Consider the following 115,343-nt stretch of genomic DNA (forward strand, 5'->3'; position numbering starts at 1 on the left):
GGTCAGCGAGTCGAACCCGATCTCGGCGAACGGCTGGCCGGGGTCGATCGCGGCCGTCCCCTGGTGCCCGAGCACCGCCGCGACCTCGCCCCGGACCAGGTCGAGCAGCACCTTCGGCAGCTCGGCCGCGGGCACGCCGGCCAGGTCGACGGGCGCCTTCGCCGGAGTGGCCGGAGCGCGGACGAGCCCGCGCAGCAGCGGCGGGACCGCCCCGAGCCGGGCCGCCGACGTCTCCAGCCGGACCGGGAACAGGACCGCGTCCCCGGCCGCCCACGCCGCGTCGAACAGGTCCAGGCCCTGCCGGTTCGACAGCGGCAGCACGCCGGTGCGGCCCAGCCGGCCCAGGTCGGTGCGGTCCAGGCCGCCGGTCATCGTGCTCGCCTCGGCCCACAGGCCCCAGCCCAGCGACAACGCGGGCAGTCCGCGCTCACGGCGGTGCCGGGCGAGCGCGTCGAGGTAGGCGTTCGCGGCCGCGTAGTTCGCCTGCCCGGCCGTGCCGAGGGTGCCCGCGACCGACGAGAACAGGACGAAGCTGCGCAGCGGCAGGTCCGCGGTCAGCTCGTGCAGGTGCCGGGCGGCGTCGGTCTTCGGCCGCAGCACGGTGTCGAGCTGGTCGGCGGTGAGCGCGGTGAAAGTCGCGTCGGCCAGGACGCCGGCGGCGTGCACGACCGAGGTCAGCGGGCGCTCGGCCGGGATCGCGGCGAGCACCTCGGCGAGCCGGGCCCGGTCGGCGGCGTCCGCGGCGACGACCTCGGCGGCCGCGCCCAGCTCGGCCAGCTCGGCGGCGAGGCCGGCCGCGCCCTCGGCCGCCATCCCGCGCCGGCTGAGCAGCAGCAGGTGACGGGCGCCGTGGGCGAGCACGAGGTGCCGCGCGACGAGCCGGCCGAGCGTGCCGAGCGCCCCGGTGACGAGCACCGTGCCGGCCGGGTCGAGCAGCGGCCCGGCGGCGGCGCGGACGTCCGCCCGGGCGAAGGCCGGGACGTACGCGGCCCCGGCGCGCAGGGCGAGCTGGCCCTCGCCGGTCCCGAGCGCGGCGGGGAGGGCGTCCAGCGAGCGCGGGTCGTCGTCGACGTCGGCCAGCACGATCCGGCCCGGGTGCTCCGCCTGAGCCGACCGCAGGAGGCCCCACAGCGCGGCACCCGCGAGATCGTCCTCGGTCGCGCCCCGGGTCAGCACCACGAGCCGGCCGTCCTCGGCCCGGTCCAGCCATTCGCGCACGAGATCCAGGTGCCGCACGAGGACTTCGCGGACTTCGCCGGTCTCCACGGACACCACCACGTCGCCCTCGGCAGGCGCACCGACCTCGATCGGCTGCCACGCGAGCCGGTACAGCGAGTCCGAACCGGCGGCGAGCTGCGCGGGCGAAAACGGGCGCAGGGTAAGCGCTTCCGCGGTGAGCACCGGGCGGCCGGCCTCGTCGTCGACCGCGAGCGACACCGCGTCGGGGCCCGCCGGGGAGAGCCGCGCCCGCAGCGCCCGCGCCCCCGCCGCGTGGGCGGTGACCCCGGACCACGCGAACGGCAGCCGGGGAGCGTCGTCGGCGAAGAAGCCGCCGAGCCGGACCGCTTGGGCGGCGGCGTCGAGCAGGGCCGGGTGCACCACGAAGGCGCCGGGCTCGCCGGGACTGATCTCGGCGTAGACGTCGTCGCCGGACCGCCACGCCCGGGCCAGGCCCTGGAACGCGGGGCCGTAGTCGAAGCCGTCCTCGGCCGCGGCGACGTAGAACTTCTCGACGTCGATCTCGGTCCCGGCAGGCGGCCAGGCCAGCGGCGGCCGGACCGCGGCGGTGGCCGGGGCGAGCGTGCCCGAGGCGTGCCGCGTCCAGGGCCCGTCCTCGGTGCGGGCGAAGATCTTCACGGCGTCTTCGCTGACGGTCACCTGGACGAGCACGGCGCCGTGCCGCGGCAGCACGAGCGGCGCCTCGACGGTCAGATCCGCCACGGTGGCCCCGGTTTCGCGGGCCGCGTGCAGGGCGAGGTCGAGGAACGCGGTACCGGGCAGCAACGGCGTGTCGAGGACGGCGTGGTCGGCGAGCCACGGCATCGCCGCCAGCGAAAGCCGGCCGGTGAAGAGCCGGACGTCCGGGTCGGCGAGCCGGGTCGACGCGGCCAGCAGCGGGTGCCCGGCCGCGTCCAGCCCGAGCCCGTCGACACCGGCCGGGGTTCCGGCGGCGTCGAGCCAGAACCGCTCGCGCTGGAAGGGGTAGGTGGGCAAGGCGGCGCGGGGGCCCGCGGGCAGCGCCCAGTCGACCGGTACGCCGTGGACGTGCGCCTCGCCGAGCGCGGCGAGGACGCGGACCGGGCCGCCGTCGTTCCGCTTGAGCGTGCCGAGCGCGGTGGTGGTCTCGGTGAGGGCACCGACGAGGACCGGGTGCGGGCTGCACTCGATGAAGACGTCGTGGCCCGCCTCGACGAGCTGTTCGGTGGTCCGCGCGAACTCGACGGGCTGCCGCAGGTTCCGGTACCAGTACCCGGCGTCCAGGCCGGCCGTGTCGGTGGGTTCGCCGGTCACGGTGGAGTGGAACGGGATCTCGCCCGATCTCGGCCGCACCGGGGCCAGCACGCGGGCCAGCTCGTCTTCGAGGAGTTCGACGTGGGCGGAGTGCGACGCGTAGTCCACGGCGATCCGCTTGGCGCGGACGTCCTCGGCCAGCAACTCGTCGAGGGCGGCGGCGTCCCCGGACACGACGGTCGAGGTCGCGCCGTTCACCACCGCGACGGCGAGGCTGTCCCAGGGCGCGATCAGCTCGCGGACCCGGTCCGCCGGGGCGGCCACGGACACCATGCCGCCGCGTCCGGACAGCGCCAGCAACGCCTTGCTGCGCAACGCGACCACGCGGGCACCGTCCTCGAGGGACAGTCCGCCCGCGACGACCGCGGCGGCGATCTCCCCCTGCGAGTGCCCCACGACGGCGGCGGGTTCGACCCCGTGCGCACGCCAGACGGCGGCGAGCGACACCATCACCGCCCACAGCGCGGGCTGGACGACGTCGACCCGCCGGAGCGCCTCGGCGTCGCCGAGGACGTCCAGGAGCTCCCAGTCCACAAAGGACCTCAACGCGGTCGCGCAGTCGGCCATGCGCCCGGCGAACACCGGCTCGGTCTCCAGGAGCTCCTGGCCCATCCCGGCCCACTGCGCCCCCTGGCCCGGGAAGACGAACACGACCCGGCGGCCCGGCCGCGCCACGCCGGCCCCGGTCCCCCGCTCGGCCAGCGCGGTGAGCCCGGCGGTGAGATCACCGGTCACGACGGCGCGGTGGTCGAACGCCGACCGCGCGACCAGCGCCCGCGCGACCGCGGCGGCATCGCCGTCCACCAGCGGCAGCAGCCGGCGAGCCTGCTCCCGCAGCGCGGCCTCACTACGCGCGGAGAGCACCCACGGCACGGCCGGCCCCAAGCGCCCCAATGTGGCGTTCGGTGCGTCAGACGCACCCAACGCGGCGTTCGGTGCGTTGGACGCAACCAACGCCACATTGGGGTGCTTCTCCGGGGCTTCGAGGATGACGTGGGCGTTCGTGCCGCTGATGCCGAACGACGACACCGCCGCCCGCCGCGGGCGGGTGACCTCGGGCCAGGGGCGGTTCTCGGTGAGCAGCTCGACCGCGCCCGCCGTCCAGTCGACGTGCGGGGACGGCTCGTCGACGTGCAGCGTCTTCGGCAGCACCCCGTGCCGCATGGCCTGCACCACCTTGACGACCGCGCCGACCCCGGCCGCGGCCTGGGTGTGCCCGACGTTCGACTTGAGCGAACCCAGCCACAGCGGCGTTTCCCGGCCCTGGCCGTACGTTTCGAGGAGGGCCTGCGCCTCGATCGGGTCGCCGAGCGGGGTACCGGTGCCGTGCGCCTCGACGGTGTCCACATCGGACGGCGTCAGGCCCGCGGTCGCGAGCGCGGCGCGGATCACGCGTTGCTGCGACGGCCCGTTCGGCGCGGTCAGGCCGTTCGAAGCGCCGTCGGAGTTGATCGCGGACCCGCGCAGGACCGCGAGCACCGGGTGCCCGTTGCGGCGGGCGTCGGACAGGCGCTCCAGCAGCAGCATCCCGGCGCCCTCGGCCCAGGCGGTGCCGTCGGCGGCGGCCGCGAACGGCTTGCAGCGGCCGTCCGGGGCGAGCGCGCGCTGGCGGCTGAACTCCACGAACGAGCCCGGGGTGGCCATCACCGCGACGCCGCCGGCGAGCGCGAGACCGCATTCGCCCTGCCGCAGCGCCTGCGCGGCGAGGTGCAGCGCGACCAGCGAAGACGAGCACGCGGTGTCGACCGTGACCGCCGGGCCTTCGAACCCGAAGGTGTAGGCGACGCGGCCGGAAACGACGCTGCCGGAACCGCCGGTGAACGAGTAGCCCTCGGCTTCCTCGGGCAGCGGGGCCAGGCGCGCGGTGTAGTCGTGGTACATCGCGCCCGCGAAGACGCCGGTGCGGCTGCCGCGCAGGCCCAGCGGGTCGATCCCGGCGTTTTCGAAGGCTTCCCAGGAGGTTTCGAGCAACAGGCGCTGCTGCGGATCCATCGCGGTGGCCTCGCGCGGGCTGATGCCGAAGAACTCGGCGTCGAACCGGTCCGCGTCGTGCAGGAACCCGCCGCGCGTGGTGTACGTGCGGCCGGGGCGGTCGGGGTCGGCGTCGTAGAGCGCCTCGACGTCCCAGCCGCGGTCGACCGGGAACTCGCTGATCGCGTCCCGGCCTTCGACGACGAGCTGCCACAGCTCGTCGGGACTGGTCACGCCGCCCGGGAAGCGGCAGGCCATGCCGACGACGGCGATCGGATCCCCCGCGACGGCGGTCCGCGTGGCGGTTTCCGCGGTTTCGGGGGTACCGGCCAGTTCCGCGTGCAGGCGGTCGATCACCGCGGCCGGGGTCGGGTGGTCGAACAGGAGCGTGGCGGGCAGCCGGAGGCCGGTCGCGGTGGCCAGGCGGTTGCGCAGCTCGACCGAGGTGAGCGAGTCGAAGCCGATCTCCTTGAACGCGCGGCCCGGCTCCACCGCGGCCGGGTTCGCCAGCCCGAGCACGGCCGCGACCTCGGCGCGGACGACGTCGGCGAGCCCGTCGACGGTCACCGCGGGCGTGGTCGCGCCCCGGCCGGCGCGCAGGCGGACGACGCCCCGCAGCAGCGACGGCACCGTGCCCGCGGCGCGCAGCCCGGCTTCGTCGATCCGGAGCGGCACCAGCAGCGCGTCGCCGGCGCCGCGGGCGGTGTCGAACAGGTCGAGCGCGTCCACAGTGGACAACGTGCCCACGCCGGTGCGCGACATCCGGGTCCGGTCCGCGGCGGCGAGCCCGCCGCCCATGCCGTCGGCCGTCTCCCACAGGCCCCACGCCAGCGCGGTGGCCGGCAGCCCTTCGGCGCGGCGGTGCGCGGCGAGCGCGTCGAGGAACGCGTTGGCGGCGGCGTAGTTCGCCTGGCCCGCCGTGCCGAGCAGCCCGGAAACCGAGGAGAACACCACGAACTCGGTCAGGTCGCCGGTCAGCTCGTGCAGGTTCCAGGCGGCGTCGACCTTGGCGCGCAGGACGTCGTCGAACTGCTCGGCGGTGAGTGTCTCGATCGGACCGTCGGCGAGGACACCGGCGGCGTGGACGACGGCGGTCACCGGGTGTTCGGCCAGCAGCGCGGCCAGCGCGTCGCGGTCGGCGACGTCGCAGGCGGCGAGGGTGACCTCCGGGCCGAGCGCCGTCAGCTCGGCGACCAGGTCGTCGGCACCTTCGGCGGCGGGACCGCGGCGGCTGACCAGCAGCAGGCGCCGGACACCCTGCCCGGCGAGCCGCCGGGCCAGCGCGCGGCCGAGGCCACCGGTCGCGCCGGTGACGAGGACGGTGCCGGCCGGGGCCGGGACGGCGGCCAGCACGGTGGCCCGGGCCAGCCGCGGCACGAGCACGACGCCGTCGCGGTGCGCGAGCTCCGGTTCACCGGTGGCCGCGGCGGCGGCGATCTCCGCCGGCGTCAGCTCGGTGTCGGTGTCCAGGAGCACGAACCGGCCGGGGTGCTCGGTCTGGGCCGAGCGGACCAGACCGCGCACGGCGGCGTGGGCGAGTTCGCTCGTCAGGAAGACGAGCCGGGCGCCGTCGAACCGGGCGTCGGCGAGCCAGGCGCGGATCAGGTCGAGCGCGTGGTTCGTGGCGGTGCGAACCCGCTCCGGCACCGCGCTCGTGCCGGGTTCGGGCCGCACCGCCACGAAGTCGGGGACCTCGCCGATCCGGTCGAGGCCGGTGGCGCGCAGGCAGGTGGCCGTCGTGGCCGGCGCGGGCACCGGCGTCCAAGCGACGCGGTAGAGGTCGTCGCGGGAGACGGTGGCCGTCAGCTGGTCCGCGGCGACGGGCCGCAGGCTCAGCGCGCCGACCTCGGCGACCGGGGCACCTGCGGTGTCTACAATGGACATCCCGCCCGCCGCGGTGTACCGGACGCGGATCGCGCTCGCGCCGGCGGCGTGCAGGCGGACGTCGTGCCAGGAGAACGGGATCCGGCCCGCCTCGACGCCTTCGGGGTCGCCGAACGCGACGACGTGCAGGGCGCCGTCGAGCAACGCGGGGTGCAGGCCGTAGTCCGCGGCTTCGGAGACACGGTGCTCGGGCAGCGCTACCTCGGCGAACAGCTCGTCGCCCCGCCGCCAGACCGCGCGCAGGCACTGGAATTCGGGACCGTAGCCGAAGCCCGCGCCGGCGATGCGGTCGTAGCGGCCCTCGAGGCCGACCGGCTCGGCGCCGTCGGGCGGCCAGACCGGCTCCGGCGCGGGCACGGTGCCGCCGGCGGAGACGTACCCGGCGGCGTTGCGGGTCCAGCCCGCGGTCACCGACGGCTGATCGGGCCGGGACGAGACGGCGACCGCCCGGCGGCCGGACTCGTCGGGCGCGCCGAGGGAAACCTGGAGCTGGACGCGGCCGTCCACGGGCAGGACCAGCGGGGTCTCCTGGACGAGCTCGTCGAGCCGGTCGCAGCCCGCCTGCCCGGCGGCGAGCAGCGCGAGTTCCACGAAAGCGCTGCCGGGCAGCAGGTTCGCGCCGAGCACGACGTGCTCGGCCAGCCACGGCTGGGTGCGCACCGAGAGCAGGCCGGTGAACAGGACGCCGTCGGTGCCGGCGACCTCGGCGCCGCCGCCGAGCAGCGGGTGGCCGGTCGGGGTCAGGCCCGCGGCCGCCGCGTCGGCGCGCAGCGAGCGCGGCGGCAGCCAGAACCGCTGCCGCTCGAAGGGGTAGGTCGGCAAGTCCACCGTGGACCCGGCCGGGACGGGGCCGCCGAGCACCGCCAGGGTGGCGTCGAGGTCGTCCCGCCCGGCGCGCAGGGTTGGGAGGAAGGTGCCGCCGGGCAGGCAGTCCCGGCCCATCGCGGTCAGCACGGCGTCGGGGCCGAGTTCGACGAAGGTGGTGACGCCGGCTTCGGCCAGCCGGGCGACGGTGCCGGCGAAGCGGACGGTGTCGCGGACGTGCCGGACCCAGAAGTCCGCGGCGCCCGGGTCGCCGTCGACGACCAGCGGGATGCGGGCCGGGTGGAACGTGACCGACTCGGCGACCTCGCGGAAGGCGTCGAGCATGCCGTCCATGGCCGGGGAGTGGAAGGCGTGGCTGACGGTGAGCCGCCGGGTTCGCCGTCCCTGCCGGGCGAAGTGCGTTTCGACCGCCGCGACGGCGTCGGCCGCACCGGCGACGACGACGGCCATCGGGCCGTTGACCGCGGCCAAGGCGACGGCGAAGGGCCGGACCTCGTCCTCGGTCGCTTCGACGGCGGCCATCACCCCACCGGCGGGGAGCGCGTCCATCAGCGCACCCCGGGCGGCGACGAGCCGGGCGGCGTCGGCGAGGTCGAGGATCCCGGCGACGTGCGCGGCGGCGAGTTCGCCGATCGAGTGCCCGGCGACGAAGTCCGGCCGGACGCCGTGGTGCTCGAACAGCCGGAACAGCGCGACTTCCACGGCGAAGAGCGCGGGCTGGGTATAGGCGGTGCGGTCGAGGAGCGTGGTGTCGTCGGCGAAGACGACCGTCTTGAGTGGACGGTCGAGGTGCGGGTCGAGGGCGGCGAAGACCTCGTCGAGGGCGGCGGCGAAGACCGGGTCGGTTTCGTACCGCGTCTCGGCCATGCGGGCGCGCTGGGAACCCTGGCCGGTGCAGAGGAAGGCGAGCTTGCCGCTCGGCACCCGGACCACACCGGTCCCGTGCTCGGCCAGCGCTTCGAGCGCGTCGAGAGCACCGCCGGCGATCCCGGCGCGGTACTCGAAGCGCGTGCGGGCGGCGAGCGTGGCCGCCACCGCCTCGGCAGCCAGGCCGGGGTGCGCGACGAGGTGCTCCCGCAGCTCACGGGCCTGCCGCCGGAGCGCGTCCGGCGTCTTCGCGCTGAGCACCCAGGCCGAGCCCGAGCGCCCCAATGTGGCGTTGGTTGCGTCAGACGCACCGAACGCCACATTGGGTGCGCTGGACGCACCGAACGCCACATTGGGGCGCTCCTCGGGGGCCGCCTCCAGGATCGCGTGCGCGTTCGTGCCGCTGATCCCGAACGACGAGACGGCCGCTCGCCTGACCCGCTTCCCCGCGGGCCAAGCGACCGGTTCCGTCGCCAGCCGGACCGCACCCGACGTCCAGTCCACGTGCGGCGTCGGCTCGCCGGCGTGCAGCGTCTTCGGCACGACCCCGTGCCGCATGGCCAGCACCAGCTTCAGCACGCCGCCGATGCCGGCCGCCGCCTGGGCGTGGCCGATGTTCGACTTCAGCGACCCGAGCAGGACCGGCTCCGTGCGGTCCTGGCCGTAGGTGGCCAGCACCGCCGAGGCCTCGATCGGGTCGCCGAGCACCGTGCCCGTCCCGTGCGCCTCGACGACGTCCACATCGGACGCCGTCAGTCCCGCGTCGGCCAGCGCCGCGCGGATCACCCTGCGCTGGGCCGGGCCGCTCGGGGCGGTCAGGCCGTTGGACGCGCCGTCGGAGTTCACCGCCGTGCCGCGGACCAGCGCGAGGACCGGGTGGCCGTGGCGCCGCGCGTCGGACAGCCGCTCCAGCAGCACCACCCCGGCGCCTTCCGCCCAGCCGGTGCCGGCCGCGTCGGCCGAGAACGCCCGGCAGCGGCCGTCGGCGGACAGGCCGCCCTGCTTGGCGAACTCCACGAACATGCCCGGCCCGGACATCACCGTGACGCCGCCCGCGAGCGCCAGCCCGCACTCGCCCGCGCGCAGCGACCGCACCGCCAGGTGCAGCGCCACCAGCGACGACGAGCACGCGGTGTCCACCGTGATCGCCGGGCCTTCGAGCCCGAAGACGTGCGCGACGCGGCCGGAGACCAGGCTCGGCGTCGTCCCGGTCAGCAGGTGGCCGTCCTCGGCTTCGTGCAGCCGCGGGCCGTATTCGTGCGAGGTCGCGCCGAGGAAGACGCCGTCGCGGTGGCCGCGGACGGTCTCCGGGCGGATGCCGGCGCGCTCGTACGCCTCCCACGCCGCCTGCAGCACCAGCCGCTGCTGCGGGTCCATCGCGAGCGCCTCGCGCGGGCTGATGCCGAAGAACGCCGGGTCGAACTCGGCCGCGCCGGTGAGGAAGCCGCCCGCGCGGACGGCGTCGCTGTCCCAGCCGCGGTCCGACGGCGGCGCGGACACCGCGTCCCGACCCGAAGCGACCAGCTCCCAGAGGTCTTCGGGCGTGCGGACGTCACCGGGGAACCGGCAGGCCATCGCGACGATGGCGATGGGCTCGTCCGAAGACGACATCGTGGCCGCGAAGTGGTCCTGGTCCTCGGCCGCACCGGCCAGGTGCGCGGCCACCGCCTCGGGCGTCGGGTGCTCGAACAGCAGCGTCGCCGGCAGCGCGCGGCCGGTCGCCTCGGCGAGCCGGTCGCGCAGCTCGAGCCCGGTCAGCGAGTCGACGCCGAGGTCGCGGAAGCTCCGCGCGGGGTCGACGTCGGCCGCCGAGGCGTACTCCAAGACCGCCGCGACCTCGGCGCGGACCAGGTCGAGTGGAACGAGCGGGTCCCCGGTTCCGCGTTCGGGGACCCGCTCGGCAACCGGGCCGGCGGTCAGGATGTCCCGCCGGTCCGGCAGCTGGGCCGGCAGCCAGTAGCTCGCGCGCTGGAAGGGGTACGTCGGCAGCTCGACGCGGTTGCCGTGCCAGTGCGCGAAGATCGCCGCCCACGCCACCTCGCGGCCGGTGACGTGCAAGGCGGCCAGCGCCCGCAGCAGCGCGGCGGTCTCGGACCGGGCGCCGCGCTGGGCCGGGACCGCAGCGGCGTCCGCGACGGTCGCGCGGACCTGCTCGGTCAGCACCCCGGCCGGACCGATCTCGACGAAGTCCGTGACTCCCGCGGCTTCGAGCGTCCGGACGCCGTCGGCGAAGCGCACGGCCTCGCGCGCGTGCCGGACCCAGTACCCGGGCGTGCCCAGCTCGGCCGTCGCGAGCCGGCCGGTCACGTTCGAGACCACCGGTATCGCCGCGTCCGCATAGGACAGTCCACTCGCGACCCGGCCGAACTCGGCCAGCATCGGCTCGATCCGGGCGGAGTGGAAGGCGTGGCTGACGGTGAGCCGCTTGGTGCGCTGCCCGCGCGCGGCCAGCTCCGCCGCGGCGGCGAGGACGGCGTCCTCGTCACCGGACAGCACGACCGCCGCCGGGCCGTTCACCGCGGCGAGCGAAACGCGCTCGTTCAGCAGCGGCCGGACGTCGGCTTCGCCGGCTTCCACCGCGACCATCGCGCCGCCGGCCGGGAGGGCCTGCATGAGCGCGCCGCGGGCGGCGACGAGCCGGGCCGCGTCGGCCAGGGAGAACACCCCGGCGACGTGCGCGGCGGCCAGCTCGCCGACCGAGTGCCCGGCGACGAAGTCCGGGCGCACCCCCGCCGCTTCGAACAGCCGGAACAGCGCCACTTCGAACGCGAACAGCGCGGCCTGGGTGTACCCGGTCCGGTCGACGGCGGCTTCGAGGACGACCTCGGCCAAGGGCCGGTCGAGCAGGCCGTCGAACGCCGCGCAGGTGTCGGCGAACGCCTCCGCGAACGCCGGGAACGCTTCGGCCAGCTCCCGGCCCATCCCGGCGCGCTGGCTGCCCTGCCCGCTGAACAGGAAGGCGAGCCCGCCCCGGTCCGCGACCCGGCCCCGGACGATCTCGTGGGCGCCGCCACCGCCGGAAAGAGTGCGCAGGCCGCTCGCGAGCGCCGCGCGGTCGCGGCCGACGACGACAGCCCGGTGTTCGTGGTGCTTGCGGGTGGTGGCGAGGGAGAACGCGGCGTCGACGACGTCCACTTCGGACAGCCGCTGAAGCCGGTCCGCCTGGTCCCGCAGGGCCTCCGGCGTGCGTGCCGAGAGCAGGAACGGCAGCGCGTGCGGGACGTCCGGGGCCGCCTTCTCCCGCGCGGGCGCCTCCTGCACGACGAGGTGGCAGTTGGTCCCGCCCATGCCGAACGACGACACCCCCGCCACGAGCGGCCGGTCGGGGCGGGGCCAGTCCGACAATGCGGTCTGGACCCGCAGACCCAGCTCCGCCAGTGGCATCGCCGGCGTCTCGAACCCAGGGGTGGGCGGCAGTTCCCGGTGCCGCAGCGCGAGGACCACCTTGACCAGCCCGGTGATCCCGGCCGCCGCCTCCGCGTGGCCGACGTTCGCCTTCGCGGACCCGACGGCCAGCGGCGCGTCCACCCGGCCGAGGACCCGGCCCAGCGCGGCGGCCTCGACCGGATCGCCCGCCGTGGTGCCGGTCCCGTGCAGTTCGACGTACTGGACCGCCCGCGGGTCGAGGCCCGCGTAGGCCCGCCGCAGGACTTCGGCCTGCCCGTCGGCGTCCGGCGCGGTGAGCCCGGCGCCGCCGCCGTCGTTGCCGACCGCGCCACCGAGGATCACCGCGTGCACCAGGTCGCCGTCGGCGAGAGCCTGCTCGAGGGGCTTGAGGACGACGGCCGCGCCGCCCTCGCCGCGCACGAAACCGTTGGCCCGCGCGTCGAAGACGTGCGCGGTGCCGTCCGGCGACAGCCCGCCGAAGCGCTCGGCGAGGAGCGCGCTCTCCGGCACGAGGTTGAGGTGCACCCCGCCGGCGAGCGCGACCGCGCATTCCCCGCGGCGCAGGCTTTCCACGGCCTGGTGCACCGCGACCAGCGACGACGACTGTCCGGAGTCGACGGTGAAGCTCGGGCCGCGCAGGCCGAGCGCGTAGGAGACGCGGTTGGCGATCAGGCCGCGGCGGACCCCGGCCATGGAGTGCCGCGTGACGGCGTCCGCGCCGGCCCGGTCGAGGAGGGTGGCGTAGTCGTCGGAGGCGGCGCCGAGGAAGACGCCGGTCCGCGGCCCCGGCACGAGACCGGCGTTTTCCACGGCCTCCCAAGCGAGTTCGAGCATCAGCCGCTGCTGCGGGTCGATCGCGGCGGCTTCCCGCGGCGAGATCCCGAAGAACGCGGGGTCGAAGTCCGCGACGCGATCGAGGTACGCCGCCGGCGGCGCGCCCGGGGAGGTGGCGCGGCCGGCGGGCGGTTCCCCGATCGCGCTGCGGCCATCACGGAGCAGGGCCCAGAACCCGGCGGGGTCCCCGGCCGAGGGCAGCCGGCAGGACAGGCCGACGATCGCGATCCCGTCCGGCATGGACCCTCCTCACGGTTTTCTTGCGGTACCTCGAAAAGTTAGAAGAACCGGCTTCTGCTTCGCTTCCACCGGCTTCCCCGGGCCTGAAAGTCACCGGCCGCGACGGAAGCGACGCGATCCGTGGCGCCCCGCGGGCACGAAGAAGGGGACTGCCCTCGCGGACAGTCCCCTTCGGCAACACCGGGTTTCAGGCGCCCGGCGGAGGCGGCACGGTCGCCCAGAAGTCGCACTGGCTGCGCGTCGCCAGGTCGATCTTCTGGTTCCCGCCGGCGGACGCGAGGTCCAGCGACAGCGCGTCACGCGCCGTTCCGGTGCTGAACCGCGGCCACGCGGGCAGGCCCGAAGCGTTCGGGTCGCCGGTGCGGGCGAACGTCGACCAGTACTTGACCATCTGGTCCGAAAGCGCTTGCTGCTGCGCGTTCAGCGTCGCGCCGGTGAACTTCGGGAAGAGGTAGTTCAGTTCCGCGCCGTGCTCGGCACCCTCGTCGAAGCCGGGGATGTCGACCACCGGTGGCGCCGTGCGGTCGGAGAACTGGTAGACGAACAGCTTGGCCTGCCCGGCGATCGCGGCCCGGTACGCCGTGACGTGCTGGCAGGTGGCGAGCTGGTCGTCACCGGCGTCGCTGAGCACCTGCGACAGCGCGAGGCCCGGCGTCGGGTAGGCGGACGCGGGGTACCGCGCCAGGACGCGGTCGGCGTCCACGCCGAAGGTGTTCCGGATGATCTGCGGGTAGGACTCGGCGGTGACCGGGTTGCCCGAGGCGTCGTACTGGATGCTGACGATCATCCGCATCTCGTCGCGGTTGTTGCCCCACAACATCGGCACGCGGTTGAACTTGCCCTGCCGGAAGGCGTCGATCGGCTGCAGCGGCTGCTCGCTGCCCCCGACCACGGGCCCCTGCGGCAGCGGCGGCCACGCCTGCATCAGCGCCTTGACGTCGGTCTTGCCGCGCAGGCAGTTCGCGGCCGCGGCGGCGTCGGCGCAGCCGGACTGCGTGGCCACGGTCGTGCCCATGGTCTCGGCGGCGTCCTTGGTGAGCAGCGGGGAGCCGCAGCTGTAGGTCTCGCCGATCGCGCGCTGGAACAGCCCGGCCGAGGCGGGCGACGCGAGGTGGATGCACGCGGCCCCGGCGCCGGCGGACTGGCCGCCGATGGTGATGTTGCCGGGGTTCCCGCCGAAGCCGGCGATGTTGCGCTGCACCCACTTCAGCGACGCGCGCTGGTCCTGGATGCCGAAGTTGCCGGACTGCACGCCGGGCGTCTCGCCGTCGAGGGAGGGCAGCGCGAGGAAGCCCAGCACGCCGACCCGGTAGTTGACGGTGACGACCACGACGTCGCCCTGCACGGCCAGGCGGGCGGCGTCGTAGGTGGAGCTGGTGCCGTTCTGGAAACCGCCGCCGTAGAACCACACGACGACCGGCTTGACCCCGGACGTCTTCGGCGCGAAGACGTTCAGGTAGAGGCAGTTCTCCTCGTAGGACTCGATGATCCCGCCGAGCCCGCCGAGCTGCGCGCACTGGCTGCGGAAGTTCGTGGCGTCGAGGACGCCGTCCCACGACTTCGCGGCCTGCGGCGCCCGCCACCGCAGCGACCCGACCGGCGGCGCGGCGTAGGGCACGCCCTTGAACGTCACCAGGTCGGCGGCCGCGGTCCCGCGGACCACGCCGGTCTCGGTGAGCGCCAGCTCCCCGACGTACTTCGCCTCATCGGCGGTCGCCGGCCCGGCGACCCCCGACACCGCGAGCGCCACGGCGGCACCGACCGCGGCGATGGCTCTACCCCATCTCATCAAAGCTCCGAAGTTCTCTCGCCGGAAGGGACGACCGGGACGCTAAGCGCGCCCGCTTCCATTCCGCTTCCCCGCCGGCGAGAGCGCCCCAATGTGGCGTTCGGTGCGTCTGACGCACCGAACGCCACATTGGGTGCGCTGGACGCAACCAACGCCACATTGGGGTGCTTGGGGTCAGAGCCGGGACAGGACCTCGCGGGCGCGGGTCTGCAGCGCGGGCAGGCCGGCCGCGCGGCTGAGGCCCTCCTCGCACAGGCGACGGGCTTCCGCCCGACGGCCCTGACCCGCGTGGGCCCGGGCCAGTGCCAGCAGGCAGCGCACCTCGATCAGCCGCAGCCCGCCGCCGCGGGCCAGGTCGAGGGCTTCCGCGCCGACCAGCAGGACCTCCTCGTGGTCGCCGCGGGCGCCGTGGACCGACGCCATGCCGCTCAGCGCTTCCGCGACGTGCCACGGGGAACCCCAGTGCCGGGCCACCGCGACCGCCTCCCGCTGGTGGCGGACCGCCGAGCACGTCTCCCCCAGCGCCGCTTCCGCCCTGGCCAGCGCGTTGAGCGCGCCCACTTCGGTCTCGCGGTTCTGTTCCTGGCGGGCGATCTCCAGCCCCTGCACGGCTTGCGCGCGGCCCTGCTCGAACTCGCCGAGGTCGATCGACACCAGGCTCAGCCCGCACAGCGCCGAGCCCTGGCCGTACGGGTGGGAGTGCGCCTTGTGCAGGTCGAACGCCCGGGTCAGCGACCGCCGTGCGCCCGGCAGGTCGCCCTGCAGCCGCTGGACGACGCCGATCCCGACGAGCACCACCGCTTCGCCGAGCTGGTAGCCCTCGGCGACGGCGAGCTCCAGTGCCTCGTCGAGGCACGCGCGGGCCGCGTCGAGCAGGCAGCGCTGCCGGTGCACCGAGGCCAGGTTGTTGAGCACGCTCACCTGGCCCAGCCGGTAGCCGCACTGGCGCTGCAGGTCCAGCGCCAGCTCGAACTGCGAAGCCGCCTCCTCGAACCGGCCGGCCACCCGCAGCGCGATGGCGGACGCGTTGAGCGCGGCGGCCTTGCCCTCCGGCCAGTCGACGCGCTCGAACACGCGCAGCGCTTCGGTCATCCACTCGACGGCCTGCTCGTGCCGTTCCCGGTGGACGAACGCGAGCCCGATGCTCTGCGCGGTGACCGCCTCGACGGCGGGCACGTCGAGGCGGCGCGCGGCGGCCAGGACCGTGGTCGCGATGTCGACCCACTCGACCCGCCGTCCCCGGTGGTAGAACGCCGAGCGCACGGCGTCGGCGAGGTACCAGGCGACCGGGTACGGCCCGTCGGTCACCGCCTGCGTGACGACCGCGCAGAGGTTCTCGTGCTCGGCGTCGAGCCAGGCCGCGGCCTCGGCGGAGTCGGCGAAGGAGATGGGGTTCGCCGGCACCACCGCGGGTTCGCGCGGCAGCCGGGGGTCGTGCCGTCTGCCGAAGATCCGCTCCGCCGCGTCCGCGCCGGAGAGGTACAGCTCGACGAACCGGCGCCACGCCCGGGCCCGCGCCGCCGGGGCTTCGTGCGCGCCGGCTTGGCGCAGCGCGTACGCCCGCAGCAGGTCGTGCAGCCGGTAGCGGCCGGCCACGTGCTGTTCGACCAGGTGCGCCGCGGCCAGCAGCCGCAGCTGCCGCGCCACCGTGTCGACCGGGTCGCCGGTGAGCGCCGCGGCGCCGCGGGCGGTGAAGTCGGCGCACGAAGCCAGGCCGAGCAGCCGGAACAGCCGCCGCAGCTCCGGGGCGAGCGCCTCGTAGGAGACGGCGAACGCCCGCGTCACGGCGCTTTCGTCGGAGCCGTCCATGACGAGCTGCTTGAGCCGGTCGCCCTTGGCGAGGTCCGCGGCCATCGCGGCGACCGTGGTGTCCGGGCCGGTCGCGATGTTCGCGGCCGCGATCCGCAGCGCCAGCGGCAGGTGCCCGCACAGCTCGGCCAGCTCCCCGGCCGCCGCCGGCTCGGCCGCCACCCGGCCCTCGCCGAGCACGCCGCCGAGCAGCGCCCGCGAGTCCGCCTCGGTGAGCGCGCCGAGGCCGAGGGAGAACGCGCCGAACTCGGCGACCAGCCTGCCGAGCCGGTGCCGGCTGGTGACCAGCACGGTCCCGGTCGGCGGCAGCAGCGGCAGGACCTGCTCGGCGTCACGCGCGTTGTCGAGCACCAGCAGCACCTGCCGGTCGGCGAGCAGCGACCGGTAGAGCCCGGCCTGCGCGTCGACCTCCTCGGGGATCCGCCGCGGGTCGGCACCGAGCGCCCGCAGCAGCTGGGCCAGCGCGACCGCGGGCTCCATCGGCTCGCGGTCGGCGTCGAACCCGCGCAGGTTCACGTACAGCTGGCCGTCCGGGAACCGCTCGCGGACGCGGTGGGCCCAGTGCAGCGCGAGCGCGGTCTTCCCGACGCCGGGGATGCCGTGCACGATCCAGACGTCCGAGGCGTAGGCCCCGGCCCGCGCGGCGAGCTGGCGGTCCAGCTGCGCCAGCTGCTCGGTCCGCCCGGCGAAGCCGCGGACGTCGCGGGGCAGTTCGGCGGGCCGCGCGGGCACGACGACCTCGCCCACCGGCGCCGCCGGCTCCGGCGGTTCGTCGCCTTCGCCCTTGAGGACCTGCAGGTGCATCGCCCGCAGCCGCTCCCCGGGTTCGACGCCCAGCTCGGCGTCGAGGCGTTCGCGGGTCGCGGTGTAGACCTCCAAGGCCTCCGGGGTCCGGCCGGAGCGCTGCAGCGCGAGCATCAGCTGTTCCTGCAGCCGTTCGCCGAAGGGGTATTCGTCGACGAAGTGGCGCAGCTCCCGCACCACGTGCGTGTGCCTGCCGGTGGCGAGCTCGGCGTCGAAGAGCACCTCGAGCGCGGTCATCCGCTGCTCGGCCAGGATCTGGCCGCTGCGCCGCACGAGCACGTCGGTGACCCCGCCCAGCGGCGGTCCCTGCCAGAGTTCCAGTACCGCGCGCAGGCGTTCGACGCCCCGGCGCGGCTCCCCGCCGTCGATGAGCCGCCGGGCGTCCTTGGCGACGTCGTCGAAGAGCTCGGTGTCCAGTTCGCCGGGCCCGACCTCGATCAGGTACCCGGGTTCGCGGCGCACGATCACTTCGCGGCCGAGCAGTTTGCGCAGCTCCCAGACGCGCACCTGCAGCTGCCCGCGCGCGCTCGCCGGCGGGCGGTCCTCCCACAGCAGTTCGATCAGCTGGTCTTCGGAGACGACCTGGTTGGCGTTGAGCAGCAACGCCGCCAGCACGGTCCGCTGCTTCGGGCCGCCGAGCCGGGCGGGCCCGTCCACGCCGACCGCCGAAACCGGGCCGAGCAGCCGGTACTTGAGGTCCGTGAAGGCCGGGAGCGTCAGCACGGGTGCCGGCCGGGTCCGCACCGGCGCGGCGCGGTACGAGACTTCGTCGACCGTCACCGGCGACCTCCGGCGCGCCGGAGGGTCCGCGTTCTGCGTGCGTCGTTCGTCATGCGGGCGTCCGCCTTCCCCAGTAAAGTTCAGCCCCAGTGACGGAAAGTGTTCAGATCGTCACCGCGTCATCCCCCAGCCGGGTGAAGACACTCTTCGTCGAGCCGACCGTGCCAGCGGCGCGCGAGCAGCGTCAACCGGCTCGAAAACGTTTCGCGCCAGCCCGAAACGTCCACTCGGGACGCGGATCGCGGAACCTCTGTGACGTCGGGCCCGTGCCAGCGAAAACCCGCTCCACCAGGGCTATCCTCAGCCGGGAAGGGAGCGGTCGGCGTTGTTGAAAATTCACTTCACGGAAGCGGACCTGGCGAGGGTGACCATCGCCGAGGACGCCGACCCGATGTGGGAGCTGCTGATGAGCAGCTACCGGATCCGGCGCCCGGAAGGCGAGCCGCTGTTCGGCCGCTGGCGCCGGGGGTCACGCTCCGCAGTTCCCGAGTCCGGCCGGCTGCTCATGTCGGCGGTCCCCCCGTACGGCTACTGCCCCGACTTCCTCACCCCGGCCGGCGCCCGCACCATCGGCGAAGGCGTCTCGGCGGTGCTCGAAACGCCTTCGCCGGTGCTGGCCGCCGACGTCGCCGAGCTGGCGGCGCAGGGCACCCGCGTCCCGCCGTGGCTGCGGCGCCTCGCCGACGGCGAACCCCGCGAACTGCGGCGCCTGGGCACGGCCCTGCACGACTACTACCGCCAGTGCGTGGCCCCGGACTGGCCGTCGGTGCGCCGCGCGGTCGCCCGCGACCGCCGCCGCCTGCAGTCCAGCCTGGACCGCGGCGGCCCGCAGCTGCTGCTGTCGACGTTGCACCCGGACATCACGTGGACCCCGCCGGTGCTGCGCGTCCGCTTCCCGATCGAGCAGGAACTGCACCTCGACGGCCGCGGGCTGCGGCTGATCCCGACGTTCTTCGCGCACGGCATGCCGACGACGTACAAGGACCCCGGGCTGCCACCGGTGCTGGTCTATTCGATCAGCCACACGCGGTTCGAGAGCGACGCCGAGCCGGGCCCGTCACTGGCGGCGCTGCTCGGGCACACGCGGGCGCGGGTGCTGATGACGGTCGCGATCACGCGGTGCAACACGAGCGAACTGGCGGAGCTGACCGGGATTTCGCTCGCGACGGCGAGCCAGCACGCGTCGGTGCTGCGGGCGAGCGGGCTGATCACGAGCGCCCGGTCGGGGAAGTCGCAGATCCACGAGATCACGCCGCTGGGGCTGGGAGTGATCCGGGCGAGCTGACCCGGCCGCGGGGAGCGAACCGGGCGGGCGGAGCTGCCGCGAATGAGTCATTCGCGGCGCCGGAGGTCCCGAATGAGTCATTCGCGACGCCGGAGATCCCGAATGAGTCATTCGCGACCTCGCCGCCCCGCCCTCACCCGGTTGTGGCTTGCCTCATCCACGCCGGAGCGTGTTAGCCTGTCGCCGTGCAGCGCCTGATCTCGTCCTCGCGACTCGTAGTCCGGCGCGCCGGCTGAACCCAGGTCGCCGGCGCGCAGCCTCGGCGATCGCGGATTCCGCGGCACCTCTTTCGGGACCTGGCCCCGATCCCATCCGCACTTCCCCGTGGAGATCAGCCATGTCCAGTCCCACCACTTTCGCCGGCCGCCCGGCCATGCTGCTTCGGCGCCGCGTCGCCACCTACTTCACCGGCGGTGCCGAAGCGATCCCCACCCTGGTCCGCGCGCTCGAAGGCGCACTGGTGCACGAGCTGTCCGTCGACGTCAAGGACGGCGTCCGGGAGAGCAGCATGGTCTGCGCCGTCCTGCTGGGCGGCGACGAGATCGAGGCGCTGCTCGACCAGCTCCGCGCGCTGCCCGCGGTCGTCTCGGCCGAGCTCGCCTGACGCACCGCGTTCGCGACCATCGCCACGCCCTCCTCGGTGAACAGCGACTCGGGGTGGAACTGGACGCCCTCGATCGGGAACGCGCGGTGCCGCACACCCATGATCTCGCCGGTGTCCGACCACGCCGTCACCACGAGGTCCGCCGGGAGCGACGCCGGGTCGAGCACCAGGGAGTGGTAGCGCGCCACCGTCACGGGGCTCGGCAGCCCGGCGAAGACACCGGAGCCGTCGTGGGCCACCGCCGAGCACTTGCCGTGCATCGGCTCGGCCGCGTGCACCACCTCGGCACCGAACGCCGCGCCGATCGCCTGGTGGCCCAGGCAGACGCCGAACACCGGCACGCGCCCGGCGAGGCGGCGGACCAGCTCGACCGAGATGCCCGCGTCCGCCGGGTCGCCGGGGCCGGGTGAGATCAGGACCAGCTCCGGGTCGAGCGCGACGACGTCGTCCACCGAGATCTCGTCGTTGCGGTGGACGACGCACTCGGTGCCGAGCTCCCCCAGGTACTGCACCAGGTTGTAGACGAACGAGTCGTAGTTGTCGAGCACGCAGATCACGCGGCAGTCCCTTCCACCGTCACGCCGAGCGCGCGGGCGCCCGAGCCGAGCTTCGCCAGGCATTCCGCGTACTCCTCGGCCGGGTCCGAGTCGTGAACGATGCCGCCGCCCGCCTGCAGGCGGATTTCGCCGTCGCACCAGACCATGCTGCGGATCGTCAGGTACAGGTCCACGTGGGACCGGCCGAACGAGCCGACCGCGCCGGAGTACAGCCAGCGCCGGGACGGCTCGAGCGCGTCGATGATCTCCATCGCGCGCACCTTCGGCGTGCCGGTCATCGTGCCCGCCGGGAAGGTGGCCCGGATCAGCTCGTCCGTGCCCCGCTCGGCCGGCGGCTCGCCCCGGACGTCGGACGTCAGGTGCATCACGTGCGAGTACCGCTCGACCGCCATCAGCCGTTCGACCGAGACGCTGCCCGGGCGGCACACCCGGCCGAGGTCGTTGCGGGCGAGGTCGACGAGCATCCGGTGCTCGGCCAGTTCCTTCGGCGACGAGCGCAGGTCGTCCTCGGCGAGCCGGTCGGCGCGGCCGTCGCGGCCCCGGGGCCGGGTGCCGGCGAGCGGGCGGATCAGCGCGCGGCCCCCGGACAGCGTCAGGCACGGTTCCGGGGAGGCGCCGACGGCCTCGAAGCGCGGCCCGCCGTACCAGAAGTGGTACGGCGACGGGTTGATCTCCGTGAGTCTCTTGTAGACGCTCAGGCCGTCCACGGTGGCCGGTGCGGTCCACGCGTTGGACAGCACCAGCTGGAAGACGTCGCCGTCGAGGATGTGCTGCTGCGCGCGCCGCACCGCGGCCACGTACTCGTCGTAGGCGAAGCCGAACCGGCCGGCGCCGACGGCGACCGTCCCGAGTGGAGCGACGACGAGCCGGTCCAGGGTCCGGGCGACCTGTTCGGCCGCCGTGCGCGCGGCCGCGGGGGTCGTTCCGCGGCCGATCACCCGCCCGTCGGCGACCAGCACCTCGGGCAGGAAGAACTCGTACGCCGGCCGGCCGGTCGCCGCGTGCCGGCTCGGGAGCCGCTCGAAGTCCCGCGCCGCGTCGTAGGCGAGGAACCCGAACCAGGCCGCCTCGGCGTCGGTGGTGCCGGGCGGCAGGTCCAGGCTGCGGAGCAGGTCCACGGCGGCGGTCAAGGGGGCACCGCCGCCGGGGTGCGAGAGGACGGCGAGTTCGCCCGCGGCCAGCACGGCCGCCGAGCCACCCGCTCCGGCGGTGAGCATGACGCGGCCGGCGGGCCGCAGCGCCGCCGCGGCCGCGACCGGATCCACCGTCGTGGCCAGGGAAACCACGTGGCGGTGCAGCCGGTCGCCCGGGGACAGCGCGGACGTGATCATCGCACGCCCGCCGGCACCCGGAACTGCGTCCGCTCGTGGTCGCCGACCGGTTTGCCCATGGCGTACCGGAACGCGGCCAGCTGGATCGCCCGCGGCGGGCAGCCTTCGACGAAGATCCCGAGGTCCCGGCTTTCGTACAGGCAGTTGCCGACGAGCACCACTTCCCCGCGCAACGGCGGCAGCTCCACCTGCGGCCCCGAAATGACCGTCATTTCCCCGTCCCACTCGCACAACTCGCCGGCCAGCGCCTTCATCGCCCCGGCCACGAACCGGCTGCAGGCGGGGCACGCGTGTTCGGCGTACACGTGGATTCCCGGGCGTGGCACGACGATCTCCACCGGCGCCTTGACCATGTCGAACGCCAGCTCGGGCACCGGCGTGCCGAGCACTTCGATGTCCTCCGGTGACAACGGCCCCATCCCCCGCGCGTGCGCGTCCCGCAGGTACGCCACGCTGGCCGGGTCGAACCCGGCCAGCGTGCCGACGGCGACGTCGAGCGCCACGGCGTTGCGGCTCGCGGCGAGGAACCCGACCTCGCGCGCGCGGCCGTCCATCGGGTAGTTGCCCTCGATGACCGTGGTCCCGTCGCACACCACGAGGTCCTGCGGCCGCATCAGGTTCAGGTCCACAGTGGACTCGTCGACGCCCGCCATGTGCACGATCCGGGTGGTGTACCCGGGCAGCAGCCCGACGAGGTTCTTCATCGCGTTCGAGTAGACGACGCTCGCGTGCGTGCGCAGCTGCGGGACGCCGATGAAGAAGTCGCAGTCCAGGATCAGCTCGGGGACGGCGATCGGCACGCGCAGCGACGTCGCGCCCGGGATGCCGGTGATCCGCAGCGGCAGGTCGTCGAAGCTGACGATCCGGGCGTACTTCGCGGCTTCGTGGTCGTTCAGCAGCTCGTAGATCGCGTGCGTGCGCTCGGCGATCACCGGCCGCGCCCCGTACCCGGCGACGACCCGGGCGATCGCCGCCAGCAGCGCCGGGCTCACGTGGAACCCCGGCTTCGTCTGGAACAGGTTCGGCTTGATCAGCACCTCGTCGCCGGCCCGCAGCCCGGCCAGCGGCGCGCCGAGCAGGTCGAGCAGCCGGTCCAGCCCGGCCGGCACCTCGGCGTCGCCGCCGACCGCCGTGAGGGCGACCTGCTCAGTCATCCGTCTCCTCCAGCGCGATCACCCGGGCCGGCGCGGCCTCGGCGCCGGCCACCTTGGTCGGCAGCGCGAACAGCCGCACGACCTGCTGGGTCAGCTCGTGCATGTTGGTGACGTACTCCAGCAGCGGGATCCCGGCGGCCAGGAGCGCGTGGTGCACGGGCGACGCGGCGTCGCCGGGACGTTCGGTGAGGCAGTCGAGCCCGAACAGGCTCGCGCCGTTGTCGATGGCCCACTCCGCGGCCGACGGCGTCAGGTACGGCGGCCGGTCCCAGTAGTCGGGGCGGCCCCAGTTGTGCCGCAGGTAGTCGGTGCGCACGAGCAGCCGGTCGCCCGGCTGCCACACCGGCCGCAGCGTCTTCTCCAGGTCCTCGCCGGTCACCGGGTCCAGCTCGCCCTTGTAGGACAGGTCGGCGACGCAGGCGCGGCCGATCAGCGTCTCCAGCGGTACCTCGTCGATCCCCTCGGTACCGGGGTAGAAGTGCAGCCGGTACTCCATGTGCGTGCCGTTGTGCGGGAAGACGTGCAGGTACGAGAACGTGCGCTCGGTGCCGTACGGGTCCGTTTCCGGTGTCATCGAGCGTTCGCTGACGAACTTCGGGAACCAGTCGGCGGGGTAGGACGGCATTCCGTCGTAGAAGCCGTGGGTGAGGTCGACGAGTCGGGCCACCACGAGTTCCTCCTTGCTCAGCAGGTGAAGAGGCAGGTGTTGCGGACGTTCGCGTTGTTGATCATCGTGATGACCGTGGTGCCGCCGGGCGGGATGGCGCGGATGCCGCCGCCGGACAGGCCGGACGGCGTCATGAAGGCGGCCCAGAGGGCGTACCACTCGCTGCGCTCGCCGGTCTCCGGGTCGATCACCGCCTCCACGTTGGGGGGCACGATCTCCTGGACGAGCGAGCCGGCGCGCGAACCCGCGTCGAGGGTTTCCCGCCACGTCGCCGCGTCGACCTCCTGGCCGATGACGACGCCCTGGCCGCCGGACAGCCCGGCCGGCTTGAACACCAGCTGGTCCTGGCGCGCCACGCACTCCTCGATGCGCCGCGTGTCCGGGCCGGCGCCGGGGCGGCCGAGCATGCGGCACCACGGCAGCACGCGCTCGATCACCGCGCGCTCGTCGGCCGGGAAGAGTTCCACGAACTCCGACAGCATGGCGAGCGTTCCCTTGTTGCCGAACACGTTCGTCGGCGTCCACACCACGACCTGCCCGGCTTCGTGCGCGCGGAAGACCGGCTCCAGGAGCTCGTCGCAGTCGGGCTGCTCGAGCATTTCTTCGAGGCCGTAGTACCGCAGGACGACGTCGATGCCGGTGCCGTCCAGGTACGGCTTGCCGCGGCGGAACCGCAGGTCACCGATTTCCCCGACGCGGCAGTCGATCTCGTTCTCCGCGAGGAGCTCGGCGATCGCGCGGCGCTGGTGGCCGTACCGCGCCATCCCGCCGGGTCCTTCGAGGATGGCGACCACCGGCTCGCCCGCCCCGATCGTCTTGCCCGCGCCGCGCAGGGCTTCGGCGAGGTCCGAACCCATGTCGAGGAAGCCGAGGCCGTGCTCGGCGGCGAACTCCGCGACCGCGGGGACCTTCAGGTACGCCTTGGGCAGCGTGCCCACCATGTCCAGGCCGCCGAGCGCGCTGCCGATGTTGTATTCGAGCAGCTTGAACGCCGAGCCGTCGAAGTAGACGTCCGCCCGGCCGTACAGCGGCGGCGGTCCGTCGCCGAGCAGGCGGCACATCAGCGTCGCGTGCCGGTCGTCGATGCCCAGCGCGGTGCGGAACCGGTCGAAGTCCCCGCCGTACATCCGCCGCGGCAGGCCGGTGACGAGCTCGTAGACCGTGACGAGGTCCCGGCCGAACGCGCGGTATTCGGCCTCGTCGACGAAGATCGGCCGCGGCAGCAGCCGGGGCCAGGACAGGCGTTTCGCTTCCGAGAGCTCGAGGCTCGCCCGCGCGTGGCGGAGCGGGCCGTCCGGGTCCTCGCAGCCGGCGAGGTACGCCTCGGTGATCCGATCGGACCGTGCCGACATGGTTACCTTCCCAGGGTTTCGGGGACGGGGGTGGCCGCGGGCGTCTCGCGGCGGGCCAGGATCACCCGGTACTGCAGGATGACCACGACGCCGAAGAGCAGGTAGATCGCGGCCATCCCCTGCGTGGCGAGCACCGCGCTCAGGCTGACCAGCACCGAGTTGACGATCTGGCCGAACCGGATGTGGAGGTAGTACGCGGCCAGGTACCGCGGCCGGCCCTCCTCTGGCGCCAGTTCCGCCAGCAGCGCCTGCTGGACCGGCAGGTTCATCAGCTCGCCGACGGTCAGCACGACGACGGCGGCCAGCAGCAGCCAGGCGTCGTCCGTGACCGCGAGCACCGCGAACCCGCCCGCGTACAAGGCGATCCCCGCGTAGAGCCGGGCGCGGTCGGGCAGCCGGCGCAGCAGCGTGTTGACGACCAGCGCGAAGACGACGACCAGGACGGTGTTCACGGCCTTGAGCACGCCGAGCATCTGCACACCGGTGACGGCCCCGAACGGGAAGACCTCCTGGACGGGGAAGTCCGTCGACAGCCGGATGCCGATCGCCGTGCTCAGCTGGCCTTCGAGGGTGAGGATCAGGGTGGCGGCGATGATCAGCCGCCGGAACGTCGAGTCGGCCAGCACCACCTTGTAACCCTCGGCGAACTGCGCGAGCCCGGTCAGCTTCGCGGGCGGCCGCGGGGTGTCCGGTTTCGTCTCCGCCACGAGCGCGACGGTGGTGACGAGTGCGAAGGCCATGCCGACGGCGCCACCGAGGATGACCGCGCCGAAGTGTGCGCTGTACAGGAAAGCGCCGAGCAGGGCGCCGGCGCCGAGCGCGACGTTGATCACCCAGTAGTTGACCGTGTAGACGAACTTGCGGTCCGCCGGCGGGGTGACGTCGATGATCGTCGCGTCGTTGGCGGGCAGCGCGAGGTTCGTCCCGAGCTTCACGACCGCGTAGCTGAAGTAGACCGCGAGCGCGCCCCAGCCGGAGTAGTAGGCGACCGCCATCAGCGCGAGGAAAGCCGTGCCGACGAGATCGCCGGCGATGAGCACCGGCCGGCGTCCCCAGCGCTCGGACAGGTGCCCGCCGGCGAGCATGCCGACGACGGCGAAGGCGGCGAACACCAGGATCAGCGCGCCGGCGACGGCCACGCCGACGTGCGCGGCGAGGTAGATGGCGATGAACGTGAGGATCATCGCGTCGATCAGCTTGTGGACGAACGCCAGCCCGATCCGGAGCCGGACGTTGCGGTGCAGTGCGAAGAAGTTCCTCATCGGACCTCCACCTCGATCAGGTCCCGGACGCGGGCAGCGCGGGCGTGGGCTTGCGCGGTGTCTTCGCAGCCGGTGAGGATGACGAAGCCGTGGCGGGTCTTGGAGCTCACCGTTTCCGGGAGCACGTCACCGGGCTCGAAGGGGAAGCTGAGCGTGTCCACGAAGTCCAGCGCCCGCGCTTCGGCCACCCCGGACACCCGGCGCAGGGTCCCGGCGGGGAAGCCGAAGTACGCGATGTGCCCGACCTTTCGCGTGGGCCCCGGCACCGGCGCCCGCCCGGCGAGGGCGGCGAACATCGCGCGCTTGACGTCGAAGTCCCGCGCGTGCTCGATGAGGTTCGGGATCTTGTCGCCGCCGAGCCGGGCCTGCGACTCGACGATCCGCGGTCCGGTTCCGGTCAGGATGACCTCGGTGTGCGCGGGACCGCACTGGTACCCGGCGGCGTCGAGCAGTTCCACGGCGAGCGCGGCGACCTGCCGGGTTTCCGGTGTCTCGGGCTCGCCGTGGACGTGCCCCCGCTCGACGAAGTGCGGCAGCGGGCCGAGCAGCTTCCGCGTCACGCCGACGACGTGGTGCTCCCCGCGCACGGTGAGCGTCTCGACGCTGAACTCGGGGCCGCGCAGGTACTCCTCGACCAGCAGCGGTCCTTCGTAGCCGTCGAGCTCCCGGCTCCGGTCCGCCAGGTCCGCCGGGTCGGTGAGCAGGAAGACCCCGCGGCTGGCGGACAGCCGCGCCGGCTTCACCACCACCGGCAGGGTGAAGTCCTCGAGCAGCTCGGGTATTCCGGTCCAGTGGTCCGCGGTGGCGAAGCGAACGGACGAGATCCCCTTGTCCCGCAGGAGGGTGCGCATCGCGAGCTTGTCGTTGAGCAGGGCGACCGAACGCGGCGAGTTGACCGCCTTGCCGAGTTCGTCGGCCACGTCGTAGGCGAGCTGCATGCTTTCTTCGCTGCCGACGTGCCAGACGAAGTCGGCGTCGGCCGCCGCGTCGCGAATCGCTTGCGCGTAGGCGGCGGGGTCGGTGAAGTCGGTGAGGCGGAAGGCATCGGCCTGCGCCTCGACCTCGCGGAGGTACTCGGCGGCCTGGGCGCCGAACAGCCGCCCGGCTTCGGCCGGGTCCCAGATCGCGGTGATCCGGAAGCCTTCGGCCTGCGCCTTCCGGAGGTACGCCTGGTACGGCATCACCATGACCAGGTTCGGCATGTCTGTTCTCCTGTCGGGATTCGGTGCACCCAGCTTGACGGCCGCGGCCATCGGCCGGACATCGAACGAGCATCGGTCAGCCGCGCCGGGTGGTGACCACGACCTGCTGGACCGCGGCCTCCGCGATCCGCCCCGCCAGGTACGGGTCCGCAGCCACCGCCAGCACGTGCCCGACCCGGTCTTCGTTGACCCGCAACGCGTCGACGCGATCACCGGGCGCGACCGCGACCACCGCCTCGAGCACCCCGGGCACCGCGGCCGCGATCGCCACCCCGCTCACGTCCGCCACCACCCCCGGTTCGGCGGTCAGGTACCGGATCGCCGCACCCCCGACCGGCACCGGCGCGACGGACACCGGCTCGCCGAGGTGCAGCCGGATCAGCAGTTCCATCGTGGACACCCCGAAGCTCCGGTCCATCAGCTCGGTGATCCGGTCGCCCGCCGGGCGCGGGTTGATCTCGATCAGCTTCGGCCCGTCGGCCGTGTACTTCAGCTCGACGTGCGCGATGCCGAGGTCGAAGCCCACCGCCGTGGTCGCCGCCACCGCCGCGGCCGCCAGCGAAGAGCGGACGCCGGCCGGCAACGCCGTGGGGAAGCCGTGGCCCAGCTCGACGAAGCGGTTGTGGCCGCCGAGGATCTTGTCGGTCACCCCAAGCACGCGGACGCCGCCGGCCGACGCCAGGACCTCCACGCTCACCTCGAAGCCGACCAGGCACTCCTCGACGAGTACCTCGGCCGCCCGGGGCTGGCCGCGGCGGTTGGTCGTCTCGGCGCGGATGGCCTCGAACGTCGAGCGCACCTCGTCCGGGTCCGCGCACCGGACGACGTGGGTGCCGCTGGTCTCGTCCACCGCCTTCACCACGCACGGGAACCCGATCGCCGCGGCCGCCGCCACCGCGTCCGCGGCCGTGGTCACCACGCGGAACGCCGGGATCGGCACCCCGGCCTCGGCCCAGCGACGTCGCTGGGCCGCCTTGTTGCGGGCCACCCGGATCGCGGCCGGGTCCGGGCCGGGGAGGCCGAGCTGGCGCGCCGCCTCCGCGGTCTGGACCACCTCGTACTCGGCCACCGACAGCAGGGCGTCGAGCGGCGCGGCGGCGTCGACCGCCTTGACCGCCTCCAGCAGCGGTTCCAGCTCGTGGGTCGGGCAGGTGACGAACTCGTCGACGCAGCCGCCGAGGACCTCGGTGCCGCCCGGCGTCGCGTGGTAGCGGTCCAGGCCGCTGCTGAAGAACGTGACGTGCAGCCCCAGCGCGCGGGCGGCGCGCAGCGTGTCGAACCCGGATCCGGAGCGGTTCGACTCGACGATCCCGATGCGTTTCATGACCGTTCCCTCACTCGTAGTCCAGGCCGGGCGTGCGTGCCCGCTTCAGCTCGAAGAAGTGCGGGTTGCGCGCCAGCGCCACCGCCCCGTCGAACAGGCTCACCGCGTCTTCGCCCCGCGGGATCGCGTTCAGGACCGGGCCGAAGAAGCCGGCCCCGTCGAGGTGGATCGCCGGCGTGCCGAGGTCCGCGCCGACCGGGGCCAGCGCCTCGGCGTGGCTCTTGCGGAGGGCCTCGTCGTGGTCGCCGCTCGTCGCCGCGGTCGCGAGCGACCCGGGGAGCCCCACTTCCGCCAGCGCCTGCGCGACGACGTCGGGGTAGTTCTTGTTCCGTCCGTTGTGGATCCGCGTGCCGAGCGCGGTGTAGAGGTCGCGCAGCACCTCCTCGCCGTGGTGCTGCGCGGCGGCGGTGCAGACCCGCACCGGGCCCCACGCGCGGTCGCAGAACTCGCGGTACCACGGCTCGAGCTCGCGGTCTTCGTTGAGCACCGCGAGGCTCATCACGCGGAAGCTCAGGGTGATGTCCCTTCGCTGCTCCACTTCGAGGATCCACCGCGAGGTGATCCAGGCGAACGGGCAGGCCGGGTCGAAGTAGAAGTCGACCTTCACGGAGTTCCCTCCCAGTCCCGGCCGACGGCGTGCAGCCAGCCGAACTCGTCGGGGGCCTGGCCGTACTGGATGTCCAGCAGCGCGTCCCGCACGCGGCGGGTGACCGGGCCGGTCGTGCCGTCGCCGACCGTCCACTCGCGACCCGGCGTGGCGGCGGACCCGACCGGCGCGACGGCGCGGGCGGTGCCGCAGGCGAACGTCTCGGTGATGCGCCCGGACCGGCAGCCGCGCTCCCAGTCGTCGATCGTGATCGGCTCCTCCACGGCTTCCAGGCCCAGCCGCGGGGCCAGGCGCAGGATCGAGTCGCGGGTGACCCCGGCCAGCAGCGTCCCGCTCAACGGCGGCGTGACGAGCCGGCCGGCTTCGACGAAGAACAGGTTCGAGCCGCCGACTTCCTCGACGTACCGGCGTTCGCGCGCGTCGAGCCAGACGACCTGGTCGCAGCCGTGCTCGGCGGCTTCCCGCTGGGCGAGGTAGGACCCGCCGTAGTTGCCGCCGCACTTGACGGTGCCGGTGCCGCCGTCGACGGCGCGGACGTAGTCGGGCGAGGCCCACAGCCGGATCGGGGCCGGCTCGGCGGCGGGCCGCGCGGGGCTGCCGATGACGGCGAAGAGGTACTCCTCGGCCGGCCGGTTCGACAGGTGCGTTTCCGCGGCGAGCAGGAACGGCCGCAGGTAGAAGCTGTGCCCGCGGGCCTGCGGCACCCAGTCGCGGTCGACGCGCACCAGCGCCGTGACGGCGGCGACGAAGTCCGCCTCCGCCAGTTCCGGCATGGCCATCCGGTGCGCCGAGCGCGCGAACCGGCGGGCGTGGTCGCCGGGGCGGAAGAGGGCGTGCTGCCCGTCCGCCCGCCAGAACGCTTTCAGGCCTTCGAAGATCGTCTGTCCGTAGTGGAGCGCCATCGTGGCCGGGTGCAGCGAGAACGCGGCGAGCGGGCCGGTGCGGGCGTCGTGCCAGCCGTGCTCGGCGTCCCACCGCGCGGTCACCATGTGGTCGGAGTAGAGCGAGCCGAACCCGGGCATCCGCAGCAGCGCCTCCCGCTGTTCGGCGGGCATCGGGTCGATCCGCTCGGGGGTGAACTCCAGCGTCGTCATCAGTGCCTCTCACGTTCGAAGCGGGCCAGCGCCCGGTCGGCCAGCGGGCCCGAGAGCCCCAGGTAGCCCGCCGGCTCCAGCAGGTCGGGGGGAACGTCCACGTCGAGCACGTCGACCAGGTCGGCGCCGGTCCGCTCGGCTTCGGCGGCCGCCGCGGCGAGCAGGCGCTTGGCCGCGCCCTTGCCGAGCACCGGCGCCAGCACGGCGTTGACGCGTTCGGAGACGATCGCGCCCCGGGTGAGCCGCAGGTTCGCCGCCATCGCCCCGGGTGAGACGCGCAGCGAGGCGGTCAAGCGGGCCGCGTTGGCGGCGGCGCCGGCCGCGGTCCGCAGGCACTCCCGCAGCGGCTGCCACTCGGCGTGCCAGCCGCCGGCGGACCGCTCGTCCTCGGCACTCATCGACTGGAACAGGACGACCGCGAGCGGCGGCAGCTGCCGGGCCGCCGTCGCCACCAGCGTCGCGAACACCGGGTTGTGCTTCTGCGGCATGGCCGAGGACGCGCCCCGCCCCGGCGCCCGCTCCTCGGTGACCTCGCCGATTTCGGTGCGGGACAGCACGAGGACGTCGGCGGCGAGCTTGCCGAGGACGCCGGTGGTGACGAGCAGCGCCGAAGCGACGTCGGCGATCGGCGTGCGGATCCCGTGCCACGGTGCCACCTGCCGGGCGAGCCCGAGCTTGGCGGCCACCAGATCGGGCAGCTGCAGTGAGCCGGCGCCGTACTCCTCGTACGCCGCCAGGGTGCCGGCCGCGCCACCCAGCGAAACCGGCAAGGCGGCCCGGACCCGGCGCACCCGCTCGACGGCGTCGAGCACGCCGTGCAGCCAGGTCGCCGCCTTGAGCCCGAAGGTGACCGGGACGGCGTGCTGGGTCAGCGTGCGCCCGGCCATCGGCGTGTCCCGGTGCGTCCGGACCAGCCCGGCCAGGCCTTCCGCCGTGGCCAGGAGGTCCGCTTCGACGCGGTCGAAGGTGGCCGCGCACAGCAGCACCAGCGCCGTGTCGAGGATGTCCTGGCTGGTACTGCCGCGGTGGACGTACTCGGCGGCGCTCTCGTCGACCGCCGCGGTGAGCGCGGCGACGAACGCCACCACGGGGTTCGCCGTCTCGCGCACGCCGGCGGCCACCACGGCCGGGTCGATGTGCTCCGGCACGGCCGCGGCCCGGATGGCCTTCGCGGCTTCCCCGGGGATCACCCCCAGCTCGGCCTGCGCCTCGGCGAGCGCGACCTCGGTGGCGAGCATGGCGGTCAGCAGCGCGTGGTCGTCGACGAGCGCGCCGGCGCCCGTGCCCGCCCACGCGGCGGCGAGCAGTTCGCTCACGCGGTCCTCCCCAGGTCGTCCCGTTCCGCGGCGATCCGCAGGCACGAGCGCGCGATCGCGTCGGCGTCGCCGAGGATCACGGAGTTGACGCCGGGCCGGATGCCCGCGGCGGTCACCCAGTGCACGGCTTCGGTCGGTACGCCGAACGCGAACCGCCGCGGGTGCGGCCGGTCGGCGGCGTCGAGCAGGTGGTACGGCCGCCGTCCGACGGCCAGCCCGCCGGTTTCGTACTCGCCGATGCGGTACGGCCGGCACTCACCACGCTCGAGCAGCGCCCGCAGCAGCGGGTCCGTCGTGCGCCGCAGGTCGGTCTCCGGCAGGCGGGCCTCGATCAGCGTGCGCGCGCGGACCGTGACGTCGGGGCAGGTGGCCGACCAGGCGGCGAACCGGCCGCCGTCGCCCTCGACCCGCAGGTCCGGGCCGAGCACTTCGAGGACGCCCGCGTCCAGCAGCGCCGCGAACTGCTCGACGCGCTCGGCGGGCGGCCCGATCGAGAGGTAGGCGTTGAGCGGCATGTACCAGCGCTGCAGGTCGTCGCGGTACGACGCGCCCGAGAGGCCGCGGTGGTCGACGACCATCCGGATCTCGTTGCGCAGGTCGCGCAGGACGTCCGTGGCCGCCTTGAGCGGCCCGGTCACGTTGCCGCGGTGCGCTTCGGCCAGCTCCTCGTCCACATAGGACCGGAGCCAGCCGCGGAACGCCTCCGTCGAAGCGAGCGCGGCGGCCGGGTACGGCGTGGCCACGCGGCGCCAGTCCCAGGTCCGCTCGACGCCGAACTTGGCGAGGACGATCCGCTGCGCTTCGGTTTCCCGGACCGCCAGCGGGTTCCCGGACAACGGCACGTCGGCGAACCCGGCGGCCGCGAACGTCTCGGTGAACTCCTCGACGTCGCAAGCGCAGCCCCGGTCGCGCACCTGGGCCGCGTAGAAGACCGTGCGGACCTCCTGGTCGATCAGCGGCCAGACGTCCCGGCGGAAGTCGGCGCCGCCGCGGGCGCGCAGCCGCCCGATCACGCCGGGGGTCAGGTACCGCGGCTCGTGCCGGCCGGACGCGCCCTTTTCGTTGCGGGCGCGGGCCTGGTACGGCACCCCGCGCCGGGACCCGGCGATCAGCTTCGGCTCCCGGCCGGACGGCACGTAGGCGAGCGTGCCGTCCGGGTTCCGGGTGAACTCGCCACCGCGGCCGAGCGTGAGCAGGGCCAGGTGGTCGAAGAAGTTCAGGCCCATCCCGCGCAGCAGCACCGGTTCGCCGGCGGGCACGCCGGCCAGCGGCACGTCGGCCGGGTTGTCCGGCGCGAAGTAGCGCAGGCCGTGCCGCTCGGCGTACCGGCTCAGGTCCGCTTCGGCCGGGCCGGGCTCGTGCGGCAGGTGCCCCAGCGAAAGCACGACGGCGGCCAGCCCGCCGACGGTCGTCCCGTCGTCGAGCACGACCTCCTGCCGTCCCGCGCCGGTGTCGCGGACGTCGATCGCCCGCGCCTGGTGCGCCACGAACTCGAGCGACGGCGGCGCGAGCCGGGTGATCCGCCGCCGCGTCCAGCGCAGGTAGCTGCCGTAGAACGCCCGCGACGGGTAGTCGTCCGGGCCCAGCTCGGCGGCTTCGGCCCGGACGGCGTCCGGCACGTCCGGGCTGCCGAGCAGCGCGATCGACCGCGCCCATTCGTACAGGCTCGGGCCGCGCACGACCGGACCTTCGCAGTCGACGGTCTCGTCGACGAACATGGTCACCTGACCGGCGACCGTGTTCATCAGCAGCAGGCGGTCCTGCGTGCTCCGCCACACCTGGCCGCCGTCGGCCACCCGCGGGTCGACGAGGTGGACGACGAGCCGTCGTCCCGGCGGCACGAGCGCGCCGGCGTTGGCGCACAACCGCTCCGCCACCGACAGCCCGCGCGGGCCGAGCCCGACCACGGCGATCTCCGACGTCTCACCGAACACTTTCTCCCACTCCCGTACAGGTCGCGAGTGGGAAACCGGGTTCCAACCCTGTTTCCCGCTCACGACGGTCTTGGTCAGGGCCGCTGCAAGGTGCGGCCGAGGCCCGCCGCGGTGGCGGCGAGCCGGGTCATCAGCCCGGCGAACTGCTCCGGCCGGATGGCCTGGTTGCCGTCGCAGAGCGCCTGCTCCGGCTGGACGTGGACGTCGATCAGCAGGGCGTCCGCGCCCGCCGCGACCGCCGCCAGCGACAGCGGCTCCACCAGTTCCGGGCGGCCGCCCGAATGGCTCGGGTCGACGATCACCGGCAGGTGCGTCCGCTGCTTCCACAGCGCCACCGCCGTCAGGTCGAGCGTGAACCGCGCCGACGGCTCGAACGTCCGGATGCCGCGCTCGCACAGCACGACCTGGTCGTTGCCCTCCAGCAGCAGGTACTCGCCGGCGGCCAGGGTTTCCTCGACCGTGCAGCCGAACCCGCGCTTGAGCACGACCGGCAGGCCGCTCTGGCCCACCGCGCTCAGCAGCGCGAAGTTCTGCATGTTCCGGGCGCCGATCTGGAAGCCGTCGACGACCTCGGCCAGCCGCTTGACGTGCTCGGGGTCGACGACCTCGGTGACGAACGGCAGCCCGGTCCGCTTCCGGGCCTCGGCGAGCAGCTCGAGCCCGGCGAACCCGAGTCCCTGGAACGAGTGCGGGGACGTCCGCGGCTTGAACACCCCGCCCCGCAGCGCGACCGCGCCGTGCTCGGCGACGATCGCCGCCGTGGCCAGCATCTGCTCCGGCGTCTCCACCGCGCACGGCCCGGCGAGCACCGCCACCGAGCCGTCGCCGATCGTGGCCGGCCCGATCGCCACCTCGGTCCCGGCGGGACGCAGCGCCCGGCGGCCCAGCCACGCTTCCCCGCCCCGCGGCACGTGCCGGGTCGGGACGGCCAGGTCCGCCGCCGCGGCGAGCAGCTCGGGGTTGTCCACTCCGGACACCGGCAGCACGTGGCTGCCGCCGAGCCGGTACACCTGCGCCGGCGCGCCGGCGGACTCCAGGTACCGCAGCCAGCCGTCGACCCCGGCCCGGGTCACGGTTTCGTCGAACACGAGCAGCAGGTCTTGGTCGGTCACGGCGATCGTCTCTTCTCGGCTGGTCACGCGAGCGCGTCGCTCGTCGCGAGGTTCTTGCCCCGGCGGTCACGGACGTAGACGGCGAGGTCCTTGTACTTGTCGCGCAGGAAGCGCTTCAGCGACTTGCCCGTCACGCCGAGCGGGAAGTCCCCGTCGGCGGTGGCCACCTCGACCACGGACAGTTCGGGCTTCCCGTGGGCGCGCAGGGTTTCGTTGGCGGCGAACAGCACCTTCTCCGGGTCGACGCCTTCCCCCGTCACCACGGCGACGGCGACCTTCTCGTCCCCGAAGCCGCCGGCCACGACCGTGCAGTCGTCGACGCCGCCGACCTCGTTGAGGATGAGCTCCTCCATCTGCACGGAGTAGCCCGGCCCGCCGGCTGTGTGCACCACGTCGACGGCGCGGTCGACCTGGTAGAAGTTGCCGTCCTCGTCGCGGTAGGCGACGTCCCCGGTGAGCCAGTAGCCGGCGAGCTTGCTGCGGTAGTAGGTGTCCTGGTTGCCCCAGTAGCCCACGGTCATCGACGGCGGCTTCGCGCCGAGGTAGCCGATCTCGTGCGGCTCGGCCAGCGTGCCGTTTTCGCGCACGATCGCGACTTCGGCGTACCCGACGGACTTGCCGACGCAGCGGTCGTTGCGCTCGGTCGCGAGGGTGCGCGGCTGCATGAGCACGCCCCAGCCGAGTTCGGTGGTGCCGAGCCGGTCGAGGAACGCGGCCGGCGGCAGCCCCGGCGAGCGGCGGCCCAGGATGTCCTTGAGGTGCCGCTCGTGGATGGCGTCCGCCATGGACACCCAGATGTTCACCGAGTCCAGCGCGCCCTTCGGCGTCTCGATGGCGGACAGTTCCGGGTAGGCGTGGCCGAAGGCCATCACCATCGTCGGCCGGTGCTCCTGGACGGCGTGCGCCAGTTCGGCGCCGGAGACGTCCCGCCAGACCACCATCGGCTGTCCGCCCAGCACGGCGTAGGCGTTGAACGAGACACAACCCTGGTGGGATTGGGGAAGCGCGTTCAGGATGACGGCGTCGGGTTCTTCCCGGTAGTTCACGGCCCGCCACTTCGGACCGTCCAAGAGGGTCTTGTGCGTGTGGATGACCGGCTTCGGCAGCCCGGTGGTGCCGGAGGAGTGCATCAGGCCGACGGGGTCGTCCGGGTGGTGCCGGAACCGGTTCGCGTCCGGCAGCACCGCCGACGGCGGGCCGGCCTGGTCGGTGTGGACCCACCGCAGGTTCAGCCGGTCGAGGTCCGGGGTGAGCCGGCCGAGCCGCGTCTCGTCGGTGTAGAGGCCGGTGGCGCCGCTGCGCTCGATCAGGGCGGCGGCGCTCTCCCGCGGCGCGTTGCTGTTGATCAGCATGGAGATCGCGCCGATCTGCGCCAGCGCCGAAAGGTGGATGAAGTACTGGATGGAGTCGGGCGGGAAGACCGCGACCCGGTCGTGCGGCCGCACCCCGCGCTCCAGGTACCACACCGACCAGCTCTGCACGAGGTGGTCCAGGTCGCGCAGGCTGAACCAGTGCCGCGTTTCGCCGTCGGTGTACGGGATCGGCGTCAGCGAATGGATGAACGGCTCGTCCGGGTACGGGTTGAGGTCGAGCAGCGCGGGCAGCAGGTTCCCGCCCCCGATGGCCGGGTCGTCGAGAACCTGGGCCCGCAGCTGGGGACTCAGGACGGTCTGGTGCGTGAACTCCATGGCATCACTTTCCGGTGCAGGCCCACGGCGGCGACGGATCCGCGGTCCGGACCCGAAGACGAGCTTGCCGGACGGGACCATCGGCCCGGCCTTTCCGGCGCATCGGCCGTGCATCGGCCCGGAAACCGTTGCCCGGGAACGAAAAAACCGGCTTCCACCCCCGGAAGCCGGTTCCCGTGCGAGTGCCGCTCAGCCGAAACTGCACTCCAGTTTGGTCACTTCGGGCAGCGTCGCCCGCCCGAACGTCTTCAGCAGCGCGTCTTCCAGGTCCGGCTCCTCCGCCTTCGCCCGCGCGTGCTCCTGGACCAGGTCGTGGAAGTGGTACTGCCCCGCGGTCCGCTGGCGGAGCAGGTGGGCGTCGAAGAGCTCTTCCAGCACCCGCTCCGCTTCCGGGGCCTGCTGGTTCACCAGCAACGCCGCCGTGCCCGCGTCGAACTCCTCGCCCGGGTGCGCGGTCGCGCCGAGGATCCGGAACAGCCGGCGCTGCCCGGCCGTCAGCTTCCGGTACGACACTTCGAACTGCGATGCCACGCTGCGGTCGCCCAGCCGCAGCTCGGCCAGCCGCTTCGCCGGGTCGCGCAAGCGGAACACCAGGTCGTCGAGCGACCACGCCTGCCGGTTGTGGAAGCGCCACGCCGCGATCCCGACCGCCAGCGGCAGGTTCCCGCACCGGGCCACCACTTCGGCGACCGCGTCCGGCCGGTGCGCGGTGCGCTCCGGGCCCGCGATGCGCGTGAACAGCTCGGCCGCGTCGGCCGCCGGGAAGACGTCGAGCGAGCGGGACGTCACCCCGTCGAGGCCCGCGAGCCGGCGGCGGCTGGTGACGATCACCTGCGCCTTGCCCGTGCCCGGCAGCAGCGGGCGGACCTGCCGGGCGTCGAGCGCGTTGTCGAGCACCACGAGCACGCGCCGCTCGGCGACTTCGGCGCGCCAGCGCGCGGCCCGTTGCGTGGCGTCGCGGGGGATCTGGCCGGGTGTCAGGCCGAAGTCCAGCAGCAGCCGTTCCAGCGCCGCGGCCGGTTCGAGGGGTTCCTGGCCCGCGGTGTGCCCGTGCAGGTCGAGGAACAGGTGCCCCTCGGGGAACCCCTGCGCCAGCTGGTGGGCGAGCCGGACGGCCAGCGTCGTCTTGCCGACGCCCGCCATGCCGTCGATGGCCAGGATGCTCAGCGCGGTCCCGGCCGACCGGTTGCCGGCCAGGAACCGCAGCTCCGCCGCCCGGCCGGTGAAGTGCGCGGTGTCGTACGGCAGGAAGGACCGGTTCCCGGCGGTCGCGACCGTCGCCGGCTCGGCGGGCGGCTCCGGCAGGTCGTCCCGCAGGATCCGCTCGTACAGCTCGCGCAGGCTCGCCCCGGGGTCGACGCCGAGCTCGTCGCGCAGGAGCCGGCGGTACTGCTCGTACGCGTTGAGCGCGTCCGCCGTGCGGCCGCACCGGTGCAGCGCGAGCATCAGCAGCTTGCGGGTCTCCTCCCGCAGCGGGTGCCCCGAGACGAGCTCGCCCAGCTGCGGCACCACCGCCGCCGCTTCGCCGCCGTCCAGCCGCAGCCCGATGAGCCGTTCGGTCGCGGTCAACCGGTTCTCCTCGAACCGCGCGGCGACGATCTCGAAGACCGGGCTGTTCAGCCCGGAGAGCGCGGGCCCGTCCCACAGCGAGAGCGCCGCCTCCAGGTGTTCCGCGGCCGCCGCGGTGCGCCCGGCGGCGGCCGCCGCGGAAGCCGCGGCGACCATCCCGGTGAAGCGGTGGGCGTCGACGTCCTGGGCGTCCACGGTGACGCGGTAGCCGGGGCCGTCCTTGACGACGATGTGCTTGGCCGTCCCGAGGCTCCGCCTCAGCGCGGCGACGGCGTTGTGCAGCTGTCTTCGCGCGGTCACCGGCGGTTCGCCGTCCCACATCGCCTCGAGCAACCGGTCGGCGCCGACCACCTTGCCGGCGTTGAGCAGCAGCATCACCAGGAGCCGCTGCTGGCGCAGGCCGCCGAGGTCCACCCGCTCCCCGTCGCGCTGGACCCGCAAGGTGCCGAGCAACTTGAAGTACACTTTCGATCCTCCCCCGCCGGTTCACCGGAACATAGCGGAAATACGCGCTCGGCAAAACGGAATAAACACCACGGTGTTTTGATCGGCACCACGGCCGACGAATATGAATCACCTGTCGCCGTCGGGCGCGGTCGAGAATTTTTCCCGACCCGATCGGTGACGGTACAATTCACAACGCGTTCTCCGAAAAGAACGCGGTGCTAACCCGGCGGCGCGAGCGCGGGCGGGCGGTAGGCCGCCACCGCTCCCGGTCCGGCGAGCCCGATGCCCGCCAGCTCCGCGACCACGGCCGCGGCGAGCCCGGGCCGTGCTTCGACGGCCGCGCACGAAGGGGCATCCACCTCCACCCGGAATCCCCGGCCGAGCAGGCGGACGCGCAGGTCGCGTGGGCGGATCCCCGCCTCGGCCAGCCGCGCGCCCACCGCGATCTCGGCGCGTTCCACCAGTCCCAACCTCCGTAAAGAGACCGGCACGCCGACCTGGATACGTGACGCCAGGCACGGCGTCGACGGCTTGTCGGCCACGGGCAGTGACCAGGCGGCAGCGAGCGCCCGGACCTCACGTTTCCCCAGGCCGGCGTCGGCCAGGGGTTCGACGACGCGCAGCTCGCGCGCGGCCCGCAGCCCAGGGCGGTGCAACGCTCGGTGGTCGTCCGCGTGCGTCCCGGTGGCCACGTGCGCGAAGCCCCGCCGGAGCGCGAGCGCGCTGATCTCCCCCAGCACGGTCTGCTTGCAGAAGTAGCAGCGGTCGCCCGCGTTCGCCCGGTAGCCCGGCGACGCCAGCTCGGCGACCGGGACCTCGGCCAGCTCCGCGCCGACCCCCGCCGCGAACGCCCTGGCGGCCGCGAGTTCCGCCCGCGCCAGGCTCGGCGAGTCGGCGATCGCCGCCAGCACGCGCTCCCCCGGCAGCGCCCGCACGGCCGCGGCCAGCACCAGCGCCGAGTCGACCCCGCCGGAAAAAGCCACCACCACACTCGCCAGCTCCCGCACCCCACGCAAAAGCCGATCTTCGATTCCGGCGGTCATCGCCGCATTCCCCCTGGTCGCGCCGACCCGGTGATCAATTGTCCAAAAGAAAGGCACACCCGTTCCCCCGATCAAGGCATTGGTTCGTGCCGCGAACTCCCCTCGGCGCAGTTTACACGGGGAGCGGAAGAACACTAACGTGTCGAACGTGGAATCGACAGAGGCAATCGCGGATCTCGGCTTTGCCCGGCTGGACCTGGACCGGGCCGTCCGAACGGGGGATCCGGAAGTGGTGTTCGGCGCGGGCAAGACGCCCGAACAGATCAGCGCGGCGCTCGCACGGTTGTGTCAAGCCCATCCCACCCGTGCCGTTCTCGCCACGCGCGTCGGCGACGCGGCGCGGGCGCTGTGCCGGGAAACCCTGGTGGGCGCGGACATCGACGACGTGGGCCGCACGGTCACGCTCGGGCCGCTGCCCGCGCCGCGCGGCCGGGTCGCCGTCGTCTGCGCGGGCACCTCGGACCTGCCGGTCGCGCGGGAATGCGCGACGACGGTGGCGGTCTTCGGCGCGGAGCCGGACCTCGTCGTCGACGTCGGGGTGGCCGGGCTGCACCGGCTGCTGGCCGAACGCGACCGGATCGCCGCCGCCGACGCGGTCATCGCGATCGCCGGGATGGAGGCCGCGCTGCCGACCGTCCTGGGTGGACTGTGCGGGGCGCCGTTGATCGCGCTGCCGACGAGCGTCGGCTACGGCTGGCACCTCGACGGGCTGACCGCGTTCCTCACCATGGTGAACAGCTGCGCGCCCGGCGTGGTGACGGTCAACATCGACAACGGCTTCGGCGCGGGCGTCGCCGCGGCGCGCGTGGCCCGGCAGTCGGTGCGGTCATGACGATCGCGTGGATCGACGCCGGCAACGGGTGCGCCGGCGACATGCTGCTGGCCGCGCTGGTCGACGCGGGCGCGGACTTCGACGGGATCCTCGCGGGCCTGTCCCGGTTGCCGGTCGAGGACGTGAAGCTCAGCACGGAAGTGGTGCGGCGGCACGGGTTGCGCGCCCGGCGCGTGCTCGTCGAAGCGCCCGAGACGCGGCACGCCCGGCACCTGCCGGAAATCCTCGACCTGATCGGGGCGGCCGCGCTGCCCGCCGCGGCCGAGCGGTTCGCCACCGCCGTGTTCGGCAGGCTGGCCGAAGCGGAAGCCGCCGTGCACGGCATCGAGCCGGAGCGCGTGCACTTCCACGAGGTGGGCGCGCTCGACGCGATCGTCGACATCGCCGGCTGCGCGCTCGGGCTGGCCGCGCTGGGACTGCTGGACGCGACCGTCACGGTGTCGCCGATCGCGGTGGGCGGCGGCACGGTGACCGCGGCGCACGGCCGGCTCACGGTGCCACCGCCGGCGGTGCTCGCGCTGCTCACCGGCGCTCCGGTCGCGGCACACCCGGCGGCACGGGAACTGTGCACGCCGACCGGCGCCGCGCTGCTCGTCACGCTGGCCGACGCGTACGGCCCCATGCCGGCCTGCGTCCCGCTGAAGGTCGGCGTCGGCGCGGGCACGGCCGATCCCCCCGGCCACGCGAACATCGTCCGCGTGGTCGTGGGTGCGGACTCGGCGCCGTCGCCGTCGTGGGTGCGCTCGACGATGACCGTCATCGAGACGACCGTCGACGACCTCGATCCCCGGCTGTGGCCGGAAGTCCTTTCGGCCCTGCGCGGCGCGGGCGCGGCGGACGCGTGGTGCGCCCCGGTGACCGCCCCGAAGGGCCGCCCGGGCGTGGTCCTCACGACCCTGGCGGCCGACGACCGCGTCGACGGCGTCTGCGCGGCGATCTTCGCCCACACGTCGACCTTGGGGCTGCGCCTGTCCCCGGTCGAGCGGCGGGCGCTGCCGCGCGACAGCGTCACGGTGGACTACCGGGGCACGCCGGTGAGCGTGAAACGCGGGTACCTCGACGGAGTGGTGGTGACGGCGCAGCCCGAGTACGAAGAGGCGAAGGCGGCGGCGGAGGCGACCGGGCAGCCGCTGCGCCGCGTGCTCGACGAAGTGCGAGTGCTATCTTCGAAGTGAAGATCCGTTGGAGGAGACCAGTCGTGGCAGGTGACGTCGACATCTCCGGGTAGCCCCGGGGTGTGCAGGCCCCCGGCAGTGCCGGCGTGGGCCGCTTTCGACGTCCCCCTTTCCCTTCGTACCACTTCGAGGTCTTCGCCATGTCCGAAATCGTCCTGTCCGGCCTGTCCTTCTCCTGGCCGGACGACACCCCCGTCTTCGACCGCCTGTCCGCGACCTTCCCGGGCGGCCGCACCGGGCTCGTCGCCCCGAACGGCTCCGGCAAGACGACGCTGCTGAAGCTCGTCGCCGGGGTGCTGCGACCGTCGGCGGGCAGTGCCGTCGCCGACGGCGTCCTCGGCTACCTGCCGCAGGACCTGCCCCTGTCCGGCGAGCCGTCCGTCGCCGAAGTCCTCGGCGTCGCCCCGATCCTGCGGGCCATCACCGCCGTCGAAGCCGGCGACGCCGCCGAAGCGCACTTCACCACCATCGGCACCGAGTGGGACATCGAGGAACGCACCCGCGCCCAGCTCGACCGGCTCGGCCTCGACGTCGCCCTCGACCGGTCGCTGGGCACGCTGTCCGGCGGCCAGATCGTCTCGCTGGGACTGGCCGCGCAGCTGCTGAAACGACCGGACGTGCTGCTGCTGGACGAACCCACGAACAACCTGGACCTCGACGCCCGCCGCAAGCTCTACGCCGTGCTCGACGACTGGCCCGGCTGCCTGCTCGTGGTCAGCCACGACCGCGCGCTGCTCGACCGGGTGGACCGGATCGCCGAGCTCGACCGCGGCGAAATCCGGTTCCACGGCGGGAACTTCACGTCGTACGAAACGGCCGTCCGAGCCGCGCGCGAGGTCGCGGAGAAGAACATCCGCAGTGCCGAACAGGAAGTCAAGCGCGAGAAGCGGGAGCTGCAGCAGGCGCGGGAGCGGGCCGCACGCCGGGCGAGCACCGCGTCGCGCAACCTCGGCAACGCCGGGCTGCCGAAGATCTTCGCCGGCACCATGAAGCGCAACGCCCAGGAGTCGGCGGGCAAGGCGGACGGCACGCACACCGCGCGCGTCGGCGCCGCGAAGGCCAAGCTCGACCAGGCCGAGCGCGAGCTGCGCACCGAGCAGAAGATCAGCCTGGAGCTTCCGCAGACGGTGGTGCCGGCGGGCCGGACGCTGTTCGCCGGCGAAGGCCTGCGCGTGCGGGACCTCTTCGGCGACGGCGTCGACCTGGCGATCCGCGGCCCCGAGCGGATCGCGCTCACCGGTCCCAACGGCGCCGGGAAGTCCACGCTGCTGCGGATCCTGCGCGGCGACCTCGAGCCCGACGGCGGTGCGGTGTCCCGCGCCGACGGCCGGATCGCGTTCCTCTCCCAGCGGCTGGACCTCTTGGCCGACGACCGTTCGGTGGCCGAGAACCTGGCCGCGGCCGCGCCCGCGTTGCCGACGGCGCAGCGGATGAACCTGCTGGCGCGCTTCCTGTTCCGCGGCTCCCGCGTGCACCTGCCGGTCGGCGCGCTGTCCGGCGGGGAACGGCTGCGCGCCACGCTGGCCTGCGTCCTGTTCGCCGAACCGGCGCCGCAGCTGCTGCTGCTCGACGAACCGACGAACAACCTCGACCTGGTCGGCACCGGGCAGCTGGAGAGCGCGCTGGCGGCGTTCCGCGGCGCGTTCGTCGTCGTCAGCCACGACGAACGGTTCCTCGACGCGATCGGCGTCGACCGGTGGCTGCGGCTGGAAAACGGTGACTTACACGGGTGACGTCGGGCGACGGTCGCCGCGGGGGTGCCCGGATTCCTAGCGTGGTGCCGTCACCCGCTGAAAGGAACACCATGTCCGAAGTGACCTACACCGCCGTCGCCACCTCCACCGCGGAGGGCCGCAACGGCGGCCGCGCGACCTCCGACGACGGCGCGCTCGACGTCACCCTCGCCGTCCCGAAGGCCTTCGGCGGCGCGGGCGACGGCACCAACCCGGAGCAGCTGTTCGCGGCGGGCTGGGCGTCCTGCTTCGTCGGCGCGGTGCGCCGGGTCGCGAGCGTGAAGAAGGTGCCGCTGAACGACCTCGCCGTGGTCGCGGAGGTCACCCTCCACCACGACACGGAGGCGGGCGAGTTCCGGCTCAGCGCCGTGCTGCACCTGGAGGCGACCGGCATCGACCAGGCCACCGCGGACGAGCTCGTCAACGGCGCGCACCAGGTGTGCCCGTACTCGAAGGCGACGCGCGGCAACATCGAGGTCACCCTGGACGCGACGGTCGCGTGACGAACCGGTCGTGAGCGGGAACCAGGGTCAGAACCCTGTTTCCCACTCACGACCGGCACCGGCGTCACAGGTGGTCGGCGTCCACAATGGCCTGGGCGAAGGGCTTCGGGGCTTCCTGCGGCACGTTGTGGCCGATCCCGTCGAGGACCCGGTGCTCGTACTTCCCGGTGAACTTCGCCCGGTACGCCTTGCCGTCCTTGGCCGCCGCGTCGAAGTCGCTGCCGATCGTGATCGCCGGGACCGCGATGGCCGGGCCGGTGGCCAGCTTCTGCTCGTAGGTGTCGTACTGCGGCTCGCCCGGGGCGAGGCTCAGGCGCCAGCGGTAGTTGTGGACCACGATGGCGACGTGGTCCGGGTTGTCGAACGCCGCCGCGCTGCGGTCGTACGTCGCGTCGTCGAAGTGCCAGGCCGGCGACGCCGTCTTCCAGATCAGCTTGTTGAAGTCGTGGCGGTTCGCCGCGTAGCCCGCGCGGCCGCGCTCGGTGGCGAAGTAGTACTGGTACCACCAGCCGAGTTCCGCCTGCGGCGCCAGGGGTTTCTGGTTGGCCACCAGGTTCGTCACGATGTACCCGCTCACCGCGACGACCGCCTTGCAGCGGTCGGGGAACAGCGCCGCGATGATGTCGACCGTCCGGGCACCCCAGTCGTAGCCGCCCAGGACGGCCTTGTCGATCTTGAGCGCGTCCATCAGCGCGACGACGTCGAGCGCGACCGCCGCCTGCTGCCCGTTGCGGACGGTCGACGCGGACTTGAACACCGTGGGCCCGTAGCCGCGCAGGAACGGGATGATCACCCGGTAGCCGGCGGCGGCCAGGATCGGCGCGACGTCGACGTAGCTGTACGGGTCGTACGGCCAGCCGTGCAGCAGGACGACCGGCTGCCCGGTCGCCGGGCCGGACTCGAAGTAGGCCATGCTCAGGACCCCGGCGTCGACGTGCTTCACCTCGCCGAGCGAGGTGTGCTCGCCGGACCCGGCCCGCAGGTCAGGGGCCGTGGACGCGGCGGGAGCGGCCGCGGACGAGCAGGCCGCCAAGGAGGTCGCCGCCAGTCCCGCCGCGAACGCCTGCCCGAACCTTCTCCTGCTGATCATCGTGACTCCTGTGCGAAAGACCGTGGGACTTTCACGACGTTAGGGCGAGTCCGGTGATCTTCGCGCCCGTCAGGTGACGCAGCGGGTGTAAGTCATCCTTCGAGGGTCTTCAGCATCCCGGCGAGGTCGGCGCGGGAGCTCACGCCGAGCTTGGGGAAGATCCGGTGCAGGTGCGTGCCGACGGTCCGGTGCGAAAGGTACAGCCGCTGCCCGATCTCCCGGTTCGTCAGCCCCGCCGCGGCCAGCTGCGCGATGCTCAGCTCGTGCGGGGTGAGCTTGTCCCGGGCGTCCGGGCCGCGGTTCGGGCTCGACTCGCCCGCGCTGCGCAGCTCGCGCCGGGCCCGCTCGGCCCAGGCCGTCATGCCCAGTGCGTCGAACGTCTCGCGGGCGGTGCGCAGGTGCGTCCGCGATTCGACGACCCGCCGCTGCCGCCGCAGCCACTCGCCGAACGCCAGGTGGACGCGGCCGCGTTCGGCCGGCCAGCCGGCCAGGTCGGCCCGCAGCGCTTCGGCGAACCGATCGTCGGACGGGTCGAGCACGGCGCGCGCGTACCGCAGCCCGATGTGCAGCGCGGGCGACGGCGTTCCCAGGCACTCCAGCTCGGCCAGGATGCCCCGCATCGCTTCGGTCTGCCCGGCCCGGACGGCGGCCTCGGTCAGTTCGGCGACGCAGTAGGCGCGCAACGCCAGCTGGTACGCGGGGTCGGCGGGATCGAGCAGGCGCCGCAGGTCGGCGAAGGCGTCCTCGAAGCGGCCCTCGCTCAGGTTGGCGAGCCCGCGCGTGAGCTGGACGGTGGCGAGCACCGGCCGGGCTCCGGCGGCGAGCCCGGCGCGTTCGGCCTCGGCGGCCAGCGTCCCGGCCTGCCGGTGGTCGCCCCGCAGCGCGGCGATCTCGGCCTGGACGGCGGTGGCCAGCCCGCCCATGAACGGCTGCCCGGTCTCCTGCGCGAACCGGGCCGCCTCCGCCGCGGCGGGCACGGCACCGGCCAGGTCCCCGAGCCGGACGCGGCTCCACGCGAGCACGGCGAGCGCGCGCGGCAGCAGCCCGAGCCGCCCCTGCGCCCGAAGCCCGGGGGCGGCGGCCGCGGAGAACCGGGCGGCCAGGTCGAAGGCGCCGACCTGCAGTGCGGCGCTGCCGAGGTACCGGTCGACCTCGGGATCGGCGCCGGTCCGGGCGGCCAGCGTCCGCAGGTGGTTCAGGACGGCTTCGCCCCGCTCGAACGGCGCGACGTACGCGGTGACGGCCACGATCCGCGGGTCGCCGTCCGGGACGGGCAGGAGGTCGGCGACGTCGAGCAGCGCCTGGCGCGCTTCGGGTCCAGGCTCGGTCCAGAAGCAGCGCATGGCGGCGCTCCAGAGGATCCGCATGGCGGCGTCGTGCTGCCCGTCGGCCGCTACGGACCGGGCGACCCCGGCCAGCTCGGCGACGCGGGCGGGATCTTCGCGCACGCCGTCTTCGAATTCGCTGAGCAGCCGGCTCGCGGTGGCGCGCCGCCGGGCATCGGCGGGCCGGGCCTCGCGCACGAGCCGTTCGGCGGTCTCCCGCCGCCCGGACTCGACGGCCAGCTCGGCGGCCTTGAGCAGCCGATCAGCACGCGGCCCGGGCTCACAGCTGAGCCGCGCGGCCTGTTCGAGCGCGGCGATGGCGGCCGCGGCACCACCCCGGTACCGCGCCCGCTCGGCAGTCCGCTCGAGCTCACCGGCAACGCCTTCGTCAGGCCCGGCGGTGGCGGCGGCCCGGTGCCAGGCTCGGCGGTCCGGCTGGTCTCGGAGGGCATCGACGAGAGCGAGGTGCGCCCGCCGCCGATCAAGCGGCCCGACGGCGGCGGGGAAGGCGGACCGCATGAGCGGGTGCCGGAAGGTGAGAACACCGGCGGCGAGTTCGATCAGCCGAGCTTCGACAGCGGGGGCCAGGATTTCCGGATCGGCGGTGGTCGCGGGTGAGCGGCCCGCCGCGAGCTGCTCGGCAGCCGCCCCGTCCCGGCCCGCACCACCGGCCGAAGCCCACCCCCGCCCCGCCAGCTCTCGCTCGCCGGCCGGTGGCAAGCCCTCGCCCGCGGCCAGCAGTGCACCGGTCGCTGTGAGGGTCTCCGCCAGGGAGGTCGTCTCGTTCAGCGCCGCCACCAGCAGGGCCGTCCGCGTCGCCGCCGGCAACGCCGAAACCCGGGCCGTGAACGTGCGCTCCAAGCGTTCCGTCAGCGGCAGCACCGGGTCGAGCCCGTCCAGCTCGGCCACGGCCGCGGGCAGCTCCGTCAGGGCCAGGGGGTGTCCCGCCGCCTCCGCCAGCAGGCGGGTCCGGACCGCCGGGGCCAGTCGCGGGGCCACCGAATCCAGCAGGTCCGCCGCCGCGTCGGCCGGCAGGCGGTCCAGTGGCATCGGGGCCAGGCCGGCGTCGAGCAGCGGGGACTCCGCGCTCTCGCGCAGCGTGGCGATCAGGACGATCGGCTCGGTTTCGATGCGCCGCGCGACGAACGCGAGCACGTCCGCGCTCGCGCGGTCCAGCCAGTGCACGTCCTCCGCGACCAGCAGCAACGGCTTCGCCGCGGCCTCCTCGGCCAGCAACGTCAACGCCGCGAGCCCGACCAGGTAAGCGCTCGGCTCGGGCCCCTCCGCCAGGCCCAGCGCCGTCCGCAGGGCGTCCCGCTGCGGCGCGGGCAGCTCGGCCACCCCGGCGCGGACGGGGTAGAGCAGCTGGTGCAGCCCGGCGTACGCGAGGTTCCGCTCCCCCTCGGCGCCGGTCGTGCGCAGCACCCGCAGCCCGGCGACCGACGCCGCGGCGGCCGTCTCGGTCACCAGCGCGGACTTGCCGATGCCCGCTTCGCCGCGGATGAGCACCCCGGCGCGGTCTTCCGGGCCGTCGACGAGCTCGCCCAGCTCCTTCAGCTCGGCTTCCCGGCCACGCAGCACCATGGAAACGACCTTACCCAAAGCACGTTTCCGCAGCTCATGACCGGGTGACGTACATCGACAGCGTCACCCGACGGGCGCGGCGCCGCCGGCCCGGCACCTAACTTTCGCAGCGAAAACGACGCAAGCGATCAGAGAGACCGATGAGACGCATACTCCTCGCGGCCGCCGTGCCGCTCCTGCTGACCACCGTCACGCAGCTCGCACCGGCCGCCTCGGCATCCCCGGCGCCGGCCTGCGCCGCCGTCGCGGTGCCCGCCCCGCCGGGCGCGAAGATCGAGTCGGTGTCGGCGGAGCGCAAGACCGCCGCGCCCGCCTACTGCCAGGTCACCGTCACCCTCACCCACGACGGCCACGACCACGTCAAGGTCGTCGTCGGGCTGCCCGAGACCGGCTGGACCGGGCGCCTGCAGGCCCTCGGCGGCAGCGCCTACGCGGCCGGCGAGTCCGGGGCGCCGTTCACCCAGGCGGTCAAGGACGGCTACAGCGCGGTCACCACGGACGCCGGGGTGTCCGACAACGCACTGGACACCTCCTGGGCGCTGACCGACGGCGGCAAGGTGAACCGGACCCTGCTGACGAACTTCGCCACCCGTTCGGCGCACGAAGAGGCCGTGGTCGGCAAGGCCGTCACGGAACTCCACTACCAGCGGCCGATCACGTACTCGTACTGGACCGGCTGCTCCACCGGCGGCCGCCAGGGCTACTCCGAGGCCCAGAACTACGCCGACGACTTCGACGGCATCCTCGCGAACGCCCCGGCCGTGCAGTGGACGCAGTTCGCGGTCGCGACGCTCTGGCCGCAGGTCGTGATGAACAACGAGCACGACTTCCCCAGCAACTGCGTGCTTTCGGCGTTCCAGAAGGCCGCCGTCCAGGCGTGCGACGCGCGCGACGGCGTCACCAACGGCATCGTCGATCGCCCGGACGAGTGCAGCTACGACCCGCGCGCGCTGATCGGCACGAAGGTCGTCTGCGACGGCCACGAGTTCACCGTGACCGCGGCCGACGCCGAGGTCATGCGCAAGATCTGGGCCGGGCCGACCGACGAGCGCGGCCGCAAGCTGTGGGCCGGGCTCCCGAAGGGCGCGGACTACACCTGGGTGGCGGGCACGCAGCCCGGCCCCGACGGCACGCTGACCGCGCCGGGCTTCAAGGTGGCCGTGCTGTGGGTGCAGTCGTTCCTCGAGAAGCAGGCGGACTTCGACACCTCGACGCTGACGTACGCGCAGTACACCGACCTGTTCCGGCAGTCGGTGCGCGAGTACGACGGCGTGATCGGCACGGCGGACCCCGACCTGTCGGCGTTCCGCCGCTCCGGCGGCAAGCTGCTGACCTACGTCGGCACGAACGACCAGCTCATCCCGCCCGGCGGCACGCTGTACTACCGCCAGCAGGTGGAGCGGGCGATGGGCGGCTCGCAGCGGGTGAACGACTTCTACCGGCTGTTCCTGGCGCCGGGCGTCGAGCACTGCGGCGGCGGCGCCGGACCGCAGCCGTCGAACCCGCTGGCCGCGCTGGTCGGCTGGGTCGAGCACGGCAAGGCCCCGGCCACCCTCGCGGCGGCGACCGCGGACGGCACGGCGACCCGCGACCTGTGCGCGTACCCGCGTGTCTCGCGCTACACCGGCCACGGTGACCCGGCCACGGCGGCGAGCTACCGCTGCCGCTGAGTCCACGCGCCCCGATGCGGCCGACCCCACCGCATCGGGGCGCCTGCCCGGCGACGTACGCCGGCAGCGTCGTCCGACGGACGCGAAGCCGATCTTGGAAACCTGGCGTCGAGCCCATGACGCACTTGATCCGCGGAGCCGTCCTGACCGCCGTCGTCGCGCTCGCCGCCGCTTGTTCGGCGAGCGCGGCGCCGCCCGCACCACCCGCCGCCCCGGTCGGCTGGTCCCCGGCGCCGGTCGTCCCGCTCGCCTCGCAACCGCCGCCCGCGCTCGTAGTCGACGCGCCGCTGCCCGAGCAGCTCGCCATGGGGCTGGTGGTGCTCCGCTACCGGGCGGAGAACCTGCGGATAGTGCCGGTCTACGGCCCCGCGGCCCTCGACGTCTCGCCGCGCGTCGGCCACATCCACGTGACGGTCGACGACGCGCCGTGGCACTGGGCGGACGCCGGCGGCGAACCGCTCATCATCCAGGCGCTGCCGCCGGGCCCGCACAAGGTGCGGCTCGGGCTCGCCGATCCCACGCACCAGGTGCTGGACAGCAAGACGGTGAGCTTCGTCGTGCCACCGGGTGGCGGCCACCACTAGTGGACTTGCGGGTCCAAAATCTGCGGAGCACGGTGGAGTGGTCAACGGATTTTCCCTGCCACAGGAGCACTTCCCATGCCTCTCGACCAGTACTACCTCCTCGGCCGATCCGGTCTGCGCGTCAGCAGGCTCGCCCTCGGCACGATGAACTTCGGCACCGGCGGCTTCCACGCCGCGTACGGGAAGACCGAGGACGAGGTCCGCCCGATCTTCCGCGAGTACCTCGACGCGGGCGGCAACTTCGTCGACACGGCGGACTTCTACACCGCCGGCGAAAGCGAAACGATCCTCGGCAAGCTGATCGCCGAGACGGGCACCCGCGACCGGGTGGTCCTGACCACCAAGTTCACCAACACCGTCGACCCGGCCGACCCCAACGCGGGCGGCAACGGGCGCAAGCACATGATCCGCGCCCTGGAGGCGTCCCTGCGCCGGCTGGGCACCGACTACGTCGACCTGTTCCTGCTGCACACGTGGGACCGCATCACCCCGGTCGAGGAGGTCGTGCGCACGCTCGACGACCTGGTCCGCGCGGGCAAGATCCGCTACCCGGGCCTGTCCGACGTCCCGAGCTGGTACGCGGCCCGCGCCCAGACCTACGCCGAGGCGCATTCCCTCGCGCCGATGATCAACCTCCAGCTGCCGTATTCCCTGGTGCAGCGCGAGATCGAGACCGAGCACGTCCCGATGGGACGGGAACTGGGCCTCGGCATCACGGCCTGGAGCCCCTTGGCAGGCGGCTTCCTGACGGGCAAGTACCGCGACGGCGGCGCCGGCCGGTTCAGCGACGCGGACACCCCGTGGACCGACCGCGATTGGCAGCTGCTCAAGCCGCTGGAGGAGGTGGCGGCCCAGCTGGGCGTGACGATGGCCCAGGTGGCGATCAACTGGGTGGCCACCCGGCCCGGCATCGCGTCGGCGATCGTGGGGGCCAGCAGTGCCGGCCAGCTGCAGAAGAGCATGGCCGCGCTGGACTTCGAGATCCCGGCGGAACAGCGCAAGCTCCTCGACGAGGCGAGCGCGGTGGCACCGGCGTCGGTGTACCGGATGTTCACGGCGGGGTACCAGAACTGGATCGTGAGCCCGGGCTTGAAGGTGGGCGACAAGCCGGCGGGCTACGCACCGGCGGTGCGGAACTGGTAGCCGGCCCGGGGCCGGCGGCACCCGCCACCGGCCCCGACAGTCCATTGTGGAGCTTCACCGGCGATTCCCCGAACGATCGATCGACGTTCTGGCGGGGCGACGCCGAAACTGAACCCATGCGCAGCACACGTGCACCTGCACGAGAACCGCTCGGTTGCAGCTCGATTCGAGACCGGGTACGCGGGACAATCGCGGGAACCGAGCACCACGCACGCGACTGTCACGGGAGCACGCATGGACACGCCGGAACAACCCGCCCGGGAAACCGTCCGGCGCGACGAACGCAATCGCCGGATGGTGCGAGACTGGGAAAACGGCGCGACCGTCACGCAAATCGCCCGCCGCTACCACCTCTCGCTGAGCTGGACCGGGGTTCTGCTGCGGCAGAACGGCGCCGATCTGCCCAAAACCGGCCGCGGCATCAAACGTGAGCTCGACGCCGACGAGGTCATCGCCGATTACCTCGACGGCGCAACCGTCCGCGCCCTCGCGGACGCACACGACGTCTCCTACGGCAAGATCTATCGCTTGCTGCAACACCACCGCGTCCCGATGCGCCCACGCGGGGGAAAGCAATAGCACACAGTGAGCAACGTGCTCGACTCAGCGTAGTAGTCCACAATGGAGGAACACCGCTCAGTGGTGTGTACCTGCCCACACTGACCTCCCGCCACGGCCGCAAACCCGGTAGACCGGAAGGTCGGGCCTGCATCGGGGAGGGGAACCATGACGCGTCCGGGGCAGAAGCGCCGCACGGCACGTTACCACCACACCGCGCGACCGAGACCGATCCAGCTCCCACCACCGCCACCCGGGATGGTGGGGCGGGACCGCGAACTCGCCCAGCTCGATTCCTTGCGGCGGCACCGCCGCGAGCACCCGCGGATCGCCGTCCTGACCGGCGTCGGCGGGGTCGGGAAGACGGCGCTCGCCGTCCACTGGCTCACCACGCGCCGCGACGACTTCCCCGACGGCGTCCTCTACGCGAGTTTCGCCTCGGACGACGAAAGCCCGGAATCCCCGGACATCGCGCTCCACGGCTTCCTCACCGCGCTCGGGGTCCCGGCGGAGGACATCCCCGCCCAGACCGGTCAGCGCGCCGCGTTGTTCCGCGCCTTCACCAGCGAGCACTCACTGGCGCTCCTGCTGGACAACGTCGTCTTCGCCGGACAGGTCCGCGCCCTGCTGCCGGCCACTCCCGCCGCGTTCGTCCTCGTCACCAGCCGCACCCAGCTCAGCGGGCTCAGCCTGGACGGCGCGGACATCGTCCCCGTCGAACCGCTGGCCGACCGGGACGCCCACACCCTCCTCGACGTCCGCGCCGGGCGCGGGCGGCTCGACGCCGATCCGGCCGCCGCCGCGGACATCCTGCGCGCCTGCGGCGGCCTCCCGCTGCGGATCGCGGTCGTCGGCGCCCGCCTGCGCACGCGTCCCGAGCGAAGCCTCGCCCGGGAAGTCCGCCACGCGCCGGCCGGGGAAAGCACGCGAAAGGTGTTCGAAGCGTCGTACGACTCCTTGTCCCCGGCCGCGGCCGAGCTCTACCGCCTCTGCGGCCTGCTGCCCGGCGAGCACCTGTCCCTCGACGCGCTGGCGCACGTCCTCGCCACCCCGGTCGAGAGCCTCGACGGCCTGACCGACGAGCTGGTCGAGGCCAACCTGCTGAGCGAGCACGACGAGGTCGTCAGCCAGCACGACGTGGTCCGCGACGACGCCCGTGCCCGGTGCGAACGCGAAACGCCGGAACCGCAGCGGACGACGGCGCTGCGCTCCTACATCCGCTGGTACGTCGACCGCGCGGTGGCCGCGGACGAGCTCATCCACCCCTTCCGGCCGCGGTTCGCCCCGCTCCCCGGCCCGGCCGCCGTCACCTTCGCCGACCGCGACGAGGCGATCCACTGGTGGCGCCGCGACCAGCAGGTCATCCGGGTGGTGGTCCGCGAGGCCGCGGCGCGGGGCTGGGACACCGAGGTGTGGCAGCTGTGCGAGGCGTACTGGGGGTACTTCCTCTACAACCGCGACTACGAGCCCTTCCTCGCGCTCACCGCCGTGGGCATCGCCGCGACCCGGCGGTGCGGCCGGCCGCTGGTCGAAGCGCGGCTGCACAGCCAGCTCGGGTACGCGCTGGAGCAGCTGGGCCGGTTCACCGAAGCGGCCGCCCACAACGCCGTGGCGCTCGAGATCGGTGAGCGCGAGGACCACGGGCCGACCCGGGCGACCGCCGTGTCCCGGCTCGCCGCCGCCGCACGGCGCGACGGCGACCTCGAGCGGGCACTCGAGCTGTACGAGCGCAGCGCCGAGCTGCACACGGAGATCGCCCTGCCGCGCGGGGTGGCTCTCGCGCGGCGGCGGCGCGGTGAGCTGTTCCTCGAGCTGGACCGCGACGAGGAGGCCGCCGCGGAGCTCACGGCGGCCGCCACGGCGATGGCCGAGCTCGGCGACGCCAACCAGCACGCCCGCGTCGTCACGGCGCTGGCCCGGCTGCACGAGCGCCACGGCCGGCCCGGCGAAGCCCGGACGCGGCTACTCGACGCCCTGGCGGTGATCCGCCCGCTCGATTCGCCGTACTACACCGCCGAAATCCTCGCCGCGCTCGCCGAGCTGGAGGCCCGGCACGACGACCTCGAGCACGCCCGCGAGCACCGAGCGGAAGCCCGGCGGCTGTACGCCGAGCTCGGCGATCCGCGGGCCGGGGAACTCGCCGAGGACGGCTGACCGCGTCCCGGCGAACACCACGCCGTCGCCGGACCAGGCCAGGGCCACGGCGGCGCCCGGGTAGCGGCCGGCCGCGCGGCGGATCGCGGACGCCGCCGCGCCGCGCGAACCGTGGACGCCGGTCAGGACGACGTCGGCGCACACCGCCCAGGCCTCGGCGGCCACGCGGGCGTCGGCCACCAGGAGCGCGACGCTCGAACGCGCCAGCCGGACCCGCACCGGCCACACCCCCGGGCCGGTCACGCCGACCACTCCGGCAGCGGACGCGCGGCGGGCACCAGCGGGGGAACGGCCGGCGAAGCGGGCTCCGAAAGTTCGAGCAGCCGGTACATCGCGGCGCGCAGGATCTCCGCGGCGCGGTCCGGCCGGGAGGTGATCGCCCCGGCCGCCGCCGCCGCGAGCTCGGCGACGCGGTCCCGGGCGGAGCCGAGCTGCCCGGGCAGCGGACGTCCCCAGGTCAGCGGCAACGCGTGCGCCCGGACCGCGGCCGCGACGCTCCCCTCCCGCGGCTGCCCGGCCGGCATCGACACGTACGTCACCGGACAGCCCATCGCCGCCGCGTAGCCCGTCGTCGAACCGTGGTCGCCGATCACCCAGTCGGCGGCGAGCATCGTCGCCTGCCACCCGGATTCCGGCGGGATCAGCAGCAGGCCGCGCGCCACCGCGTCGGACAGCCACGCGCTGACCTGGCGCCGGCCGTGGACCGCCCAGACGAGCGGGTGCAGGACCGCGGCGACGGTGAACTCCCCGGCCGGCAGCGCGTCCACCACGTCCCGGTACAGCCGCGGCAGCCTGCCGAACGCCGAATCGGTGAACCACGTCGTGCTGATCACGACGAGCCGCCGATCCGGTGGCACGCCGAGTGCGGCGCGGTACGCGTCGCGCCGGTGCCGGCTCGCCCGCATCCGGTCGTAGCAGATGTCCCCGGCCACCACGGCGTTCGGCAGCGCCTCGGGACACCGCTCGCGCACCAGGTCCGCCTCGGCGTCGGTGCCCAGGCCGAGCACCGAAGGCAGCACGCGCCCGCGGAAGGTCAGCAGCTCGCGGTCGAACCCCGTGGTGGGTTCGGTGGCCTGGCCCGCTTTCCGGCTGAACCGGCGGGACACCGGCCCGGCACCGTGCCCGACCAGGAGGACGGGGCCGTGCACCTCGGCCAGCTGGCGGGGGCTCGCCGCCAGCACCAGGTCGAACCGGTGGGCGAGCGCCTGCTCCCACGGCAGCACCAGGCCGTGCAGGCCGCGGACGAACTCCTCGGCCCCGGGCCAGCGTTCCGTGGTGTGCGGCACGGTGTAGACCACCTGGACGCGCAAATCCGGTTCCAGCAGGGAAACCAGCTCGACCAGCCGCGTGCCCGCGGTCACCGACGGGACCACGACCAGCACCACCCGGCACCTCGGCCGCGTGACCCGCGCACCGGCGTCCAGGCCGACCGGCCCCCGTACCCACATTCCCGTCATCGCGCATCCCCTCGCCGTCGTCGCGGTGTTCCGCACCCAGAGCTTCCGGGCCGGTACTCCCGGCGGGCTTCCCGCTCGACGGACAAAGCCCGGACAAACCTTGGCCAGTTCTCCGACACAATCGATCGTTATCGCGCCGTCGTCGCTGATTAACCAAAACGATGCGAGGCTGACGAGAGGAGAGGGGAAAGGAACGGGGAATGGAGATCGCGTACGGAATTCTCGGGCAGACAACGGTGCGGATGCACGGGAATCTGACCGAGGACTGGGGGTCCCGGCAAGCGCGTCACCTGCTCGCCGTCCTGCTCACCGACCCAGGAAAACGCTTCTCGCAGGACCACTTGCTGAACTGGGCCTGGAGCGGCGGAGAGCCACCGATCAATCCCAAAGAAGCGCTCTACAAAGCGATCACACGACTGCGGCACAGCCTCGAAGAGACCGACGAACCACCGTTGATCCGAGCACTGAACGGTGGCTATCTCCTCGATATCGCTCCCGATCTCGTGGATTTCCGCCGCTTCACCGACGAAATGCACCGGGCGCGGCGATCCAGCGTCGACGGCGACCACGAGAACGCGTGCGAGCTCGCGCGTGCGGCCCTAGCGCTGTGGCGCGACGAACCGCTCGCCGGGCTGGCCACCGAACCCGCGCGGAACTGGCGGCGGCACGCGATGGCCGCGGACTGGGCACCGGCGCACAGTTTCCTCGCCGCCGAACTGCTGGCGACCGGCCGGCCCGGCGAGGCGCTCAAGCAGCTGAGCGAAGTACCCCACCCGTACGCGGGCGAACCGACCTTCGTGAAGCTCCGCACCACCGCCCTCTACGCGCTGGACCAGTCGCACGAGGCACGCAGCTACGTCGAAGCGGTGCTCAAGGAGTTCGCGGCGGCCGGCGACCGGGACGCGGCCGCGGACCTGCGGGAGCACCACGCACACCTGCGGGCCCGCTACCCGGGCGCGAAGGCGAAACCCGCGCCGCCTCCCGCCCGGGAGCCCGCCGGCGCGATCCGCGTCGGGCTGCCCCGGCCGCTCCCCGGCTTCGTCGGCCGCGCCGACGCACTGGCCGCGCTCGACCGGCACCTGCTCTCCCCCGGTACCGGCCACGCGCACGCGGCCATCGTCAGCGGACTGCCGGGCATCGGCAAGACGGCCCTCGCCGCGCACTGGGCACACCGCTCGGCGGGCCACTTCCCCGGCGGCATCGTCTGCGTCGACCTGCGGGGCTTCGGCCCGGGACCGGCGCGCACGACCGACGAGGTCGTCGACCTGACGCTCACCGCGCTCGACTACCCGGTCGACCACCTGGTCAGCGCCACGGCCCGCGCGACGACGCTGCGTTCGCTGCTCGCCCGCCGGAGCCCGATGCTCGTCATCCTCGACAACGCGGGCGGCTCGGACCAGGTCGACGACCTCGTCGACGTCCTCGAGTCGTGCACGGTGCTGCTCACTTCGCGCAATTCCCTGGCCGCGCTGGCCCGCCGCCACGACATCCCCACCACGAAGCTCGGCCACCTCGACGAGGAACAGTCGTTCGCGTTGCTCAGCAAGCGGATGCGGGGCCGCGCCGAGGAGGAGCCCGAGGCGGCGCGGGCGCTGACGGTGCTCGGCGACGGCCTCCCGCTGGCCTTGACGTTGCTGGCCCAGCGAGCCGCCGGACGGGCCGGCGTCAGCCTCGACACCATGCTCGACCAGCTGCGCGATCCGGAAACCCTGCTGAGCATCGGCGACGACGGGCACGACGCCGGCCTCCGCACCACGTTTTCCGGGTCCTACCAGGCGCTCGACCCGACCGCCCAGGACGTCTTCCGGCTCTTCGGGCACCACCCCGGCACCGAAATCCACGTCGGCACGCTGCTGTCCGCCAGCGAACACCCGGCGGACGCCACCCACCGGGCCCTGGAGAACCTCGTCGCGTGGCACCTCGTCGACCAGCCCGGCGAACCCGATCGCTACCGCGTCCCCGACATCTTCCACCGGTACGCCCGGACCCTGATCCCGGACGACGACCCGGGCCCGCTGCGCCGGCTGGCCTCGCACTACTTGCAGACCGCGTTGCGCGCCCACCTGATCGCGCACCCGTACCGCGGCCGCCCGCCGATGCTCCCGGCCGAGCCCGGGATCGTGCCCCTCACGTTCGACACCGCCACGGCCGCGGTGCGGTGGGCGCTTCGCGAGCGCGACAACCTGTCGGCGTTGATCGGCGAATGCGAACGCCGGGGCCTGCTCGACCACGCGATCGTGCTCCCCCACCTGCTGACCGACAGCTGGGAGCGCCACGGCTGCACGTCAGCCATCACGCAGGGGTTGCAGGTGGCCATCCGGGCGGCCCGCGTCACGCGGAACGTCGTCGCGGAGGCGTCGTCCCTCAACGACCTCGGGGAACGACACCTGGCGCTCGGCGACTGCGAGAAAGCCCGCCACTACCTCGACCGGGCACTGGAAATCGCAACGGAGTACGACGAAACCGTCGGAATCCTCACGGTCAAGATCAACCTCGGCCGCCTGCACCACCGCCGCGGCGAGCACGCCGAGGCGATCACCCTCTTCCGGTGGTGCATCGACCTGGCCCGCCGGTCGGGCGACCCGATCCGGGAAGGCATCGCCGAGCAGTACCTCGGCGACACGTTCGCGGACCTCGACCAGCACGCGCAGGCCCTCCCGCACTACCAGCGCGCCCTGCACGCCCGCACGGTCCTCGGGGACACGATGGGATTGATCGCGACGCATACGGCCTTGGCCTCCCTGCACACGCACGAGCAGCAGCCGGAGCTCGCCCACATGCACTGCCGCCAGGCTTTGGCCAACCTCGAAGACCGCGAAGACCTGACGGCGTCGATGAAACTCTGCACCGTCCGCGCCCGGCTGGCGCACACGGAAGGCCGCGCCCGCGAATCGCTGAGGCTGGCCTGGGACGCCGTCGATCAAGCTCGGAGAGGGCATACGGCGACTGGGCAGGCGCGGGCCCTCGAAACGTTGGGGGAAATCCTGTGCGGGCTGCACAATCCGCACGAAGCGATCGAGGCGTGGACGGAGGCCATCGCGTTCTACCGGGGGCGCGGGCGGGACCTCAAGGCCGACCGGCTGCAGGCGCGGCTGGACGAGGTGACGGTGGACGTCGACGGGCTCATCCCGGACGCGCGCAGGGGAGATGAGCGGACGGTCGCGATGGCGTGTCCGCCACGAAACCGCAGGCCACATCGACACTAACGGGTGAAGTCCCGTCACGTCCTTGCAACATTGCCCGGTCGTGGGCACTATTTCACCCGCAGGGTGCTTGCGATCAAGCACACCAGCACCCGGAGTGGTTCCCGAGAGGGTCGGAGACCCCGCTTCTCGGTTACGAAGCCCACGACTCTCGGTCTACTCCGGGTAGCTTGATCCATGTTAGGCCCCCGAAGCCGGCATGGCCTATCCCCCGAAGTGGTACTTGTTCAAGGAGTCTCTGTGCACGACGTTTCGACCTACGCAGCCATCGTCACCGCCGCCGCGGCGTTCTTCGCGGCCAAGTGGTGGCGCTGCTGACGTAGTGCGGCGGGTGCCCCGGCAGAACACCGGGGCACCACCGAACCCGAACCGTCAGGCGGCCGTCCCCCCGACCACCTCGCCGCCCTGCACGATGTGCGTGAAGTTCTTCGGCTCCGCCAAAACCCCGACGTCCGCCAGCGGATCCCCCGCCACCACCAGCAGGTCCGCGTGCGCGCCCACCGCCAGCGTCCCGATCTCGCCCGTCAGGTTCACCAGGTCCGCCGCCGTCGACGTGGCCGAACGGATGACCTCCAACGGCGTCTGGACCTCACCCCGCAGCCGGAACTCGTGGTTCTGGTGCCGGTGCATGCCACCCAGCAGGTCCGTCCCGTAAACGATCTTCACCCCGCCCCGGGCCGCTCGCTCCAGGGCGGCCAGGCCCGCGCCCAGGACGTCGTCCACCTTGCGCCAGCTCGACTCCGGGAGGCCGTGCTCGCGGCCTTCCTCCTTCAGCGCCCAGTACGTCACCAGCGTCGGGACCAAGTACGCGTCCTGGGACAGGAACAGCGAAACGCTCCGGTCGTCCAGCAGGTTGCCGTGCTCGATCGACCGGACGCCCAGCTCCAAGGCGCGGTTGACGGCTCGAGCCGTGTACGCGTGCGCCGCCACGTAGCGGTTGGCCGCCGACGCCTCTTCGACGATCGCGCTCAGTTCGTCCGCCGAGTACTGGGTCGAATCGATGCGGTCGGTCGGGGACGCCACGCCGCCCGAGGCCATCACCTTGATGTGGTGGGCGCCCTTCCGCAGCTCGTCGCGGGCGGCGGCGCGGACCGCGTCGACGCCGTCCGCCACCCGGCCCAGGCCCGCGCAGCACGGGTGGTCGTCCTTCGCGTTCGCGCCTCGGGTGCGGCTGTCGCCGTGGCCGCCCGTCTGGCTCAGCGCCCGGCCGCAGAACAACAGGCGCGGGCCGCGGAACAGGCCCTCCGACTGGGCGTCCGCCAGGCCGTAGTCGGCGCCCGACGCATCGCGGACCGTCGTGAAGCCGCGGTCCAGCATGCGGCTCATCGTGCGGGCGCTGTGGGCCGCCACGTAGGACGGTGACGTCGACGGGAGCGAACCCAGGTCCGCCGTCGACGCCGTGACGTGGACGTGCGCGTCCACCAGGCCCGGCAGCACGACCGCGCCGCGCAGGTCGAGTGAACGCACGTCGGGTGGCGCGGAGAGCCCGGGGCCCGTTTCGACGATGCGGCCGGAATCGCACCGCAGGTCGCCTTCGGTGTACTCGCCCGACAGCGGGTCGAGCAGGCGGGCGTTGCGCAGCACCAGGCTCACCGGGCCACCTCCAGCAGGGCGGGCACCGCGAGCGGCGCCAGGGACCCGGCCACCGCGACCGACTTCTCGTCGTACGCGCCTTCCGCGTCGAGGATGTTCAGCACCCCCAGCGTCCGGTCGCCGGACACCACCGGCACGTTGATGATCGAGCCGCAGCCGAGGGATTCGATCAGCTCGTGGTCGGCGAAGATCTCGCGCACCGCGGCGCGGTCCGGACCGAAGTACGGCTCCCGCGCGGTGATGCAGCGGTCGAGCCAGCCGGCCGCGACCTCCACCGTCTTCTCCCCGCCCACCGGGTACTCCGCCGGGTGACTGCTGTGCACCCGGCGCAGCGCCCGGCGCTCCGGCACCCACGCGAGCACGGTGAACAGCCGCACGCCCAGTTCGGCCCGCACCCGTTCCTCCACAGTGGACAAACTCACTTCGTCAGCTCCTTCGCGGCGGCCTTCTGCGCGCCGTGTTCGGTCAGTTCTTCCAGGGAACGGCCCGCGGTGGACAGGCCGAAGACGAGCACGCAGAGCACGCCGGCCGCCAGCACCGCCGTCGTCAGGCCGAAGACGCCGGCGAACCCGAGGCTCGCCGCGGACAGGCCGATGATCGTCGGCGCCAGGATGCTGCCGACCCGGCCGAACGCGCTGGACAGGCCGGTGCCGCTGGCCCGGATCCAGGTCGGGAACACCTCGGGCGTGTAGGAGTACACCCCGGCGTAGGTGCCGTTGAGGAAGAACGACAGCACCGCGCCGGCGAGGGTGATCGACCACGGGGCGCTCGTCTGGCTCAGCCAGAACGCGCTCACGGCCGAACCCGCGAGGTACAGCGCGATCGTGTGCTTGCGGTCGAGCCGTTCGGACAGCCACGCGGCCGAGAAGTACCCGGGCACCTGGGCCAGGTAGATGATGATCGAGAACTCGAAGCTCTTCGTCACCGTGATGCCGCGCTCCACGAGCAGCGTCGGGATCCACGAGAAGAAACCGTAGTAGGAGAACGTGATCACGAACCAGACGGTCCAGATCACCGCCGTCCGGCGCCGCATCGCGGGGCTCCACAGGAACTTCAGCGCGCTGAACAGGTTGACCTTCGGCGTCTCGGTCGCGGGCTGCGCGTCGGCCGGCGGCACTGGCGGCAGGGGCGTTCCGGTGGCGCGTTCGACGTCGCGCTCGATCTTGGCGACGACGGTCTCGGCCTCGGCCGACCGCCCTTGCGCGAGCAGGAACCGCGGCGATTCGGGCAGGGATCGCCGCCACCACAGCAGCATCACGATCGGCAGCGCGGTGACGAGCTGCGCGACGCGCCAGCCTTCGTCGAACGACGGCACGACGAACCGCCCGATCAGCGCGGCCGCCACGAACCCGAAGGAGAAAAACCCGGCGAGCGCGCCGACGAACCAGCCGCGCCGCTTGGCCGGGACGAACTCGGACAGGAACGGCGCGATGATCGCGCTTTCCGCGCCCGCGCCGGCGCCGGCCAGCACGCGGGCGCCCAGGAAGACTTCGTAGTCGGGCGAGAAGGACGCGATGACGGAGAACAGCGCGTAGAACGCCAGCGCGTACATCATGACCTTCTTGCGGCCGATGCGGTCGCCGAGCAGGCCGGCCGCGATCGCGCCGAAGAGGAAGCCGAACGGGGTCGCGGAGCCGATCAGGCCGAGCTGGCCGTTGTCGAGGCCCCACGCCGCCTTGGCGCTGGGCAGCAGGAAGGCGACGACCGCCGAGTCCATGCCGTCGAACGTGTAGCCGAGCCCGCCGATGAGCAGCAGCTTGTAGTGGGGCCGGCTCAGCGGGAGCCGATCCAGTCGCGCCAGCAGGGTCATGGGGAACGCCTTCCGTGTCCGGGCGTCGGGGAGTGCGGACAACGTATACTGCGTTTCTCGATATTTGCAACGTTTGTTGCAAGACGAAATCGCTGCGTTACGGTCTACGCGGACGAGGGGAGGCGCCGAGGTGGCGGAGACGGACGACGGTTTCGAAGCGTGGCTGCGGGACCGGCTGCCCGCGCGGGGGCTGCGGCCGAAGTCGGCCGCGGTGCTGGAGGTGCTGGTCTCCCAGCCGCGGCGGGCGTCGTTCGGCTCGACGGCCGAGCTGGCGCAGCTCGCCGGCGTCAACGTCGCGACCGTGACACGCACGGCGCAGGCGCTCGGCTTCGCCGGGTGGCCGGCGCTGCAGCAGGAGCTGCGGGCGCGGTACATGTCGTCGCTGAGCGCGCCGCAGGTCGCCGAGGAGCACCGCGGTGTCGGCTCGCCGGGGTCGGCGTCCCTGCGCCGCGACCTCGACAGCCTGGCCCTGCTGAACCGCCGGTTCGACGAAGAGGTGCTGCGCGAGGTCGCCCAGGCGATCGGCGCCGCGCGCCGCACGGTGGTCATCGCCGACGGCAGCTACGCGGCGGTCGGGATCGCGATGGCGCATAACGCGCGCCTGGCCGGCTACGACGTCCACGCGGTGACGGCGGGCGACGCGGAACTCGCCAACCAGACCGCGAAGCTGACGGGCGACGACGTGCTGGTGGCGATCAGCTTCTGGCGCCTGTACGAGAGCACGGTCCAGGCGGCGAACGAGGCGAAGAGCCGCGGCGCGCGCGTCTTCGCCATCACGGACGCGGCCAGCCCGGCGCTCGCCGACGCGGCCGAACACGTGCTGATGGTGCCCGCGGAGGGCGTGACGTTCTTCCCGTCGCTGACCGCGGGCATGGCGCTGGCCCAGGCGATCGTCGCCCAGCTCGCGGCGGTCGACCCGGTCCGCACGAGCGAGTCGATCGAGGCGGCGGAGGCCATGTGGTCGCGGTTCGACCTGCTGCACCGGCGGCCGTCCGCCAAATCGGGGTAGTCCGCACGCGTGGACCTCGGACTGCTGTACCCGACCCGCGGCTGCGGCGAAGACGACTTCGCCGAGCTGTGCCGCCGGCTCGACCCGGCCATCGGTCTCGGTTTCGCCTACCCGGAGTGGGGTGCGCCCGCCGACGAGCCGGACCCGGCCGCGGCCGTGCGGGAAATCGGCTCGCCCGCCCGCCTCACCCGGGCCGCCGACCGGTTCCCGGCCACCCCGGACGTCGTCAGCTGGGCCTGCTCCAGCTGCAGCTTCACCCGCGGCCTCGACGGCGCCCGCGAGCAGGCCGCGGCGCTCGCCGCGCACCTCGGGGTCCCGGCGAGCAGCACCTCGCTCGCCTACCTCGCCGCGCTCGAACGGCTGGCCGCCGGCCGTGTCGCGCTCGCCTCCGTCTACCACCCGGACCTGACCGCGCTCTTCGCCGCGTTCCTCGTCGAAGCGGGCGTCGAGACGGTGCACGCCGTCTCGGCCGACGCGGGCTCGGACCGCGCGCTCGCGGCGTGGGGTCCGGAGCGGATCGTCGAGCTGGCCGAAGCCGCCGATCACGGAGAAGCGCAGGTCGTGCTCGTCCCCGAGACCGCCCTGCACACCACGCCGCTGCTCGCCGAGCTGGAGGCGCGGCTGGGCAAGCCAGTGCTGACGGCCACCGCCGTCACCGTCTGGGACGCGCTGGACCGGCTCGGTGAGGAGCCGGTCCAGGACGGTCTCGGGACGTTGTTCAGGGGCGCGGCGGGGCGCCGTCGGCCGAGCTCATCCGCCTCGTGAAGCGGGCCGCGACGTCGCGGAGCTTGATGTTCGTGTGCTGGGACTCCACGATCAGCCGCTGCATCGCCGCGTCCTCGTTGACCCGGTGGATCAGCATCAGCATGCCCTTCGCCTGCTCGATCACCGCGCGCGTCTCCATCGCGTTGCGCAGCTCGTCGGCGAGGCGCCGGGCTTCGCGGTAGCGGCGGGTCAGGCGCAGGACCGTCTCCACGCACAACGTGAACAGGCGCAGCACCTTCGTGTCGAACTCGTGGTAGCCGTGGGCGCCGAAGCCGAACAGCGTGATCGCGCCGACCAGCGTGTCGTCCACGCGCAGCGGGACCGCCAGGTAGCTGCCGACACCGATTTCCTTCGCCGCGGCCACGAACTCGGGCCACTGCTCGCCCGCTTCGCCGACCGTCACCCGCACGACCTCGCCGGTCAGCGCGGCGACCAGGCCGGGACCGTCGGCCGCCGCGTACTGCACGTCGTCGATGCGGCGGGCACGCTCGTCGGTGAAGGCCGCCGTCTGCGTCACACCGTCGCGGACCACCATGATGCTGGCCAGGTCCGCGTCGGGCACCACCCGGACCGCCTCGCCGCAGACCGCGTCGAGCAGCCCGGGCGTGTCGGACACCGATTCGAGGACCCCGACGAGATCGGCGAGGACGGCGTTCAGCTCGTCCACCCGCTCCGCCATGTCGTCGCCAGTGGTCGACAAGGCCCATCCCTCCCATGCGTCGAGCGGCGAGCACGGGGAAGGGCTCGCCAGCAGCGTCAACCAAGACCACCGCTGGCGTTTCAACGGGTCCGGGTGGACTCTACCGGCCGTCGGCCTCCGGTTCGGCGTCGGACGCACCCAGGGCGGCCTCCGGTGCCTCCGAAGGCCGCCCCGCGGCGCCCGGCTCAGCGGGGTACGGCCTGCCAGCGCTGGTTGGGCCCGTTGGTCGGCCGGTACAGGCCGATCCGCGCGCCGTCCTCGCGCGACTCGCCGGGGACGTCGAGCAGCTGCCCGGTGGCCGCGTTGACGAACGTCCAGGTGCCGTCGCCGGTGGTGGACAGCGTCCACTGCGCGGCCGCGTCGCACGTTCCCGCCGGCGCCAGCGCCACGGCGCCGCCGGCCGTGGTCAGCACCTGGCCGGTGCCCGCGTTGGTGATGGTGAACCGGTCGCGGTTGCCGTAGCGGCCCGTGCGGTCGGCGAGCGTCCAGCGCTGCGCGGGCGCCGCCGCGTCGGTCGTGCGCTGGACCAGCGCGCCGGCTTCCGCCGAGAGCGACTTGCCGCTCTGCACGCCGGTGAACGCGAACGGCTTGCCCGAACCGAGGCCCGTGCCGGCCGCCGTCGCGGAGACGCCGCCGACCAGGAAGCTCGTCACCGACCGCGCGGGCACCCGCAGCGTCGCACGCGCCGACGTCACCTTCACCGGCTTGCCCCGCTTCAACGCGCCGGTGACGTCGGTGACGACCGGCGTCACCGAGGCGCCCGGCCGGATGCCGCGGAACCCGGAGAGGTCGAGGGTGACGTCCTGGTCGTCCGTGCCCGCGTTCGTGTGCACGACCGTCGCCAGGTCCTCGCCGCGCATCGCGGCCGTCGACGCGGTGTCGTCGACGCCCACCAACCGGTCACCCGGCCGGATGTAGTGGGTGAAGTTCCGCATCGTGTCGAACTTCGTGTTGGTCCTGATCAGGCACGTCTGGGGCGTGGCGGAAGCCGGGCAGTCGAACGGGACCTGGATCTCGCCCCAGTTCATCCCGGCCACGGACTCACCGCCGGGCTTCATGTTGTCGTAGTCCTCGATCGGCTGCCAGCTCACCCACGCGCTCGGCTCCAGCAGGCGCAGGTCGTCGGTGATCTGCTTCGCCATCCCGAGCCCGGGGTCCATGGACGTGAAGTCCTGCCGGTCCAGCCAGCTCCCGCCGACCTCGCTCATCCACAGCGGCTTCGACGCGCCCTTCGCCAGGTCCCGCGGGATCGGCCGGTTGCCGGTGCCGTAGGTGTGCACGTTGAGCCGGCCCGCCGCCGCGCGGGCCGCGTCCGACCAGCCCGCCCAGTCCGCGGCGAAGATGTCCGGGTTGGTCTCGTCGGGCGCGGAGACGATCGTCTTCGACCCGGCCAGCGCCGCCGCCATCGCCGGGATCAGCTGCGCCTGGACGGCCGGGCCGATGTGCGCGCCTTCCTGCCGCCCGCCGGTCGGGTTGCCGTCGGCCCCGAGGGTGGTCTTCCAGTAGTTCGTGTTGGGCTCGTTCAGCGGATTCACCGACGAGAACTTGATGCCGTGCGCACGTTCCAGCGTGCGCACGGCCTGGGCCAGGTACGCGGTGAAGTCGCCGATCTTGTCCGGGCGCAGCTGCTCGTCGGTGGCGGTGAAGCCGCCCGAGACGTACCCGGAGACGGTCTGGAAGTACGGCGGCGAGTTGCTGAACGCCTCCCACTTCGTGACGCGGTTCTTGATCTTGTCGACCCACCAGCGCTGGTTCGGGTCGGCGGCGGTGTCGAACTCGGCCGGGTCACCGGGGGTCCACCAGTCCTTGTCGGCGCGGGTGGTGCCGGCCGGCGCCTTCCACCAGCCCGGGACGGCGCCGCCCGCGCGCAGGTACGGCGGGACGTCGGGGGCGTTGCCGCCGCCGACGTTGAACCGGGCGATGTTCAGGTTCAGCCCGTCGGGGCCGAAGACCAAGTCGGCCAGCCGGTTCCGGATCGAGTCGGGGTAGCCGCCGGTCGCCTCGGCCATCCAGGCCAGGCTGGCGCCCCAGCCGTCGAACGGCTGCTGCCGGTACGTCGGATCGGGTTTCACGGTGACCGCGGTGGCCGCGGCCGCCGGGGCGGCGGCGACCCCGGCCGCCACGATCGGTACACAAAGGACGGTGAGCAAACGCCTGCGGTTCATCGTCGAACTGCCCTTCGGTGCGGTGGGGACTTCTCAGGCCTCCGTGTGGCCCAGCGACGGCCGCGGCGTGAACCGGGCCGCGGGGTCGAGCATCGTGCCCAGTTCGAGCACGACGAGTTCGTTGCCGCCGGCCCGGACCACCGGGCGCGGCACGTACAACGTCCGCTGCGGCCCGCGCCGCCAGTACCGGCCGAGCGGGAAGCCGTTGAACCAGGCCAGGCCCTTGCCCCACGCCCCGGTGTCGAGGAAGAGGTCGGCGGGCGCGTCGACATCGATGTCGGCGCGCAGCAGCACCGGTCCGGCCAGCGGGCCGGTCACCGCGGTCCGCGCCGACGGCCGCAGCGAAGGCACCTCGGACAGGTCGAGCGGCAGCACGTCCCAGCCGGTCAGCGGCTCGCCGTGCAGTTCGGCGCCGCCGACGATGCCCTTCGCCTCGCCGATCCGCGGGCCGTAGTCGACCCGGCCCTGGTCCTCGACCAGCACCAGGAGCTCGCCCGCCGCCCGCGGCAGCGCGATCGCGCGGTCGTGGTGCTCCCGCGAGAGCGTGCCCACCGGGTCGCCGTCGAAGAACACCGTCGCGCGGTCGCGCACCTCGCCGAAGGTCAGCACGCCGGGGCTGTCGCCGTCGACAGCGCAGCGCAGCAACGCCAGCCGCGGCATCGGGGTCAGGTCGTCGAACGCGGGCAGTTCCTCGTGGAACTCCCAGGTGCCCCAGCGATCCGGCGCGTCGAGCAGCCGCACCGGGTCGCGCAGGACCCCGTGCGGGGTCGGCGCCGGGCGCGCCGGGGGCGGGACGGTGTCGGGAACCTTGTGGTAGCGGGCGATCACGTCGCGGAAGGCGTGGTACTTCGGCGTCGGGTCACCGGCTTCGTCCAGCGGCGCGTCGTAGTCGTAGGACGTCACGATCGGCTGGTAGACGCCCTTGTCGTTGGCGCCGTTGGTGAACCCGAAGTTGGTGCCGCCGTGGAACATGTAGAGGTTGACCGACGCGCCGGCCGCGAGCAGCGCGTCGAGCTCGGCCGCCGAGTCCGCGGCCGGGGTCGTGTGGTGGTGCGCGCCCCAGTTGTCGAACCAGCCGTTCCAGAACTCGCTGCACATCAGCGGCCCGGTCGGCTGGTGCGCCCGCAGGATCGCCAGCCGCTCCCGCGCGCCGGAGCCGAAGGAAGCGGTGCGGTGCAAGCCGTCGAGGCTGCCCGCCTCGAGCATCTCCGGGGTCGGCTGGTCCACTGTGGTCAGCGGCACGGTGATGCCGGCCGCGCGCGTGTGCTCGGCGAGCGCTTTCAGGTAGCGCTTGTCGTCGCCGAACGCGCCGTACTCGTTCTCGACCTGGACCAGCAGCACCGGCCCGCCGCGGTCGACCTGGTGCGGCACCACGACTTCGTAGACGCGCGTGAGGTACTCGCGCACGGCGGCGAGGTACCGCGGCTCGAACCGCCGCACCCCCACCTCCGGGTCGCGGAACAGCCAGGCCGGCAGGCCGCCGTTGTCCCATTCGGCGCAGATGTACGGGCCGGGCCGGACGATCGCGTACATCCCGGCTTCGGCGACGAGCCGCAGGAAGCGGTCCAGGTCGAGCCCGCCGGTGAGGTCGAAGACGCCGGGCTCGGGGGCGTGCGCGTTCCACGGCACGTACGTTTCGATGGTGTTGAGGCCCATCCGCCGGGCCTTGTCGATCCGGTCGGCCCACAGGTCCGGGTGCACCCGGAAGTAGTGCAGGGCACCGGAAAGGATCCGGAACGGACGGCCGTCCAGCAGGAAGTCGGTGTCCCCGATGGCGAACTCAGGCATGCCGGCCCGCCTCCGGGCTCAGCTGGAGCACCGTCCAGGACAAGGGTGGCAGTGTCGCGGTGATGGTGGTCCCCCCTGGGTCGGACGTCGTGGCGGTGCCGGGGAGCGGCACCGGCCGGACCGGTTGCGAGACGGCGGTGTTGACGGCGTGCCGGGATTCGCCGGCGGGCGCGGTCAGGGTTTCGGCGGCGTACACGCCGAACCGGGCGCCGCGGAGCCGGAGGCGGACCTCGGTCGGCGACGCCGTGGCGCGGTTGGTCAGGAACACCGCGCCCCGCCCGGATTCTTCGACCGTCGCGGCGACGTCGACGAGGTCGACTTCGCCGTGCTGCGCGGTGCGCAGCCGCGGGCCTTCGACGGCCAGGCGCAGGCTCGCCCCGCCGGCCAGCGCGGCGACCCGCTGGAACGGGTGGAACGTCGACTGCCGCCAGGCCGGGCCGCCGGGCTCGGTGCGGATCGGCGCGATGACGTTCACCAGCTGCGCCTGGTTCGCCATCGTGACGCGGTCGACGTTGCGCAGCAGCGAACTCAGCAGCGAGCCGACGACGACCGCGTCGGTGACGGTGTAGTCGTCCTCGATGATCCTCGGGTGCTCCCGCCAGCCGCCCTCGGCGAGCCGGGCCTGGTCGACCTCGTTCCAGCGGCGCAGGTCCCAGACGTTCCACTCGTCGACGCTGATCCCGACGTCCAGCCCGAGTTCGTCGATGATCCCCGCCACCGTGCCGATGTAGGCGTCGAGCGCGGCGCCGCTGGCCAGGTAGCTGTCGGTGTCGCCGTGTAGTTCCTGGTAGTAGGCGTGCAGCGAGATGTGGTCGGCGAGCCCGGCCGTGTGGCGCAGCACCGTCCGCTCCCAGTCGCCGAACGTCGGCATGTCCGCGTGGGAGCTGCCCGCGACGACGAGTTCGACGCCGGGGTCGATCATCCGCATGACCCGCGCGGTCTCGGCGGCCAGGCGGCCGTACTCGTCGGCGGTCTTGTGGCCGATCTGCCACGGGCCGTCCATCTCGTTGCCCAGGCACCACAGCTTGAAGCCGAACGGGCGGTCGGCGCCGTTCGCGCGCCGCCGCTCGCTCAGCGCCGTGCCACCGGCGTGGTTGCAGTACTCCAGGACGTCGGCGGCTTCCTGGATGCCGCGGGTACCGAGGTTGACCGCGTACATCACCTCGGTACCCGCGGCTTCGGCCCACGCGACGAATTCGTGCAGGCCGAAGCGGTTGGACTCCACGCTGTGCCAGGCCGGGTCGAGCCGGGCGGGCCGGTCCGGGCCGACGCCGTCCTCCCAGCGGTAGCCGGAGACGAAGTTGCCGCCGGGGTAACGGACGACGGTCGGCCCGAGCTCCCGGACCAGCTCCAGGACATCACCGCGGAAGCCGCGATCGTCCGAAGTGGAGTGTCCGGGTTCGTACAACCCGGTGTACACGGACCGGCCCATGTGCTCGACGAACGAGCCGAAGAGGCGACGCGGGACCGGGCCGATGACCTGGCCCGCGTCGCCTTCGATGTGGACGGTCATCCCGCGCTGACCGTGAAGCCCTGCTGGTTGCCGTAGTCCACGATGGCCTGCTGCCAGGCCGCCAGCCCGGCGTCGAGACCGGTGCCGTTCAGGTAGGCCTTGCCCGCGGTGTCGCTGAACACGCTGTTGGCGTAGGTCTGGTACGGCAGGTAGGTCCAGCCCGGGGCGACGTCCTTCGACGCCTGGGTGAGCACCTGGTTGATCTTCTGGCCGGCGAAGTACGGCGCGGCCTGGTCGACGAACGCGGGCGAGGTCAGGTCGGCCGTCGTGGACGGGAACCCGCCGCTCTTGATGAACGGCTGGACACCGCCGCCGTGGTTGAGCCAGCGCACGAACGCCGCGGCGAGCGCCGGGTTCTTGCTCTGCTTGAGCACCGACTGCGTGCTGCCGCCGTTTTCCGCGGTGACCGCCTGCTGCCCGTCGTAGGTCGGCATCGGCGCCACCGCCCACTTGCCGCTGCCGCCGGGGACCGAAGAGATGAAGTTGCCCGGCATCCAGGCGCCGGTGACGAGGGAGGAGATGGTGCCGTCGCCGAGGGCGCGGAACCAGTCGTCGGACCACTCCTTGACCGGGGCGAGCAGCTTGCCCTGGATCAGCTGGTCCCACATCGCGGTCCACTTCTTGGTGCCCGCGTCGGCGAAGTTCACCTTCACGTTCCGGCCGTCGACGCCGAACGGGTGCCCGCCGGCCTGCCAGATCATGCTCAGCGCGAACCCGGGGTCGCCGGTGTCGGAGGTGATGTACTTCGTCGGGTCGGCGGTGTGCAGCTTCTTCGCCGCGGCGACGTACTCCTCCCACGTCTTCGGCACGGCGATGGCGTTCTTGTCGAAGACTTCCTTGTTGTAGAACAGCGCCATCGGTCCGGAGTCCTGCGGCAGGCCGTAGACCCCGTTGCCGTTCTTCACCTGCGCCCACGTCGAGGCGCTGTAGTCCTTTTCGAACGAGCCGAAGCCGAACTGGTTGAGGTCGGCCAGTGAATCGGTCAGCGCGAACTGCGGGAGGGCGTAGTACTCGATCTGCGCGACGTCCGGCGCGCCGGAGCCCGCCTTGATCGCGTTCTGCAGCTTGGTGTACTCGTCCTTGTTCGTGCCGGCGTTGACGTAGTTCACCTTGACGTTCGGGTATTCCTTCTCGAACGCGGCGACCTGGTCCTTGGCCGAGGGGGTCCAGCTCCAGTAGGTGATCGTCCCGCCCGCCTTGAGCGCGGCGTCGACGGAGTCCTGGGTGCCGGTGGCGGCGGCGGGCCCGGACGAGCTCCCGGAGGAGCAGCCGACCGCCAGGGCGGCGGCCAGCGCGACGGCGGCGAACGCCTTGGCGCGACTGCGGATGCGTGACATCGAGTGTCCCTTCACGACGGTGTGACGGCTTATTGCTTGACGCTCCCGGCGCTCAGCCCGGACTGCCAGAACCGTTGCATGAGCAGGAAAGCGAGGACGAGTGGGATGATGGTGAGCAGCGATCCGGTGAGCACGAGGTTGAAGATCGGCTGCGCGCCGGCGCCGTTGGCCTGCGCGCTCCACTGGTTCAGCCCGACGGTCAGCGGATACCACTTGGGCTCGCTGAGCATGATCAGCGGCAGGAAGTAGTTGTTCCAGGTCTGCACCATGGTGAACAGCGCGACGGTCACAATCCCCGGGACGAGCTGGCGCAGCGTCACGGTGAGGAAGATCCGGAACTCTCCCGCGCCGTCGATCCGCGCCGCTTCGAGCAGCTCGTCGGGGATGGCGTCGGCGGCGTAGACCCAGATCAGGTAGAGGCCGAACGGGCTGATCAGCGACGGGATGATGATGGCCAGCGGGGTGTTGGTCAGCCCGAGCTTGCTGAACATCAGGAACGTCGGCACGGCGAGCGCGGTGGCGGGCACGGCGACCGCGCCGAGCACGACGGCGAACACCGCGCGACGGCCCGGGAAGCGGTACTTGGCCAGCCCGTACCCCGCCGCCGTGGCGAGGATCGTCGCCCCGCCGGCGCCGACCACGACGTACAGGAGCGTGTTGCCCAGCCAGCGGAAGAAGATCCCGTTGTTGTAGGTGAACGTCTGGCCGATGTTGTCGAACAGCGCGAACGGGCCGCCGAAGGACAGGCCCGACGTCGAGAACAGGGCCGCCTGCGTCTTGGTCGCGTTGATCACCAGCCACGCGAGCGGGACCAGGGTGTAGAGCAGGTACAGCGCCATGACGGCGGTGAGCGTGCGCGACTTCTTCGGCCGCGTCACCGAGAACGTGGCCACGTCACATCCCCTTCCGGGTACCGCGCAGCTGCACGACGTAGGCGATGACCGCGGTGATCACGCCCATCACGATCGCGACCGTGGCGGAGTAGTTGTACTGCTGACCGGCGAAGGAAAGGTTGTAGGCGTACATGTTCGGCGTGTAGAAGGTGCCGATCACGTTCGGCACCAGGTTGCGCATGATGTTCGGCTCGTTGAACAGCTGGAAGCTGCCGATGATCGAGAAGATGGTCGCGATCACGACGGCGCCGCGGATCGCGGGGAGCTTGACGGAGAAGATCGTGCGGAACGTGCCGGCGCCGTCGATCGCGGCGGCTTCGAACAGCTCCTTGGGGATCACCTTCAGCGCCGAGTAGAAGATGAGCATGTTGTAGCCGACGAACTCCCAGGTCACGACGTTGCCGATCGAGGTGAGCAGCCAGTTCTGGGACAGCGGCTTCACGGCGTCGGTGCCGAGCAGGTGGTTGAGGTCCGCGGCGAGCCCGAAGTGGTCGCCGTAGATGAAGCCCCACATCAGCGCGGCGACCACGGCGGGCACCGCGTACGGCAGGAAGATCACGATCCGGAAGAACCCGGCGGCGTGCAGCCGGGCGCTGTCGATCGCCAGCGCCGCGACCAGCGCGAGCAGCAGCATGATCGGCACCTGCACGGCGAGGAACACCAGCACCCGCTGGAAGGACTCCCAGAACTTCGGGTCGGCCAGCACCTGCGCGTAGTTGTCGGCGCCGACGAAGACCGTGCCGCCGAAGAAGGCCTGGTCGCGGAAGAGGCTGAGGACGAACGCGTAGACAACGGGCGCGATGAAGGTCAGCGCGAACACCAGCATGAAGGGGGCGACGAAGAGCCAGCCGCGCCAGTTCCGCCGCCGGCGGCGGGCCGGCGGCGCCGGGCGAGCCGGTGCCGCGACGGGCGGTGCCGCTGTGGACGTCATCGTCCCTCCGGTGTTCGTGCGGATGTTTACGTCAACATGGACGGTCGGAGGGTAACGTGTTGACGTAAACATGTCCAGGACACCTCGAGGAGCCACCCGTGCCGACTGCATCCCCGCGCCGTGGACCGTCGATGGCGGACGTCGCGCGCGAGGCTGGGGTCTCCGGCCAGACCGTGTCCCGGGTCGCGAACGGCAAGACGAACGTCGACGACGCCACGCGCGACCGGGTGCTCGCCGCGATGCGCCGGATCGGCTACCGCCCCAACAGCGCGGCCCGCGCGCTGCGCAACGGCAAGTTCCGCAGCATCGGCGTGATCATTTCGGCGCTCCCGACGTTCGGCAACAGCCGCACCCTCGACGCCATCGCGGCGGCGGTCGTCGCGCAGGGGTTCTCGATCATCCTGATGCCGGTGACGCGCCCGACGCAGGGCGAGGTGACGGGCGCGTTCAGCAAGCTCAACGAGCAGGCGGTCGACGGCGTGATCATCCTGATCGAGCAGCACCAGCTCGACCAGAGCTCGATCGAGCTGCCGCACGGGCTCCCGGTGGTGGTGATCGACTCCAGCGCCCGGTACGACTACCCGGTCGTCGACACCGACCAGGCCGACGGCGCCGCGACGGCGACCCGGCACCTGCTTTCGCTGGGGCACGAGACGGTGTGGCACATCGCGGGCCCGCCGCAGTCCTATTCGGCCGAACGGCGCCGGAAGTCGTGGCGGTCCACTTTGGAGCTCGCGGGCGCGTTCGTACCGCCGGTGCTGACCGGCGACTGGTCCCCTTCTTCGGGGTACGAAGCGGGTTTGACGCTGGCGGCCGACCCGTCGGTGACGGCGGTGTTCGCGGCGAACGACCAGATGGCACTGGGGTTGCTGCGGGCGTTGCACGAGGCGGGCCGGTCCGTGCCGGGCGAGGTGAGCGTGGTCGGGTTCGACGACATGGAGGAGTCGGCGCACTTCTGGCCACCCCTGACGACGATCCGGCAGTCGTTCGAAGCGGTCGGGCGGCACGCGGTGGCGGCGCTGCTGACGGAGATCGAGACGGGGGCGGAGGCGGGGGAACCGGTGAGCGTGCCGACGGAACTCGTGCTGCGTTCCAGCACCGCGGCGCCCCCGGCCTGACGCGGCGCGGTGCCGGCGCGGGACCCAGCGTGGTCGCGAATGGGTCATTGGGGATCTCCGCGGTCCCGAATGACCCATTCGCGACCTCGGCAGCACCGCGCGAACCCGCTGCACGGCGCCAACGAGCGCACCAGCCCGACGGCGAGACCACGAGGTGGCGCGGAAGCCAGGCACCGGACAACACCGCCGGGGCCGCGGAATTGTCGGTGCCTGCCGGTAGCGTGGAAAACGGGGGGCGCCCCCAAGCGGAAGTTCTCGTTTCACCGCGCGGGTGCCGGGGCATTACCGGCCACCAAGCCGGGACCACCGGTACCGCAAACGTCGCAATGGTGTGGACCATTCGGCGTCATCCCCACCGAAACGAGGCCGTCATGCTCGCCATTCTCGCCGCCGTGCTCTTCGGGCTAGCCCTGTTGATGGAGCTGGCCGGGTTCGGGCTCGGCCCGGTCGTCACGACCGGGACGCTGACCACCGCCGGGCTGCTGTGCGTCGCCCTGCACCTGGCCGGCGTCGCCACCGACCGGTCGCGGTTCAGCCGGCGGCGGCGCCGCTGACCTCCGCCGCGCGCGTCAGCACCTGCGCGAACACCTCGGCCGACTGGGCGCCGGACACCCCGAAGCGCTGGTCGACCACGAAGAACGGGACGCCGGACGCGCCGAGGGCGCGGGCCTGCTCGCCGTCCGCCGCGACTTCGGCTTCGTAGGCGTCGGACTCGAGCACGGCCCGCGCTTCCCCGGCGTCGAGCCCCGCTTCGGCGGCCAGCTCCACCAGCGAGTCGCGGTCGAACAGCGACCGGCGCTCGGTGAAGTGCGCGCGGTAGAACCGGTCGACGACGGCGTCGGCCAGGCCGCGGTCACCGGCGAGGTGGACCAGCCGGTGGCCGTCGACGGTGTTGCCCATGTGGACACCGTCCAGGTGGTACTCGAGACCGTCGGCGGCCGCGCGCTCTTCCATCTGCGCTTCCATCGCGTCGGCTTCTTCCAGTGTGCGGCCGTACTTTTCGGCCAGCACCTCACGCGTCGGCCGCGAAGTCCCGCGCGGGAACGACGGGTCGAGCTGGAACGAGTGGTGCACCACCTCGACCTCGACACCGAGCTCGGCGACCGCCCGCTCGAAGCGGCGTTTGCCGAGATAACACCAGGGACAGACCAGATCGGACCAGATGTCTACGCGCACGCCACCAAGCTAACCGAAGGGGCGCCGCGCACTTCAAGGTAACCGGCGGCGACCTGCGGGATAGGGTGTGGCCGGTGACCGTCTCGACCGACGACATCGTCCGGCACGCCGCGCGCCTGCTGGTCGCCGGCACCCGCCTCGACCTCGGCCGGATGGCCGCCGAACTGGGGATCTCGCGCACCACGTTCTTCCGCCGCGTCGGCAACCGCGACGACCTCATGGGCGCGGGCCTGCGCCTGCTGTCCGACCGAACCTGGCAGCGCGCCCTCGACGGCTGGCACACCACCCACGGCGACGCGGTCCGCACCCCGGAAGGCCGCCTGCGCTGCCTGTGGGTCATGGAGGAGTACCGCCGCGAAGTCGCCGCCAGCGACGGCATGCGCAAGCTGATCGAGGCGGAGTCGACGGTCGCGCTGAGGGTGCTGACCGACCCGCGCGGAGCGGTCCAGCCGGCATTGGTCGACCAGCACGTGGAGCTGTTCCGGGCCGACGCCGAGGCGGCCGGCCTGACGCCGTTGGTGGGCCTGCCGGACCTGGCGTTCGCGGTGGTCCGGCTCGGGGAGTCGTTCCTGTACTCGGACGTACTGGCGGCGCGCACGGTGGACCTGACGGTGGCGACGACGTTGCTGGACACGCTCGTCCGCGGCGCTCTGGAGCCGGGCGCCGCCCGCTGACCCCCTCGCCGGCACGTCATGAACGAGTCGTTCACCGCGCCTGGCGTCATGAACGACTCGTTCATGACATCCGGCGCCACGCTCGAGCCGAGCCGGCGGATGCGCCCCAATGTGGCGGCATCCGGGCCCAGAACACCAGCCTCCGCAGACCCACCAGTCACGCGGTCACGCCCCGGCCACCCGGCCGCACAACTGCCAGGCCGGACACGACGCCCGCCCGGAACCCCGGCCCGCACGTCATGAACGAGTCGTTCACCGCGCCGGACGTCATGAACGACTCTTTCATGACGTTCCGGGAGCGGCAGATTTGTCACGCGCGTGAGTGCGGGTCACTGAGCGACCGCACAGTCTGTCAACCACTCACCCGTTCGGCCGTTGTGGAACATTTCGTCGAAGTGTTTCATAAGGCGACCGGAAAGCGGTTACCCCGCGCCCGGCACGCGGCACGCTCTTGGTTGCCGTGCAACGGTTCCATCGGTCCGCCCGTCCGTGTCCGGGCCCGCTTTCGCCTGCCCGGGGAAAGAGAGCGATCCAATGTCCGTACTCACCAGCCCGCCGACGTCGTCAGGCCCGGGTGAGAAAATTTCCCGCCGCCGCCCGTGGCGCGCCAAGGCCGCCGGGGTTTTCGCCGCCGCGCTGGCGGTGACCGCCGCGGTCGCGTCGCCGGCACCCGCTGCCGACAACCCCTACGAACGGGGGCCCGACCCGACCACGGCCAGCATCGAGGCCAGCCGGGGCAGCTTCGCGACCAGCACCGCCACCGTGTCGAGGCTGGCCGTCTCCGGCTTCGGGGGCGGCACCATCTACTACCCGACGAGCACGACCGCCGGCACGTTCGGCGCGGTTTCGATCGCGCCGGGCTTCACCGCCACGCAGTCGAGCATGGCCTGGCTGGGCCCGCGCCTGGCGTCCCAGGGCTTCGTGGTCTTCACCATCGACACCCTGACCACCAGCGACCAGCCCGACAGCCGGGGCAGGCAGCTGCTGGCCTCGCTCGACTACCTCACCCAGCAGAGCTCGGTCCGGTCCCGCATCGACAGCAGCCGGCTCGGCGTCGTCGGGCACTCGATGGGCGGCGGCGGCACGCTCGAAGCCGCGCGCTCACGGCCGTCGCTGCAGGCCGCCGTGCCGCTGACCGGATGGAACCTGACGAAGAGCTGGTCGACGGTGCGCGTGCCGACCCTGGTGGTCGGGGCGGAGGCGGACACCATCGCGCCGGTGGCGTCGCACTCGATCCCGTTCTACACCAGCCTGCCGTCCTCTTTGGACAAGGCGTACCTCGAACTGCGCGGCGCCAGCCACTTCGCGCCCAACTCGTCGAACACGACGATCGCGAAGTACACGCTGTCCTGGCTCAAGCGGTTCATCGACAACGACACCCGCTACGAGCAGTTCCTCTGCCCGATCCCGGGTACCAGCCTGTCCATTTCGGACTACCGGGGCAACTGCCCGCACAGCGGCTGACGCCCGGCCGCCGGGCCCGCGGTCAGCGTTCCGCGGGCTCGGCGGACCACTGCAGCAGGAACCGCAGCGCCTCTTCCGACGGTGACCCGGGTTCGGCGGTGTAGGCCACCAGCCGCTGACCCGGGTGCGTCTCGACGGCGAACTGCTGGACGTCCAGGGTGACCGGGCCCGCCACCGGGTGCCGGTAGGTCTTGGTCAGCTCCCGGGCCCCGCGCACCTGGTGGCGGTCCCACCACAGCCGGAAGTCCGCGTCCTTCTCCAGCAACTCGCCGACGAGCGCGGCGAGCACCGGGTCGGCCGGGTCGCGGCCCGCCTCCATCCGCAGCACCTCGACGCACGCACCCGCCGCCCGCGGCCAGTCCGCGTAGCGGGCGCGGTAGTCCTCGTCGAGGAACGTCAGCCGGATCAGGTTGCGCTCGGGGCGCGGCCGCGCCCCGAAGTCGCCCAGCAGCGCGACGGCCGCGCGGTTCCAGGCCAGCACGTCCTGACGCCGGTTCAGCACCATCGCCGGGACGTCCGGCATGCCGTCGAGCAGCTGCCGCAGCGGGCCCGCGACGTGGTCCTCGGCCGGCGCCGGCGGCTCCGGGGCGACGTCGGCGAGGGTGAACAGGTAGGCGCGCTCGTCCGGGGCCAGCTGCAGCGCGTCCGCGAGCGCGTCGAGGACCGGCCGCGACACGCGCCGCGTGCGGCCCTGCTCCAGCCGGACCACGTAGTCGATGCTGATGTGCGCGAGCTGCGCCAGCTCCTCCCGGCGCAGGCCCGGCACCCGCCGCAAGCGCCCGTCGTCGGGCAGCCCGGCCCGGCGCGGGTCGAGCGCGGCGCGGCGAGCCCGCAGGAACTCGCCCAGTTCGGTACCTGCCATGCCCCCAGTGTCGCAAGACCGCCCGCCGCGTGCCTGGTACCAGGGTGCATAGGCAGTTCCCTCCCTGGTCCGCCACCCGGAACCGGGCGACGGTGGAGTCATGACCGAACGAACCACCCTCCAGCTCGGCGACCGGACGACCGGCCGGATCGGCTACGGCGCGATGCGGCTCACCGGCCCCGGCCACTGGGGCGACTACCCCGACCGGGCCGCGGGCATCGAGCTGCTGCGCCGGGTCGTCGACGCCGGCGTGACGCTGATCGACACCGCCGACGTCTACGGCCCGCACACCAACGAGCAGCTGATCCGCGAAGCCCTCCACCCGTACCCGGACCACCTGGTGCTCGCGACCAAGGGCGGCTTCGTCCGCAGCGGCCCGGAGATCTCGACGATCGCCGCGATCGGGCACCGCCAGTACCTGCGCCAGTCCGCGATGCTGAGCGCGCGCCGCCTCGGCGTCGAGCGGATCGACCTCTACTACCTGCACAGCGGCTACGCGCAGGACGCGTCCTTCGAAGACCAGGTCGGCACGCTCGCCGAACTGCGGCAGGAAGGCGTGATCGGGCACATCGGCCTGTCCAACGTGACCCTGGAGCAGCTGAAGGCCGCGCGGGAGATCGTCGAGATCGCCGCCGTCACCGCGCACTACAACGTCGTGGACCGGCACGAGCAGCCGTTGCTCGACGCCGCCACCGAGGCCGGCGCGGTCTTCGTCCCGTGGCAGCCGGTGTCGCTCAGCACGCCGGGCGCGCCGACCGACACCGCCGGGCCGGCGGCCGTCCGCGCCGTCCTCGAACCGATCGCGGCGCGCCACGGCGCCACCGTCTCCCAGGTCGCGCTCGCCTGGCTGCTCGACCGCTCGCCCGCCGTGCTGCCCATCCCCGGCACGACCTCGCTCGCGCACGTGCGCGAGAACCTCGCCGCGCAGGACCTCGTCCTGAGCCCCGAAGAGCTCACCGGGATCACCGCGCTGCGAGACTGACGGCGACCTTTCCCCTGGTGTGCCCGGCTTCCTGGTAGGCGAACGCGGCACGCAGGTCGTCGAACGGGTAGGTCCGGTCGATGACCGGCGTGAGCGCGCCGGACTCGGCGAACGCGGCCAGCTCGCCCAGGACGGCCTGCTTGTCCGGGCAGGCCACCGCGTCGGCGAGCACGACCCGCCGCCGCGCCAACGGCCCGGCGGCCAGTGCGGCGAAGACGTGCCCGGCGGGCTGCAGCCAGCGCCCGGCCGGGCCGCCGACGGCGACGAACGTGCCGTCGCGCTCGAGGATCCGGCGGCAGGCGAACACCGACCGGCTGCCGGCGACGTCCAGCACGAAGGCGTAGCGGCGGCCGCCGCGCGTGAAGTCTTCGGTCCGGTGGTCGAAGACGTGCTCGGCACCGAGTGCGCGGACCAGGTCGGCGTTGGCCGCGCCGCACACGGCGTCGACGTGCGCGCCGAGCGCCTTGGCCAGCTGGACGGCGAAGGTGCCGACACCGCCGGAAGCACCGTTGACGAGCACCCGCTGCCCGGGTGCGACACCCCGCAGCGAGAGCAGCGCGGTGACGGCCGCCATCGGCATCGTCGCGGCCTGCTCGTGCGACAGGTTCGCCGGCATCGGGGCCAGCAGGTCTTCGGGCACGCAGACGTACTCGGCGTGGGCGCCCCTCGGCAGGAGCGCGTAGACGTCGTCGCCGGGCGCGAAGCGCGTCCCGGCGGTTTCGACCCGGCCGGCGAGGTCGCAGCCGAGCACACCCACCGGCGGGCGGCGAAGCCCGAAGCCGCCGGTCATCAGGCGCGCCACGCGGGGCTCGCCTCTGAGGAAGTGCCAGTCGTACGGGTTGACCGAGGTGGCGTGGACCCGGACCAGGACCTCGCCTTCCGCGGGTACGGGATCAGGCACGTCTTCCCAGGTCAGACTGTCGGGCGGGCCGTACACACGCTGGACGAGGGCCTTCATCGCATCTCCCTTACGTTGTAAGTCTTACAGCGTAAGGGAGCCTCGGGCCAACGCTGGCCAGAGGAGTCTTACGTTGTAAGTCTTACGCCGTAAGGTAGCCCCGGGCCGGACGCGCGTCAAGGGAGCCTTACGTTGTACGATCTTGGGCGTGACCACCGAAGCCCGGATCCCGCTGAGCCGGGAGCGCGTCCTGCGCACGGCCGTCGCGCTCGCCGACGAGCACGGCCTGGCCGCGGTGACGATGCGGCGGCTCGCGGAGGAGCTCGGCGCCGAGGCGATGTCGCTCTACTACCACGTGGCCAAGAAGGAAGACGTGCTCGACGGGATCGTCGACGTCGTGGCCCAGGAGATCAACGAGACGGTCGCCCGCCTGGACAGCGGCCCGGACTGGAAGAGCACGGCCCGGCGGCGCATCCTCACCGCCCGCGAGGTGTTCCTCCGCCACCGCTGGGCGCCGGCGCTGTTCGGGACGCGGTCGTCGACGAGCCTCGCGGTGCTGAAGTACTACGACAGCCTGGTCGCCTTGATGCGCGAAGGCGGCTTCTCGCACGACCGGATCCACCACGCGCTGCACGCGCTCGGCAGCCGGGCACTGGGGTTCAGCCAGGAGCCGTTCGACCCCGGCCCGGACGCGTCGGCCAAGGTCCCGGCGGAAGTGGTCGCGCAGCTGCCGAACCTGGTGGCCATGCTGAGCGAGATCGCCCACGACGACCCGGATTCGACGCTGGGCTGGTGCGACGACCAAGCCGAGTTCGAGTTCGGCCTGGACCTCGTCCTCGACGGGCTGGACCGGCTGCGGGGGCGGTAGTCCACCAGGTGGGACACCCCGGAGTGCCGGAGCAGAATCGGCGGGGTGTCACGACCACTGCGGAAGCTCGGCTTCCTGACCATCGGCCTCTTCGACGCGGCGGACCCGCGCCGGGGGCACGAGTCGACCCTCGAGATCATCGAACTGGGTGAGCGGCTCGGGTTCGACAGCGCCTGGGTGCGGCACCGCCACCTGCAGTACGGCATCTCGTCGCCGGTCGCCGTGCTGGCCGCCGCGTCGCAGCGGACCAGCCGGATCCACCTCGGCACCGCCGTCATCCCGCTCGGCTGGGAGAACCCGCTGCGGCTCGCCGAGGACCTCGCCACCGTCGACCTGCTGTCCGGCGGGCGGCTCAACCCCGGGCTGAGCGTCGGGCCGCCGATGCGGTGGGACGACGTCAAGCAGGCCCTCTACCCGGACACCGCCGACGTCGAAGACTTCTCCTACGACCGGGTGGAACGGCTGCTCGGGTTCGTGCGCGGCAAGCCGGCCACCGGGTTCAGCGGGACGCAGGGTTTCGAGGTGTTCTCCGACCGCGTGCAGCCCCAGGCGCCCGGGCTCGGCGACCGCCTCTGGTACGGCGGGGCGAGCCTGCGCTCGGCCGAGTGGGCGGGCCGGCACGCGATGAACTTCCTGACCAGCAGCGTGGTCAAGGCCGAAGGCGACAGCACGGACTTCGCGGAAATCCAGCTGTCGCACATCGAAGCGTTCCGGGCCCACCACCCGGACGGCGCGGCGGCCCGCGTCTCCCAGGGCCTGGTCGTGATCCCGACCGACAGCGCTACGCCGGAGCAGCGGGCGAAATACGAGGACTACGCCCGGAAACGGCTGCCGCGCACGGCCGAACCGCAGGGCCCGGCCCGGATGCTCTTCTCCCCCGACTTCGTGGGCACGTCGGCCGAGATCGCCGAGCGGCTCCACGCGCACAAGGCGTTCCGCGAAGTCGACGAGGTGGCTTTCGCCCTGCCGTTCACCTTCGACCACGAAGACTACGTGCAGATCCTCACCGACATCGCGGAACGCCTCGGCCCGGCGCTGGGCCGGAACTCCTGACCTACTTGTTGGTGCCCGGGGTCAGCACCTTGTCGATCACGAAGACCGTGGCGTTCTTCGTGGGGATGTTGCCGCACAGGATCTTCGCGCCGTTGACCGTCATGTTCTCGCCGGAACCCTCGATCTTCAGCGGGCCACCAGCGGTGTTGAGCGAGTCGAGCGAGCCCGCGGACGCGAGGCCCTTGGCGTCGTAGCGCTTGCCCACGACGTGGTACTGCAGGATCGGCGCCAGCTCGGCGGGCTTGCCGGCCAGCTCGGCGAACTTGGCGTCACCCAGCGCGGCGAACGCCGGGTCGGCCGGCGCGAACACCGTGATGGCCGGCTGGCTGTTGAGCGTGTCGACCAGGTTGGTGGCCTTGACGGCCGCCACCAGCTTGGTCAGCAGCGGGTTGGTCGACGCGGCCGAGGCGACCGGCTGCGGGCCCATCGAGTCCAGCGAACCGGGGGCGGACCCCTGCGGCAGCTGGGAACAGGCCGGGCCGAACACGTCGGCGTTGGTGGTCACGCCGTCACCCGAACCGGCGGCCATGCTGGACGACGGCGCCGCCATCGACGACGACGGCGCCATCGAGCTGCTGGAGCTGCCCGACGAAGCGGTGTCGCTGCTGCTGCACGCGGTCAGCGAAAGGGCGGCGACAGCGGCGACGCCGATTCCGGCGACACGAAGCTTGGTCACGAAAATCACTCCCACAATCAACTGAGAACTTCTTCTTGACGGGTATTCGGAACTACTCGGAAATCGGATTGCCACCCGATGGGGTGATCTGGGTCACTGGGCGGTGAAAGCGATGTTGTGCCACCCGGTCGCACCGTCGGGAACGGTGCCGGCACGCATTTCGGTCTGCGTGTACCCGCTTTTGTCGGTCGCACGGCAGACGACCTGGTGCCCGCCGGGCGCGGCGTCGAACTCGATCCACCACATACGCCAGGTTTCCAGGTTGACTTCGTGGGACAGCATGGCTTCCCGCCACGGGCCGCCGTCGATCCGCACCTCGACCTTCGCGACGCCGGTGTGCTGCGCCCAGGCGATCCCGGCCACCCGGACCTTCCCCGAAGGGACGGTTTCGAAACCCTTCGGCGTGTCGATCCGCGATTCCGTCTTGATCGGCGCTTCCCGGCTCCAGCCGCGTTTCAGCCAATAGGCCTGCCGCGCCCGCCACGTCGTCACTTCGAGGTCGGTCACCCATTTCGTGGCCGACACGTACCCGTACAGCCCGGGGATGACCAGCCGGGCCGGGAATCCGTGTTCGATCGGCAGCGGCTCGCCGTTCATCCCGATGGCGAGCATGGCGCCGCGGCCGCGGTCCATCGCCGCGGCGACCGGGCTGCCCGACGTCCAGCCGTCCACACTGGACGAATAGAGCTGCTCGGCACCCGGGCGCACCCCGGCTTCTTCCAGCAGGTCGGCCAGGTCGACGCCGATGAAGTTCGCGGTGGACACGTACGTGCCGCCGACCTCGTTGGACACGCAGGTCATGGTGATGGTGCGTTCGACGAGCGGGCGGTTGCGGATATCGCCGTAGCCGTAGCGGACCTCGCGGTCCACCATGCCGTGCAGCCGCAGGCTCCAGTCTTCGGTGCGCACCTGCGGGACGGACAACGCGGTGTCCACGCGGTAGAAGTCGGCGTTGCGGGTGACGAAGGTCGGCGTACCGAGCTTCGCGAAGTCGGCGTCGGCCGGGATCATCGGCGCGGTGCGCACCGGGACCAGCCGGCCGACCGCCTCCCGCGACGAAGCCGCGTCCCGGCTGCCGGCGAGCAGCTGCCCGCCGGCGCCCGCCACCCCGGCCCCGACGACGACACCGGCGCCCGCAAGCAGGACCGTCCGGCGCGAGGAGCCGGCCGCGGGCTCGCTCACGACGTCGCGCCGGGCGAGGCGGTGCAGCAGGACGAACGCGGCGACCCCGGCGACCAGGCTGGCCAGCGGGGCGAGCAGCGCGACCGCGCCGAGATCGGGCCGGGCGTACACCGCGACCAGCCCGACCAGGCCGAACCCGGTGACCACGACGATCCCCGGCCACGGCGTGCGGCGGGAGAGCAGGCCCGCCACCGCCGCGACGGCCACCATGACGACGGCCATCCCCGACAGCAGCACGAGCTTGTCGTACGTGCCGAAGGTGCGGACCGCGAAGTCCTTGAGCTGCACCGGGGTCAGGTCGATCGCGCCGTTGCCGACCGCGAGGTACGGCGACGCGTTGACGCCGACCAGCCCGGCGATCAGGTGGCCCGCCGCGAGGGCCGCGGCGAGCGCCACGACGCCCAGCGCCGCCGCGACCCACCGGCCCAGCCGGGGTTCGGCCGCGACCGGTCGTTCGGCAGTCGAGGTGCTCATCGCACTCCTGTTCAGAGTCTGGTGGTCGGGGCTTGGCGCTCCCCGCCGGCTGGTGATCAGGGGCCGCATGCGCCCCAATGTGGCGTTCGGTGCGTCCAGCGCACCCAATGTGGCGTTCGGTGCGTCCAGCGCACCCAACGCCACATTGGGGCGCGTCCGGCGCTCCCTGTGGTCAGGTCAGGTCAGGTCGATCCGGGCGACCGCCGGCGTCGTCGGGCCGGGAGAACCGCCCGCGGGCTCGACCGTGATCCCGATCCGGTCGACGCCCGCCGGGAGGCCGGTCGCCATGGGCCGCATGCGGTCCGGTGACTCCGGCTGCATCAGCCCGGCCGAGTGCGCGCCGCCCTTGCCGATCAGCCACACCTGGTAGACGTGCGCCGCGTCGAGGGCCGGCAGCCCGGACGCGAGCAGGACGGCCTGGTTGCGGCTGCGGGAAACCACGAGCGTCGAGCTGCCCTCGCCGGTTCCCTGGATCGCCGTGGCGTCCGGGGCGGCCAGCACCGGGTCGGCCTTCTGCTGCGGGACGGTGGTGGTCTGCACGCCGGCCACGACCACCGCCACCACGGCCGCCGCGGCGGCCCCGAACAGCGCGATGCGCAGCTGCCACGTTTTGGCACGGCTGAGCTTGCGCACCACCGGCACTCTCGGCGGGAGCTGGCGGGTGCGGGCCACGTCGGCGAGCACGACCAGCTTCAGCTCCGGTGGCGGCGTCACCCCGGCGGCCACGCCGAGCCGGGCGCCGGTCGCGCGCAGCTCGTCGACCTCCTGCCGGCAGGCGGGGCACTCCCCGAGGTGCCGTTCGAACTCGGCCCGGTCCACATCGGACACGGCGTCGAGCGCGTAGGCCCCGGTCAGCGTGTGCAGCTCGGCGGTCATCGGTCCACCCCCAGGCAGTCACGCAGCCGGATCAGGCCGTCGCGGATCCGGGTCTTCACGGTCCCCGGCGCCACCTTCAGCACCTCGGCGACCTCGGGGTAGGTGTAGCCGTTGTAGTAGGCGAGCACGATCGACTCGCGCTGCAGGTCGGTGAGCGCGGACAGGCACTGCCGCACCCGCTGCTGGTCCAGACCGGCCAAAGTGGACTCGGTGACCTCGTCGAACGGCCGCCGCACGTCCATCCGCCCCGCCCGGTCTTCGCGGTCGAGGACGGCCTGGTGCGAGCGCACGCGGTCGACGGCCCGGCGGTGCGCGATCGTCAGCACCCACGAGAGCGCGCTCCCGCGCTCCGGGACGTACCTCGCGGCCTTGCGCCACACCTCCACCAGAACCTCCTGAGCCACTTCCTCGGCTTGCGCGTGGTTGCGCAGCACGCGCGTCACCAGCCCGAGCACCGGTCCGGCGACGAGGTCGTAGAGCGACGAGAACGCCGTCTCGTCCCCCGCCGCCACCCGTCGCAGCAGTTCCTCGGCGCTCGGCGGGGGCACCGGTGTCTCCCCCGGATGCAGCCGTAGCCGTCCACGTTCACCCATGTCCGGCAACCTCCACGTCACCCACCACGCCCTCCGGCCTCGACAGGGGTTCGCGGCTGGACGGCGGCGCGGACTGGTGCGCAGTAGCCCTTCCCACCCGGAAGGCCCAACTCCGGGGCCTCGACCCATCCGGTGGCCGAGCGGCTCCGAAGGGCTTGTGCGTAGGTGCGTCAGAAGGCCGGCGGCTGGGCGTCCCAATGGCGAACGGCCGGATCCTTGATCGCCGCCAGGCGCTCGAGCCAGTGCACGACGTCGTACTCGACGTTCGTGGGGCCCTCGGCCCGAAGATGCCTGATCCGCTCGTGGAGCGCGAGGTCGGGGATCCGGCCGGAGAAGAACAGCACCGGACCGCCGTAGCTCCGGCGGAAACAGGCGAGGTCGTCGATGCCCGCGTCGTTGTCCGCGCCGCGGCAGAAGTCGGAAAGCACGGCGTCCGGGGTGGCCGGCGAAAACGACACGGCGTCCCGGTGGGTCACCACGTCCAGCTGGACTCCGCACGCGGAGAGGTACGCGGCGAGGTCCGTGTTGTTCCCCGGCTGGTCGTCGATCCACACGACGTGCAGCCGACGCAGCCGGGACCGGAGCGCGAGCCCCGGTGGCAGCCGGACGCGCAGGGCCCGCGACCCCCGAAGGGACGCGGCGGGCAGGACCGGCGGCTCGACCGTCGCCAGCGGGCGACGGCGCAACTGCTCCACCAGGCGGTCGCTGGGCCCGTCGATGCTCCTGAGCAATGCCACGAAGTCCCGGTCCGCGGCGAGGGCCGGGAACTCGCCGGGCAGCTCGCCCTCCAGCTCGGCCAGCGACTCCGGGCCTCGAGGCGGACGGAGCCCCTTCGCCCCGAACACCACCGCCCAGCGGTCCTGGTCCAGCTCGCCGCCGTCCCTCACCCCGGCCCGGTACTCGTGGTAGGTCAGGAACTCGCTGATGACGTCGGCGTGGCGCGGGTTGGCCAGCAGTCGGTAGAAACCGGGGTAGAAGTGCTGGAGCAGGATCACCTTGACCAGGTTCTCCAGGCCGACCTCGTTCCAGGACCGGTTGAGGTGGTACTCCAGCACGAAGCTGTTGATCAGCCGCTTGATCCGCCGCGGGTTGCGGCCGGAGCGCGCGATGATCACGTCCTTCAGCGACTCGCCGAACAGCCCGCCGGTGTGCGAGCGGGCCAGGTAACCGTCCACCAAGCGGGTCGCCTGTTCCACCGAAGGGACCGGGATGCGGTAGCTGATCTGGACGATCTTCTCGAGGTACTCGACCGCGGCCGCCGGTTCGGCGACGCCGGCGGACTCGCGCACCGGTCCAGGTCGTCGACGAACACCACCAGCAGCCGGCCGCCGCCCGCGGACCCGCCCTTGGCCAGCCACGCCCCGAACGCGTCCCGCAGGACCCCTTTGATCTCGTTGCGGGCCTGGGCGTCCAGCGACATCCGCTGCCACATCTCGTCGACGACCCGCCCGACGCCGAAGAAGCTGGCCAGTGCGAGACCGGCACCGCGCACCACACCGAACAGGTGGGCCCGCCGGGACATCGACCGCAGCGCGCGCCGGAGGACGTTGCGGTCGAACCGCAGCAGCACCGACTTGATCAGGCCCTCCAGCGCGCTCGCACGGCCTGAGGTCCACGCGTTGAACCACACCGCCGACACTCCGGGCTCGTGGGCCAGCGTCGCCTCGAGCCGGTGCATGAGGCTGCTCTTGCCCATGCCCCACGCGCCGTCGACGGCCAGTGTGAACGGCGCGGCGCCGCGGGAGGCGACGATGAGGTCGGCGAGGCCGCGGGCCACCTGGGTGACCTCCAGCAGGTCGTCGTCGGTGCCGTCGCCGACCGGCGCGTCGTTGAGCACCACGAAGTGCCGCTGCCTCGGGGGTGTGGCCACGAAACCTTTCTACCGCCATTCGTCGGCTCGATGAACGCCGCATCACACTGCGTGAGAAAGTGCCCGTTCGGCCACGCCGGCGGTGACCTCCGACACTTCTTGATCACCCCGAAGTGTGAAAGTTTTTCGGAACGCTGGGCGTTGAACTCACTATGCGTTATCCCTGGAACAAGCCGAAGTTAACCGACGAGTAGCAAAGGCGGTCCGATGACCGACCCGCACAGCGTGACCAGCGCCCGCATCGACTTCGCCCTGCGCACCTTCGGGGCCGGCCCGCGGCCGGTGCCCGCCGAGCTGGAGTACGACACCCGCGACCCGTACGCGGTCGCCGTGGTGCTGCACGCCGGCCCGAGTGCGGTCCGGTGGCTGTTCGGCCGCGATCTGCTGGCCGACGGCCTGCTCGCCCGGTGCGGCGACGGCGACGTCCGGATCGGCCCGGCCGGCGACCCCGCCCTGGTCGTCGTCGAGCTGAACTCCCCCGACGGCGCCGCCGTGCTCGAGGCGCCCGCGAAGGAGATCGCGGCCTTCCTGGACCGGACCTACGACGTCACACCGGCCGGCAGCGAGAGCGACTGGTTCGACTTCGACACCGAGCTCGAAAAACTCTCCTACCAGGACTGAGTACCGTCCCCGGGTGAGCTTCTTCCTGACGAAGGTCCTCGCCGCGCTCGAAGACGGCGGTGACCGCCCCCTGTTCATCCAGGATGGCGTCACGACGTACCACCAGGCCCGCGACCGGCTCCACCGGCTGCACGCGGGCCTCGGCCGGGCCGGGGTCGTCGCGGTCGACCTCCGCAACCGGCCGGAGACCGTCCTCGTGCAGCTCGCCGCCCTCCTGCGCGGGGCGACCGTCCTGCTGGTCCCGGCCTCCGCACCGGACGGGCCGCGCTACCCGGGCGTGACCACCGTCGTCACCGACCGCCCGCGGCACTGGCCCGGCGAAGACGTCCGCACCCTCGACGACCTCGACGGCGAGCCCGAGCCGCTCGACCCGCCGGAAACGGTCAGCCTCCTCTTCCCCACCGGTGGCACCACCGGCACCCCGAAGCTCATCCGCCACAGCGGCATCTACGACGGCATGGCGCACATCTTCGCGCCGTCCCCGGACGGCCCGGGCCGCACGCTGCTCGTCGCCCCGATGACGCACATGACCGGCAACGCCACCGTGCTCGGCGCGCTCCTGCGGCGCGACACCGTCGTGGTGCACGACGGCTTCGACGCGGGCGCGGTCCTCGCCGCGATCCAGGAGCACCGGATCGACACGCTCTCGCTGACCCCGCCGCGGCTGGCGGCGCTCCTCGACCACCCGGCGCGCGAGACGACCGACCTCGGCAGCGTCCGCTCCCTGTCCCTCGGCGCCGCGCCGCTGCCGCCGCACCGGCTCGCGCAGGCGCTCGACGTGTTCGGGCCGGTCGTCGGCCAGGGGTACGGCCTCACCGAAGCCCCGATGATCGCGAGCATCTCCGCCGCCGAACTGGTCGACCGCCCGGAGCGGCTCGGCTCGGTCGGCCGGATCGTGCCCGGCATGGAAGCCCGGCTCACCGCCGGCGGCGAGGTCGAAGTGCGCGGCCTGGCCATGATGGACGGCTACCTCGACGGCCCGGCGGTCGGCGCCGGCTGGCTCCGCACCGGCGACCTCGGCCGGTTCGACGACGAGGGCTACCTCTACCTGCTCGACCGCGCGGACGACGTGGTCGTGGTCGGCGAGCACGGCACGAAGATCCCCACGACCGTCGTCGAACACGCCATCGCGACGCATCCCGCGGTCGCCGGTGCGGCCGTTTTCGGCGTCCCCGGCCCGGACGGGCAGCTGCTGCACGCCGTCGTCGTCGCCACCGGGCCGATCGGCGCCGACGAGGTCCGGGCCCACGCGCGGGCGGCCTTCGGCCGGGAGCACTACGTCCCGGCCGGCGTGGACTTCGTCGACGCGCTGCCGCTCACCGAGGTCGGCAAGGTCGACAAGCGCGCACTCGTTCAGCTCGTGACGGCGCCGTAGGACGACGACCGGACCAGCTTCGCGTACTTCCCGAGCACCCCTTCCGGGAACTTGTTCGGCAGCGGCTCCCAGCCCTCGCGCCGGCGGGCCAGCTCGGCCGCGTCGACCAGCAGGTCGATGCTGCGCGCCTTGATGTCGACGGCGATCCGGTCGCCGGTGCGGACGAACGCGATCGGGCCGCCGTCGACCGCCTCCGGGGCGACGTGGCCGATGCACAGGCCCGTGGTGCCGCCGGAGAACCGGCCGTCGGTCAGCAGGAGGACGTCCCGGCCGAGGCCGGCGCCCTTGATCGCCGCGGTGATCGCCAGCATCTCCCGCATGCCGGGGCCGCCCTTCGGACCCTCGTAGCGGATGACGACGACGTCGCCCGCTTCGATCCGGCCTTCGTTCAGCGCCGCCATCGCCTCCTGCTCGCGCTCGAACACGCGCGCCGGGCCTTCGAAGTTCGCGGTGTCGAACCCCGCGGACTTCACGACGGCGCCCTCGGGCGCGAGCGAGCCGCGCAGGATGGTGATGCCGCCGGTCGGGTGCAGCGGGTTGTCCAGCCGGCGCAGGACTTCGCCGTCGATCGGGTCCGGGTCCAGCTCGGCGAGGTTCTCCGCGACCGTGCGGCCGGTGACCGTCAGCGCGCCGCCGTGGATCAGGCCTTCGTCGAGGAGGGCCTTCATCAGCACCGGGATGCCGCCGTGGCGGTCGATGTCGTTCATGACGTACTTGCCGAACGGCTTCAGGTCGCCCAGGTGCGGGACGCGGTCGCCGACGCGGTTGAAGTCGTCGAGGGTCAGCTCGACCTTCGCCTCGTGCGCGATGGCCAGCAGGTGCAGGACGGCGTTGGTCGAACCGCCCAGGGCCATCACGACGGTGATGGCGTTCTCGAACGCCTCCCGCGTGAGGATGTCCCGCGCGGTGATGCCCTTTTCGAGCAGCCCGACGACCGCTTCGCCCGAGAGGTGCGCGTAGTGGTCGCGGCGGCGGTCCGCGGACGGCGGCGCGGCCGAGCCCGGCATGCTCATCCCCATCGCCTCGGCGGCCGACGCCATCGTGTTCGCCGTGTACATGCCGCCGCAGGCGCCTTCGCCGGGGCAGATCGCGCGCTCGATGCGGTCCAGGTCGTCGGTCTTGAGCCGGCCCGCGCGGCACGCGCCGACCGCCTCGAAGGCGTCGATGAGCGTGACGTCCTTCTCGGTGCCGTCGGTGAGCTTCACCCAGCCGGGGGCGATCGTGCCCGCGTAGAGGAACACCGACGCGAGGTCGAGGCGCGCCGCGGCCATCAGCATGCCCGGCAGCGACTTGTCGCAGCCGGCCAGCAGGACCGAGCCGTCGAGCCGCTCGGCCTGCATCACCGTCTCGACGGAGTCCGCGATGACCTCGCGCGAAACCAGCGAGAAGTGCATGCCGTCGTGGCCCATGGAGATGCCGTCGGACACCGAGATCGTGCCGAACTGCAGCGGGTAGCCGCCGGCCGCGTGCACGCCTTCCTTCGACGCCTGCGCGAGCCGGTCCAGCGACAGGTTGCACGGGGTGATCTCGTTCCACGAACTGGCGACGCCGATGATCGGCTTGCGCCAGTCGCCGTCCCCCATCCCGACGGCGCGGAGCATGCCCCGGGCGGGGGCCGCCTCGATCCCGTCGGTCACCGTGCGGCTGCGGGGCTTCGGGTCGATCGTCATCGTGGGCCTCCGATACGACGTCCGGACGAACTGCATGCTACCAACGTCCGGGCGGTCCGCTGGGCGGAACGAATCCCTTCCCGGACCCGCGCGAACCGGCGAAAACTCGGCGAAATGATCGCCACAGTGGTGTGGGGCACGGGCAACGTCGGCCGTGCGGCAATCCGGGCCGTCGACGCCCATCCGGCGCTGAAGCTCACCGCGGTGCTCGTCCACGACCCGGCGAAGGTCGGCAAGGACGCGGGCGCGCTGGCCGGGCTCGACGTCGAGCTGGGGGTCGAGGCCACCGACGACGTCGAGACGGTGCTGGCGGCGAGCCCGGGCGCCGTGGTCTACGCCGCTTCCGGTGACGTCCGGTTCGACGGCGCGTTCGCCGACGTCGTGCGGGCGGTCCGGGCGGGCGCGGTCGTCGTGACGCCGGCGCTCTACCCGCTGTACGACCAGCGCAACGCGCCGCCGGAGCTGCGCGACCCGGTCCTCGCCGCGATCGAAGCGGGCGGCGGCTCGCTGTTCGTCTCCGGCGTCGACCCCGGCTGGGGCAACGACGTGCTGCCGCTGCTGATCAGCGGGCTCGGCACGGACGTCGACGTCATCCGCTGCCAGGAGATCTTCGACTACTCGACCTACGAGCAGCCCGACTCCGTCCGGTACCTGGTCGGCATGGGCCAGCCGATGGACTACGACCCGCCGATGCTGATGACCGGCGTGCCGTCGATGGTGTGGGGCGGGCAGGTCCGGCTGATCGCGCGCGGCCTCGGCGCCGAGGTGACCGAGCTGCGCGAGACGCTCGACCGGCGGCCGCTGGAGGAAACCGTGTCCACGCGGACCATGGGTGAGTTCGAGAAGGGCACGCAGGGCGCGGTGCGATTCGAGGTGCAGGGCATCGTCGACGGCGAGCCGCGGATCGTCGTCGAGCACGTCACCCGCATCCACCCGTCGTGCGCGCCGGACTGGCCGGCGCCGCCCAGCGGGGACGGCGCCCACCGCGTGATCATCGAAGGCCGGCCGCGGATCGAGGTCAGCGTCGAAGCTTCCGACGAAGGGGAAAACCGGTCCGCGGGCGGCAACGCGACCGCCGTCGGCCGGCTCGTCGGCGCCATCGACTGGCTGGCCGGCGCGGAACCCGGTCTCTACGACGCACTCGACGTCCCGCTGCGCCCGGCAGCCGGCAAGCTCGGAAGGAGGCGCTCGTGAACATCGACATCCCCGAGGGCAAGGACCCGATCGGGTACGTGTGGGGCGAGCTGGTGCCCGGCATCGGGATCGCCGCTTCGCAGTTCTCGCTGGCGGTGTACGAGCACACCACGCTGGGGCTGCGGGAGTTCGAGGCCGCGCGGCTGCGGATCGCGCAGATCAACGGCTGCGTCTTCTGCCTCGACTGGCGGACCGAGCGCGACGGCGTGAAGGTCGAAGAGGAGTTCGCCGACGCGGTCCTGGAGTGGCGCACGACGGACCGCTTCGACGAGCGCACGCGGCTCGCGGCGGAGTACGCCGAGCGGTACACCCTGGACCACCACAACCTGGACGACGAGTTCTGGAAGCGGATGTCCGCTTGCTACAGCCAAAAGGAGATCGTCGAGCTGAGCATGAGCCTCGGCGCGTGGCTGGCGTTCGGGCGCCTGAACCACGTCCTGGGCCTGGACGTCGTCTGCGTCCTGCCGTCCCACCGGTCGTGAGGGGCGCTTCGGCCCCTCACGACCTTCGGGTCAGAAGTCGGTGGCGATGATCTTTTCGATGTTGCGCTCGGCCAGTGCCGTGATCGTGACGAACGGGTTGACGCTGGTGTTGCCCGGGATCAGGGAACCGTCGATCGCGTACAGGCCCGGGTAGCCGGCGAGCCTGCCGTAGTTGTCGGTCGCCTTGCCGAGCACCGCGCCGCCGAGCGGGTGGTAGGTGAGATGGTCGCCCCAGATCTTGTACACGCCGAAGAGGTCGGTCCGGTAGATCGTCCCCTCCGTCGCGTTGATCTTGTCGAAGATGGTCTTCGCCATGTCGATCGACGGCTGCTTCCACGCCGTCTGCCAGTTCAGGTCCACCGCGCGCGTGGTGGGGTTCCAGGTGAACTGCGCGCGGTTCGGGTTCTTCGTGATCGACAGGTAGAACGACGCCCACGTCTCGATCCCGGTCGGCAGCGGCGCGACCTCCGCGAAGGCACCGCCCGCGTTCCAGTTGTCGATGCCGCCGCACGGGATGGACGACTGGAGGCTGCCGGTCGGGTCCCAGATGTGGTTGGCCCGCCCGCACATCACGTTCCCGTTGTCGCCCCAGCCCTTGCCGACCTCGCCGTTCAGGTTCGGCAGCGCGCCGGTCGCCTTCAGCTTCACCAGCAGCTTGCTCGTCCCGACACTGCCCGCGGCGAAGAACACCTTGGCCGCCGTGACGGTCTTGGTGGTGGACACCGCGCCCGCGGTGGTCAGCTGCTCGATCGTCACCGTGTAGCCGCCGCCGGACGCGGGCACCACCTGCGTCACGCGGTGCAGCGGCGAGATGGTGACGCGACCGGTCGCGGCGATCCGCGGGAGGTAGGTCTTCTGCAGGGACTTCTTGCCGTAGTTGTTGCCGTACAGGATTTCCCCGGCCAGCGCCGACTTCGGCACGGTGCCGGCGGCCTCCTGCTCCATGTAGTTCCAGTCGTACACGTCCGGCACGAACACGAACGGGAACCCGGACCGCTGCGCCTGTTTGCGGCCCACGCGGGCGTACTGGTAGGCGTCGGTGGTGTCGAACCAGGCCGGGCGGACGGTGGCGACGCCGAGACCGGCGTTCGCGCGCGGGTAGTAGGTGTTGTACATCTCGTCCGCGTTCACCGTCGGGAGGATCGCGCCGAAGTTCTCCCGCTTGGGCGTGACGGCCATGCCGCCGTTGACGAGCGACCCGCCGCCGACCCCGCGGCCCTGGTAGACGGTGATGCCGCTGAACTCTTCGGCGTCGAGGATCCCGGTGTAGCGCGGGATGTCCTTGTCGATGGGGAACCCGAGGAAGTTGGACAGCGGCTGCTTCGTCTTGGTGCGCAACCAGAACGAGCGCTGGTCGGGGCTGGTCGTGTTGGCGAAGATCTTGCCGTCCGCGCCGGGCGTGTCCCAGGCCATGCCCATCTCGACCATGTGCACGTCGACGCCGGCTTCGGCGAGCCGGAGCGCGGCGACCGAGCCGCCGTAGCCGGTGCCGATCACCAGCGCGGAGACGTTCGCGCCGTCGGGGATGGCGGCCTTGGTGGCCGGTCCCGCGGTCGCGGCCGACGCTCGACCGGCCAGCGCGGCGCCCGCCAAGATAGAACCGGTTCCTGCGATGAAAAGACGGCGGGAAACTCCCCCAGAAGCTGTTCTCCACATGGATTCGTCGCGCATGTGATAGTCCTCACCGTTGAGGTATATTAGAACAGGTTATAACTCAGTGGTGCAGACAAGTCGACATATACCCGCTAGTAACATCCGGGGTTTTGCGGGGGTTCCGCTGAATGGGCCATGATGGACGACTGTGGAGTCGACCCGTGTGGACCGCTGGCTTTGGGCGGTCCGGCTGACGAAGACCCGACCGGACGCCGCGGCGGCGTGCCGCGGCGGGCACGTGCGCGTCAACGACAAGCCCGCCAAGCCCGCGACGACCGTCGTCCCCGGCGACGAAGTGCGCCTGCGCATCGGCGGCACGACCAAGGTCCTCGACGTGGTCCGCGTGATCCAGAAGCGCGTCGGCGCCCCGGACGCGGTGACGTGCTACGTCGACCGCACCCCCAAACCACCCCCGGAGACGGCGATCCCGGTCGCCCGCCGCGACCGCGGCGCGGGCCGGCCGACCAAAAGGGAGCGTCGCGTGCTGGACGCGTTCCGGCAGCAGGAGCCCTAGCCGTCCGCACGGCGGGAACCGTACGTCAGGTCATCCGGCGACTTGATCGAGGGATCGCCGCGCGCGGCCCGGCTTTTCCGGACAGAGCGGGGAATTCGCCGTGCCCGGGTCCGCCCGCGGGGAAAACGGGTAGTCCCCGGTGCCGGTGCGCGTACCACCGGCACGGGCGACGGGGAGAAGAAGTCATGGCGATCAGCGCTGCCCTCGAAACGGCGGCCCCGGAACGGTTGCTGGCCGCGGCGCGGCCGCTCGTGGTGCGCTACTGCCGCGCCCGGCTCGGCACCGGGCAGGACCCCGACGACGTCGTGCAGGACGTCTGCCTCGCGGTGCTCAAAGCGCTGCCCGCGCGGCCGCCGGAGCGCCCCTTCCCGATCTTCGTCTGCGCCATCGCCCGCCACCACGTCGAGGCCGCCCGCAAGGCCGCCGCCCGGCGGCGGGCCGAGCCGGTCGCCGAGCTCCCGGACGAAGGCGACGCGACGCTCGACCCCGAGCACCACGCGCTGCGGCGCGAACTCGGCGAGCGCATGGCGAAGCTGCTGCGGGTCCTGCCGAAGAAGCAGCGCGAAATCCTGGTGCTGCGCGTGGCCGTCGGCCTCTCCGCCGAGGAGACGGCGGCGGTGGTCGGGTCGACGCCGGGCGCGGTGCGCGTCGCCCAGCACCGCGCGCTGAACCAGTTGCGCAAAGCCGTGGCGGGCTGAGCGGCCGGGGCTACCCTGGCCTGGTGAGCGACAGCGAGAACTTCGAAGGACGCGACGTCGGGTCCGGGATCTCGGTGATCCGCGAGAGCACGGACGTCGTCGGCTCGGGGCCGCGCCTGCACCGGCACCCGTACGCCGAAACGTTCGTGATCATCCGCGGCCGCGCCCGGTTCACGATCGGCGACGAGCAGCGCGACGGCGGCGCCGGGGACGTGCTCGTCGTCCCGGCCGGCACCCCGCACAAGTTCGCGGTGCTCGGCCCCGGGGTGTACGAGGCCGTGCACATCCACGAGAGCGACCACTTCGTCACCGAGTGGCTGGAGTAGCTCAGAGCCCGCGGTCGGCGATCATGCCGCGCAGCTTCGTCAGCGCGCGGTACTGCGTGATCCGGACGTTGCCGGGCGAGATGCCCAGCGCGTCCGCGGTCTCGTTCGCCGACAGCCCGACGATGATCCGCATCGACAGGATCTCCTGGTGCAGCGGCGGCAGCAGCGCGAGCAGCTTGCCCAGCCGCGCCCCGAGGTCGAGGTCCAGCACGTGGCTCTCGGGCTCGTTCCCGCCGAGCGGCCGGTCCGGCAGCTCCGGCACCGGCTTCGACCGGTCCCGCGCCACCGACCGGAAGGCGTCGGCGACCTTGTTCGCGGCGATGGCCCGCACGAGGTACAGGAACGAGCCCCCGCGGTCCTGGTACCCGGGCAGCACCTTCAGCACGGCCAGGCACACCTCCTGCGCGACGTCGTCGGCGGAGAGGTAGGACAGGTCCCGCCCGCCGATCCGCGCCCGGCAGTACCGCACGACCGTCGGCTTGATGATCCGCAGCAACGCCTGCACGGCGTCCGGGTCCCCGGCCCGGGCGGCCGCCACGACCGGGTCGAGCTCCTCCTTGCCCAGCTTCCCCTCCGGCCGCGGCAAATCCGCCGGCACGGAATAACCGTCCACTGCCTCCGGCGCCGCCGGCGCCGAGATCATGGTTTCCACGGGTCCCTCCTCGCGTCCGCCACCAGGGGCGTCATCGATCGCCGCCGGACCGCGGGTCTTCGAAGACCCGCATCCGCACGTCGCGTTCCAGTTGCCGCAGCGCGGCCTCGAGCCCGGGTGCCACCGGCAGCCGGCCGCGCCCGAGCAGCACGACGCCGTCGTCCTCGGTGCGGCGGGCGACGGCGAACAGCCCCAGCCCGCGCTCCAGCGAGCCGGGCACCGGCATCGCCGACACCAGCACGGCGTCCTCGGCCCGTTCGAGCACCCGCACGCCGGGCACCGCACCGAGCGCCGCCGCGAAGTCGGCGTGCGCGCCCGGCCCCGCCACCTGGCTGACCACCGTGGCACCGGGTGCGAAGCCGGTCAGCGAACAGGTGGTCATCGCCGACCACAGGTAGACGCCCGCCACCACGACGAGCACCATGACGAGGAGGGTCACGGCTCGGCCCGCCTCACCGGCCGCTGTGGATCATCCGCGCATTCCATGTCCGCTCCTACGATTCGCACTCCGAACAATCGGTTATCGAGGCGCTGAACAGGGGCGTTGCACGGCCGCACTTGTTGTCCACAAGTTGTCCGTTAACCAGAAACCGCCTGTTCGGCGGCCCCGGCGGACACCGCCGGACTACAGGTCAAATTCTTGACAATTCCTGCCGGCACGCGAAGAGCGGTAGCAAAAACGCGCGGTTCGCCGATCCACCGCCCGTACCGCCGCCGACCACCAGGACCCCCTCATGATCACCCACTGAATGACGCACCCCGACGCCACCGGAGAGTGTTCCCCGATGACGGATCCCGATCCCGGTCTGTCCGGCGCCCGCACGGCGGACCGATTCGACGTGTTCCTGTGTTTCACCCGGGCCGACGCCGGCAGTGCGGCGGCGGTCGACCGGATCGAAGAAGCACTGCGCGCCGACGGGCTTCGCGTGTTCCGCGACACCGGGATCGGCGCATTCGAGCCGATCACCCGCGAACTCGCGGACGCGATCGCCGGTTCGCGCGTGCTGCTCGCCTACTATTCGCGCATTCTGCCGACCCGGTACGCGTGCCAGTGGGAATTGACGGCCGCGTTCGTCGCCGCGCGGCGCCACGGCGACCCGGCGGACCGCGTGCTGGTGATCAACCCGGAACCGGGGACCGGGCACCTCGCGCCGGTCGAACTGGCGGACGCGAAGTTCTTCACCGGCCCGGTGACCCCCGAAGTGCTGCCGGAACTGGTCGGCCGGGTGCGGCGGAAGGTCGAGCGCACCGGCGTCCCGCTCGGCGCGCCCGCGGGGCGGACGGCCCCGCCCGGACGGCGGCCACCACCCCGGCTCGTCGGCCGCCACCCGGAGCTGTGGGCCGTCCACAGTGCGCTCAACGCGGCCGCTTTTCCCGGCGCGACACCGTATTCGCGGCCGGTGGCCGTGCTGCGCGGCCTGCCGGGGGCCGGCAAGACGGCGCTGGCCGAGCAGTACGCCTACCTGTTCCACGGCGCGTTCGGCGGCGGGGTCGTCCGGCTCGGGCCGTTCGGGCACCACGAACCGGACGACTTCCTCGCCCAGTTCCCGCTCGCCCTGGCCAGGGCCGCCGCGGACCGCCTCGGCACGGACGTCTCCGGGCTCGACCTCGACCGCCTGCGCGAACTGCTCGCCGACCGGATCGACGCGGCGGGCGAGCGGGTGCTGGTGCTCGTCGACGACGTCCCGGCGGGCCTGCCACCCGCCGTCCTCGACCGGCTGCTCCTGCCGAGCGAGCGGGTGCACACGCTGATCACCAGCCGGTTCGGGCACGCGCCGTGGGACGCGGCGACCGTGGACCTCGGGGGCCTCACCCCGGAGGAAAGCCTGCGGCTCTTCTCGGAGTTCCGGGCGCCCGGCAGCGACGCCGAGCGCGCGGCCGTGCTCCGCTTCGCCGACCGTTGCGGCGGGCACCCGGTCACCCTGCTGGCCACCGCGTTCGCCGTCCGGCACCGGCCGGAACCGCTGACCGACGACGTCCTCGCCGCGCTGCCGGACACCGCGCCGCAGGCGGTCCGGGACCTGCTCGCCGAGCTCACCCCGCTGGCCCGCGACGTCGTCCGGCTCGGCACGGTGCTGGCGCCGGTGCCGTTCCCGGCGGACCTGGCCTGCGCGGTGCTCGGCCCGGTCGCCGCGCCGGAGCTGACCGCGGCGGTGGACGAACTCGTCACGCGGGGTTTCGCCACCCTGGCCGACGGCGAACTGCGCCTGCAGGCACTGGTCGTCGAGGTCGCCCGCACGGAACCCGTCCCCGCCGGGCTGGCCGCGCGCGCGGCCGAGGCGCTCCTCGGCCGGCTCCCCGGCGACCGCGACTTCCTGCTCCAGCACGCCCGCGCGCTGGCCGAACACGCACCGGGCCACCGGGTCCGGCTGCTCCGCCCGGTGGCCGCGGCGTACGAGGCGCAGGGCGACCCGGCCACGGCAGGCGAGGTCCACGCGGTCATCCTCGCGACCGGCGAAGCCACTTCGGCCGACTTCGCCGCGGGGGCCCGCGTCGAGATCGCCTGCGGGCTGTACGCGGAAGCCGTCGACCACGCGCGGGCCGCGCGGGAGCTGGCCGGCGACGAGGCCGAGCGGTACGCCGCCGGGCTCGCCGAAGCGCAGGCCCTCGACTGCCAGGGCGACTACGCCGAAGCCGACCGGACGTTCTGGGCGCGCCACGGCGACGTCCTGCCGGCCGAAGGCGAGGAGCGGTACCGGGCCGCGCTCGCCGTGGCGCTCGCCCGGCGGCTGCGCGGGCGGCCGCGGGACGCCCTCGCGCTCCTCGAACCCCTGCTCGCGGAGCTGCGGGACGCGCCGCCGGGCCCGGTCCGCGACGAGCTCGCGCCGGCCACCCGGCTCGAGTACGCGCGGAGCCTCCAGCTGGCCGGGCGGCCCCGCCGGGCGCGGGAGGTCGCCGGCGACGTCGTCGCGGAGCACCACGCGACCGGCCGGGAGCGGCACGCCCGGTGCGTCGAGGCGGAACTCGTGCGCGCCGACGCGATGCTGGCGCTCGACCTGCGCGACCTGCGCGCCACCCCGGCCGACTGGGAACGCTCGGCGGCCGAGCTGCGGGAACTCGAGAAGAGCTACGCGAAGCGGTACGGCTCCGAGAACCCCCTCACCTTGACCGCGGCCGTGTTCGCCGACCGCGCCCTGCTGGCGCTCGGCCAGCCGAAGCGGGCGCTGGCCGTGCTGTCCGCCACCGAGCAGGTCGTGCTGCGGGTGCTCGGCGCGGACCACCCGCTGCGCTACCGGATCCGGCACGGCATGGGACTGGCGCACGCCCAGCTGCGCGAATTCGGCCGCCAGGCCGAACTGCTCGAGGACATCCTCGAGCCGCAGATCCGGCTGCTCGGGCGGACCCACCCGGAAACCGTCGAGAGCCGGCTCGACCTCGGGATCGCCCTCGCGCTGAGCGGCCGCGGCCCGCGCGCGCGAGCGGCCGAGCTGGTCGACGGCGCCGCGCGCGACATCGTCGACGCGCTGGGCGCGGCCACCGAACTGTCGGCCAAGGCACAGGCCGCCAAGCGCGTCGTGCGGCTCCCCCAGCCGTTCGTGTCCGCGCTGTTCACCGTCGAACGGCTGATCTGGCCGGGCCGCGAGAAAGGCGAATAACCATGGAACGTCAGCTGGCCGATCGCTACCGGCTCGGCCCACTCCTCGGCCGGGGACCGGCGGGCGAAGTCTTCGCCGGTACCGGCACCGACGGCCGCGAGTACGCCGTCAAGCTGCTCGACGCGCGCCTGACCGGGGACTCCGAGGCCGTCGCGCGGTTCCTGCGCGCGCAGGCCCCGCTCGTCGGCCTGGCGCACGAACACCTGGTGACCTTGTCCGACATCGTCGTCGAGGGGGACATCGTCGCGCTGGTCGTCGACCGGGTGCCGGGCGGTTCGCTGCGCGAACGGCTGAGCGCGTCGGGACCGCTGCTGCCCGCCGAGATAGCCCGGATCGGCGCCGGGATCGCGGCGGCGCTGCAGGTGGTGCACGACGCCGGGGTCGTGCACGGCGACGTCAAGCCGTCCAACGTGCTGATGGACGACACCGGCGCGGTGCGGGTGCCGAAGCTGACCGACACCGGCGTCGCGTTCCTGGCCCCGCGGCGGACGCACACGTCGCTGGCGACCGCGTCGAAGTACGCGGCACCCGAGGTCGTGCGCGGCGAACAGCCGGGGCCGGCCGCCGACCTCTACTCGCTGGGCGTCGTGCTCTACGAGCTCTACTGCGGGGTCGCGCCGTTCGCCGGCGGGTTCGTCCGCGACGCGGGCGAAGGCCCGGGACGGCCCGGGGAGATCCCGGCCCCGCTGTGGGACCTGCTCCGCCTGCTGCTCGCCGTCGAGCCGTCGTTGCGGCCGCGGGCGGGCCAGGTCGCGACCGTGCTCACCGCGATGCTGCCGGACCTCGTCGGAGCCCCCGTCGGGCCGCGGCTGGACCGGCCCCCGCCCACCGAAACCGCGCGGAGCCACGCGGCCCCGTCACCCTTCCCGATCGGAGACGACATGTTCGGCGAGCAGTTGTACAGCCCACCCCCGAAGAAGCGGAAGAAGTGGATCCCGGTCACGGCCGCGGCGGCGGTGCTGGCCGCCGCCGGCGTCACGACGGTGGCGCTGGCGAGTTCCGGCGGCACCCCGGCGGCCGCGCCCGCCCCGGTGACGGTCACGCAGGCGCCGCCCACCGCCACGGTGACCGCCTCCGCGCCCGGCACGACGAGCGCCGCCACCACCTCCGCGTCCGCCGTCCCGGCCGCCGCCGGGGAGCCGACGGTCGAGCAGTACCTGAGCGAGCTGAGCCCGGTCGAGGGGTCCTTCGACCGCAGCCACGAGACCGGCAACATCGGCGGCAAGCCGTACCTGCACACGGTCGGCACCGGCGTCCAGGAGTGTTCGGAGGCCGACTCGGCCGAGTACAACATCTCGAAGGGCTACCGGAAGTTCACCGCCACCGCCGGCCTCGACGACAACTCCGCGGACTCCGGGCTGAAGGTGCAGCTCGAGGTCTTCGGCGACGGCCGCAAGCTGCTCACGACGGTCCTGGAACTGAACAAGCCGACGGCGGTCGACCTCGACGTCACCGGCGTGCTGCGCCTGAAGATCGGCTGGCAGCCGGTCAAGTCCGGCTCGTGCGGCGATTCCGGCAACTACCTGAACCTCGGCGAGGCGAAGCTGCTCGGCGTGCCGGGCGAGGTGCCGACGTCCCTGGCCCCGACCGGCTGACCCGCGGGTCGCGAATGACTCATTCGGGACCACGGTGGTCCCGAATGAGTCATTCGCGACCTTGGGACTCGCGCTGCCAGCGGATGCCGTAGGCGAAGCCTGGGGCCAGGTGCCGGAACTGGACGTGCACCTCACCGGCGTCGTCGGCGGTCAGCGCCGTGCCCCGGGGGAAGCGGTCGCGCGTGTCGTTCTGGAACGCCTTCTCCAGCATCACGATCCGCTCCGGCACCCGGTCCCGGAACCGGACGTGCAGGTCGAACAACTCGCACGGATGCCGCGGGACGCACACGTAATGCGGTTCTCGCAGGCGCGCCCGGAACCGCAGTGCGATCTCGTGCCGCTGCCCGCGCTGCAACGGCGCCGGCAATCGCAACGCGAGGCCGACGCGGTCGCTCGACTCCATCTCGCGCTTGGTGAGCACACCGCCGTGGAACACGTCGACCTCGAGATCCGCGGCACTCACCGATGCGCCGGAATTGGCGGTCGTGGTGAGCGTCAGCGCGAGATCCAGTTCGCTGATTTCGTCGGCGTCCGCGACCACCCGCCGGATTTCGAACACCTCCGCCACAGGCTGGTCAAGCGCCAGTGAGACGCGCAGTTCTTCGGTGTGCCAACTGCGGCTCGGGTAGGGCGACGGCGAGTGCGGCCGGGCCGACGCCACCGCCATTGCCGCGATCTGCTCGATGCCGTCGTCGATGCGCCGCCGGACCGTGCGGTCGTCGCGGTCGAGCGTGATCGCGGCCCAGTGCACCCGTTCCTGGTAGAACGGCTTCCGCGCCGCTTCGTCCAGCGCGAACGCCGCCAGCAGCGCGATCTTCAAGTCCTCCGGCAGCGTCTCGACGAGCGGGCGCAACCGATTCGTGAGTTTACGCCGCATCTCCACGGTGTCGTCATCTTCCAAAATGCCACATGTACTGCGCAGGGCCGGGCCGACCCGATCGCCGAGCGGTGTGGTGAAAATTGCCCTCCCCTTGCGGAGAATCTTCAGCTCACCGACTACGTCCGCCGCACTGAGGTCCACCGTTCCTCCCCTGCCCGCTCCACGCACGGGGATCAATAATCGTCACCACCGCGGCCGGTGTCCAGTCGATCATGGCGGGACGAACGGATCGTTATCCCGGGGTTTCCTTTCCCCTCGTTAGCGGAAACAGGAAACTCCTTGTCGGACCGTTCCGATCGGCCGCATTCTTCATGGGCCGCACCGATTCCGCGGCGATAAACCACAAGACCACGGGGTGTTCCCGGGTGCCCGAGTGGCGTCCGTGTGCGCCCAGTCGAAGGAGTCGAAATGAAGGTCGTCTGTTCGTTTTCGCTGCTCCTGCGGCTGGCTTTCCGGCTGACCGCGGCGGCACTGGTGGCGGGGATCGCGCTGGGCCACCAGCCGGCGCCCGGCACCGCGCCGCAGCAGCTCACCCCGGTGGTCGCCGCGTACGGAGAGGAGGTGCGGTAGCGATGCAGACCCACGCCATCGGGCTCGTCCTGGCCCTGCTGACCGTCGTGTTCGGCTGAGGCCGGCATGCGACCCGACAACGAGCCGGCCGGGGCTGCCCCGGCCGGCCTTCCCGGCCGGTGTCCCGGCACCGTGACCACGGCCATACTTGTCCTTCGACGAGGGTGGGTGCTGATGAGCGAACGAGCGACGTTCGGCGCGGAGCTGCGCCGCCTGCGCCGCGCCGCCGGCGTCTCCCTCACGGAACTGGCGGACCGCGTCCACTACAGCAAGGGCTACCTGAGCAAGGTCGAAACCGGCCTCACCGCGCCGAACGCGGCGCTGGCCGCCCTCTGCGAGGCCGAACTCGGCGCGCCCGGGGTGCTCACCGCGCTGCTCCCGCGCGAACCGGCTCGCCGGCGCACCCGGCCCGACGTCCGCCCGTCGGGGCTGCCGCCGGCCACCGCGGACTTCACCGGCCGGGCCGCCGAACTGCGGGCGGTCCGCGACGCGCTGGAGGCCGACGCCGGTGTCTGCGTCGTGTCCGGCATGGGCGGCGTCGGCAAGACGGCACTCGCGGTCCGCTGCGCCCACCGGCTGGAAGCGGCGTTCGCCGACGGGTGCCTGTTCGTCGACCTCCACGGCCAGGGCGACACCCCGGTGCCGGCCGCCGCGGTGCACGACCGCCTGCTGCGCGTGCTGGGCGTGCCCGCGGAGCGGATCCCGGCCGACCCCGACGACCGCGCCGCCCTCTACCGCTCGCGGCTGCGCGGCCGCAGCCTGCTGCTCGTGCTCGACAACGCGGGCAGCGCCGCGCAGGTCCGCCCGCTGCTGCCCGCCGAGCCGAAGTGCCGGGTGCTCGTCACCGCCCGGTCGCGGCTGACCGCGCTCGACGACGCGCGGCACGTCTCGCTCGACGTGCTCCCCGCCGGCGCCGCGGCGGAGCTGGTCTCCGCGCTGACCGGCGCCGGCGCGGCGGACGCGGCCCGCGTCGCGGACCGGTGCGGCCGGCTGCCGCTGGCCATCCGGATCGCCGCGGCCCGGCTGCGCGCGCACCCGGCGTGGGACCTGGCCGAGCTCGACCGGCGGCTGGCGGGCGAAGCGGACCGGCTCGGCGAGCTCGACGACGGCGAACGCAGCCTGTCCGCGGCCTTCCGGCTGTCGGCGCGGCAGCTCGACGCCGCGGAAGCCCGGCTGTTCGGGCTGCTGGCCCTGCACCCGGGCAGCGACCTCGACGTGCGCGCGGCGAGCGCGCTCGGCGGGCTCCCGCCCCGGGAGACCGACCGGCTGCTCGACCGGCTGCACGACGCGTACCTGGTCACCCAGCCCGCGGCCGACCGCTACGGCTTCCACGACCTCCTGCGCGCGTTCGCCGCCGGGACCCCGCTGGCCGAGGGCGAGCGGGAGCGGGCGTTCGGCAGGCTCGCCGCGTTCGCCGTCCGGGAGGCCGAGCGCGCCGACCGGGAGCTGGCCCCGCAGCGCTACCGCCCGGAGATCGGCTACCCCGCCGAGCTCCCGGAGCCGGCGCCGCTCGACGGCGTCGCGTGGTTCCGCGCCGAGTGGCCGAACCTGGTGGCGCTGTGCCGCCGGGCCGGCGAGCTGGGCGAACACGACCGGTGCTGGCAGCTCGCGTTCTTCCTGCGCGGGTACTTCTTCCTGGCGAAGCTGTGGGACCCGTGGATCGCGACGCACCGCTGGGCCCGCGCGGCGGCCGAAGCGGCGGGCGACCGGTGGGCGCTGGCGATCACGACGGCCAACCTCGGCGTCGCCCTGATCGACCGCGGCGACCTCGACGGGGCGTCCGAGTGCTACCGCGAAGCGCTGCGGGAGTACCGCGCGATCGGCGACCGCCACGGCGAGGCGACCGCGCTCGCGCACGACGCCTGGGCCGACCACTACCGCGGGGAGAACGCCGCCGCGCTGCGGAGCTTCCGGACGGCGCTGGAGTTCTACGAGCAGACGGGCAACGACCGCAACGCCGCCATCACCAACCGCGGCATCGCGCTGGTGCTCGTCGGGCTCGGCGAGGCGGCCGAAGCCGCCGAGCTCGCGACCGCCACGCTGGCCGTGTTCGACCGGCTGGGCCTCGACTTCGACGCCGCGATGGCGCTGAACTGCCTGGGCTGGGCCCGCTTCCACACCGGCGAGCACGACCTCGCGGCCGCGGCCTACCGCGAAGCGGCCGCGCGGGCGGAAGCCTGCGACAGCAGCCATGAAGCAGCGCGCGCGTACACGGGCCTCGGCAACGTGGCGGCCGCCCGCGGCGAACCCGGGGCGGCGGCCGGGTTCTGGTCCCAGGCGGACGAGATCCACCCGGACCTCGACCCGGTCGTCGTCGGCGAAGCCCGCGCCCGGCGGGCGTAACGAGAGCTCGCGGGACACCGACTCTGGTGGCGCCCCCGAGCGGACGGAGAACGATGGTGACGCGCCGCCCCCGGGTTTTCGTGTCGTACTCGCACGACGACGAGAACCACAAGACACTCGTGCGCCGGTTCGCCGAGTTCCTGCACCGCCACGTCGGTCTCGAGGTGCACCTGGACCAGTGGGCGGACGGGTACCGCATCGACTGGGCCAAGTGGGCGGCGCGTCAGCTGCAGCAGGCCGACTTCACCCTCGCGATCGCGTCACCGGTGTACCGGCGGCGGCTCGACGGCGACGAGCCGCCGCAGATCGGCTGGGGCTCCCAGTTCGAGGGCGCCATCCTCCGCAACCAGCTCAGCAGCGACATCGACGAGTACACCGCGCGGATCCTGCCGGTCGTGCTGCCGGGCCGGGCGATCGAGGAGATCCCCGGCTTCCTGACGCCTTACTCGGCGTCGCACTACAAGATCCAGCAGTTCCAGGTCGACGATTCCGGCGTGCGGAGCCTGGTCCGCGCGATCACCGGACAGGCCGAGCACCCCGGACCGGACGGCGAGCCCGGGGTGTTCGTCGGAGACTCGTTCGTCCCGCTGGCGCGGGGCCGGAAACTGTTGCTGACCAACGAATTGAAGCCGGTCTCGAAAGGACCGGACGTCCGGCTCGGCGCGGTCGGCATCGACGGCACGCACTACGGCAACGGCATCGCCTACCGCTGTTCGATGTTCTGCAGCGAACCCCGCGGCGTCGTCGAATACACCCTCGGGCGGAAGTACAAGAAGTTCGAAACGACGGTCGGTGTCCTCGACGACGCGAGCGATGCCCAGCAGACCGGCTACTTCGAGGTCTTCCTCGACGGCGTCGCCCACCCGGGCGCCACGGTGAAGCTCGGGTCCCCGGCGCAGCTGACCGTCGACGTCTCCGAAGTGCTGCGGCTGCGGCTGGTGGCCTACCGCACCGACACCACGGTCCACCCGATGCTCGCGGGCGCGCGCCTGGCGGGCGGGCTGTCCAACGGCCTGCCCGAGCTCGGCTGGGGCGACCCGGTCCTCTACACCTGATCGTGCCGGTGACGCCGGGTTCGCGGCGCCGGGCACCGGGTACTTGTCGATCATGAGCCCGAGGATGTGGCGCCTGCTGATCTCGGGGTCGCTGCGGCTGTTCCTGATCAGCGCCGTGCCGGCCGCCGCGCACCTTTCCGTGGTCGTCGGGTTGCTGGCCGGGGTGATCGCCTTCGTCGTGCCCGCACCGCGCGGGCCGGGCGGCAGCGAGGGGACTAGCTAGCCACCACCCGCGCCAACACGGAGGGGACCTCTCGTTCGAGGTCCGCCGCGGCGTGCTCCACGCCCGCCAGGTGGTGGAGCAGCGCCTGCTGGAACAGGCCGTCCAGCAGGGCGTACGCCACCGATGGGGGCACGTCGACCGGGGCGGACACCAGTTCCGCGTAGCGCGACACCACGTGCCAGATCATCTCTTCGCGGCGGCGGTCGATCTCCAGCACGTCGGCGCGGAACGACTCCTCGAACAGGCTCTGGTTGCGCAGGTCGTACCAGAGCCGGTGGAGCTTCGCGTCCGCGCGCAGCGTCGCGCCCATCGCCTTCGCGAAGTCGCGTTGCAGCTCCGCCGCCGTGCGCGCGCGGGCGACGATTTCGTCGTACCGGGTGACGCACACTTCTTCGAACTGCCGGACGCAGTGGGTCAGCAGGTCGACCTTGTCGGCGAAGTAGTAGTGCAGCACGCCGTGCGAGAAGTCCGAGTTCTGCGCGATCTCCCGCAGGCTCGTGCGCGCGTAGCCGAGCTCGGCCAGCGTCTGCAGCGCCGACTCGGCCAGCTGCGCCCGCCGCTGTTCGAACTTGTCGACCTGGCGGCGCGAGATCCGGTCCCGGGTCCGCTCCTTCGCCTCTGTCACCTGCACCGTCCGTCGTTTCCTGAGTTGGCGGGATCAGTCTATCGGGCACTTGACCAACTTTTCCTTGACGAGTGTCCAGGAAAGTCTTGACGACCGTCCAGACCTTGGCTGATGCTGTGGCCCAGCCGTCTCAAGGAGGAGATGTCATGGGTGGGTACGACCTGACCGGACGAGCAGCGCTGGTCACCGGCGGAGCACGCGGCCTCGGGGCCGGCATGGCCGAAGCGCTGGCCAGGGCCGGTGCCTCGGTGGTGATCGCCGACATCCGGGAGGACCTGGGCCGCGCGACCGCCGACGCGCTCAAGCAGACCGGCGCGACCGCCGCGTTCGTCCCTCTCGACGTCACCGACGACGCCGGCTGGGAGCAGGCCGTCACCGCCACCATCGCCGAGCTCGGCGGGCTGGACATCGTGGTCAACAACGCCGGCGTGGAGATCTCCGGCCTGGTCGCCGACCTCGACCCGGCCGACGTGCGGCGGATGCTCGACGTCAACGTCCTCGGCACCGCGCTCGGCATCAAGCACGCCTTCCGCGCGATGCGCCCCGGCGGCCCGGCGGGCAACGGCGGTGCTGTCGTCAACATCGCCTCGGTCGCCGCGACCATCGCCTTCCCGGGCATCGCGGGCTACTCGGCGACGAAGTCCGCGGTCGACCGGCTGACCCGCGTGGCCGCGATGGAGGCCGGGAAGCTCGGCTACGGCGTGCGCGTCAACTGCGTCTACCCCGGCCTGGTCCCCACCGAGATGGGCAACCAGCTCGCCACCGACGTCGTCCGGCTCGGGCTCTTCCCCAGCGTCGAGGACGCGATCGGCGCGGTCGTCGGGCAGACCCCGGCCGGCCGGCTCGGCGAGGTCACCGACATGGCCGACGCCGTCGTCTTCCTGGCCTCCGACGCCGCCCGCTTCGTCACCGGCGCCGGCCTGCCGGTCGACGGCGGCATGGGCATGTGACCCGGACCTGATCGCGATGCGCCTGGTCGACTACCTCGACAAGGGGGCCACCCTCGGCCCCTCGGCGCCGTGCCTGACGATGGCCGGCGCCTCGCTGAGCTACGCGTCCGTCCAGGAGCTGTCCTGGCGGATCGCCCGGGCACTGGCCGGTTCCGGCGTCCGGCCGGGCGAGAAGGTCGCCATCCTGTCCGCCAACGACCCCACCGCGTTCGCGTGCGTCTTCGGCGTTTCGCGCGCGGGCGCGGTGTGGTGCCCGGTCAACCCGCGCAACGCCGCCGGGGAGAACCGGGAGCTCCTGGACCTCTTCGACTGCACGTGCCTGATCTTCCAGTCGTCGTTCGCGCCGCTGGTCGAGCAGCTGCGGCCGGACCTGCCGAAGCTGAAGACGGCGGTCTGCCTCGACGACGGCTCGTTCGAGGACTGGCTCGGCGACGCCGCGCCCTGGGAAGCGCCACCGGTGGACGACGTCGTCATGGTCGTCGGCACCGGCGGCACCACCGGACGGCCCAAGGGCGTCGTGCTGACCGGGCACAACATCGAGACGATGACCGCGCTGACGTTGATGAGCTACCCCTTCGCCGGGCGGCCGCGGTACCTGGCGCTCGCGCCGCTCACGCACGCGGCGGGCGTGCTGTGCTTCCCGGTGCTCGCGCTGGGCGGCGAGGTCGTCGTGATGCCGGCCCCGGACCTGACCGAGTTCCTCGGCCTGGTCGAGAAGCACGGCATCACGCACGCGTTCCTGCCGCCGACGTTGATCTACCTGCTGCTGGACAACGCCGCCCTGGACACCGCGGACCTCTCGTCGCTGCAGTGCCTCTGGTACGGCGCGGCGCCGATGTCCACCGCGCGGCTGCGGGAGGCGATCGAACGGATCGGGCCGGTGCTGGGCCAGCTGTTCGGGCAGTCGGAGGCCCCGATGATGATCTCCACGCTGGCTCCCGCGGACCACCTGCACCCGGACGGGACGCTCGCGGTCGAGCGGTTCGCCTCGGCGGGCAAGCCGACGCCGCTGACCCAGGTGGCGATCGTGGACGGCGCCGGCCGCCTCCTGCCGCCCGGCGAGCGCGGGGAAATCGTCGTGCGCGGACCGCTCGTGATGGCCGGGTACTACAAGGATCCCGAGGCCACGGCCAAGGCGTCGGCGGGCGGCTGGCACCACACCGGGGACATCGGCTACCTGGACGAGGACAACTACCTGTACCTCGTGGACCGCCTGAAGGACATGATCATCAGCGGCGGCTTCAACGTCTACTCCGCCGAGGTCGAGCAGGCGCTGCTGAGCCACCCCGCGGTCCGCGACTGCGCCGTCGTCGGGCTGCCGCACGAGAAGTGGGGCGAGCAGGTCACCGCCGTGGTGCAGTTCCACGCGGGCCGCGAAGTGGCCGCCGACGAGCTGCGGGCGTTCGCGAAAGGGCTGCTCGGGAGCGTCAAGGCGCCCAAGGAGGTGCTCGTGTGGCCGGACCTGCCGCGGTCCAAGGTGGGCAAGGTGCTGAAGGCGGAGATCAAGCAGCAGCTTGCCACCGGCGCAGCTTCTCCGGGTTCCGCACCGCCCACACCCGCCTGATCGAGTCGCCGTCGACGTCGAACGCGAGGACGGCCACGACCGCGCCGCCCTGGCGCACGACCAGGCCGGGCCGTCCGTTGACCGGGTGCTCGGCGAGCGTCATCGCGGAAACGCGGGCCGCGAGGCCCACGGCGTACCGCACGATCCGCTCGCGGCCTTCGACCGGGCGCAGGACGGCGGCGGCCAAGCCACCGCCGTCGGCCGTCAGGGTCGCTTCGGGGTCGAGGAGACCGATCAGCCCGTCGATGTCCTTCGCCTCCCACGCCGTTTTGAAGGCCCGCACGACACCGGCGCGCGCCGGCGCCGGTTCCCGCGCCACCCGGACCCGGCGCCGCGCGGCGGAGGCGAGCTGGCGGCAGGCGGCCGCCGACCGGTCGAGGATCGCCGCGACCTCGGCGAACGGGTAGCCGAACACGTCGTGCAGGACGAACGCCACCCGTTCGGCCGGGGTCATCGCGTCCAGCACGACGAGGAACGCCATCGTGACCGACTCGGCCAGCGCGACGCGGTCGGCCGGATCGGCGAGCGGGTCTTCGGGCACCGGCTCGGGGAGCCACTCGCCGACGTACCGCTCCCGCCGGACCCGCGCCGAGCCGAGCTGGTCGAGGCAGATGCGGCTCGCGACGGTCGTCAGCCACGCGCCGGGCGACTCGATCGCCTCGCGCTGCGGCGCGGGCAGCGCGTACCACCGCCCGAAGGCCTCCTGGACGACGTCTTCGGCTTCGCTCAGCGAGCCGAGCAGCCGGTAGGCGAGCCCGGTCAGCTGCCGCCGCTCGTGCACGATCGCACTGGTCATGGTCTTCTGACGAGTCCCAGGACCCGGTTGTGACACCTCAGCCACGGCGTCGCACGCAGCGGCCCCGCAGCACGACCGCCACCGGGTCGGCCAGCTGCTCGAGGTCTTCGCGCGGATCCCGGTCGTAGACCACGGCGTCGGCCGGGGCGCCGGGCTCCAGGCCCCGCAGGCCCAGGTACTCGCGCGCGTTCCACGACGCCGCCGCCAGCGCGTCGTGCGGCCGGACACCGGACGCGGCCAGCGCGCGGACCTCCGCCAGGATCCCGCCGTGCGGCAGGGAATCCGTCCCGGCCAGCACCCGCACCCCGGCTTCCGCCGCGGCCGCCGTCAGCGAGGCGTGGACGCGCGCGCCGCCGAGGTACCACGTCCGCCGGGGACTGTCCGGCCAGCGCTCGGCGCGAGCCCGGCCCGCGTTGATGACCGACAACGTCGGCGTCAGCGCCGTGCCCTGCGCGGCCATCCGCGCCAGCAGGTCCGGGTCGAGGCACATGCCGTGTTCCAGGGAGTCGACGCCCGCCGCGACCGCGGCCGCGCCGCCCTCCGGGTGCTGGCTGTGCACGGCGACCCGCCCGCCGGCCGCGTGCACCTCGCGCACGACGGCCGCCAGCACGTCGGCGGGCACCGCGGAATCGCCGACGCGCCAGTCCGCGACGATCTTCGCCCACCCGGTCCGCGCGGCCTGCGCGGCCGCCAGCGCGGGCAGCTCGGCGTGGTCCGCGCGGCGGCCCCAGCCGTCGAAGAACTGGCCGTGCTGCGCCAGCCACGGACCGGCGTGCCGGGCCCGCGGCACGTCGGGGTCCTCGCCGAACCACGGCGGCGGCTCCCCCGGCAGCCCCGGCGACCGGATCAGCGTGACCCCGGCGTCGACGTGCTGGTGCAGCTGCGCGCGGAGCACCTCGTCGTCCATCGGCTGCCCCGGCTCGGTCGCGCCGGGGTGGGTGTGCGCGTCGACCAGGCCGGGCACGAGCCAGCCCTCGCCGGCGAGCGTCGCCCCCGGGACCGGATCGGTGGTCCAGCGGTCGCCGTCGGCGTAGAGGTCCACGTACTCGCCGTGCGGCAGGGCGTACCCCCGGATGCGGGTGATCACCACACCGAACGTACCCGCGTACGCACCCCGGCGTAGCCGCAAGAGCCGTCCGCCGACGGACGACCGCGACGGCCGGAATCCCGAGGATGGGAGACGTCGAAAAGGAGGCGCCCATGAGGCTCAAGACCCGGGCCCGCAAGTGGTGGCTGGTCGGGCACATCGTCTCGGCGGGCCTGTGGATCGGGATCGACGCCGTGCTCGGCATCCTGGTCTGCACCGCGCTGCTCACCGACGACCCCGCCGTCCGCACCACCGGCCTGGAGGCACTCGGGCTGTTCGCCGTGTGGCCGATGTTCACCGCCGCGCTCCTCACCCTCACCACCGGTGCCGTGCTCGGCCTCGGCTCGAAGTACGGCCTGGTCCGCTACTGGTGGGTGGCCGCGAAGCTCGCGGTCAACGTCCTGATGGCAGTGCTGATCCTCTTCGCGCTGCGCCCCGGGGTCGACGTGGCCACCGAGCAGCCGGAAGGCCTGCTCTACCCCGTGGTCGTCGCCCCGGCCCTGCTGCTGTTCGCCAGCGTCCTCGCGGTCTTCAAGCCGTGGGGCCGCCTCCGGAAGGAATCCCGTGACCCATCCCGTGGAAACGACCTCGCTGACGAAGCGCTACGGACCGGCCGCCGCGGTCGAGGACCTGAACCTCTCGGTGCCCGCCGGTGAGGTGTACGGCTTCCTCGGCCCCAACGGTGCCGGCAAGACGACGACGCTGCGGATGCTGCTCGGCCTGATCCGGCCGACCTCCGGGAGCGTCCGGCTGCTCGGTGCCGCGCCCGGGCCGGGCAGCCTCGCCCGTGTCGGGGCGCTCATCGAAGGCCCCGCGTTCTACCCGTACCTGTCCGGCCGGGCGAACCTGAGGATCCTCGCCGACCACGCGGGGGTGCGGCGGACCCGCGTCGACGCCGTGCTCGACGTCGTCAGCCTCACCGACCGCGCCAAGGACCGGTATTCGACGTACTCGCTCGGCATGAAGCAGCGGCTCGGCCTCGCCGCGGCGCTGCTGAAGGACCCCGAGCTGATCGTCCTCGACGAGCCGACCAACGGCCTCGACCCGGCCGGCATGGCCGACATGCGGGTCACCCTGCGCAAGCTGGCCGCGGACGGCTGCACCGTGCTGCTGTCCAGCCACCTGCTGGCCGAGGTCGAGCAGATCTGCGACCGCGTCGGCGTGCTCGACCACGGGCGGCTCGTCATCGAGACGACCGTCGCGGACCTGCGCGCGGGCGGCGCGCTGCGCGTCGTCGCCGAGCCGCTGGAGCAGGCCCGCGACCACCTGCGACGGCAGTACGGCCGGGTCCGCGTCGACGACCGGGCGCTCGAACTCGACGTCGACGCGGGCGAAGCCGGCCGCGTGAACGCCGGGCTCGTCGGCGCCGGCTGCGTCGTCAGCGAACTGCGCTGGCGCGAACCCGACCTGGAACAGACCTTCCTCGCCCTGACCGGAGGCACCCCCGATGCTGCTGCGTGACATCCGAGCCGAGCTGCTCAAGCAGTCCCGCCGCCCGGCGAGCTGGCTGCTGCTGGCCGTCGCCGTCGTGCTCAGCCTGACCTTCGGCTACGCCATCCCGTACGCCGGGCTGAGCGGGGCCACGTCCGGACCGCCCGGCTCGAACCGCGGGCTGGCCGCGATGCTGCCGGACGCCTTCATCGGCAGTGCGCTGGGCGGGCTGCCGATCTTCGTCGGGGCCCTCGCGCTGATCTTCGGCGTGCTGGTCGCCGGCAGCGAGTACGGCTACGGCACGTGGAAGACGGTGCTGGTGCAGCACCCGTCGCGGATCGCGGTCTACGGCGCGAAGCTGGTCACCGTCGCGCTCGCCGCGCTGGCCGTCGTGCTCGCGCTGTTCGCCGCGACCGCCGGCGCGAGCGCGCTCGTCGCGGCGCTGCAGGACCAGCCGCTGAGCTGGCCGCCGGTCTTCGACGTCGTGCGCGGCCTCGGCGCCGGCTGGCTCGTCACGACGATGTGGGGCGCGCTCGGCGTGCTGCTCGCGATCGGCCTGCGCTCGGTGGCGCTGCCGATCGGGCTCGGCCTGGTGTGGCTGCTGGCCGTGCAGAACCTCCTGTCGTCGATCGCCGCGCCGCTGCTGGACTGGGTCGCGCAGCTGCAGAAGGGGCTGCCGGGGCCGAACGCGGGCGCGCTGGCCGCCGCGTTCGGGGCGAGCGCACCGGGGGTCGGGCAGATCGTCGGCTCCGGGCAGGCCGCCGTCGTGCTGGCCGGGTACGTGATCCTCTTCGGCGTCCTCGGCGGCTGGCTGCTGCACCGGCGTGACATCGCCTGAGCGCCCGGTGCGGTGCGCTTGTCCCCGGTCACACCCGGTGTAGTGTTTGCCGGTCCGACCGGCGGCCGCGACCACGTGAGGTGCCATGACAGTGCGGCGGTACCCGGTCGCGATCCTGCTCGTCGTCCTCACGGCGGCCGTGGTCGTGGTCAACGGCTTCGCGTTCTGGGGCGACACCTTCGCGCTGTGGATCGACGACGCCATGCAGCTGAGCGCCGGGGTGACCGCGGTCGTCTGCGGCGTCGTCGCCGCCCGGCGGGTGCGCGGGCACCAGCGCTGGTGGCGGGTCCTGGTGTCGGTCGGCATGGCCGGCTGGTCGCTCGGGCAGTGCGTCTGGTCCTGGTACCAGCTCGTCGACGGGCGCGGGCTGCCGTCGCCGTCGCTGGCCGACGTCGGCTACCTCAGCTTCCCGGTGTTCGCGCTCGCCGCCCTGGTCACGCTGGCCAGGGCCCGGGTGCGGCCGGACCGCGAACGCTGGCAGCCCGCGCAGTGGACGGCGCACTTCGGCGTCGCGGTGGTGCTCGACGGCCTGATCGTCACCGGCTCGCTGTTCATCCTGACCTGGACCGCGGCGCTCGGGCAGCTGGTCCGCGCCACCGCGCCGGACAAGCTGACCTGGGCCGTCGCCATCTCCTACCCGCTGTCGGACCTCGTGATCGTGGTCGTCGCGGTGCTGCTGGTGGTGTTCGACCGGGTGGACCGGCCCTACCGGGCGAACCTGCTGCTGGCCGCCGTGGGGATCGTCGCGCTCGCCGCGTCCGACAGCGTGTTCGCCTACCTGGTCAGCATCGGCGCGGAGAGCATGAAGCCGTGGTCGGACGGCGGGTTCGTGCTCGGCCCGCTGTTCATCGCGTTCGCGCTGCTGGCCACGCCGGGCACCCGGCGGCGCGACGACGCGAACCAGCCGGTCGGGATCGACTGGTGGCAGCTGGCGCTGCCGTACGTGCCGGTCACCGCGGTCGCGCTGCTGATCACCGTGCAGGTGGTGGCCGGCGCGGGCCCGGACGCCGTCGAGGTGTACGTCGGCGTGCTCGTGGTGTTCCTCGTGCTCGCCCGGCAGCTGCTTTCGCTGCTG

Annotated in this window: 88 protein-coding genes and 1 pseudogene (2 of these 89 only partly in view); 40 read left to right on the forward strand and 49 right to left on the reverse strand. The window is 72.9% G+C overall.

The features are described from left to right. The 3 genes from AB5J73_RS01775 to AB5J73_RS01785 form a co-directional block, all read right to left on the reverse strand. A protein-coding gene (locus AB5J73_RS01775; RefSeq protein WP_370967408.1) for an SDR family NAD(P)-dependent oxidoreductase crosses the window boundary here: on the reverse strand, positions 1-12,519 show its 5' portion. 345 nt of this gene lie to the left of the window's left edge; 12,519 of the gene's 12,864 nt are visible here — the first part of the coding sequence; its start codon is at positions 12,517-12,519; its stop codon lies off the left edge, out of view. A 187-nt stretch (positions 12,520-12,706) separates the two neighbouring features. Further along, complete coding sequence (locus AB5J73_RS01780; RefSeq protein ID WP_370967410.1) at positions 12,707-14,308, reverse strand: carboxylesterase/lipase family protein; 1,602 nt, start codon at positions 14,306-14,308, stop codon at positions 12,707-12,709. 174 nt (positions 14,309-14,482) lie between these two features. Then, positions 14,483-17,701, reverse strand: a complete 3,219-nt coding sequence (locus AB5J73_RS01785; RefSeq protein WP_370967412.1) for a BTAD domain-containing putative transcriptional regulator — start codon at positions 17,699-17,701, stop codon at positions 14,483-14,485. A gap of 364 nt (positions 17,702-18,065) precedes the next feature. Between AB5J73_RS01785 and AB5J73_RS01790 the strand changes: the two genes are divergently transcribed. After that, on the forward strand, positions 18,066-18,986 hold the full coding sequence (locus AB5J73_RS01790) for an ArsR/SmtB family transcription factor (protein ID WP_370967414.1): 921 nt from the start codon (positions 18,066-18,068) through the stop codon (positions 18,984-18,986). Between the two features lie 337 nt (positions 18,987-19,323). Beyond that, positions 19,324-19,590: a hypothetical protein gene (locus tag AB5J73_RS01795; RefSeq protein ID WP_370967416.1), complete on the forward strand. Its 267-nt coding sequence runs from the start codon at positions 19,324-19,326 to the stop codon at positions 19,588-19,590. Here AB5J73_RS01795 and AB5J73_RS01800 read toward each other — a convergent pair. The 16 genes and pseudogenes from AB5J73_RS01800 to AB5J73_RS01875 all read right to left on the reverse strand — a co-directional run. Continuing rightward, positions 19,584-20,147: pseudogene (locus AB5J73_RS01800) on the reverse strand (aminodeoxychorismate/anthranilate synthase component II); the annotation flags it as partial. The gene AB5J73_RS01795 and the pseudogene AB5J73_RS01800 sit on opposite strands and share 7 nt — an antisense overlap. After that, entirely contained in the window at positions 20,144-21,478 is a 1,335-nt protein-coding gene (locus tag AB5J73_RS01805) for an anthranilate synthase component I family protein (RefSeq protein ID WP_370967418.1), read from the reverse strand. The pseudogene AB5J73_RS01800 and the gene AB5J73_RS01805, both read right to left, overlap by 4 nt. Then, the gene (locus AB5J73_RS01810; RefSeq protein ID WP_370967420.1) at positions 21,475-22,632 is read right to left on the reverse strand and encodes a DUF362 domain-containing protein; all 1,158 of its coding nucleotides are present in this window, start codon (positions 22,630-22,632) and stop codon (positions 21,475-21,477) included. The genes AB5J73_RS01805 and AB5J73_RS01810 overlap by 4 nt, the downstream gene beginning before the upstream one ends. After that, positions 22,625-23,302 carry a cyclase family protein gene (locus tag AB5J73_RS01815; protein ID WP_370967422.1) on the reverse strand — a complete coding sequence of 226 codons (678 nt, stop codon included), beginning with the start codon at positions 23,300-23,302 and terminating at the stop codon, positions 22,625-22,627. Before AB5J73_RS01815 ends, AB5J73_RS01810 begins: the two co-directional genes overlap by 8 nt. A 14-nt stretch (positions 23,303-23,316) precedes the next feature. Next, positions 23,317-24,651, reverse strand: a complete 1,335-nt coding sequence (locus AB5J73_RS01820) for a hypothetical protein (RefSeq protein ID WP_370967424.1) — start codon at positions 24,649-24,651, stop codon at positions 23,317-23,319. Between the two features lie 2 nt (positions 24,652-24,653). Next, positions 24,654-25,913 carry an MFS transporter gene (locus tag AB5J73_RS01825; protein WP_370967426.1) on the reverse strand — a complete coding sequence of 420 codons (1,260 nt, stop codon included), beginning with the start codon at positions 25,911-25,913 and terminating at the stop codon, positions 24,654-24,656. Continuing rightward, positions 25,910-27,115, reverse strand: a complete 1,206-nt coding sequence (locus AB5J73_RS01830) for an ATP-grasp domain-containing protein (RefSeq protein ID WP_370967428.1) — start codon at positions 27,113-27,115, stop codon at positions 25,910-25,912. The genes AB5J73_RS01825 and AB5J73_RS01830 overlap by 4 nt, the downstream gene beginning before the upstream one ends. 76 nt (positions 27,116-27,191) lie before the next feature. Beyond that, entirely contained in the window at positions 27,192-28,439 is a 1,248-nt protein-coding gene (locus AB5J73_RS01835; RefSeq protein WP_370967430.1) for an ATP-grasp domain-containing protein, read from the reverse strand. Positions 28,440-28,449: 10 nt separating this feature from the next. Further along, the gene (locus tag AB5J73_RS01840) at positions 28,450-29,046 is read right to left on the reverse strand and encodes a disulfide bond formation protein DsbA (protein ID WP_370967432.1); all 597 of its coding nucleotides are present in this window, start codon (positions 29,044-29,046) and stop codon (positions 28,450-28,452) included. Then, positions 29,043-30,140, reverse strand: coding sequence for a branched-chain amino acid aminotransferase (locus AB5J73_RS01845; protein WP_370967434.1), 1,098 nt, complete (start codon positions 30,138-30,140; stop codon positions 29,043-29,045). The genes AB5J73_RS01840 and AB5J73_RS01845 overlap by 4 nt, the downstream gene beginning before the upstream one ends. Continuing rightward, the gene (locus AB5J73_RS01850; RefSeq protein ID WP_370967436.1) at positions 30,140-31,456 is read right to left on the reverse strand and encodes a lyase family protein; all 1,317 of its coding nucleotides are present in this window, start codon (positions 31,454-31,456) and stop codon (positions 30,140-30,142) included. Before AB5J73_RS01850 ends, AB5J73_RS01845 begins: the two co-directional genes overlap by 1 nt. Then, the gene (locus AB5J73_RS01855) at positions 31,453-33,390 is read right to left on the reverse strand and encodes an FAD/NAD(P)-binding protein (RefSeq protein WP_370967438.1); all 1,938 of its coding nucleotides are present in this window, start codon (positions 33,388-33,390) and stop codon (positions 31,453-31,455) included. Before AB5J73_RS01855 ends, AB5J73_RS01850 begins: the two co-directional genes overlap by 4 nt. A gap of 74 nt (positions 33,391-33,464) precedes the next feature. After that, the gene (aroF, locus tag AB5J73_RS01860) at positions 33,465-34,529 is read right to left on the reverse strand and encodes a 3-deoxy-7-phosphoheptulonate synthase (protein WP_370967440.1); all 1,065 of its coding nucleotides are present in this window, start codon (positions 34,527-34,529) and stop codon (positions 33,465-33,467) included. Further along, positions 34,526-36,190, reverse strand: a complete 1,665-nt coding sequence (locus AB5J73_RS01865) for a class I adenylate-forming enzyme family protein (RefSeq protein ID WP_370967442.1) — start codon at positions 36,188-36,190, stop codon at positions 34,526-34,528. Before AB5J73_RS01865 ends, aroF begins: the two co-directional genes overlap by 4 nt. 189 nt (positions 36,191-36,379) lie before the next feature. Beyond that, positions 36,380-38,224, reverse strand: a complete 1,845-nt coding sequence (locus AB5J73_RS01870; RefSeq protein ID WP_370967444.1) for a BTAD domain-containing putative transcriptional regulator — start codon at positions 38,222-38,224, stop codon at positions 36,380-36,382. Between the two features lie 200 nt (positions 38,225-38,424). Further along, a complete protein-coding gene (locus AB5J73_RS01875) occupies positions 38,425-39,249 on the reverse strand; it encodes an ExsB family transcriptional regulator (RefSeq protein WP_370967446.1) in 825 nt (274 codons plus the stop codon). 148 nt (positions 39,250-39,397) lie between these two features. On the opposite strand from AB5J73_RS01875, the gene larB reads away from it, so the two are divergent. The 4 genes from larB to AB5J73_RS01895 all read left to right on the forward strand — a co-directional run bounded on the left by larB (position 39,398) and on the right by AB5J73_RS01895 (position 43,492). Beyond that, entirely contained in the window at positions 39,398-40,081 is a 684-nt protein-coding gene (larB, locus tag AB5J73_RS01880; protein ID WP_370967448.1) for a nickel pincer cofactor biosynthesis protein LarB, read from the forward strand. Then, positions 40,078-41,256: a nickel pincer cofactor biosynthesis protein LarC gene (larC, locus tag AB5J73_RS01885; RefSeq protein ID WP_370967451.1), complete on the forward strand. Its 1,179-nt coding sequence runs from the start codon at positions 40,078-40,080 to the stop codon at positions 41,254-41,256. The genes larB and larC overlap by 4 nt, the downstream gene beginning before the upstream one ends. 140 nt (positions 41,257-41,396) lie before the next feature. After that, positions 41,397-42,989: an ABC-F family ATP-binding cassette domain-containing protein gene (locus AB5J73_RS01890; protein WP_370967454.1), complete on the forward strand. Its 1,593-nt coding sequence runs from the start codon at positions 41,397-41,399 to the stop codon at positions 42,987-42,989. Positions 42,990-43,060: 71 nt separating this feature from the next. Further along, positions 43,061-43,492, forward strand: a complete 432-nt coding sequence (locus AB5J73_RS01895; RefSeq protein WP_370967456.1) for an organic hydroperoxide resistance protein — start codon at positions 43,061-43,063, stop codon at positions 43,490-43,492. A gap of 64 nt (positions 43,493-43,556) precedes the next feature. Here the strand turns inward: AB5J73_RS01895 and AB5J73_RS01900 are convergent, their stop codons facing one another. Together AB5J73_RS01900 and AB5J73_RS01905 are read right to left on the reverse strand one after the other, a co-directional pair. Beyond that, on the reverse strand, positions 43,557-44,582 hold the full coding sequence (locus AB5J73_RS01900; RefSeq protein ID WP_370967458.1) for an alpha/beta fold hydrolase: 1,026 nt from the start codon (positions 44,580-44,582) through the stop codon (positions 43,557-43,559). Between the two features lie 92 nt (positions 44,583-44,674). Continuing rightward, on the reverse strand, positions 44,675-47,491 hold the full coding sequence (locus AB5J73_RS01905) for an AAA family ATPase (RefSeq protein WP_370967460.1): 2,817 nt from the start codon (positions 47,489-47,491) through the stop codon (positions 44,675-44,677). A gap of 140 nt (positions 47,492-47,631) precedes the next feature. Between AB5J73_RS01905 and AB5J73_RS01910 the strand changes: the two genes are divergently transcribed. From AB5J73_RS01910 to AB5J73_RS01930, 5 genes are all read left to right on the forward strand, one after another. After that, entirely contained in the window at positions 47,632-49,161 is a 1,530-nt protein-coding gene (locus AB5J73_RS01910; protein ID WP_370967462.1) for a tannase/feruloyl esterase family alpha/beta hydrolase, read from the forward strand. A 116-nt stretch (positions 49,162-49,277) separates the two neighbouring features. Then, positions 49,278-49,745, forward strand: coding sequence for a DUF6130 family protein (locus AB5J73_RS01915; RefSeq protein WP_370967464.1), 468 nt, complete (start codon positions 49,278-49,280; stop codon positions 49,743-49,745). Between the two features lie 75 nt (positions 49,746-49,820). Then, positions 49,821-50,888 (forward strand): aldo/keto reductase, encoded by a 1,068-nt coding sequence (locus AB5J73_RS01920; protein WP_370967466.1) that lies wholly within the window; start codon positions 49,821-49,823, stop codon positions 50,886-50,888. 234 nt (positions 50,889-51,122) lie between these two features. Continuing rightward, a complete protein-coding gene (locus AB5J73_RS01925; protein WP_370967468.1) occupies positions 51,123-51,467 on the forward strand; it encodes a helix-turn-helix domain-containing protein in 345 nt (114 codons plus the stop codon). Positions 51,468-51,704: 237 nt separating this feature from the next. Next, complete coding sequence (locus AB5J73_RS01930; RefSeq protein ID WP_370967470.1) at positions 51,705-53,600, forward strand: tetratricopeptide repeat protein; 1,896 nt, start codon at positions 51,705-51,707, stop codon at positions 53,598-53,600. Between the two features lie 239 nt (positions 53,601-53,839). On the opposite strand, the gene AB5J73_RS01935 is transcribed toward AB5J73_RS01930, so the two are convergent. Further along, a complete protein-coding gene (locus AB5J73_RS01935) occupies positions 53,840-55,057 on the reverse strand; it encodes a hypothetical protein (protein ID WP_370967472.1) in 1,218 nt (405 codons plus the stop codon). A 200-nt stretch (positions 55,058-55,257) separates the two neighbouring features. Here AB5J73_RS01935 and AB5J73_RS01940 point away from each other — a divergent pair, with 200 nt between their 5' ends. Next, on the forward strand, positions 55,258-58,263 hold the full coding sequence (locus AB5J73_RS01940) for a tetratricopeptide repeat protein (protein WP_370967474.1): 3,006 nt from the start codon (positions 55,258-55,260) through the stop codon (positions 58,261-58,263). Positions 58,264-58,632: 369 nt separating this feature from the next. On the opposite strand, the gene AB5J73_RS01945 is transcribed toward AB5J73_RS01940, so the two are convergent. From AB5J73_RS01945 to AB5J73_RS01955, 3 genes are read right to left on the reverse strand one after another with little or no spacing between them, the layout of a single operon-like run. Then, on the reverse strand, positions 58,633-59,853 hold the full coding sequence (locus AB5J73_RS01945) for an amidohydrolase family protein (RefSeq protein ID WP_370967476.1): 1,221 nt from the start codon (positions 59,851-59,853) through the stop codon (positions 58,633-58,635). Next, positions 59,850-60,275, reverse strand: a complete 426-nt coding sequence (locus tag AB5J73_RS01950) for a GAF domain-containing protein (protein WP_370967478.1) — start codon at positions 60,273-60,275, stop codon at positions 59,850-59,852. Before AB5J73_RS01950 ends, AB5J73_RS01945 begins: the two co-directional genes overlap by 4 nt. Continuing rightward, positions 60,272-61,663 carry an MFS transporter gene (locus AB5J73_RS01955; protein WP_370967481.1) on the reverse strand — a complete coding sequence of 464 codons (1,392 nt, stop codon included), beginning with the start codon at positions 61,661-61,663 and terminating at the stop codon, positions 60,272-60,274. Before AB5J73_RS01955 ends, AB5J73_RS01950 begins: the two co-directional genes overlap by 4 nt. Positions 61,664-61,793: 130 nt before the next feature. Between AB5J73_RS01955 and AB5J73_RS01960 the strand changes: the two genes are divergently transcribed. Together AB5J73_RS01960 and AB5J73_RS01965 are read left to right on the forward strand one after the other, a co-directional pair. After that, positions 61,794-62,672 (forward strand): MurR/RpiR family transcriptional regulator, encoded by an 879-nt coding sequence (locus AB5J73_RS01960; protein ID WP_370967483.1) that lies wholly within the window; start codon positions 61,794-61,796, stop codon positions 62,670-62,672. Between the two features lie 9 nt (positions 62,673-62,681). Beyond that, positions 62,682-63,437 (forward strand): decarboxylase, encoded by a 756-nt coding sequence (locus AB5J73_RS01965; RefSeq protein ID WP_370967485.1) that lies wholly within the window; start codon positions 62,682-62,684, stop codon positions 63,435-63,437. On the opposite strand, the gene AB5J73_RS01970 is transcribed toward AB5J73_RS01965, so the two are convergent. The 7 genes from AB5J73_RS01970 to AB5J73_RS02000 all read right to left on the reverse strand — a co-directional run bounded on the left by AB5J73_RS01970 (position 63,391) and on the right by AB5J73_RS02000 (position 72,764). After that, complete coding sequence (locus AB5J73_RS01970; RefSeq protein ID WP_370972862.1) at positions 63,391-64,116, reverse strand: ANTAR domain-containing response regulator; 726 nt, start codon at positions 64,114-64,116, stop codon at positions 63,391-63,393. The two genes, AB5J73_RS01965 and AB5J73_RS01970, sit on opposite strands and share 47 nt — an antisense overlap. Positions 64,117-64,322: 206 nt before the next feature. After that, entirely contained in the window at positions 64,323-66,302 is a 1,980-nt protein-coding gene (locus AB5J73_RS01975; protein WP_370967487.1) for an RICIN domain-containing protein, read from the reverse strand. Positions 66,303-66,335: 33 nt separating this feature from the next. Further along, a complete protein-coding gene (locus AB5J73_RS01980) occupies positions 66,336-68,090 on the reverse strand; it encodes a beta-galactosidase family protein (protein WP_370967490.1) in 1,755 nt (584 codons plus the stop codon). Further along, positions 68,083-69,603, reverse strand: coding sequence for an alpha-N-arabinofuranosidase (locus AB5J73_RS01985; protein ID WP_370967492.1), 1,521 nt, complete (start codon positions 69,601-69,603; stop codon positions 68,083-68,085). The genes AB5J73_RS01980 and AB5J73_RS01985 overlap by 8 nt, the downstream gene beginning before the upstream one ends. Beyond that, positions 69,600-70,940, reverse strand: coding sequence for an ABC transporter substrate-binding protein (locus AB5J73_RS01990; protein ID WP_370967494.1), 1,341 nt, complete (start codon positions 70,938-70,940; stop codon positions 69,600-69,602). The genes AB5J73_RS01985 and AB5J73_RS01990 overlap by 4 nt, the downstream gene beginning before the upstream one ends. Positions 70,941-70,969: 29 nt before the next feature. Beyond that, positions 70,970-71,833: a carbohydrate ABC transporter permease gene (locus AB5J73_RS01995; RefSeq protein ID WP_370967496.1), complete on the reverse strand. Its 864-nt coding sequence runs from the start codon at positions 71,831-71,833 to the stop codon at positions 70,970-70,972. A 1-nt stretch (position 71,834) separates the two neighbouring features. Beyond that, positions 71,835-72,764 carry a carbohydrate ABC transporter permease gene (locus tag AB5J73_RS02000; RefSeq protein ID WP_370967498.1) on the reverse strand — a complete coding sequence of 310 codons (930 nt, stop codon included), beginning with the start codon at positions 72,762-72,764 and terminating at the stop codon, positions 71,835-71,837. A gap of 131 nt (positions 72,765-72,895) precedes the next feature. Here AB5J73_RS02000 and AB5J73_RS02005 point away from each other — a divergent pair, with 131 nt between their 5' ends. Both AB5J73_RS02005 and AB5J73_RS02010 read left to right on the forward strand, forming a co-directional pair. Next, a complete protein-coding gene (locus AB5J73_RS02005; RefSeq protein WP_370972865.1) occupies positions 72,896-73,882 on the forward strand; it encodes a LacI family DNA-binding transcriptional regulator in 987 nt (328 codons plus the stop codon). 371 nt (positions 73,883-74,253) lie between these two features. Next, the gene (locus tag AB5J73_RS02010; RefSeq protein WP_160701928.1) at positions 74,254-74,436 is read left to right on the forward strand and encodes a hypothetical protein; all 183 of its coding nucleotides are present in this window, start codon (positions 74,254-74,256) and stop codon (positions 74,434-74,436) included. On the opposite strand, the gene AB5J73_RS02015 is transcribed toward AB5J73_RS02010, so the two are convergent. Next, positions 74,414-75,046 carry a DsbA family oxidoreductase gene (locus AB5J73_RS02015; protein WP_370972867.1) on the reverse strand — a complete coding sequence of 211 codons (633 nt, stop codon included), beginning with the start codon at positions 75,044-75,046 and terminating at the stop codon, positions 74,414-74,416. The two genes, AB5J73_RS02010 and AB5J73_RS02015, sit on opposite strands and share 23 nt — an antisense overlap. An 86-nt stretch (positions 75,047-75,132) precedes the next feature. On the opposite strand from AB5J73_RS02015, the gene AB5J73_RS02020 reads away from it, so the two are divergent. Further along, positions 75,133-75,732: a QsdR family transcriptional regulator gene (locus tag AB5J73_RS02020; RefSeq protein ID WP_370967500.1), complete on the forward strand. Its 600-nt coding sequence runs from the start codon at positions 75,133-75,135 to the stop codon at positions 75,730-75,732. 157 nt (positions 75,733-75,889) lie between these two features. Here the strand turns inward: AB5J73_RS02020 and AB5J73_RS02025 are convergent, their stop codons facing one another. Next, positions 75,890-76,018 (reverse strand): hypothetical protein, encoded by a 129-nt coding sequence (locus AB5J73_RS02025; RefSeq protein WP_370967502.1) that lies wholly within the window; start codon positions 76,016-76,018, stop codon positions 75,890-75,892. A gap of 248 nt (positions 76,019-76,266) precedes the next feature. Here AB5J73_RS02025 and AB5J73_RS02030 point away from each other — a divergent pair, with 248 nt between their 5' ends. Continuing rightward, positions 76,267-77,196 (forward strand): alpha/beta hydrolase family protein, encoded by a 930-nt coding sequence (locus AB5J73_RS02030; protein ID WP_370967504.1) that lies wholly within the window; start codon positions 76,267-76,269, stop codon positions 77,194-77,196. 22 nt (positions 77,197-77,218) lie between these two features. Here the strand turns inward: AB5J73_RS02030 and AB5J73_RS02035 are convergent, their stop codons facing one another. Then, on the reverse strand, positions 77,219-78,058 hold the full coding sequence (locus tag AB5J73_RS02035; protein WP_370967506.1) for a helix-turn-helix transcriptional regulator: 840 nt from the start codon (positions 78,056-78,058) through the stop codon (positions 77,219-77,221). A gap of 100 nt (positions 78,059-78,158) precedes the next feature. On the opposite strand from AB5J73_RS02035, the gene AB5J73_RS02040 reads away from it, so the two are divergent. Further along, positions 78,159-79,040, forward strand: coding sequence for an aldo/keto reductase (locus AB5J73_RS02040; RefSeq protein WP_370967508.1), 882 nt, complete (start codon positions 78,159-78,161; stop codon positions 79,038-79,040). Here AB5J73_RS02040 and AB5J73_RS02045 read toward each other — a convergent pair. Continuing rightward, positions 79,021-79,998, reverse strand: a complete 978-nt coding sequence (locus AB5J73_RS02045; protein WP_370967511.1) for an NAD(P)-dependent alcohol dehydrogenase — start codon at positions 79,996-79,998, stop codon at positions 79,021-79,023. The two genes, AB5J73_RS02040 and AB5J73_RS02045, sit on opposite strands and share 20 nt — an antisense overlap. A 148-nt stretch (positions 79,999-80,146) precedes the next feature. Here AB5J73_RS02045 and AB5J73_RS02050 point away from each other — a divergent pair, with 148 nt between their 5' ends. Next, positions 80,147-80,806, forward strand: coding sequence for a TetR/AcrR family transcriptional regulator C-terminal domain-containing protein (locus tag AB5J73_RS02050; RefSeq protein WP_370967513.1), 660 nt, complete (start codon positions 80,147-80,149; stop codon positions 80,804-80,806). A 45-nt stretch (positions 80,807-80,851) separates the two neighbouring features. After that, positions 80,852-81,859 carry an LLM class flavin-dependent oxidoreductase gene (locus tag AB5J73_RS02055; RefSeq protein ID WP_370967515.1) on the forward strand — a complete coding sequence of 336 codons (1,008 nt, stop codon included), beginning with the start codon at positions 80,852-80,854 and terminating at the stop codon, positions 81,857-81,859. Between the two features lies 1 nt (position 81,860). Here AB5J73_RS02055 and AB5J73_RS02060 read toward each other — a convergent pair whose 3' ends face one another. The 5 genes from AB5J73_RS02060 to AB5J73_RS02080 all read right to left on the reverse strand — a co-directional run bounded on the left by AB5J73_RS02060 (position 81,861) and on the right by AB5J73_RS02080 (position 87,530). Then, the gene (locus AB5J73_RS02060; protein ID WP_370967517.1) at positions 81,861-82,535 is read right to left on the reverse strand and encodes a fasciclin domain-containing protein; all 675 of its coding nucleotides are present in this window, start codon (positions 82,533-82,535) and stop codon (positions 81,861-81,863) included. Positions 82,536-82,628: 93 nt separating this feature from the next. Continuing rightward, on the reverse strand, positions 82,629-84,191 hold the full coding sequence (locus tag AB5J73_RS02065; protein WP_370967519.1) for a molybdopterin-dependent oxidoreductase: 1,563 nt from the start codon (positions 84,189-84,191) through the stop codon (positions 82,629-82,631). A gap of 177 nt (positions 84,192-84,368) precedes the next feature. Then, complete coding sequence (locus AB5J73_RS02070; RefSeq protein WP_370967521.1) at positions 84,369-85,067, reverse strand: anti-sigma factor domain-containing protein; 699 nt, start codon at positions 85,065-85,067, stop codon at positions 84,369-84,371. After that, complete coding sequence (gene sigK / locus AB5J73_RS02075; protein WP_370967523.1) at positions 85,064-85,660, reverse strand: ECF RNA polymerase sigma factor SigK; 597 nt, start codon at positions 85,658-85,660, stop codon at positions 85,064-85,066. The genes AB5J73_RS02070 and sigK overlap by 4 nt, the downstream gene beginning before the upstream one ends. A gap of 1,120 nt (positions 85,661-86,780) precedes the next feature. After that, positions 86,781-87,530, reverse strand: a complete 750-nt coding sequence (locus AB5J73_RS02080) for a P-loop NTPase fold protein (RefSeq protein WP_370967526.1) — start codon at positions 87,528-87,530, stop codon at positions 86,781-86,783. Positions 87,531-87,737: 207 nt separating this feature from the next. On the opposite strand from AB5J73_RS02080, the gene AB5J73_RS02085 reads away from it, so the two are divergent. Further along, positions 87,738-88,151: an SsgA family sporulation/cell division regulator gene (locus AB5J73_RS02085; RefSeq protein ID WP_370967528.1), complete on the forward strand. Its 414-nt coding sequence runs from the start codon at positions 87,738-87,740 to the stop codon at positions 88,149-88,151. A 13-nt stretch (positions 88,152-88,164) separates the two neighbouring features. Further along, positions 88,165-89,526, forward strand: coding sequence for a class I adenylate-forming enzyme family protein (locus AB5J73_RS02090; protein ID WP_370967530.1), 1,362 nt, complete (start codon positions 88,165-88,167; stop codon positions 89,524-89,526). On the opposite strand, the gene ilvD is transcribed toward AB5J73_RS02090, so the two are convergent. Further along, positions 89,505-91,196 (reverse strand): dihydroxy-acid dehydratase, encoded by a 1,692-nt coding sequence (ilvD, locus tag AB5J73_RS02095; RefSeq protein WP_370967532.1) that lies wholly within the window; start codon positions 91,194-91,196, stop codon positions 89,505-89,507. The genes AB5J73_RS02090 and ilvD overlap by 22 nt on opposite strands. A gap of 114 nt (positions 91,197-91,310) precedes the next feature. On the opposite strand from ilvD, the gene AB5J73_RS02100 reads away from it, so the two are divergent. Next, the gene (locus AB5J73_RS02100) at positions 91,311-92,390 is read left to right on the forward strand and encodes a dihydrodipicolinate reductase (RefSeq protein ID WP_370967534.1); all 1,080 of its coding nucleotides are present in this window, start codon (positions 91,311-91,313) and stop codon (positions 92,388-92,390) included. Further along, positions 92,387-92,872 carry a carboxymuconolactone decarboxylase family protein gene (locus tag AB5J73_RS02105; protein WP_370967536.1) on the forward strand — a complete coding sequence of 162 codons (486 nt, stop codon included), beginning with the start codon at positions 92,387-92,389 and terminating at the stop codon, positions 92,870-92,872. The genes AB5J73_RS02100 and AB5J73_RS02105 overlap by 4 nt, the downstream gene beginning before the upstream one ends. Before the next feature lie 30 nt (positions 92,873-92,902). Here the strand turns inward: AB5J73_RS02105 and AB5J73_RS02110 are convergent, their stop codons facing one another. Next, the gene (locus tag AB5J73_RS02110; RefSeq protein WP_370967538.1) at positions 92,903-94,465 is read right to left on the reverse strand and encodes a GMC oxidoreductase; all 1,563 of its coding nucleotides are present in this window, start codon (positions 94,463-94,465) and stop codon (positions 92,903-92,905) included. A gap of 208 nt (positions 94,466-94,673) precedes the next feature. On the opposite strand from AB5J73_RS02110, the gene AB5J73_RS02115 reads away from it, so the two are divergent. From AB5J73_RS02115 to AB5J73_RS02125, 3 genes are all read left to right on the forward strand, one after another. Continuing rightward, a complete protein-coding gene (locus AB5J73_RS02115; protein ID WP_249026938.1) occupies positions 94,674-95,039 on the forward strand; it encodes an RNA-binding S4 domain-containing protein in 366 nt (121 codons plus the stop codon). A 185-nt stretch (positions 95,040-95,224) separates the two neighbouring features. Next, on the forward strand, positions 95,225-95,737 hold the full coding sequence (locus AB5J73_RS02120) for a sigma-70 family RNA polymerase sigma factor (RefSeq protein WP_370967540.1): 513 nt from the start codon (positions 95,225-95,227) through the stop codon (positions 95,735-95,737). A 23-nt stretch (positions 95,738-95,760) separates the two neighbouring features. Further along, on the forward strand, positions 95,761-96,063 hold the full coding sequence (locus tag AB5J73_RS02125) for a cupin domain-containing protein (protein ID WP_370967542.1): 303 nt from the start codon (positions 95,761-95,763) through the stop codon (positions 96,061-96,063). A 1-nt stretch (position 96,064) separates the two neighbouring features. Here AB5J73_RS02125 and shbA read toward each other — a convergent pair whose 3' ends face one another. Together shbA and AB5J73_RS02135 are read right to left on the reverse strand one after the other, a co-directional pair. Next, positions 96,065-96,706: an RNA polymerase sigma factor ShbA gene (shbA, locus tag AB5J73_RS02130; protein ID WP_370972870.1), complete on the reverse strand. Its 642-nt coding sequence runs from the start codon at positions 96,704-96,706 to the stop codon at positions 96,065-96,067. Between the two features lie 40 nt (positions 96,707-96,746). Continuing rightward, positions 96,747-97,154: a hypothetical protein gene (locus AB5J73_RS02135; RefSeq protein WP_370967544.1), complete on the reverse strand. Its 408-nt coding sequence runs from the start codon at positions 97,152-97,154 to the stop codon at positions 96,747-96,749. Between the two features lie 346 nt (positions 97,155-97,500). Between AB5J73_RS02135 and AB5J73_RS02140 the strand changes: the two genes are divergently transcribed. Both AB5J73_RS02140 and AB5J73_RS02145 read left to right on the forward strand, forming a co-directional pair. Beyond that, the gene (locus AB5J73_RS02140; RefSeq protein WP_370967547.1) at positions 97,501-100,311 is read left to right on the forward strand and encodes a TIR domain-containing protein; all 2,811 of its coding nucleotides are present in this window, start codon (positions 97,501-97,503) and stop codon (positions 100,309-100,311) included. A 2-nt stretch (positions 100,312-100,313) separates the two neighbouring features. Beyond that, a complete protein-coding gene (locus AB5J73_RS02145; RefSeq protein WP_370967549.1) occupies positions 100,314-101,906 on the forward strand; it encodes a protein kinase in 1,593 nt (530 codons plus the stop codon). A gap of 49 nt (positions 101,907-101,955) precedes the next feature. Here AB5J73_RS02145 and AB5J73_RS02150 read toward each other — a convergent pair whose 3' ends face one another. Beyond that, on the reverse strand, positions 101,956-102,927 hold the full coding sequence (locus AB5J73_RS02150; RefSeq protein WP_370967551.1) for a hypothetical protein: 972 nt from the start codon (positions 102,925-102,927) through the stop codon (positions 101,956-101,958). Between the two features lie 267 nt (positions 102,928-103,194). On the opposite strand from AB5J73_RS02150, the gene AB5J73_RS02155 reads away from it, so the two are divergent. The 4 genes from AB5J73_RS02155 to AB5J73_RS02170 all read left to right on the forward strand — a co-directional run bounded on the left by AB5J73_RS02155 (position 103,195) and on the right by AB5J73_RS02170 (position 106,977). Continuing rightward, positions 103,195-103,356, forward strand: coding sequence for a hypothetical protein (locus tag AB5J73_RS02155; RefSeq protein WP_370967553.1), 162 nt, complete (start codon positions 103,195-103,197; stop codon positions 103,354-103,356). 174 nt (positions 103,357-103,530) lie between these two features. Continuing rightward, positions 103,531-105,699 carry a helix-turn-helix domain-containing protein gene (locus AB5J73_RS02160; RefSeq protein ID WP_370967555.1) on the forward strand — a complete coding sequence of 723 codons (2,169 nt, stop codon included), beginning with the start codon at positions 103,531-103,533 and terminating at the stop codon, positions 105,697-105,699. A gap of 53 nt (positions 105,700-105,752) precedes the next feature. Next, positions 105,753-106,754: an SEFIR domain-containing protein gene (locus tag AB5J73_RS02165; RefSeq protein ID WP_370967557.1), complete on the forward strand. Its 1,002-nt coding sequence runs from the start codon at positions 105,753-105,755 to the stop codon at positions 106,752-106,754. A gap of 52 nt (positions 106,755-106,806) precedes the next feature. Continuing rightward, complete coding sequence (locus tag AB5J73_RS02170; protein ID WP_370967559.1) at positions 106,807-106,977, forward strand: hypothetical protein; 171 nt, start codon at positions 106,807-106,809, stop codon at positions 106,975-106,977. On the opposite strand, the gene AB5J73_RS02175 is transcribed toward AB5J73_RS02170, so the two are convergent. Beyond that, positions 106,970-107,602 (reverse strand): TetR/AcrR family transcriptional regulator, encoded by a 633-nt coding sequence (locus AB5J73_RS02175; RefSeq protein WP_370967561.1) that lies wholly within the window; start codon positions 107,600-107,602, stop codon positions 106,970-106,972. The two genes, AB5J73_RS02170 and AB5J73_RS02175, sit on opposite strands and share 8 nt — an antisense overlap. 146 nt (positions 107,603-107,748) lie before the next feature. Here AB5J73_RS02175 and AB5J73_RS02180 point away from each other — a divergent pair, with 146 nt between their 5' ends. Further along, complete coding sequence (locus tag AB5J73_RS02180; protein ID WP_370967563.1) at positions 107,749-108,552, forward strand: SDR family NAD(P)-dependent oxidoreductase; 804 nt, start codon at positions 107,749-107,751, stop codon at positions 108,550-108,552. 16 nt (positions 108,553-108,568) lie between these two features. Continuing rightward, on the forward strand, positions 108,569-110,116 hold the full coding sequence (locus AB5J73_RS02185; protein WP_370967566.1) for a long-chain fatty acid--CoA ligase: 1,548 nt from the start codon (positions 108,569-108,571) through the stop codon (positions 110,114-110,116). Here AB5J73_RS02185 and sigJ read toward each other — a convergent pair. Further along, positions 110,055-110,912, reverse strand: a complete 858-nt coding sequence (gene sigJ / locus AB5J73_RS02190; protein WP_370967568.1) for an RNA polymerase sigma factor SigJ — start codon at positions 110,910-110,912, stop codon at positions 110,055-110,057. The two genes, AB5J73_RS02185 and sigJ, sit on opposite strands and share 62 nt — an antisense overlap. 37 nt (positions 110,913-110,949) lie before the next feature. Continuing rightward, entirely contained in the window at positions 110,950-111,999 is a 1,050-nt protein-coding gene (locus AB5J73_RS02195; protein ID WP_370967570.1) for an amidohydrolase family protein, read from the reverse strand. Between the two features lie 113 nt (positions 112,000-112,112). On the opposite strand from AB5J73_RS02195, the gene AB5J73_RS02200 reads away from it, so the two are divergent. From AB5J73_RS02200 to AB5J73_RS02215, 4 genes are all read left to right on the forward strand, one after another. Next, positions 112,113-112,655, forward strand: a complete 543-nt coding sequence (locus AB5J73_RS02200) for a hypothetical protein (protein ID WP_370967572.1) — start codon at positions 112,113-112,115, stop codon at positions 112,653-112,655. Beyond that, entirely contained in the window at positions 112,564-113,460 is an 897-nt protein-coding gene (locus tag AB5J73_RS02205; RefSeq protein ID WP_370967574.1) for an ABC transporter ATP-binding protein, read from the forward strand. The genes AB5J73_RS02200 and AB5J73_RS02205 overlap by 92 nt, the downstream gene beginning before the upstream one ends. Beyond that, a complete protein-coding gene (locus tag AB5J73_RS02210) occupies positions 113,447-114,268 on the forward strand; it encodes an ABC transporter permease (protein WP_370967576.1) in 822 nt (273 codons plus the stop codon). Before AB5J73_RS02205 ends, AB5J73_RS02210 begins: the two co-directional genes overlap by 14 nt. Positions 114,269-114,353: 85 nt before the next feature. Further along, positions 114,354-115,343: the start of a putative bifunctional diguanylate cyclase/phosphodiesterase gene (locus AB5J73_RS02215; RefSeq protein WP_370967578.1), read on the forward strand. It continues 1,317 nt past the right edge of the window; the window shows 990 of its 2,307 coding nt (coding positions 1-990); it begins with the start codon at positions 114,354-114,356; its stop codon lies off the right edge, out of view.

The sequence above is a fragment of the Amycolatopsis sp. cg9 genome (genome assembly GCF_041346945.1).
Lineage (GTDB): Bacteria > Actinomycetota > Actinomycetes > Mycobacteriales > Pseudonocardiaceae > Amycolatopsis.

Coding starts and splice junctions, on each gene's coding strand:
- AB5J73_RS01780 (WP_370967410.1), bottom strand. CDS start 14,308: ATGAGATGGGGTAGAGCCATCGCCGCGGTCGGTGCCGCCGTGGCGCTC.
- AB5J73_RS01795 (WP_370967416.1), top strand. CDS start 19,324: ATGTCCAGTCCCACCACTTTCGCCGGCCGCCCGGCCATGCTGCTTCGG.
- AB5J73_RS01805 (WP_370967418.1), bottom strand. CDS start 21,478: ATGATCACGTCCGCGCTGTCCCCGGGCGACCGGCTGCACCGCCACGTG.
- AB5J73_RS01810 (WP_370967420.1), bottom strand. CDS start 22,632: ATGACTGAGCAGGTCGCCCTCACGGCGGTCGGCGGCGACGCCGAGGTG.
- AB5J73_RS01820 (WP_370967424.1), bottom strand. CDS start 24,651: ATGTCGGCACGGTCCGATCGGATCACCGAGGCGTACCTCGCCGGCTGC.
- AB5J73_RS01825 (WP_370967426.1), bottom strand. CDS start 25,913: ATGAGGAACTTCTTCGCACTGCACCGCAACGTCCGGCTCCGGATCGGG.
- AB5J73_RS01830 (WP_370967428.1), bottom strand. CDS start 27,115: ATGCCGAACCTGGTCATGGTGATGCCGTACCAGGCGTACCTCCGGAAG.
- AB5J73_RS01835 (WP_370967430.1), bottom strand. CDS start 28,439: ATGAAACGCATCGGGATCGTCGAGTCGAACCGCTCCGGATCCGGGTTC.
- AB5J73_RS01845 (WP_370967434.1), bottom strand. CDS start 30,140: ATGACGACGCTGGAGTTCACCCCCGAGCGGATCGACCCGATGCCCGCC.
- AB5J73_RS01865 (WP_370967442.1), bottom strand. CDS start 36,190: ATGGAGTTCACGCACCAGACCGTCCTGAGTCCCCAGCTGCGGGCCCAG.
- AB5J73_RS01875 (WP_370967446.1), bottom strand. CDS start 39,249: ATGACCGCCGGAATCGAAGATCGGCTTTTGCGTGGGGTGCGGGAGCTG.
- larC (WP_370967451.1), top strand. CDS start 40,078: ATGACGATCGCGTGGATCGACGCCGGCAACGGGTGCGCCGGCGACATG.
- AB5J73_RS01890 (WP_370967454.1), top strand. CDS start 41,397: ATGTCCGAAATCGTCCTGTCCGGCCTGTCCTTCTCCTGGCCGGACGAC.
- AB5J73_RS01895 (WP_370967456.1), top strand. CDS start 43,061: ATGTCCGAAGTGACCTACACCGCCGTCGCCACCTCCACCGCGGAGGGC.
- AB5J73_RS01900 (WP_370967458.1), bottom strand. CDS start 44,582: ATGATCAGCAGGAGAAGGTTCGGGCAGGCGTTCGCGGCGGGACTGGCG.
- AB5J73_RS01905 (WP_370967460.1), bottom strand. CDS start 47,491: ATGGTGCTGCGTGGCCGGGAAGCCGAGCTGAAGGAGCTGGGCGAGCTC.
- AB5J73_RS01910 (WP_370967462.1), top strand. CDS start 47,632: ATGAGACGCATACTCCTCGCGGCCGCCGTGCCGCTCCTGCTGACCACC.
- AB5J73_RS01915 (WP_370967464.1), top strand. CDS start 49,278: ATGACGCACTTGATCCGCGGAGCCGTCCTGACCGCCGTCGTCGCGCTC.
- AB5J73_RS01920 (WP_370967466.1), top strand. CDS start 49,821: ATGCCTCTCGACCAGTACTACCTCCTCGGCCGATCCGGTCTGCGCGTC.
- AB5J73_RS01925 (WP_370967468.1), top strand. CDS start 51,123: ATGGACACGCCGGAACAACCCGCCCGGGAAACCGTCCGGCGCGACGAA.
- AB5J73_RS01930 (WP_370967470.1), top strand. CDS start 51,705: ATGGTGGGGCGGGACCGCGAACTCGCCCAGCTCGATTCCTTGCGGCGG.
- AB5J73_RS01935 (WP_370967472.1), bottom strand. CDS start 55,057: ATGACGGGAATGTGGGTACGGGGGCCGGTCGGCCTGGACGCCGGTGCG.
- AB5J73_RS01940 (WP_370967474.1), top strand. CDS start 55,258: ATGGAGATCGCGTACGGAATTCTCGGGCAGACAACGGTGCGGATGCAC.
- AB5J73_RS01955 (WP_370967481.1), bottom strand. CDS start 61,663: ATGACCCTGCTGGCGCGACTGGATCGGCTCCCGCTGAGCCGGCCCCAC.
- AB5J73_RS01970 (WP_370972862.1), bottom strand. CDS start 64,116: ATGGCGGAGCGGGTGGACGAGCTGAACGCCGTCCTCGCCGATCTCGTC.
- AB5J73_RS01975 (WP_370967487.1), bottom strand. CDS start 66,302: ATGAACCGCAGGCGTTTGCTCACCGTCCTTTGTGTACCGATCGTGGCG.
- AB5J73_RS01980 (WP_370967490.1), bottom strand. CDS start 68,090: ATGCCTGAGTTCGCCATCGGGGACACCGACTTCCTGCTGGACGGCCGT.
- AB5J73_RS01985 (WP_370967492.1), bottom strand. CDS start 69,603: ATGACCGTCCACATCGAAGGCGACGCGGGCCAGGTCATCGGCCCGGTC.
- AB5J73_RS01990 (WP_370967494.1), bottom strand. CDS start 70,940: ATGTCACGCATCCGCAGTCGCGCCAAGGCGTTCGCCGCCGTCGCGCTG.
- AB5J73_RS02000 (WP_370967498.1), bottom strand. CDS start 72,764: ATGACGTCCACAGCGGCACCGCCCGTCGCGGCACCGGCTCGCCCGGCG.
- AB5J73_RS02005 (WP_370972865.1), top strand. CDS start 72,896: ATGGCGGACGTCGCGCGCGAGGCTGGGGTCTCCGGCCAGACCGTGTCC.
- AB5J73_RS02010 (WP_160701928.1), top strand. CDS start 74,254: ATGCTCGCCATTCTCGCCGCCGTGCTCTTCGGGCTAGCCCTGTTGATG.
- AB5J73_RS02025 (WP_370967502.1), bottom strand. CDS start 76,018: ATGAAAGAGTCGTTCATGACGTCCGGCGCGGTGAACGACTCGTTCATG.
- AB5J73_RS02030 (WP_370967504.1), top strand. CDS start 76,267: ATGTCCGTACTCACCAGCCCGCCGACGTCGTCAGGCCCGGGTGAGAAA.
- AB5J73_RS02035 (WP_370967506.1), bottom strand. CDS start 78,058: ATGGCAGGTACCGAACTGGGCGAGTTCCTGCGGGCTCGCCGCGCCGCG.
- AB5J73_RS02040 (WP_370967508.1), top strand. CDS start 78,159: ATGACCGAACGAACCACCCTCCAGCTCGGCGACCGGACGACCGGCCGG.
- AB5J73_RS02045 (WP_370967511.1), bottom strand. CDS start 79,998: ATGAAGGCCCTCGTCCAGCGTGTGTACGGCCCGCCCGACAGTCTGACC.
- AB5J73_RS02065 (WP_370967519.1), bottom strand. CDS start 84,191: ATGAGCACCTCGACTGCCGAACGACCGGTCGCGGCCGAACCCCGGCTG.
- AB5J73_RS02070 (WP_370967521.1), bottom strand. CDS start 85,067: ATGACCGCCGAGCTGCACACGCTGACCGGGGCCTACGCGCTCGACGCC.
- sigK (WP_370967523.1), bottom strand. CDS start 85,660: ATGGGTGAACGTGGACGGCTACGGCTGCATCCGGGGGAGACACCGGTG.
- AB5J73_RS02085 (WP_370967528.1), top strand. CDS start 87,738: ATGACCGACCCGCACAGCGTGACCAGCGCCCGCATCGACTTCGCCCTG.
- ilvD (WP_370967532.1), bottom strand. CDS start 91,196: ATGACGATCGACCCGAAGCCCCGCAGCCGCACGGTGACCGACGGGATC.
- AB5J73_RS02100 (WP_370967534.1), top strand. CDS start 91,311: ATGATCGCCACAGTGGTGTGGGGCACGGGCAACGTCGGCCGTGCGGCA.
- AB5J73_RS02120 (WP_370967540.1), top strand. CDS start 95,225: ATGGCGATCAGCGCTGCCCTCGAAACGGCGGCCCCGGAACGGTTGCTG.
- shbA (WP_370972870.1), bottom strand. CDS start 96,706: ATGATCTCGGCGCCGGCGGCGCCGGAGGCAGTGGACGGTTATTCCGTG.
- AB5J73_RS02140 (WP_370967547.1), top strand. CDS start 97,501: ATGACGGATCCCGATCCCGGTCTGTCCGGCGCCCGCACGGCGGACCGA.
- AB5J73_RS02145 (WP_370967549.1), top strand. CDS start 100,314: ATGGAACGTCAGCTGGCCGATCGCTACCGGCTCGGCCCACTCCTCGGC.
- AB5J73_RS02155 (WP_370967553.1), top strand. CDS start 103,195: ATGAAGGTCGTCTGTTCGTTTTCGCTGCTCCTGCGGCTGGCTTTCCGG.
- AB5J73_RS02160 (WP_370967555.1), top strand. CDS start 103,531: ATGAGCGAACGAGCGACGTTCGGCGCGGAGCTGCGCCGCCTGCGCCGC.
- AB5J73_RS02165 (WP_370967557.1), top strand. CDS start 105,753: ATGGTGACGCGCCGCCCCCGGGTTTTCGTGTCGTACTCGCACGACGAC.
- AB5J73_RS02170 (WP_370967559.1), top strand. CDS start 106,807: ATGAGCCCGAGGATGTGGCGCCTGCTGATCTCGGGGTCGCTGCGGCTG.
- AB5J73_RS02180 (WP_370967563.1), top strand. CDS start 107,749: ATGGGTGGGTACGACCTGACCGGACGAGCAGCGCTGGTCACCGGCGGA.
- AB5J73_RS02185 (WP_370967566.1), top strand. CDS start 108,569: ATGCGCCTGGTCGACTACCTCGACAAGGGGGCCACCCTCGGCCCCTCG.
- sigJ (WP_370967568.1), bottom strand. CDS start 110,912: ATGACCAGTGCGATCGTGCACGAGCGGCGGCAGCTGACCGGGCTCGCC.
- AB5J73_RS02200 (WP_370967572.1), top strand. CDS start 112,113: ATGAGGCTCAAGACCCGGGCCCGCAAGTGGTGGCTGGTCGGGCACATC.
- AB5J73_RS02210 (WP_370967576.1), top strand. CDS start 113,447: ATGCTGCTGCGTGACATCCGAGCCGAGCTGCTCAAGCAGTCCCGCCGC.